Below are 115343 nucleotides of genomic sequence, written 5' to 3'. Positions count from 1 at the left end.
TCACCCTGCTCTTTTTCATCATTAGCCACAATTCTAGCTTTATGTGCGCATGAGCGATAGACTGCTTCTGCGAGTAAATTCGCATCACGTGCAACAAGCGCATCCATGTTCTGTTCTAACCATACTAGAAAATCCACATCACCTAGTAATGCATATTTAATCACTTCAGCCAAACCAGCAGAAAGTTCACGGTCTGGTAAAGTATCAAGCTGTGCCATATCCGCTAATACAACTTGAGGTTGCTGAAACGCACCCAACATGTTTTTACCTAAAGGATGATTGATTCCTGTCTTCCCACCCACACTTGAATCAACTTGAGATAATAATGTAGTTGGTACTTGAATAAAATTCACTCCGCGCTGGAAACAAGCTGATGCAAAACCAGCCATATCACCAATGACTCCACCACCTAATGCAAGCACTGTGCAATCACGATTAAAACCTGATTCCAAAAGCGCATCAAAAATTAAATTCAAATGTTCAATGTCTTTAAATTGCTCACCGTCGGGTAAAATACATTGTGCAATCTGTTTATCTAACTGGCGCAATCCATCAACATAATGTTGCAAATATAATGGTGCAACGGTTGTATTGGAAACCAACATCACTTGTCGACCATGAATATATGGCGCTAGCAAATCTCTGGGATTTAAATTACTTCCAATAAAAATAGGATAGCGACGATCACCCAATTCAACATGTAGTGTTTGCATAAAATTAGACCAACAAGAAAATTACTAAATTTGTTTAGATAAAATAAGCTGTAGAATTTTTTGCGCTAAGTCTCGCGCTGCACCCTGATTTGTTTCAACAATAAAATGTGCAACCTCACGATAAAGTGGATCTCGCACAGTTAGCAAATCTCTTAATTTCTTTTCTGGGTTTTCTACTTGCAACAATGGACGATTCTTATCGCGATGAGTTCGCTGTAGCTGAAGCTCTACAGGAGTATATAGATAAACAACGATACCTCGCTGTTTTAAAAACTTTCGATTTTCCGATTGTGTTACCGCACCACCACCAGTCGCCAAAACAAGGGCAGAACGTGCAGTTAGGTCATTTAACACATTAGTTTCACGTGCTCGAAAACCAGATTCACCCTCTTTTTCAAAAATCCAAGGGATTGTAGCACCTGTTTTACGCTCAATTTCATGATCACTATCAATGAATTCACGTCCCAACAATTCTGCTAAATGTCGACCAACTGTTGTTTTCCCTGCCCCCATTGGCCCTACCAAATAAATATTTGGTAGGGTTTCAAACGCTTTGCCCTGCAACGCGCCACCTATATTAATTGCGATTATTCAAAATATATTAATGATTTCTAGTCAAAGTGTCATTAACAATTCTCGGTGTCACAAAAATAAGTAGTTCACGTTTCTTATCTGTTTTTGAATCACGACGGAATAATTTCCCAACATAGGGTAAATCTCCCAAGAAAGGCACTTTGGTCTGATTAGTAAGGTTTTCCTGTTCAAAAATTCCGCCTAATACTACAGTTTCACCATTATCAACCAATACATTGGTATCAATTGAATTTTTATTAATTGTTAATTGACCTGTAGGTGTTGGTGTGCTTGGTGCATCTTTAGTGATATTTAATTTCATCATCACCTTACCATCTGGCGTAATACTAGGCGTTACATCCAAACTTAATGTCGCATCGATAAACTCAGTTTTAGGCACTGCATTTGCACCACTACCACTTGAAGAAGCATATGGAATTTTTGTACCTGATTCTATTTTTGCTGATTGCTTATCCGCAGTCATTACTTTCGGTGTTGAAATTACTTCACCATAACCATCAGCTTGAACAGCAGACAACTCTAAATCTAGCATAAAATCAGACAGGCTAATCAAACCAAATGCAATCCGACTTGCGCCAGGTGTTACCGCTCCCAAATCAACATTCAGGTTATCAGGGCGTTCAATCGTATATTTATAACCACCTGTTTCGGAATCTTTTTCTGGTTCACGCAGGTTCCACAAAGTGGTATCGCTACCACCCACCAACAAATTACTATTATTGGTAATACCCTGAGAAAGCACCCCCCACTTCACCCCCATCTCTTTAGTAAAGTCGGTACTTGCACTGACAATACGTGCCTCTATCATGACTTGTTTTACTGACACATCTAACAAATCAATCAATTTTCGGATTTTATCAATATTTAGTGCAGTATCATTAATGATTAAAGTATTTGTACGTGTATCTGCCACAGCACTGCCACGAGAACTTAATAGACTTTCTAAAGCTAATGAGTCAGAGTTAGCTGTTCTATTGGATGTTCCACCTTTACCATCACGAGACTCTTCAATTAATTTGAGTACATCAGCAGCTTTTGCATAACTCAACTTAATATATTCTGTTTGTATTGGAGAAAGCTTAATACTTTGTGCAATAGCTTTTGCCTCCTCTTCTTCAGATTTTATTAATTCTGAGACTGGGGCAATCCACATTACATTGCCATTACGACGTTTATCTAAATTCTTGGTCTTAAGAACAATATCTAAAGCTTGATCCCAAGGCACATCTTTCAACCGCAGCGTAATATTACCTTGTACGGTATCAGCTGCCACCATATTTATACTTGTAAAATCAGCCAACAGCTGCAGAACTCGACGCACCTCAATATCTTGAAAATCTAATGAAATTTTATTCCCAGTATAGACTTGGGCTTTAGCTTTCGGAGAAGATTTATCTTCTGGGCGCTTAAGACTAATCGTTAATTTATTTTCCGCTTGGTAAGCCATATATTCATAACTACCAGCAGACTGAATGGTGATCACACCATTTCCTTTCTCATTATAGGCGTCAACACTTGCTACAGGGGTGGCAAAATCATTGGTATTTAGACGACGCGCCAAATGGGCTGGAATTTTGTTCCCCATTGTTCGCACCATAATCTTACTACCTTGCTGCTGTACATCGACAGGTGTGTTATTTCCCAACAGGTCAATAACAACCAACCCCTCGCCATCCTTACCGCGCTGGAAACCAATATTTGATACACCTTGCTGTGGTTTTCTGACAACCGTACCATTACGAATAGTATTTACTGGTTGAACTGCATTTATTTTAAGAATAAACGTGTTCCCTTCAACACGTGTAGTAAAAGCTCCTGCTTCCTTTAAATTAATAACTAGACGTGAACGCTGATCATCAGCTGCAACATCAATTGTTGATGCTTCATTAGTTGATACTGGTATTGATGCCTGTTTCAAATTTTGTTGCGTTTTATCAAAATCTAAAATCAATCGAGAAGGTTTTTCCAATTGATATGCCTGCGGTTGTGGAGGCAATCCATTAAACATCACACGAATTTCTGTACCTTGATCAGCCAAACTCATTGGAACAATATTCGTCATACTCACTTGTGCAGATGCAGCTTGCATAATTGCAATAGCCACTACACCCATTGAAAATTGACGGAATGCATGATTCATGGTCTTGACTTCCCCAAATAAAGAACTTTTTAACTGCTTTTTCATTGTTATTCCCTTAATCTCACGATACCGGACCAATTAAAACGAGCGTACGCGGTCTCTCAACATAACCTTCTCGCCCATCTGGCACAATTTCTATTAAATCAATTTGTGTAGGGCTAATTTTAACTACACGTCCTTGATTCATCCCCAAATAGCTACCAATCTGTATACGCTCAATTTGTTTATCTGGCGTTTGGATTAAAGCAATTGTTTCATTCATTTTACCTCGCATACTTCCTTTCATGTTTAATGCTTCTAAAGCATAACTTTCTAAAGGTTGAGGTTGACGATTCAAATTAGGATAAACCCGCTTCCCGGCCATAATTTTTAATTCCGCAGCTAGCGAACTCGGCATAAATGGACTCTTCAACTGATGAGCCGAATAATTAAATAATGGTACAGGGGTGAATACTGGAGCTGGCTCAATTGGTAATGGCTGTTGATTTCGTATGTCTGCCATTTGTTGATTTACAGCATCGATACGAGAGTCACAAGCTGTTAAACTAATAACTATTAATAAGGAAAATAATATTTTGTAGTTATTCATTAGCGCTGACCTCCTTGAGCAGGTGCAGGTGCACTTGTAGCGGATTGAACATCAACTTGCTCATCAGAACTAATATATCGATATGTTTTAGCGTTGATTGAATAATTAATTACAGGAATATCAGATTTCCTCTGAGAATCTTCCTTCGCCTCAACAACAAAATCATGCAATGTCACAATCCTAGGTAACGCAGCAATCCCTGTTACAAAAGCACCAAACGCATGATAATCACCAGTTGCTTCAATACTAATTGGCTGTTCAATAAAAAACTCTTGCTTTACTTCATTTTCTAAGCGAATATTTTTAAACTTCAATCCAGAGTTCACACCAGTTAAATTAATATCTTCAACTAAACTTGGAATTTCAGTTTCTTTCGGCAGTTGTTCTAATTGTTGATTGAAATTTGCTTCCATTTCTTGTAATTGAGCTTGATATTGCTGCAAATTACGTAATTTAGAATCTTTTTCTTTAAATTCATTTAATAAATTTTGCTCTTGGGCTTGCGCGCTGGTTATATTGTCAAGTTGTTTTTTAATGACAATAAAATATCCTAGAGCAATAACTGCTAGAAAAACGAAAATCCAACAAGTGATTTTTACAGATAGAGGCCACCCCCCATAATTATTCATATCCAACGTATTAAACTGTTGGAAAAATTGCTCGAACGTCATCTTCTTTTTCTTTACAACAGCGACTTCTTGATTTAAATCATCAGATTTCTCTAAGTTCATTTTGTCACCCCTGCTGTCCCTGATGCTGCTGCTTCTAAAGTTGAGTCAGCTTCAGCTGTTGTCCCTATCTCTCCCAAATCGACAGTAACCAGAAAACTACCATAATTTTCTTCGATTCGAGGAACTAAAGAGCTTGTTGTTTTATCTTTTTTATCATCTGCCGCCAAGAAAGAATTCATAAACGCGTTACGATACCAAGGTGAAGCTTCTAGATTTCTCAAAAGCTCAGCAACGGTATTTGGACTTTCTGCTTTACCCTCAATGGTAAATTTATCACCTGTACGGGTAAATTTTGTCAAATACATTGTAGGTGGTGTTACTCGCACTAGCTCATCAACCAAACGCACTGTAATAGGACGCTGTCCTTGTAAGCCTTGAATCAACTTCATACGCTCAATGATTGCATTACGTTGTTCTTGCAAACCATCTAATGACTTAAGTTGAGTATCTAAATTCTGGTTAGTACTTACAATTAGCTGATTTGCCTGTTCTTGATCATTCAACTTATGGTCAAAGTACATCCACCCAGAAAAAACCGATACTACCCCTAATGCTGCTACCCCAGCACAAAATGCAACGAACTGTTTCTTTTTTTGTTCTCTTAGCTCATCACGCCAAGGGAGTAAGTTAATCTTTGCCATTAATCAAAACTCCTCAATGCTAAACCACATGCAACCATCAATGAGGAAGCATCATTTTCAATTTTTTTAATATCAATCTGCGGAGAAAAGCCCATTTGTAAGAATGGATTGGAAATGGTGACGCGATAACCTAGTTTTTGTTGTAACAACTTGGCTAAACCAGGAATATTAGCATTACCACCTGCCAATAAAATATGGTCAATCTCATTGAACTGTGATGATGAAAAGAAAAACTGAAGTGAGCGAGCTGCCTGTTGAACTACGGCATCTAAAAAAGGTTCGAGCACTTCCGTATCATAGTCGTCAGGCAGTGTTCTTTCTTTTTTCGCACGCCCAGCCTCTTCAAAAGACAAACCGTAACGGCTCTGAACATCCTGGGTTAGCTGTCGACCACCAAATACCTGTTCACGTGTATAGATAATTTTACCTTTCTGCATGACAGATAAGGTGGTCATAGTATGACCAATATCTAAAATACCAACTGTGTTTGCACCTATTGGCAAAGTATCTGCGAATACACTGAAAGCACGTTCCATGGCATAACTTTCAACATCAGCAATTTTTGCAGATAAATTAGCCAGCTCAAGAACTTCTACACGTGTGTCAACATTTTCTGTACGCGTTGCCACTAACAATACATTTACACGATTTGGGTTTGCTAATTTGTCAGATAAGACTTCAAAATCTAGACTTACTTCATCCAATGGGAACGGAATGTATTGCTCAGCATCCATACGAATTTGAACTTCTCGTTCATCGGCTGTCATATCCGCATCCATTTCAATGATTTTATTAATCACCATTGAAGTTGGCACAGCTATAGCCACATTCGTCGTATGCGGATTAGCAAGGTTAACGACTCTTTCAAGCGCGTCACCAACTGCTTCTGGATTGATGATGCTTTTTTCTACGACACTGTTTTCAGGCAGTGGCATCACAGCATAGCTTTCAACCCAATATCTACCGTTCTTTACAGAGAGCTCCAATAACTTAACAGTTGTCGAACTAATATCGACACCCACTAACCCCTTATTTGGTTTACGATATAACCTGAGCACAGTACATTCCTATTTATTTTTTTATCCCCAAAAATACAACTCACTAATTTGTTTTGGTCTTTAATTGATACGGATACAATATCTCATCTAACAATCCGTAAGGCTAAAGGATATACTGACCATAATTAGTTTGCCATTCGCTCTTATTAAAACTTACTTATTATGAAAAAGCTATCCAGTTCTGGTATTGTTCGTCCATTTTTTTTGATGCTTATTATTATATTAGTCTCACTTCCAATGGGATTTTATGGCATGTATCTCTATCTAGCACCCTCTTTGCCTGATATGAGTTCATTAAAAAAGGCACCTTTACTAAAACCATTGCAAGTTTACACGGCAGATAATAAGTTAATTGCAGAATATGGTGGCAAACTTTCCATTCCAGTGAAATACGAACAGATTCCACCAGCGTTTATCCATGCATTTCTAGCAGCAGAAGATTCGTCATTTTTTGAACATAATGGGATTAGTTTTAAGGGCTTGGGGCGAGCACTAACAGAATCTATTACAGGGTCAGATGTACAAACTGGTGGTTCAACCATTACCATGCAGGTAGCAAAAAACTATTATTTGAGTCCAGAACGAACACTTAAACGCAAACTAACTGAAGTTTTTCTCGCTCGCAAAATTGAGCAAAATCTTACCAAACAAGAAATTCTAAGCTCATACGTCAATAAGATCTTCTTAGGCAAAAATGCTTACGGAATTGCTGCAGCTGCACAAATCTATTACAACAAAAATATTAATCAACTTACCATTGCGCAAATGGTAATGATTGCAGGATTACCGAAAGCACCATCAAAATACAACCCTGTCGTCAATCCTGAACGCGCGCTTGAACGCCGGAATTGGATTTTAGGGCGTATGCTACAACTTGGCTATATTAATCAGAGTCAATATCAAAAAGCTGTTGCTGAGCCAATCAACCTGAATATGATTGATCGCTCTGTCAATAATGTTTTCCCGTACGTTGGCGAAATGGTTCGTTCAGAATTGGTTGAAAACTTTGGCGAGCAAGCAATTGATTCAGGATATAAGGTATATACGACGATTGATAGTAACCGTCAACGTTACGCTGAAGAATCAATTCAAGACGGTTTAGAAGCCTATGATCGCCGCCATGGTTGGCGTGGACCAGAAGCACATGACAAACCTCTTAACCAGTTTGTCCCATATGCAAATACCTATCCAGCACAAGTCATAAAAGTGCATAACAATTCTTTTGATGCTTTGATGCAAGATGGCTCAACAGTTACGGTAAATTGGGCAGGAATGTCATGGGTTCGCCCTTATCGGAATGCGAACAGTGTAGGCGGGGCTATGTCGAATGCTTCACAAATCGTTAAAGTGAAAGATATTATTCGATTACGCCCCAATGAAAACAAAACCGTTTGGTCTTTAGTACAGGTTCCTAAAGTTCAAGGTCAATTGATTGCCTTAAATCCAAATGATGGCTCCATAGAAGCTGTTGTTGGCGGCTATAGTTTTTATCAATCGAAGTTTAACCGTGCGTTACAAGGGTGGAGACAACCAGGTTCAACTATTAAACCATTTGTTTATGCATTGGCACTTGAACGTGGTATGACACCTTATAGCATGGTGAACGATAGCCCCATCAGTATTGGTAAATGGTCTCCAAAAAACTCCGATGGGCGTTACTTAGGCATGATTCCTTTACGTCGTGCATTATATTTGTCAAGGAATACGGTTTCTGTCCGTTTATTACAAACTGTGGGAATTGAACGCACACGCCAACTATTTATGGATTTTGGATTACAAGAAGATCAAATTCCTCGTAACTACACAATCGCATTAGGAACACCTCAAGTACTCCCTGTGCAAATGGCTACAGGCTATGCCACTTTTGCAAATGGCGGTTATCGCATTCAGCCCCATTTTATTAAACGAATAGAAGATGCATCAGGCAAAGTAATTTATGAAGCAAATCCAGAATACGCTTGTATCCCTTGTATTAGTGATCCAAATGCCTATGCAACAGCCAATGCTATTCAAGAGCAAGATGCTGTAAATGAAATCACCAATGAAACTTTAGATGATGTATCTGCCGCATCTGAAACTATTACATCTAACTCTCAAACAGCCGCAACGACAAATAGTAATTATCGCCAAGCGCAACGCATTTTAAAATCTAGCTCAGCTTATGATATGGCTAATATTTTACGCGATGTGATTCAGCATGGTACGGGACGAGCAGCACTTAAAATCGGTCGTGACGATTTAGGTGGAAAAACAGGAACAACCAATGATGCCAAAGATGCATGGTTTGCAGGTTTTAATGGAAAATTAGTTGCAATCGCCTGGGTTGGTTTTGATCAACCTCGTACACTCGGTCGACGTGAATACGGCGGAGTTGCTGCTTTACCAATTTGGACAAATTTCATGGCGAATTCACTTAAAGATACGCCATCGGCTTGGGTACATTTCGATAAAGACGCGAAAGATCCAATTTCATTCGACAAGTTACAACTGGAGAAAAATGAAGGGCAAAAAGAATATCGTTCTTCCCCACCGTTGGCACGCCCACTTTATCGTCCTGCTCCAGTTGCACCAACTCGCTCCGCGCAAACTGACTTCTCAGATTTACCAGATACAGCACCATCTGATGAAGAGCAAATTATTGTTCCAGCGATGGAAACAGCATCACCCCAAAAAGAACATGATGGTATTGAAAATTTAATTAATAATATTCAATAAGTAAATTTAAAAGAAGCCATCAAATTGATGGCTTCTTTCTTTTTTGGAATACATAAATTTGAAAAGCGGCTGTCACTAAGAAATGCTGTTCTTGTTCTAAAATCATTCTTCGTTCAGGATTCGCTTTATAAGCATAAGGTGTCATAGCAATCAAATTTTTTAGCGCTTGTTGATCTAACTCGATTGCACTCTCGACAAGCTGTTGTTGCTGCAATTCAAATTGATCATCTAGCTGTTCTAAAAATTTTTCTGGTTCGTGTAAATTTACTTGCTCAAATAAAGCTTCACGCAACCTATAGAGATGTCGAGGTGCAGGTGTCACCACAATCAGATGACCATTCCCTTGAAGAACACGTGTGATCTCTTCTTGTGGAATTGGACTAAATAAACTAGTACATACGTCGATTGAATGATCCTGTACGGGCAATGTTGCACCCGTCCCAACAACCCAAGTGACTTTGGAGTTGAGTTTTGCAGCTCGTTGTACAGCTGTTTTAGCAATATCCACACCTATACAGTGTTGAGTATGCGCTTGCATCGCACTGGTGTAATAACCTTCACCACAACCAATATCTAAAATAGTTTTCGGCGTGAGCCGCTGCAACAGTTCAACAATCGCCTGCTGTAACGGCTGATAAGCACCTGTTTGCAAAAATTCACGACGAGCCAATACCGACTCTGCAGTATCCCCTGGTGTCTTACTATGCTTATGTTGTACCACATGCAGATTGACATAACCTTGTTTGGCGACATCATAATGATGGCCTTTTTCACAACGCCAAGAACGCTCAACCAAATTCAATGATTGGCGACAAACAGGACACATCAATAAATTCATCTATTTTCTCCAAACATAAAAAAAGCTGGTGATCACCAGCTTCTTTTTGAATCATGGTTTAACGCAACTTTAAGGTCATTAAGCCTAACACAACAAGGAAAATGGTAATAATCCAAAAACGAATAACAACCTGTGTTTCCTTCCACCCTTGTTTTTCATAATGATGGTGTAAAGGTGCCATCAAGAAAACGCGCTTATTCCGCATTCGCAATGAACCAATTTGTAAAAACACAGAAACGGCTTCCATTACAAAGACACCACCCATAATCGCAAAAACGATTTCTTGGCGGACCATAACAGCAATTGTACCTAGCATCGCACCAAGTGCCAAAGCCCCGACATCACCCATGAATACTTGAGCAGGATGCGCATTATACCAAAGGAAAGCCAAACCTGCGCCAACCATGGCTGAACACACCACCACCAGTTCAGAGGTATATTTTACATAGGAAATATGCAAATAATTGGCAAACCGAATATCACCTGATAAATAGGCAAATACACCCAAACCTGCTGCAACCATGACAATTGGCATAATTGCCAATCCATCCAATCCATCCGTCAGGTTGACTGCATTTGACGCCCCATTAATCACTAAATAAGTGAAAACAATAAATGCTAAACCAAACGGCACCGCTGAAAGTGGAATGGAGAGATTCTTAAAGAATGGGATCAACAAATCTAGCATATTTGCAGTATTCATTGGATTATCTTGTTGTTTTGCAATTAGATATAAAGCAATACCAGCACCTAATGATGCTACAGAAGTCCAAAAGAATTTTTTACGTGCAGGTAAACCAGCATTATCTTTATAACGAACTTTAATCCAGTCATCTGCCCAACCAACAGCACCAAAGACCACCATAACACCCAATACAATCCAAACATAAGGGTTTGATAAATCAGCCCATAATAAGGTACTAATACCGATTGAGAGCAGAATTAAGATCCCACCCATCGTTGGCGTTCCCATCTTCTTCGCATGATTTTCAGGAGCAAATGAGCTTACTGCCTGACCATATTTTAAGGCTTGTAATTTACGGATCATCACAGGCCCTAAAGCCAAGCCAATGGTCAAAGCAGTTAATACACTCAACAAAGAGCGTAATGTTAAATAACGAACCACTTGGAAAGAGCTGTTATAGCCTGCCAATTGTTCAAATAACCATAACAACATTTAAATCTTCTCCATCAAGTCAGCCATCAACGTTTCCATATGGGTATAGCGAGAACCTTTAAATAGGAAACTCATGTGCTGGGGTTGATGTGTCTCTACTAAACTCATTAAAAATGACAAAGCTTGCCCCTGATTCAGAAAAGCTTGTAATTTTTTACCGTATTGTGTGCTTCTTGCACCTTCTTGAGTGGCAGGTGAGAATTCACCCACTGCAACTACAAAATGAATACCTTGCATCGAAACCAAATCTCGGCCCAACAAATAATGTTGTTGCGCTGCTGTACTTCCAAGCTCACCAATATCCCCGATTACCATCACTTTAATGCCCGTTTGTTGAGCAAGAACTTCTGCTGCTGCACGCATTGAAGTTGGATTGGCATTATAAGTATCATCAATGAATAAGTGATTTTGGTGTTGAATAAAATTCAGACGCCCTTTGGCACCCTGTGCTTGTTCTAAGCCTTGTACAATATCATCAAGCGCAATCCCAATTGCCAAGGCAAATGCTGTTGCAGCAGTTGCATTTTGCACATTATGTGCACCTGCAAACGGTAGATCTACTGTACGGATACCCTGTGGAGTGTGTAAATTGAATTTTGCTGATTGAGGATGTAATTCAACCTCTGTCGCAAACACATCGCCACCATCACCAAAACTCAACATTGAATGAGCTTGAGCATTTTCACGAATAGTCGCTGTAAAGTCATCATCAGCGGGAACAACCGATATTCCGTCAGGCAAAATATGCGAATAGATTTCTGATTTAGCGCGACAAATGCCCTCACGACCACCAAATTCACCCAAATGCGCTGTACCAATATTCAAAATCCCCGCCACATGTGGCTGCACCAGATTCGAGGTGTAATCAATTTCACCTTGGTGACTGGCACCCAACTCCATCACAGCATATTGATGCTCCTGACGCAGTTCCAGCAACATCATCGGCACACCCAAATCATTATTCAGGTTGCCACGCGTGATCAAGGTTGGTGCTAAACGGGATAAAATACTACCCAACATTTCTTTCGTGGTGGTTTTACCACTACTGCCTGTTAAAGCAATCACTTTCAACTGTGGATTTTGCTGACGGCGAAACGCTCCAAGATGCCCTAAAGCCAAACGTGTATCTTTAACGACGAGTTGTGCAATATCTGCATCAATTGGGCGCTCTACGATGGCAATCTCACAACCTTGCGCAGCCACTTGTGCTACAAAATTATGAGCATCAAAGCGCTCGCCTTTTAAAGCAAGAAAAACATCTCCAGCTTCAGCATGACGAGAGTCAGTCAAAATACGCTTAATTTCGCTTTGTGGAATCTTATGATTATGCCATTCACCTTGAGTCGCTTGTTGTAATTGCTCTGCTGTCCAAGGTTCTAGTGGAACGGTGCTGGTTGTTGAAGTATGCATACGCTTTATTTACCTTTTAACCTTAGTGTGCAGGATAAGCTGAATCTACAGAATGTGGCTGAGCATTAATCGCAGATTGCACTTCGACTACATCATCAAACCAGTGACGAACGCCATCTACTTCCTGATAGTTTTCATGACCTTTGCCGGCAATCACGACAATATCTCCAGCTTGAGCTTGAGCGACCACAAATTTAATCGCTTCACGACGATCATGAATTTCATGTACGCTGTGTTCTGCAAAATCAATTCCCTGCTTCATATCAGCAAAAATCTGTTCAGGGTTTTCAGTTCGTGGATTATCCGAGGTGAGAACTACAGAATTAGCATGATCAAGCGCAGCCTGAGTCATTAAAGGACGCTTACCGCGATCGCGATCACCACCGCAGCCAAATACCGCCCATAATTGTCCAGTGACATGACGTTTCAACGTGGTTAACACCTGAATCAATGCATCAGGTGTATGTGCATAATCAACGACAAATAGACGATCCGCATCTTGAATGACTTGCATTCGTCCTGGGGCACCCTTAAGTTGCGGAACAAACTGCACTAAATCAGCAAGCGAAAAACCAGCATATTCTGCTGCAATCAAGCTTGCTAATAAATTTTCTACATTAAAATGTCCAAGCAATGGACTTTGCACCGCAAATGTACCTGTTGGACTAATCAATGTAAAACTTGCACCACTCAAGCGATATTGCAAATGATCAATATAATAATCCGCAGAAGTTTGAGTCAAAGAATAAGTCAAAACTTTCGGTTTTGATGGATTCTCTTTCGCAGCAGTCAGCATTACGTTTGCATGTGCATCGTCGATGTTAATCACAACGACTTTTAAAGTAGTAAATTTAAATAATAGCGCCTTAGCTTCTGCATAAGCCTCTAAAGTACCGTGATAATCCAAATGATCACGGCTTAAATTACTATAAACTGCTATCTCAAGATCACAACCATTCAGACGACCTTGTTCCAGACCATGCGAACTCGCCTCAAGTGCAACAAAATTAGCCCCTTGTTTAGCGTAATCATGCAATGCCTGCTGTAAGTGCAGCGCATCTAAAGTGGTGTGGGTTGAGGGGGTCAAGTTTGGCAAGATACCATTGCCTGTTGTCCCCATCACTGCACAGCCTTGCCCTTGCGAACTAATTAACTCTGCAATTAATCGTGAAATCGTGGTTTTACCATTGGTACCTGTGACTGCAATACCACGTAATGACTCTACAGGATCGACCGCTTGTAAATATTGCTGCTGCCATTCACCCATAAGAAAACGTACTTCAGGGCAAACCCATTCGTTCGCAAGCCCCAAACTTGTTTCACTAATGACCGCCAATGCCCCTGCATTTAGCGCATTTTGTGCAAATTGACGGGTTTTTTCAGGTTGGCTATAACTACTTAAAGCAATAAAAATCTGCCCAACTTCAATCTTACGGCTGTCTAGACAAAAGCCTTGAAAAGGCTGAGTGAACCAAGCCGCATCGATATGAATCGGATATATCTGCTGAAAACTAATCGACATAATCTACCTACGGATTGGATTTTATAGAGGTATCAAGTGGTTTATCTAAAGGTACATTCAGTAATCGTAGCGATTCTTGCATAATTCTCGCAAAAACGGGCGCTGCAACGAGACCACCATAATAACGACCTTGAGGATTTTCAACGACGACAATCATCGCCAGACGAGGATCACTCACTGGAGCAACCCCAGCAAATAAGGCACGATATTCATTACTCGAATAACCTTTACGGTCAGCTCGTAATTTATGTGCCGTACCTGTTTTACCACCCACACGATAACCAGGAATATTGGCCTGTGTAGCTGTACCACCTGGCATAGTAACTTGCTCAAGCATCAATAACACTTGATCTGCAATCTTAGGATCAAGAACTTGCTTACCTTGGGGTGCTTGATCTAATTTTCTAAGACTTAATGGCATTTCCACACCATGGTTTGCGAGCATCGCATAACCTTGTGCAACTTGGAGAATGGTTGCGTTTAAGCCATAACCATACGCCATCGTACCCAACTGAGAGGGGTTCAACTTATCACCCGAATACAACAGCCCTGCGCTCTCGCCTGGGAATTTCACATCAGAACGATGCCCAAAACCGACACGACGGAAGAATGATGGAATCGCATCTTTAGGTAACGATAACGCAAGTTTGGCTGAACCCACGTTAGATGATTTAACAATAATACCTGTCAGGGTTAATGCACCATAGTTGTGTGTATCACGAATGGTATGCCATCCCAACTTCATTGAACCTGGTGAGGTATTCACGATTGTGTTTGGCGTGTATTTGCCACTTTCTAAGGCAGCTGCAACAGTAAATGGCTTCATCGTCGAACCTGGTTCGAACATATCGATTGCACCACGGTTACGCATTGCATCTTTGTTGGCTAAACCATTTTTATCATTTGGGTTATATGACGGCCAACTGGTCATTGCTAAAATTTCACCAGTTTTTACATCTACAGCAATAGCGGTTGCCGAACGAGCATTATTTGCAACACCAGCAGCGGTCAATTCACGATACATAATATATTGCAAACGTGAGTCGATACTGAGCGTGACATTTTCACCTGACTCGACTTCTTTAATCACTTCTGAGACTTTAAGACGATTACCTTTTTTATCCCGAATAATTTTTTGTTCACCATCGACGCCTGACAACTGTTTATTCAGTTGCATTTCTAAACCTTCAACCCCAACACCTTCACTATTGGTTAAACCAATAATTTGTGCATTCGGCTGTGGTTGCGGATAGTAACGCTTATACGTCTTTTCAGCATAAACCCCTTGAAAGTTTCGCTTGGTAATGAGGTCAGCTTGCTGCGGTGGAATTTCTTTTTGTAGTACCAAATAACGTGAGCGTGGACGAGCTTCCATTTGCTTTTTGAGATCAGCACGGTCTACACCAACCGCATCTGCCAACTCATCCAAATTCAAGTTTTTATCAGGTAATTGACGTTTTAATTTTCGGTTATGTGGATCTTTTTTTAATTCGGCTGTGATTTCATCAAATTGCTGTTTCGTTTCCCAATAATCTCTTGGGTCAATCACAATTTTCATGATCGGTGTACTAATCGCTAAAGGCACTCCGTGGCGATCACTAATCACACCACGCATTGCTTCTAGGCGTTCCGTACGCAAAATATTGGCATTCGCTTTATTTTGTAAAAAGTCTTTATTGACCACTTGCACATAAAATGCACGTGCAATCAATACAATAAAGCACAGCAATACCGTACCCCAAAGCAAATAAAATCGCCACATGTCTAAAGCAAGTGTCGGTCTTTCAGAAATAGACTGCTGTTTTTTTCGTATTGGTTTACTTCGCTTATCTGCCATACAGCATGCCTTATTTGTCTTGCTTTGAAGTCATAGGTAAAGAAATCACAACCGTTTGTGCTGCGGGTGGTGAAAACATCCGCAATTGTGTAACAGCACGAGAGCCAATCTGCGCAGTTGCACCAAACGTTTGCTGTTCAATCAGCAAGCGCCCCCATTCTGCATTCAGATCGTCTCTTTCACGCATATAAGCACTTAAATCACGATAATCATGACGATATTCAAACACTTGAAAGACCACCATCATTGCGCTTGTGAATACCATCGCAATCAGCACAGCATACACTACAACTTTTTTCAGTCCTTTCTTGCTGCTAGATATGATCTCATCATCATTCTTTTTATTCATTATCTGCCTTTCTGCTCTAAACGCTCTGCTACACGTAACCATGCACTACGTGAACGAGGATTTGCTTTTACTTCTGCTTCACTCGCACGAATACGAGACACTTTCTTTAAACGTCGCGTATCGATCTGTGCTTGAGGCATTCCCCAACCATGATCTTCCGCTAAAGTTGATTCTTTTTGAATAAATTGTTTAATCAAACGATCTTCCAAAGAGTGGAAGCTAATCACAGCCAACTGTCCTTGTACTTTCAACAATTCTACAGCTTGCGGTAAAAACGTTTCAATATCATCAAGCTCTTTGTTAATTGCGATACGAATCGCTTGGAAAGTACGTGTTGCAGGATGTTTATGCTTTTCCCACTTTGGATGCGCAACCTTAACAATTTCAGCTAATTGCGCTGTTGTGGTGATTTCGCCTGCCGATTTAATCGCTTTGGCAATACGGCGACTATAACGCTCTTCACCATACTGAAAAATAATATTGGCTAATTTTTCTTCTTCGATTTCAAGTAACCATTCCGCCGCAGTTAAACCTTGAGAATTATCCATACGCATGTCTAGTGGGCCATCTTGCATAAAGCTAAACCCACGTTCTGCTTGGTCAAGTTGTGGTGAAGACACACCCAAATCGGCCATAATGCCGTCAACTTCGGTAATACCAATATTTATTAATTCCGCCTGAATATCGGCAAAACTGGCATGAATAATTTTAAACCGCGAATCTTCTTGTTCTAACTGTGCGGCAACTTCAAGTGCCTGAGGATCTTTATCAAAGGCGTAAACACGCGCATTTTGATCCAATTTGGAAAGTAAGAGCTTGGTATGCCCTCCTCGACCAAACGTTGCATCGACAAAAATACCAGTATCGCGACCTGCCAATACGCCATCAACGGTTTCATGAAGTAAGACAGAAATATGCGACATAACAATAGGATCAATAGCTAAAAATGTAACTGCACATTATCACCTTGTTTTATCCCAGTACCAAACGACTTTTTGTAGAGAATTCTTAACTTTTCATAGATAAAACCGTTTTCTTATCATTTTTTATGCAACAAAAAAGCAAATACTCCGTGTATTTGCTTTCCCATATTTAATCACAAATTTTACATATAATTTATTTACTGTTTGTCTGTATAAATTTGATCGAAAATCGCACCATTCACAAAGTGGGTTTTCTGCGCTTTTGCCCATCCACCAAATACATCGTTAATGCTGAAGAGTTTGATCTTTGGAAATTGTTTCGCATATTTTGCTGCAACTTGCGGATGACGTGGACGGAAATAATGTTTTGCCGCAAGTTCCTGCCCTAAAGGTGAATAAAGAAAATTTAAATAACCGCGCGCTAAATTGCGATGACCATCTTTATCCACGGTTTTATCTACAATCGCAACTGAAGGCTCAGCCAAAATCGAAATTGATGGATAAACAATATCGTATTTATCTTTACCTATTAAACCCAAAGCAAGCAATGCTGCGGCGATCACTGTTTTCATTTATTATTCACTCATTTTCTGTATATCTGTGACCACTATATTTATTTAAAAAGAATTTACAATCAAATAGTTATATCAATAATTTAGAAATTATTCTTTTTTATATATCGTAATATTAAGGATGTATTGCAGTTAAAATGCTAAGTGTTTATTCATGTTATTTTTATTTTGAGAAAAATTATCATTCTTCACTTTTTCTACACATTTGCTTGTTAGATTTGATTTGAAGATATTCTAGCCATCAGGCTTACAATACCCAAAAGCGTGTTTATTTATTATTTTTTGTAAAAAGTGTGACATGGTTATATTTTTTATTAAAATTTATGTTTGAATCGTATGATTAAAGCAATACTATAGTCATTTAGTTAGTCTTTTAGACTCGAAGTCATGAAGGGGATGTTACCGTGCAAGCATCAAAACTTAAAAAAACACTATGCTTAAGCTTATTTTTGGTGTTTTCTATTCAAGTTGGACATGCAGCCGCAATTAAAGAAAACAATAATATTAAAATGATAGACAAATCGTCTTCGTTAATTGTGAAAGCGCTTGATCAACAAAAACGTAATACAGCCATGTTGCCTTCAACAGATGACGAATTAAAAATGTTGAATACGATCCGTACAACGCCAACACAAACGTTCTTTGCAAGCCAACACGAACGTTTTTCACGCTTTGTTCAGACTATTTTTCAACCGCACACATCTTGATCTTTTAAATATGTAACGCTCTACATGTTTAAATAAGCCTAGTCATGCTGTGACTAGGCTTTTTCGTTATAATAGTTTCAATTTTAATTTAAGCTTCGATAATTTATGAAAGTTCGTACCCGTATTGCGCCTTCTCCTACAGGTTTCCCTCATGTAGGTACTGCTTATATTGCGTTATTTAATTTATGTTTTGCTAAACAGCACGGCGGTGAATTTATTTTACGTATTGAGGATACAGATCAACTCCGTTCAACACCTGAATCAGAAAAGATGATTTTAGATTCTTTACGTTGGTTAGGATTGAACTGGTCAGAAGGTCCAGATGTGGGTGGCCCTCATGCGCCGTATCGTCAATCGGAACGTATGGGGATTTACAAACAATATGCCTTAGATTTGGTTGAAAAAGGACATGCTTTCTATTGTTTCGCAACAGCAGAAGACCTAGACCAAATGCGTGCAGAGCAGCAAGCACGTGGTGAAACGCCAAAATATGATGGGCGTGGCTTAAAACTTTCACAAGAAGAAGTACAACAACGCCTTGCTGCGGGTGAACCACATGTCATTCGAATGAAAGTACCTGAAGATGGTATTTGTAAGATTAATGATTTGCTTCGTGGTGAAGTGGAGATTCCTTGGGCACAAGTTGACATGCAAGTGTTGCTAAAAACGGATGGTTTACCAACTTACCATCTTGCTAATGTCGTGGATGATCATTTGATGGAAATTACCCATGTATTACGTGGGGAAGAATGGCTGCCTTCAGCGCCTAAGCATCAGTTGCTTTACCAATATTTTGGTTGGGAAATGCCAACTTTATGTCATATGCCATTGTTACGTAACCCAGATAAATCAAAACTGTCTAAACGTAAGAACCCAACTTCTATTAACTACTATCGCGACATCGGTGTATTACCAGAAGCATTATTGAATTATTTAGGTCGCATGGGTTGGTCAATGCCTGATGAGCGTGAAGTATTCACATTACAGGACATGGTTGAAAACTTTGATGTACAGCGTGTTTCATTGGGCGGCCCAATCTTTGATGTTGAAAAACTTAATTGGCTGAACGGTCAATGGATCAAAGGCTTAACACCGGGGCAACTTCTAGATCGCCTATTAACATGGAAAAGCGACCGTCAAACACTTGAAGACATTGCGGCTGCGATTCAACCTCGTATCAATCTACTTTCAGAAGCTGTGAATTGGGCTGGTTTCTATTTCAATCACATGCCACAAATCAGTAAAGAACAGTTTGAAAGCAAAAAATTGACCGAAGAACAAGTTCGTCAAAGCTTACAGTTTGCAATTTGGCGCTTAGAAAGTCAGTTTACCTGGAATAATGATACTGTCAGCCAAACGCTGATGGATTTAGCCACTCAAATGGAAGTTAAACTTCGTGACTTTATGCCAGCATTCTTTATAGCCATTGCGGGTTCAACGAGTTCAACGCCTGTGATGCAATCTATGGTAACACTAGGTCCTGATTTGACTTTTGCACGTTTACGTCATGCCTTAGAAATCGTAGGTGCGCCAAGCAAGAAAGAACTGAAAGTTTGGGAAAAATTAAACGAATCACTAAAACTGCCGAAAAATGATGCAAATAGTGAGAATTAATTCAGTTTAATCATTGACGTGTGAGTGCATTCGCCCTAATATTGCGCTCACACAGACTGGGGTCATAGCTCAGTTGGTAGAGCGCTACAATGGCATTGTAGAGGTCAGCAGTTCGATCCTGCTTGGCTCCACCAAACTTCAATTTGTGTTGCCTCAATAAGTCCCTATCGTCTAGAGGCCTAGGACATCGCCCTTTCACGGCGGTAACCGGGGTTCGAATCCCCGTAGGGACGCCATATTTTATGCAAAATAATTAAAATGATAATTTTCAACTAAACATTCATTCATTCAGATTGCACATTTCAAAATTTTACATAAAATACCCGCTTCTCCACGCTTGGACAAATTGTGGTATGCAATCTTCCAACTCAAATGCCACCTCTGAATCAAAAACATTAAAACGTGCAATGAGCACCCGTCACCTAGTGATGCTTTCATTAGGCGGTGCAATTGGTACAGGTTTATTTTTAGGTTCTGGCGAGGTCATCGCTCAAACAGGTCCTATCGGCGCAATTATTGCCTACTTTTTAGGTGGTTTAATTGCCTATATGGTCATGCTCTGTTTAGGTGAGCTCGCAGTACATATGCCTGTGGCTGGATCTTTTGGCGCATACGCTCAAAAATATATTGGCCCAGGAACGGGTTATATGATTTCTTGGCTGTATTGGCTGACATGGACCGCAACGCTTGGTACAGAATTTACTGCCGCAGCCTTACTCATGCAAGAATGGTTCCCTCATATTTCGATGTGGATTTGGACCATTATTTTTGCAATTACAATTTTAGGATTAAATTTAAGTTCAACCCGCATTTTTGCTGAATCAGAATTTTGGCTTGCATTAGTCAAAGTCGTTACTGTTATTGTCTTTATCCTTTTAGGTTTATGCGCAATTTTTGGTTTCATTCCATTCCAAGGCACTGAATCAGCACCGTTATTTCATAACTTAACGGCACATGGTTGGTTTCCACAAGGTCTTTTTCCAATTTTCACTACGATGTTAATTGTTAACTTTGCCTTTTCTGGAACTGAACTCATTGGTGTTGCCGCAGGTGAAACCAAAAATCCAGCTGAAAATGTTCCGAAAGCAATTAATGCGGCAATTTGGCGACTATTAATTTTCTTTGTGGGTACGATTGTTGTTATTAGTGCATTACTTCCTTTCCATATAGCTGGCCTAGGCGGTGATGGAGTGAGTAGCAGCCCTTTCGTAACAGTATTTAAATACATCGGTATTCCATATGCGGACGATATTATTCGCTTCGTGATTATTACTGCCTTATTATCCGCTGCAAACTCAGGTCTCTATGCGGCTTCTCGCATGATGTGGTCTTTATCTGATCAACGCCAACTGCCAAGCATATTCTCAAAATTGTCTAAGAGTGGTACGCCTATCATTGCGCTAGTGGTAACCATGTTTGGCGCAATTCCCGGATTGCTATCTGAGCATTTTGCTCCAGAGACAATTTTCAAGAATTTACTAGGTGTTGCTGCATTTACCATGGTCATCGTATGGATGAGTATTTGTTGGAGTCAGTTTAACTTTAGACGTCAATGGTACAAGGCTGGACATTCAGCAAAAGATTTAAAATTTGCTGCACCACTTTATCCAATCGTTCCCATCTTAGGTTTTGTTTTCTGTTTAATTACAGGTCTCAGCATGGCATACGATCCTGAAATGCAGGCTGGCTTTATCGGATGTTTATTATTTATTGCTGCGTGTTATTTAAGTCACTATCTTTTCTATCGTGATCGTAAATAAAATGATAATGAATAAAAAATGCAGCTTAGGCTGCATTTTTTATTTAACTTAAATTAACTTGCTTGATGATTTGACTTTAACTTCTTTATTTTGATTATTTATTCTACGATATGTTTTATTTTTAGACACTCACAAGATTTTTTTAGATTTTCTTTGGAAAAGTGTTTGACACCCTATCCAATTCACCCTAATATACGCCCACCTCTGAAACGTCCCTATCGTCTAGAGGCCTAGGACATCGCCCTTTCACGGCGGTAACCGGGGTTCGAATCCCCGTAGGGACGCCAATATTTATTATTGTTTTCAGATGTATGCCTCATATAAGTCCCTATCGTCTAGAGGCCTAGGACATCGCCCTTTCACGGCGGTAACCGGGGTTCGAATCCCCGTAGGGACGCCAAATTCTAAAAAGCCACTGCATTGACAGTGGCTTTTTTATTGCTTACTCACTTCCAATTCCAACTTGGACTTCTAAACGTCCAGACTGAACACGTAAGCCTCGGATCTCAAATTGATCAACTAATTGTTGTACCAATTCGCGGCTCTCTTGCAAAATATTAAGTCCTGGCAAAATACTAAAATCAGTCAAGCTTAATAGCTTATCGACCATCCATGAGCGATTATTAATGAAATCAATAAAACCCGCTTCTTCAAGGTCGATATACCATAAACGATGCCCTTCTTTTTGAATCCCTGGCACATCACGAATGAGGTGATTGATCAAAAATGGGATTGGTAAGGAATTAATCACTTCAAAGCTGATATTACCAACACGTCTTGCTGCCCAATTTGTTAAAGTACCACCATGACGAATTTGTAAATCCAGATGCTCATCGACCTGACAAAGACGTAAATATTTTTCCTGCCCAATACGACATTCTAAAACATTGAATTCTAAAGACAGACGATATAGGAAACGGCGATAGTGGCCATCTAATTCAATATGAAAGCGATCATTGCCACATTCAATTTTAATATCATCAATTTCAGAACGATCCATACGTTTCCGAATTTGATTATTGAGCAGCATTTCAGGCAAATATAAGGTGAGGCTACTTTTCCCTAACGATGCACGTGCCATTGCCAACGCAACTTGACGCGCTGCTTCACTGGTTTCTGATACCATATCACGAACAGTATTTCGCATCCCTTCAACACCACGTTTGGTATGATGGGTAACTTGATCTAAGGCATCTAAGGCGGCATCTGCAACACCTGCAATATTACGAGAGGTATCACTCGCAAACTCAACAGCATCTTGTGCGTGCTGTAATGTCTTATTGATTAACCGACGTGATAAAGACGGTTTTTCATCTGATGATTCTATATCTGCAGGCATAATATCGAACATTGCCTTTTTGTCATCTTGTCGATTCAAGATGTTCTCCCTCTTCCCTTTCTCAGCAACTCAATTTTGATATGAGCAACAATCTGTTTTATCAACTTATTGGCTGTTTTTATGTAGATTAGCATGCTATTTAGCGCAATTTGCGTCTTTTTGTTGCACACTTTTAAATTAATTTAATCGTCCATTTTCTAAATATGTTTCATTGGTTTTCAATTAATTTGATAAGTTATGATGTATATAGAATATCTCCATCTGTCTCATGCTGGAATTTCCATTGCTTTGGTAACGAGACTTTAAACAATCTTAAAAAGAAATTTGCACTTAAATCAGGACTCTCCATGCTAACCAACATTAGCTTGTCTTGGGTCGAAAGATGACCTTCTCCCTTTTCGATGCGAGCTAATCATAATTTTAGAAGTTTGGTAGGGAACATGCGATTCCTTGCGCATTATTCAACACATTCAGTTCACAAATTATCATGACTGATTGTAGTTTTTCCAACAGGTTTAGACGAGCTGCGACCGATATGGATTGCTCGAATCAACTTAATATTTTAAAGATAGTACAAAATAAGTAAGTTTATGTATTTGAACAACGTAGGATTTTAGCTTTTGCATAATTTTCGCTAAAATAGCCAAAACACTATAGGAATCCTCTATGCAATACCGTTGCCCTAAATGTCAAAGCGTGAAAATTATGCCTGTCAGTCAAGGTGCCAACAGCCCTCGCCCAAATGTACCTAAAAGCTTGGTACTTTTAGTGCCTGCTATTTTTATTTTACTGGTGCTGGTGTTAATTAGTGTTGGGATGTGGATTTTTGGCAATGGTGCTGGACAAACACTGCAAATCGCAACGGTTGCGGTATTTGGTGTTTGTGTGATTGCAGGTGTTCTGTTCTGGCGCGATCTGCCTGATTTCAAAATTTCCATGCAGGCTTTTATGCAGGCGCAAAAGCACTGGAAATGCCGTGACTGTAATCACGAATGGCAAAACTAACACGTTGCTCTAAATTCCGATTCACATCAGCTCAGTGCTGATGTGAATGAGTGTGTTGTTCATCTTCAACATGTTGATGAGTATGCTGACAATTCATTTCAGCATCATCTTCGATCTGCAAAGTCACTTCGACAATACCATGTTCATGCAATAACATTTCAATCGCAGCACGATGCAACTGATTACGATCAACCTTAGGTGCAAACAGATGTACTGTGAGATGAATATTCTTCGATGTAATTGCCCAAACCTTCAATTGATGGATACTTTCAACGCCATCTAAAGCCAATAGATCAGTGCGTAACTTTTCAATATCAACCTCTTCAGGTACACCCTCTAATAAAATATTGATACTTTGTCTGAGCAAAATCCATGTTCTTGGTAAGACCCAAAAACCGATCGCGACCGCAATAATCGTATCGACCCAATACCAATTGGTGTAATAGATAATCACAGCACCAATAATCACACCGACAGAACCTAATGCATCACTCAGCACTTCTAAATAAGCACCTTTCATGTTCAAACTTTCAGTCGCACTGGACATCAAAATTTTCATTGAAATCAAATTAATGATGAGTCCTATTGATGCGACCACCAACATGCCTGTACTTTGAATTTCGGGCGGTTGGGTAAAACGTTGATAGGCTTCGTAAAGAATATACATCGCCACAAAAAATAGCATAGATGCATTAAATAATGCCGCCAAAATCTCAAAACGCTGATAACCGAAGGTACGCTTATCATCAGCAGGGCGTTTAGCAATTTTAATCGCTGCTAAAGCAATCGCTAATGCAGCAGCATCAGTAAACATATGTGCAGCATCGGAAAGTAATGCCAAACTCTGTGTGATGATACCTGCAATAAATTCAATGACTAAAAAAGTCATGGTCAGTATTAGCGCAATCGTTAGTTTTTTTGCATTGCCTTCTGTAACAGCAGCATGACTATGATCATGCCCTTGATGTCCACTCATGTTGGACTCCTTATCATTATCAAAGTAAGACTGTTCAGCCCCACAGTCGATCAAAGCATGAATCATGCTTTGATCGGTTCAGATTCTTCTTAATAAAATGCTTAATTAAGAAGATAACATAAATGGATTAGAGTGCGGTTTCCTGACTTTTTGCTTCCTTAGCTTCATTCATCCAGCGATAAACTACAGGCAAAATCAGCAATGTCAGTAAAGTAGAAGAAATAATCCCACCTATCACAACTGTCGCCAATGGGCGTTGTACTTCTGCACCAGTCCCTGTGGCAATCGCCATCGGAATAAAACCCAACGATGCCACGAAGGCGGTCATCAGAACGGGACGTAATCGGAGAATCGCCCCCTGCCAGGTCGCTTTATGTACATTAAACTGCTCACGAAGCTCTTTGATGAAACTCAGCATCACTAACCCATTGAGTACTGCGACACCAGAGAGCGCAATGAATCCAACACCTGCGGACATAGACAATGGAATGTCACGCAGCCAAAGTGCGACTAATCCACCTGACAACGCAAATGGCACACCACTGAAGACCAACAGGCTTTCCTTAAAGTTATGAAACACTGCCATCAATAAAATAAAGATGGTAATCAACGCCAGTGGAATCACAATTTGCATACGAGCCGCCGCAGAAGCCAGATTTTCAAACTGTCCACCAAACTCTAGCCAATAACCTGCTGGCAGAGGTTGTTGTTTTAATGTCGCTTGTAACTCCTGCACAAATGAACCCAGATCACGACCCTCCACATTTGCGGTGACAATAACACGACGCTTACCATTTTCACGACCGACTTGGCTCATCCCTGAAATCGTTTCCACTTTGGCAACATCTTGCAATTGAATCAAACCACCATTGGGTAATTGAATCGGCAACTGTGCTAAGTTCTGTGCTGTACGTTGTGCATCAGGCAAACGAATTTCAAAATCAAAACGACGATCACCTTGCAAAATCTGTCCAACATTTTGACCACCCACGCTCGCTGCAACCACATCCTGAATAGTTTTTACCGACAGGCCATATTGCGCAGCTAATGCATGATTGATATCCACATTAAGCACTGGTAAACCCGTGGTTTGTTCCACTTTGACCGCAGTCGCACCCGAAATTTTCTGTACTTTTTGTGCAATCGCCTGTGCTTGAGTGTTCAGCACATTCATATCGTCACCAAAGACTTTGATCCCGACATCACTACGTACACCTGAGATCAATTCATTAAAACGGAGTTCAATTGGTTGTGAAAATTCACTGTTATTACCCGGAATGGTTTCCAAAAATGCCTGCATACGGCTACGCAATTCATCAATGGTTTCTTTCGGATTTTCCCATTGATCACGCGGTTTTAACAAAATCACCGCATCCGAGATATTCGGCGGCATCACATCGGTCGCAACCTCAGCAGTCCCCGTTCTGGCAAATACCGCTTTGACTTCTGAAAAATTCTTCATAATTAACTTTTCAGTGTTTTCCTGCATCCGTAAAGACTGCTCCAAGCCTGTGCTTGGCGAACGCATTTGTTGTAAGGCAAAATCTCCTTCACTCAGTTGTGGCGCAAATTCACTGCCAATTTGGGTCGTCAGCACGCCAGTCAGTACCAAAATACTTACGGCTAAAGCCACTACCACCATTTTGAATTGATATGCCCAATCCAAAATCTGTTGGTATTTACGTTTTAAGCCTTGCATCCAACGAGATTCTTTTTCTTTGACTTCACCTGTAATAAACAATGCAACCGCAGCCGGTACAAATGTTACCGACAAAATCATCGCACCCAGCAATGCCATTACCACCGTCATTGCCATTGGATGGAACATTTTCGCTTCTACACCTGTCAAAGCAAAAATGGGTAAATACACCACCATAATAATGGCCTGACCAAACAGGAGTGGTTTACGTGCTTGCTTGGCTGCCAAAAAGACTTCTTTAAAGCGTTCCTGTCGTGTGAGTAAGCGTCCAGCATGATGCTGTGCCTCCGCCAGCCGTCGAATACAGTTTTCGACAATGACCACTGCTCCATCGACGATGATCCCAAAATCTAATGCACCTAAACTCATTAAATTGGCACTGATATTTTGTTCAGCCATACCCGTTAAGGTGAACAGCATTGATAACGGAATCACACAAGCAGTAATTAAAGCAGCACGGAAGTTGCCCAAGAAAATAAATAGAATCACGATGACTAAAATCGCGCCTTCTATTAAGTTTTTCTGAACCGTTTTGATGGCTTTATTTACTAAGCTCGTACGGTCATACACCGTTTCAATTTCAACGCCTTTGGGTAAAGTCAGCTGAATTTCCTTGATCTTGCTATCAACCGCTTGGGCAACCGTACGGCTATTTTCGCCCATCATCATCATCGCGATACCAAGCACGGTTTCCTCGCCATTATAGGTGGCAGCACCTGTACGCAAATCATGTCCGATCGCCACTGAAGCCACATCTGCAACACGAATGGGTAGACCATTTTTAACCGAGACAGTAATGTTTTGAATATCCTCAACTGTACTGAGCATACCCGGCACACGTACCGTTAGTTGTTGTCCATTTTCCTCAATAAAACCTGCGCCTCGGTTTTCATTGTTCTCTTGCAACGCAGTTTGGAACGCTGGCAAGGAGATTTGAAGCTGTTGTAAACGCTTTAAATCAGGTGAAACAATATAGGTTTTGTTGTAGCCGCCAATACTGTTAATTTCAGCCACACCTTTAACACGCTGTAATTGTGGACGCACAATCCAATCTTGGATTTCTCGTAAGTCCATCGCACTGTAGGGCGTTCCATCTTCTTTTTTTGCATCGGGTTTAGCTTTGACCACCCATTGATAAATCTCTCCAAGCCCCGTAGAAATGGGAGACATCACAGGATCAACCGCATCTGGTAATTGTCCGTCTGCCTCTTGCAAACGTTGATTAATTAACTGTCTTGCCCAGTAAATGTCGGTGCCATCTTTAAAAATAATGGTCACTTGCGATAAGCCATAACGAGAAATCGAGCGGGTTTGCTCCAAATTTGGAATCCCTGCCATCGCCGTTTCGATCGGATAGGTAATCCGCTGTTCTACCTCCAAAGCGGTATAGCCATTCGCTTGGGTATTAATTTGTACTTGAGTATTGGTAATATCAGGAACGGCATCAATCGGAAGCTTATGATAGCTCCAAATACCAACTGCAATCCACGTCATCACAAACAGCATCACCCAGATGGCGTTGCTGATCGCAAACTGAATCAGCCGATCAAACAAACCTTCAGGTTTGGGGAGTTGGGAAGCATTAGTGTCCATGCTCGGCCTCTCCTTTCTCAAGCTCCGATTTCAACAAGAAACTACCTGTTGCTACATAAGACTGGCCCGCACTCAAACCTTGGGTAATTTCGACCCATTGTCCATCTTGGGTATGTTGACCGATCTGAACAGGAATCGCTTTAAAATCAAAACCCTTTTTCTGATTCGCTTGAGCGACGAAAACGACATCTTTACCGTCCACCTGCTGAATCGCTTCAGAACTTACGCGAATTGCAGATGTTTTTGAGCCTGCTTGCAATTCAACATTCACCATCAAGTTTGGACGTAATTCAGTTGCATTTGACATCACTTTGGCACGAATCTGTAAACGACCTGTTTGCGCATCTGCTTCAGTCGTTAAACTTTGAACTTGGGCATTAAACAGATTGCCTGTTTGCAGTGATTTAAATCGAATCTGCTGATTGGGCTGTACATTGATATTCGCTAAGGTTGGTAATACAAATTCCAACCAAAGTTGATCTAACTGATCAATGGTAAATAGTTGATCTGCAAGTTGAACATTTTCACCAATAACAATGTCTTTATTACTAATCACACCATTGATCGGTGCAGTCAGCGTATAACGACCACTTGATCCAGAAGCTGCACCAAAGGCGCTAAGACGTGAGCGAGCAGCTTGTACCTGAATTTGCGCTTGACGATAAGCATTATAAGCACGTTGATAGTCTTGTTTGGCAGAAATACCTTGCGACCACAAACTACGTTCACGCTCATAATCCTGCTGAGCTAAATCCAAATTTGTCTGAGCAATTTGTAGATTCGCTTGTTGATCCACTAAGTCTGGTACTAATAAGTTTGCTAAAGCCTGACCACGTTTCACTTGTTGACCTAATTCAACATGAACTGCTTCAACTCGACCAGCAAAACTTGGTGAAACATGCGCTTGGCGATCTGTATTCACCACCAATTTTGCAGGAAAAGTTTGAACCTGATTGACCTCGCCCAATGCTACCTGTGCCAATTTGACACTATGCTGTTGCATCTGCTCTGCTGTTAGGCTGAGGCTTTCTTCAGCCTCATGTTCCTCACCCTTTTCATCATGTTTAGGTTCATCTTTTTCATTTTCTTGATGGGCATGTTCCTGCTCACCTTGTGCGGCAGTTTCAGAAGTTTTGGTTTTGTTATTCCATAATAGTCCTACTGCCAAAAAAATTGTGAGTACCGCAATCGCAGCGATCCAAAGCCATTGAGAACGTGTTTTTTGTTTCATATCCATCTCTTATTCTCCTACTTGGCTTGGGAAGGCGTTACTTTGTTGCCAAACGCGTTGATTTAATTGCATTAAGGCATCTTTCGCTGTGATCTGCTCTACTGGAAGCCCTATACGTGCACTTTGCACTTCCACATTTAATTGCCAAGCTTGTTTAAGGAGTTGAACTTTACGTAAACGGACATCCTGTAACTGAGTTGTAGCTTGTTGCACATCCGTAACAGCAAATTTACCTAAGCGAAAACCTTGCAAAGTCTTTTGCTGAACCTGTATCGCTAAAGGCACTTGTTGGTCATTTAACTGTTTAAATTGCGTTTGTAATCCACGTAGTTCAGCAAGACGAACATCAATATCCAACTGATTTTGCTGACGATAAAAACGTTGTTGTTGTTGAATCAGTGTTTGCTTCGCTTCCGCAATCTGAATGCCGTATTTTTGTGAGTTAAAGATATTGAGCGGAATCTCTACCCCTAAACGAATTTGATTTTCAGTATTTTGATCTGCCGAACGTGTCCGATTTACACCTAAAGACATAATCGGTTGAGGACGAGATTTTGCCTTGAGCTGATCAATACTGGCTTGTTGACGCTGAGTTTCTAATTGCAAACCTCGCTCAAATACATTCTCTATATCTTGTCGGTCAGTTTTTACGACTGTGGCACGAGACCAAAGCTCATTGACACTTGGAGCAATCACAAATTGATTCAGGTCACTGCCCCAAAAACTTGCTAATTGCTGTTGTGCAACTCGAAGTTGTAGATCTGCTTGTTGATAAATACGCTGATTTTCTAAATGTGCAATACGAACTCGCTCAACATCGACTTGAGCTATATTACCAGCTTGATAACGCTTCATCGTTGCGTCTAAATTTTCTTGGCTGACTTGTAATTGCTCTGCAAGCAAAGACTTTTCCAATTGGAATAATGCCACTTGTGACCATGCATATTGCACAATCAATTCAAGTTCAGCATTGTAGCGTTGCTGTTCTAAATCGACTTGAGTTGCTGAAAGCTGAGCAACTTTTTGTGCTGCACGTCGTTGACCAAATAAATCTAATGGCTGTGAAATACCAATGGCAAGCTCTTGATCCTGATTACGCTGCAAACCAGTTTGCTCAATTGAAATGCTTGGATTCATACGTAAAGCACTTTGTTTGAGCTGTACATTCGCCATCTGTTGTTGGGTTTGCCAATTGGACTGGTTGGCTTGATAAGCACGAATTTGCTCAAGAATTTGTTCAAAACTACTATTTCGCTGCGCAACAGTTGCTGGCGATTGATTCAGATTGAGTAAGGACTCAGCTGAAACTGCTTGAGCTAAAACTCCCACTGATAAGCCAATACTCAAAATTGACCATTTTAATGATGATAAAAGCAGATAATTTCTAAGCGTACGCTTTTTAAATGCATAGCTACGCTGATTTAAACTAGAAGACATATAAAGCCCCTCAAAGTAATAAGAATGCGGTGGGCTATTTTTCGGCTACCCCACCTATAGCGGGGTTGATAAAGGCGGCGGATTTAGCCCTGAAAGATGTGGAGACTGATAGAAGTTGGACCAGTAATATTTTTGTTCTACGTCCTGACTGTGCAACATCGGTTCATTTACACGTTGCTGAACTTCAGCCACCACCACATGAAAACAAGATGGCAGATGGTCATGATGATCTTGCAAGCTTAACGGCATGGGTAAATCAGAAGCATCTTGATCTGCAACTACTGCATGTTTTTCAGAAACATCTAAATTTTCAGGGATATGATGCCCAAAATGATTCAACGTACGATATTCAGTCGGCTGTTCATGCGCACAAAAAGCCGCCGCCACATTCCAAAAACTTTGGAACATGAACAAACTCAGCAAGAGTGTCATAAATACAGCAGAACGTTGCACGTTACACCAACTGTTCAAAATTTGCGTCACTATAGCAAATAAAGTACATGTAATAAAATTACATTAAACGAACTAAAACAAGATCGTCCTGAAATTTAGCTTTATCGCACAATCCTTGATTTGTATTTATAATTTCTGAAAATAAAAAAACCAGCTCGAAAGCTGGTTTTTTTAGACAGGAAATTAACCTGTAATCTTTTTATACTTTGTACGTTTAGTTGCTGCTGCATCCCCTAAACGAGACTGACGGTATGCTTCGTATTCTGCATAGTTACCTGTGTAGAATTCTGGCTGTTCATTCTCAAATGACAAGATGTGCGTTGCAATACGGTCAAGGAACCAACGGTCATGCGATACCACCATCACAGTACCTGGGAATACAAGAATTGCATCCTCAAGCGCACGTAAAGTTTCGATATCCAAGTCGTTCGATGGCTCATCCAGCAGGATCACGTTTGCGCCCATTTGCAGGATTTTGGCAAGTTGTAAACGGTTACGCTCACCACCAGACAATTCACCTACGCGTTTTTGCTGATCCTGACCTTTAAAGTTAAAGCGACCAATATAAGCACGCGATGCAATTTCATAATCACCGATTTTTAAGATATCCAAACCGCCAGAAACTTCTTCCCATACAGTTTTGTTATTATCTAGGGTGTCACGAATCTGACCGACATAAGCCACTTTAACCGACTCACCCAAAGTCACAGTACCTGTATCAGGTTGCTGTTCGCCAGTCATCATACGGAATAGCGTGGTTTTACCCGCACCGTTTGGACCTACGATACCCACAATCGCTGTAGGAGGTACAGTAAACGTTAAGTTTTCGTAAAGTAAGCGACCATCGAATGATTTACTGATGCCTTCAACTTCTACAACTTTGTTACCCAAACGTGGGCCAGGTGGAATGTAGATTTCAGACGTTTCATTACGCTGTTGGAATTCACGTGAGTTAAGTTCTTCAAAACGCTCCATACGCGCTTTGTTTTTCTTCTGCTGACCTTTGGCATTTGAACGAACCCATTCAAGTTCTTTTTTCAATGCTTTAGCAAAAGATTCTTCTTGCTTCTGTTCTTGCTCTAGGCGGGCATTCTTTTGTTCCAACCAAGAAGAGTAGTTACCTTGATAAGGAATCCCCATGCCACGGTCAAGTTCAAGAATCCACTCAGCCACGTTATCCAAGAAATAACGGTCATGCGTAATCGCAACGATCGTACCAGGGAAATCTTTCAAGAAACGCTCTAACCAAGATACTGATTCAGCATCTAAATGGTTCGTCGGTTCGTCAAGAAGTAACATGTCTGGCTTAGACAGCAACAAACGACATAATGCAACACGACGGCGCTCACCACCTGAAAGCAATGATACATCTGCATCCCAAGCTGGAAGATTCAATGCATCCGCAGCAATTTCAAGCTGATTATTCAGATTATGTGCATCCCAAGCATGGATGATTGATTCTAATTTTTCCTGCTCTTTTGCAAGCGCATCGAAATCTGCATCAGGCTCAGCATATTCTGCAAAAACCTGATCAAGACGCGCTAAAGCATCAAGTGCTTCACGTACACCATCTTCAACGTTTCCACGAACGTCTTTAGTTGGATCTAATGGCGGCTCTTGTTCTAAGTAACCGATTTTGATTCCTGGTTGTGCACGTGCTTCACCTGAGAAATCTTTATCTACGCCAGCCATAATACGGAGTAAGGTAGATTTACCTGCACCGTTCAAACCAAGCACACCAATTTTTGCGCCTGGGAAAAATGATAAAGAGATGTCTTTTAAGATTTCGCGCTTCGGCGGAACCATTTTCGACACTCGATTCATCGTATAAATATATTGGGCCACGCAGGACTCCTCAATTGAAAAACCAATAAATCGCAAAAAGCGAAAAATAATCGCACGTATTATACGCTGAAAACGGGATTAACATGAAGTTAAGATCATCTTTGTTTCATCCAATCAAAGGATTTTCTTTTTCAAGACATTACACAATTTTGTCTTCAAAACAGAATCATGGCTTTCAATCGCTTATTATTTTGTTTATATGAATAAAAACGCAATAAATCGCATAAATTATGCACCATTTGGGATAGCTTTTCGGCTACACTCGATCAGTATTTAACTCACGTAGATGATGTAATCATGACCTATAAAGATGAAACTTTAGCCATTCATGCGGGATATTCTCCAGAAGCCACTACAAAGGCTGTCGCTGTACCTATTTATCAAACCACGTCTTATGCATTTGATAATACACAACATGGTGCTGACTTATTCGATTTAAAAGTTCAGGGCAATATTTACACCCGTATTATGAATCCAACCACCGCCGTACTCGAACAACGCCTCGCAGCGCTTGAAGGTGGTATTGGTGCATTGGCTCTAGCCTCAGGTATGGCAGCGATCACCTATTCGATTCAAACGATTACTGAAGCAGGTGACAATATTGCATCTGTATCCACTTTATACGGTGGTACTTATAACCTATTTGCGCATACATTGCCGAAACAAGGGATTGAAGTTCGTTTCTTTGATTATCAGAATCCCGAAGCTTTACGTTCTATTATTGATGATAAAACCAAACTGGTGTTTGTTGAATCCATTGGTAATCCACTTGGCAATATCATCGACCTAGAAGCAATCTCTAAAATTGCGCATGAATATGGTGTCCCTGTTATTGTAGATAATACTGTTGCAACTCCTGCTTTATTGAAACCATTTGAATTTGGTGCAGATATCGTGGTTCATTCTCTGACGAAATACATTGGCGGACATGGCAACAGTATTGGTGGTGTCATTATTGATAGTGGCAAATTCCCTTGGGGCAAATATCCTGAACGTTTTAAAGCGTTGAATACACCAGATCCAAGCTATCACGGCGTGAATTATGTTGAAGTTCTAGGTGAAGCTGCTTATATCGCACGTGCACGCGTTGTTCCGCTACGCAATACAGGGGCTGCGATTAGTCCGCTGAGTGTGTTTTTGATCTTACAAGGCTTAGAAACTTTAAGCCTTCGTATGGAGCGCCATACGGAGAATGCTCTGAAAGTTGCAAATTATTTGAAACAACATCCAAAAGTAAAATGGGTCAATTATGCAGGTTTAAGTGACCATCCACAGCATCATTTGGCACAAAAGTATGTGAAAGGTAAACCTTCAGCGATTCTTTCTTTTGGCGTACAAGATGGCTTAGAAGGCGGTACTCGTTTTATCGATGCATTACAACTGTTTACACGTTTGGTCAATATTGGGGATGCCAAAAGTCTGGCCTGCCACCCAGCAACCACCACCCACCGCCAGCTCAATGCAGAGGAACTTAAATCAGCAGGGGTCAGTGAAGACCTTGTGCGCTTGTCTATTGGCATTGAGCATATTGATGACCTGATTGCTGACCTTGAACAGGCGCTTGCTCAGGTTTAAATTCAATGAAATCAATGAGCCCTTAACATAGGGCTTTTTTTCTATGCAAAATTCGAAAAATATAATATCATTTTCAACTATAGGTTTATTTTTTTAGAGTTTTTACTCTAAAAAAATATTAAATTTCAAACATTTACACTAGACAAACAAAAAATATCGGTTAATATTAATACAAAATAAAGTGCAATGTTTAATCGCAATAAAAAAGCATTGCAAACAACAGCTTGATTAATGTAGGTAACTTACATGAACGCAAAACTCAAAAAACTTTTTCAACAAAAAGTCGACGGGAAAACTATTGTTGTCACTGGTGCATCAAGTGGCATTGGTTTAACGGTATCAAAATACCTCGCTCAGGCAGGTGCTCATGTCTTGTTGCTTGCTCGTACTAAAGAAAAATTAGATGAAGTCAAGGCGGAGATTGAGGCAGAGGGTGGCAAGGCATCAGTCTTTCCATGCGATCTAAACGATATGGAATCAATTGATGCCGTGTCAAAAGAAATTTTGGCGAGCGTGGATCACATTGATATTTTGATCAACAATGCAGGACGTTCAATTCGCCGTGCTGTACATGAATCTGTTGATCGCTTCCATGATTTTGAACGTACCATGCAACTTAACTACTTTGGTGCAGTACGTTTGGTTCTTAACTTGTTGCCACACATGATGCAGCGCAAGGATGGCCAGATCATCAACATCAGTTCGATTGGTGTACTTGCAAATGCAACCCGCTTCTCTGCTTATGTAGCGTCTAAAGCGGCACTGGATGCATTTAGCCGTTGTTTATCTGCTGAAGTTCACTCACACAAAATTGCAATCACTTCGATTTATATGCCGTTAGTACGTACCCCAATGATTGCACCAACTAAAATCTATAAATATGTACCAACGCTTTCTCCTGAACAAGCAGCAGACTTGATTGCTTATGCGATTGTGAAACGTCCGAAAAAGATCGCAACCAACTTAGGTCGTCTCGCATCAATTACTTATGCGATTGCACCAGATGTAAATAATATTTTGATGTCGATCGGCTTTAACTTATTCCCAAGCTCTACAGCATCTATCGGTGAGCAAGAGAAATTAAATCTTGTACAACGTGCCTATGCCCGCCTGTTCCCAGGTGAACACTGGTAATCTTGTGATTCCGATTTTAAAAACAGCGTATCTCTAGATACGCTGTTTTTTTATGATTTAAATAATTTGTGTGAATGTTGTTTGTTTCATCCAATCTGTTGTTTTTGTAATAGCATCCGCTAAATCCCCTGTCTGTATATCCCAACGCTGTTTAAATTGTTTAAGCGGTTCTAAATCCAGTTGTTCAGTCCTCAAAAAACTTAACATCTCAGCCGACATTTCTAATTGATTTGCCAACCATGTCCAATTCGAAATTAATCGTAAAATAGTCAGCGGCACATGTTGTTTCGGTGCAGAGACATTGAATTGTTGAGCAATCATTTTCGTCAATTCATACAAAAGAGTGTTCTGCTATGGGGCAACTAATAAGGACTGGCCCACTAAACCTGAATATGTTGCAGCTCGCACCATCACTTTGCATAGATCACCTACGCTCACCAAAGGCAGATAATGTTTTAGTGTTGCAGGAATTGCTCTCATTTTAGAGCATAATCTATATGCTCCCAATCTTTTAATTTAACTAATTCAACCAGAACACCAATCCATAAAAACACGCCAAACTCAGAATAATCGTCAACAAGGTATGTCGCACTTTATAAGCAATTACAATCGTTAAAATCGTGGCGAGAAAATACGGATTCAGTAAAGTCGAACGAAATGCCCCCTGCTCATCCATAAACACAATCGGAGTCGCAATTGCCGTCAGTAAACACGGTGCAGAATATTGCAAAGACTGCTGAAACCATTTGGGTAAACGCAAAGGAAGATTAGGTTCAAGCAAGATATAGCGATTCGTAAACACCACAATTGCCAGAATAATCAGGAGAAACCAACTCATGCTGTACGCTCCAGAATATTCTGTAGGCAGGTTGCGGTCAACATACCAATTACTCCTGCCATGATCGCTGCACTTTTAAAACCTAAGCTTAGAAAAACAACGGTTAAAAGCACTGAAACCAAGACACCCACCAACGTATTCAGGTTTTTAATAAAGGGAATCACAATGGCAACAAAGGTTGCAACAATGGAAAAATCGAGATGATATTGATCTAAATTTGGCAGAGAGGAAGCCAACACAATACCGCCAATACTAAACAATACCCAAGCCAAATAGAAAAAACTGCCAGCCCCAAGCAAAAAATAAATATAATATTCACGCTTATGAATACCAACAGCAAACAATTCATCAGTCAGCAAAAAACCAAATAACAAACGCTGTTTTAATGGCAGTCTGGAAATTTCTTCACGAAAATATAGAGCATACAAATAATGCTGTGTGGTAATCAAAAATACTGAAATGATAATAGTGAGTGCAGGTGTACCCGCCATAACTAAACCCAGTGTCATCAACTGCGCTGCACCAGCAAAAACCAATGCAGACATTCCTATGGCTTGCCCAGTGGTCAGGCCAGCCTGAATCGCCATTGAGCCTGCCAGCAAGCCCCACGGCAATACCGCGAAACATAGCGGCAGTATTTTGATCACTCCTTGTAAAAAAGCATGCTGGGGGGAAGAAAGATTTTCAGTAGAATCTGGGGACATAAGAACAACAAGTTTGCGTTGGGAACTGAGGAATTATAATAAAGTTCAACATAAAAAGCGGAAAAATCATCTATTTTGAATGTAAAAAACCTCCCCGAAGGAAGGTTTTGTAAGTAGATTAAATTAGGTTATTTAGAACCTTTAATCCCTGCTTGTAATAACAAAGCACCTAAACCACCGATTTTTTGCTCTTGTGGTTTTTCAGTTTTTGGCTTGTTATTTTGTGGACGCTTAAAGTCACCTTCTTTACGTGGCGGACGTTGACCTTGAGGCTTACGCTCTGAACGTTCAGTTCGTTCTTGCTGTGGGCGCTGTTGTTGGCGTGGCGCTTTAGCAGGTGCAGAACCTTCTGCACGCATACTTAAGTTCACACGATTACGTTCCACATCAACTTGCATCACACGTACTTGCACAATTTGACCTGGTTTCACCACTTTATGTGGATCAGAAACAAATTCATTTGCAAGTTCAGAGATATGCACTAAACCATCTTGATGCACACCCACATCTACGAACGCGCCAAAGTTGGTCACATTGGTCACTACACCTTCAAGCTGCATGCCTTCAGTGAGTTGAGCAACTTCAGTAATATCTTCACGGAACTTGGCAGTACGAAACTCTGGACGTGGATCACGAGCAGGCTTTTCAAGTTCAGCTAAAATATCTTGAATCGTTGGCAAACCAAACTTGTCATCGACAAACTCATCGGCTTTGACTTGGCGGATAATTTCAGTATTACCAATAATGTCTTTTACTGTTGTGGCTTTTGCTGCAACAATTTTTTCTACCAAGCCATAACTTTCAGGGTGAACCGCAGATGCATCCAATGGCTCAGAACCATTTTGAACACGTAAGAAGCCTGCTGATTGTTCAAAAGTACGCTCACCTAAACGTGGCACTTTTTTCAAGGCTTGACGGTTATCGAAACGACCATGTTCTTTACGATATTCAACGATTTGCTGTGCAATCGATTTATTTAAACCTGCAATATATGCCAAGATCGCTGGAGATGCGGTATTTACATCTACGCCAACTGCATTCACACAGTCTTCAACCACAGCATCCAGTGTTTTTGCTAAACCAGTTTGATTCACATCATGCTGATATTGACCCACACCAATGGATTTTGGATCAATCTTCACAAGTTCAGCCAATGGATCTTGTAAACGGCGCGCAATTGACACTGCACCACGAATTGACACATCAAGCTCTGGTAATTCTTGAGAAGCAAGTTCACTTGCCGAATAAACCGATGCACCTGCTTCACTTACGGTAATACGAGTCAGATTTAAATCTGTATTGGCTGCCATCATTTCTGCAACAACTGCTTCGGTTTCACGACTTGCAGTTCCATTACCAATCGCAATAAGTTCCACGTGGAACTCTCGGCATAAACGAGCTAACTCAGCAATTGAGCCTTGTTTATCTTCTTTCGGTGCAAACGGGTAAATCGTACTATGTGCGAGAACATCGCCTGCATCACTCACAACTGCAAGCTTTACGCCTGTACGGATACCAGGATCAACACCTAAAGTGGTACGACCACCTGCAGGTGCAGATAGGAGTAAATGACGTAAATTTTCAGCAAACACATCCATTGCTTCAGCTTCAGCAGCTAAGCGCTTATCAGTCAATAACGAATGTTCGATTTGCGGACGAATCTTACCAAGCCAAAATAATTTTGCAGTTTGTTTTAAATAATCTTGACGGCTTTGAGGCTGAATTTGATCAAGATTATATTCAGTTTCAATACGAGCTAACGGCGTATCATCTTCGCCGTCCACTTTTAAACCCAATACATTTTCTTGACGACCACGTAACATCGCCAATAAACGATGCGAAGGTAATTTATTTAGGTTTTCAGAAAACTCAAAATAATCACGGAATTTTTTACCGACTTCTTTTTTCTCCTCAGAAGCAACCGCGCTTTTCAAAACTGCTGTTTTAGAGAAAATTTGTTTTAATTCAGTGGTTAATCCAATATTCTGTGCCCAGCTATCAATCAAGATATGCTGAATTGCATCAAGTTGGCTTTCGACATCTGGATAATCTTCATGACTAAAACCTGCCAATGCCTCAGTCGGATCAACTTGATCGGCAATAATTTTTTCAGCTATTGGACCTAAACCAGCTTCTTTTGCCTTAAATGATTTACTGGTACGTTTTGGACGGTACGGTGCGTAAATTTCTTCTAATGCATTTTTAGTTTCTGCTGCATTCACGCGAGCCAATAAATCATCACTTAATTTATCTTGTTCTTGTAAAGATTGAATCACCTTTTCACGACGCTCGTATAAATCACGTAGATAAGTTAAACGTGTGTCGAGTTGGCGTAATTGCGTATCGTCTAAGCCCTGCGTGACTTCTTTACGGTAACGTGCAATAAAAGGAACGCTAGCGCCTTCATCAATTAAACGAATAGCAGCTTCTACTTGGTTTGGACGTACGGCAAGTTCATTTGCCAACTGCTGAACTAAGTCAGTCATCGTGATTGATTCCACAAGGGTTAAGTCTAAAAGCACTGATTATAAAGTCCGTGACTATAAAATCCACTATTGTTTTTTTGAATATTTTTAGAGTAGATTATGCTAATTGATAAATACTTATAAAATACTAAGAATTTTTCGCCTAAATATTGAAAAATAGATCGATTGTCATAATTTTACCTGTATACATTTGGTATCTATCTCTTGATTTTATTGGCAATATTTGTTGCTTTATAACATAGCCAAAACTGTGCAATGAATCGTATACTCAAAGGTCTATTGATATTTCACAATCGCATTGCATAAAGACGATGACAATAAACGATAAAGGAGCACATCATGAGTTTAGTTGTACCTGCCGAATCGACGGAAACCGTACATCATGAGACAGATCGCGTCGAACGCATTTTAGTGGTCGATGATGATGTGCGTCTGCGTACCCTATTACAACGCTTTTTAGAAGATAAAGGCTTTGTGGTAAAAACAGCCCATGATGCAACGCAAATGGATCGTTTACTACAACGTGAATTATTTTCGCTTATCGTTTTAGATTTTATGTTGCCTGTTGAAGATGGTTTAAGTATTTGCCGTCGTTTACGTCAGTCTAATATCGACACACCTATTATTATGCTCACTGCACGTGGTAGTGATTCTGACCGTATTGCGGGTCTCGAAGCGGGTGCAGATGATTATTTACCAAAACCATTCAACCCAAATGAACTATTAGCACGAATTCGTGCCGTTTTACGTCGCCAAGTCCGTGAAGTGCCAGGTGCACCAAGTCAACAAGTTGAAGTCGTAAGTTTTGGTCCATGGTCGCTCGACCTTTCTACACGCACTTTAACGCGTGAAGGTCAGGTGGTCACGTTAACGACAGGTGAATTTGCAGTATTAAAAGCTTTGGTTCAGCACCCTCGCGAACCTTTAACTCGTGATAAATTGATGAATTTGGCACGTGGTCGTGAATGGGGTGCTATGGAGCGCTCGATTGATGTCCAAGTCTCTCGTTTACGTCGTTTAATCGAAGATAATCCTGCGCGTGCCCGTTATATTCAAACGGTTTGGGGTGTAGGTTACGTATTTGTTCCAGATGGTGCAGAGTAAGCTTAGGAAATTCTTCATTGAAACTTGAACCAATTGATCCACAAGCATTTACAGATTTCGCGACTTATTCAGAAAGACCGCGAACAAAATGGGAACGTTTTTTAGATAAAATTAAACCACGTTCTGCGGCCATGCGTACCACGATCTTGGTATTGTTCACGGTCGTTTTTAGCTTGTTTATGTCATTGTGGTTCTTTTGGCGAACTTTATATTTACCAGAATTACAACAACATGCGCGTTATCTCGCCATTGAGCTTGAATTAGTCAATAATCCAGATATCCGTATTTTACATCGCGATACAGAAGTTGATATTGATACATGGCTTAAAAACCGTATTGGTATTGAATACATCACTGACCCCAAACAATTTCCAAAAATTGAAGATAAATTCTTAGCCGAGTTATTTACCAACCAAATCGAAACCAAACTTGCGAAAGAACTAGGAGTCGATAACGCTGATAACGTTACTGTATATTTTAAATTCAAACCGATACCACGTATCTGGATTCAAACGCCTGAAATGGATGGCAACTGGGTGCGTGAACCACTAAAAACATATACCAACTACAGCGTTGAACTGATTGCAGCATGGCTATTTGGCGTTCCAATTATTTCTTCAATTATTATTTTGATTTTAGTCCGACAAATGAATCGACCATTACGTCGTTTACAGAATGCTGCCAACAATTATAGTAAAACTGGTAAAGCACCTTATCTTGATACCAATCATGGGCCACTCGAAATACGTCAAGTAAACCAAGCATTCAACCATATGATATATACGCTTGAGCAAACTGAACGCGATCGACAAATCATGCTAGCAGGGATTTCACATGATTTACGTACGCCTCTGACGCGTATTCGCCTGACCGCAGAAATGCTCCCAGATGAGTTTTTCCGCGAAGGTCTAATTTATGATGTAGATGATATGGATGCGATCCTGAATCAATTTATTTCGTATATGCGAGATGGATCTGATGAAGAACTATCACAAACCAATATCAATACATTGCTTCAAGAAGTCGCTGTACAATTTAAGCCCTTAGATATCCGTTTTGAAGCACAAGAGTTACCTATCATTCCTGCCCGAAGCCTATCTTTAAAACGTTTGATTGCGAATTTAGTCAACAACGCCAAACGTTATGGCGCAGAACCAATTGAATTATCGGCAAGCCATGTTGATGATCATATTCTGATTAGCGTCGCTGATCATGGTGAAGGTATTCCACCAGATCAAGTTGAAGAACTCATGCAACCCTTTGTTCGTGGTAATTCAGCACGCACGATTCAAGGAAGTGGCCTCGGCTTAGCCATTGTAAAACGTATTGTTGACATTCATCAGGGACAAATTAGCATTCGCAATCGCGAGCAAGGTGGTTTAGAAGTGGTGATTTCACTTCCACTCAACCATGAAAATCTTGAAGAATCTCAAACGAATGCAATTGATAAAATTAAACAGAGCATAACTGAACATTTTTAGAACAATTCATGCTGGAAAAATAACTCTTTTTATCTCTGAAAAAGTATCACGCATTTCACATATTAGACCTTAGCAGTAGTCCAATTCCCTTTTCAAGTTTTAACGCTAAAATCCATATCTAACTAAGAAGTATATTGAGAATGGATCATGTCTTTAAGTCGTATTCGCCTTGCTACCCTACATGACAAAGTGATGAGCGCTGAACAGGCTGCTCGCTTTATTGAAAATGATATGACGGTTGGTATGAGTGGTTTTACTCGTGCTGGAGAAGCGAAAGCTGTGCCACAAGCATTGGTCGAACAAGCTAAAAAAAATCCGTTAAAAATCACATTAATTACAGGTGCAAGCCTAGGGAATGACTTAGACAAACAATTGACAGAAGCAGGTGTACTTGCTCGTCGTATGCCATTCCAAGTTGACAATACTTTACGTCGCGCCATTAATAATGGTGAAGTAATGTTTATCGACCAACATTTGTCTGAAACTGTTGAGCAAATGCGTAATCAACAGCTTAAACGTCCAGATATTGCTGTGATTGAAGCTGTTGCGATTACAGAAGATGGTCATATCGTACCGACAACCTCTGTAGGCAACTCTGCAAGTTTCGCAATTTTTGCTGAAAAAGTGATCGTTGAAATTAATACCTCATTGAGCGAAAACTTTGAGGGCTTACACGATATTTATATTCCAACATATCGTCCAACACGTACCCCACTTCCATTAACTCAAGTCGATGATCGTATTGGTTCAACTGCAATCCAAATTGACCCAGCAAAAATCGTAGGTATCGTTTTTAATAATACGGCCGACTCACCTTCAACTGTGACTGCGCCTGACGATGAAACTCAAGGGATTGCAAATCACCTCATCGCTTTCTTTGAAAAAGAGGTTGCTGCAGGTCGTTTAGCGAAAAACCTAGGTCCTTTACAGGCAGGTATTGGTTCAATTGCAAATGCAGTTTTGACTGGTCTTAAAGATTCTAACTTTGAAGATTTGGTCATGTATTCTGAAGTATTACAAGACTGTACTTTTGAATTGATTGATGCTGGCAAAATGAAATTTGCTTCTGGTAGCTCAATTACGCTATCTGCACAATGTGGTGAGCGCGTATTTGGCAATCTTGAACACTACAAAGATAAATTAGTATTACGCCCACAAGAAATTTCTAACCACCCTGAAATCGTACGTCGTTTGGGTATTATTGGGATTAATACAGCACTCGAATTCGATATTTACGGCAACGTGAATTCTACGCATGTTTGCGGTACAAAAATGATGAATGGTATCGGTGGTTCAGGTGATTTTGCGCGTAATGCTCACCTTGCAATCTTTGTTACCAAGTCAATCGCAAAAGGTGGTGATATTTCATCAATCGTACCAATGGTAAGCCACGTTGATCATAATGAGCATGATGTTGACATTCTGGTAACTGAAGTTGGTTTAGCAGATTTACGTGGCTTAGCGCCTCGTGAGCGTGCACGTGTGATTATTGACAACTGTGTACACCCACTTTATCAAGCTGCCTTAAATGACTATTTTGATCGTGCCTGCGAACGCGGTGGCCATACACCTCATATTCTTCGTGAAGCACTGTCATGGCATGCGAACTTCGAAGAAACAGGTCATATGTTAGCAAACGAAAAATTAGCAAAAACTGCTTAATTTTTTGCTGCACATCTTGAAAAAGGCTGAATCTATTTGATTCAGCCTTTTTCGTTTTGATCAGAATTTCAGACCATATGAAACACCTAAAATATGCTGATCCATTTCAAGGTTAGCTTCACCACCGCCAAAGTTCAAAGGAATAGATTGACTTCCTTTTACGGTTTCTTTCAAACCATAGGTATATGCAACACTAAGCTCCTGTGCACGATCAATATTCCACGTCGCCCCCACGCTGAGATGATCTTGAATTACACCAGGTGCAAGAATATTCAAGAAGGTTTGATCTTGAGGAATTGGCTGATCATTATGGCTATATCCAGCTCTTATCGTCACTTGTGGATTAACTTGATATGCCGCACCAATCTTGTAAACGTTGATATCTTTCCAACCAAAACCCTGACCTTTTTCTGAACCAAAACCATTACCCGCCATCACCGAAGCTAGACTAAAAGGATTTCCAACTGAATCTACATCCGAATAATTAATACGCGCTATATCGGTTAATACAGTTAATGCAGGCGTCAATTGAAAAGCTGCTCCTACGCCGTAGCTCTCCGGCACATCAAAACCTCCTGCTTGAGCAAATAAACCACGATATTGATCAAATTTGTCCGATTTAATTTTTGAAGAGTAATTTGCACCAACAGTTACGACATCATTTAGCTTGGCACTCCAGCCGACTTTAACACCTATGCCTGTAGCAGAGTCCTTACCATTATTACTCAGTTTTTGCCCATCAACAGAAAATGGTGCAAAACCTGAAATTCCTTTAGCTTCAAATCGTTGATAAAGAATGTTGGTCGCAACACCGATGGATTGATTTTCGCTATAACGCCAAGCCACAGATGGAGAAATAAAAATCTGCGCTAAATCCACCCCTGCTTCACCTGTATTCCCAAAAGCTGCATACGGATTTTTCTTGTAGGAGGTATTCATACCGCCGTTACCATAAATCGCTAAACCCAAAGCAACCGTATCATTTACTCTCTTATTTACCGCAAATTCAGGTAGAACAAAATATTCACGACCATTGCCACTGTATTGACCATTGGCGCCTGCCAAATTCCCCTCAATTTCACCAGAACGCTTAGGGTTAAATATAGTCGCGCCAATATCGACACGACTGTCTAACCAAGCCAATCCAGAAGGATTATTCGCAATGGTCAGAGCATCATTAAATGCCGCAATAGAAGCCCCAGCAGCTCCTTGGGCTTTAACCCCATAGCCATGCATAAAATAACCTGTTGTCGCGAATACTGATGACGATAAAGCGGATAAAAATAATGTAGGAAGTGTAAATCCAAGCAACTTTTGCATAAATTATCTTCAGTAAAAATAATATATTTATAAGTATATTGTTTTTCTTTTATTCAGATAACTAAGTTAATTTGAGAAGCATATTCTTTTTATTCATAAACAGATTTTTTGATCAAAAAACATCCCATTTTGCTTCATGCATAAAAAAAGCCCTAAACTTGAGTTTAGGGCTTTTTGAATATGGTGGGGGACCCTCAACCGAATTAAAGCCTGTAACCATTATGCAGCAAGGCTTTTATGTTTTCCGATTTCATTTATACCAACAAAAATACCAACAATACGCAAAAGTACCCTGTTTTTTGGCAGCCTTTAGCGGCGGCTATTATAAACGCTTGCGCCGTGCCATTTCGACAAAATCGCAAAAAATCGACATGAGGATGCTAACGTGTCGATGCTATAAATATATGCATGTAGACATGTCGATAAAAAGGCAATTTATAAACATGAGCTTATGCCTGTGCGTTTTGTTATTTAGCATTACTGCCTTTTGCCGTGTTTAAATATCCAACTTCGGTAAACTTCTAACTATCTTCATGGTTTCCAAACTCACGGTAATAACACGCAAGAACAACTCTAGCGGATACGCCGCGTTGTTCATGGTTTCATTTGCCCAGTCGTTTGCATCGTTTACAATACCGCTTTCTTTATGAGTAGATACGCCTTGACGCTCCATAACCCACTCTAGCGCAGGTTTACCATTGACCACGTAGTCATACGCTTCCAACGGTATGCCTTTAACGGTAATGCGTTTGTTATAAATAACCGTGCTTTTGTCGTCCTTTTTGGCAAACTTCATTTTTTCAACATAGAAGTCTTCTGCACTTAGGCTGTTATATGCCGTGCTGCCTGTGTCTAAAGTGGCTGGATATTTATCTACGGTTTCGTAGTTTAAATGCCAATTTGCCAAGTCACGCCCTGCTTTGGAAAATGCCCAAAAATCTTCGGCTTTTTTCACACAAGGAATACGTGGCAATTCTTTGGTCAGGTTGTCTGCATAGCGTTCACGGTATTCTTCACTATGCAGCAAGCCGTAAACGTAATAGAAAATGTCTTCTTTGCTGATACTTTCTTTCGGATATGCCGTTTGGAAGTGTTGTAAGCCTTCGTCACTGATGCCATCTTTGCGTTCGTATTTGGTTTCAGTCACGGTTAAATCAAGGGATTCATCGAATAAGTCACCTGAGCTTAAACTTTTTTCTTTGGTTCTTTCTTCATAAATATAAAGTGGATAAACCTGCTGATTATATAAAGTTTTAAACTCTGTTAAGTTGTTAGAAATTAAAACACTAAACTCTTTGGATTCGCCTTTCCCTAAGCAATTAATTGTTAAATTACTTACTACATCATTCAGAAAAATTAATGAATTTCTAGAAGGCATTTCATTGAGATTCTTGTCAAAGTAAACATTCATTTTTGTAAACGGTCTATAAAGTATTGAACGCATACTTTCCTCATTGAAATGTTTAGTTCTACCTTTGCTTAAATCATTTCTAAATGCTCTAGACCAACTAATTTTAGAAGAATCATAATTTATATCTTTGTCTGACCATTGCGGCAATGCTTGCAAACGTAAACGTTCGGTATTATAAAAATCGATTGTAACATTTATATTGTGTTTTAATTTTTCTTTAGAAAAGTTCAAACACCAAGCATCTCGACTTGTTAATATTCCTTGTGAATAGATGGGAAATATAGCTGAATTGGAGGTATCTTTAACCCCTAATGGTAGATATTTTTCAAAATTATTGTCTCGTTGGTTTAACCAATCACCATGTTCATCAGGAGCAATTATTGTCCAACCATCAGCCGCAGTAATACCTCGTAAACTCTTGAATTCAGAAATTTTGTCTAACTTTTCCTCACGACTTAGATAGTCACCAATATCATGGAAATATATTTGTCCTTGTTGTTCCGCTTTAGGATTCTTTACAAGAATTGAAATTGCAATTGGTGCACGACTACCACTCCCGAAGATTTTTCCACCTTCTTGACGTGACTTTTCACCAGAAGTCCGTTGATTACCCCGTAAATGGAAAATATAAAGACTACTAAATTCTTCCGCTAAACATTTACGTAAACCATCTGCTGTATTTGCATCAACAAAACCAGCATTTGTTACAAAACCAATCACACCTTGCGTAGAAATACGATCACTTGCCCATCTAATTGCTAAAATATAGGAGTCATACATACCTTTAGATAATGTTGCATTGGATTTTGCAACATAAGTACTAGCAATTCTCGAGTTTAAAAATGGATATTCAATATTTGCATTTGCATCATTTTCTGACTTTTGACCGATAGAATAAGGTGGATTACCAATGATGACTTGAATATCAAGCGACTTTTGCCGTTTACGCCGTGCACTGTTATCCACCAGCACTTGATCGACCAAATCTTCTTTTTCATACATTTGGAAAGTATCGGTTAAACATATCCCTTCAAACGGCGTGTATTCATCAATGATTTGACTGTGGTACACCGCTTCAATATTGATGGCTGCAATGTAGTAAGCCAACAGCACAAGCTCGTTGGCATGGATTTCGTTCTTGTATTTATAGGTAAGTTGCTTCGACGGAATTAAACCACTTTGAAGTAAGCGAGAAATGAACGTCCCTGTCCCAGTGAATGGATCCAATACATGAACACCTTCATCGGCAAAGCTCTTGCCAAACTCTTGTTGAAGCACATCGTTTACGCTGTGAATAATAAAATCCACCACTTCCACAGGCGTATAAACAATACCTAAACGCTCAGTCATGCGTGGGAAAGCATTGCGGAAAAACTTGTCGTATAGTTCAACAATAATTTTCTGTTTGCCTTCGGCACTGTGAATGCCTGAAGCACGTAACTTCACGCTGTCGTAAAAGCGTTGTAAGGCTTCGGTTTCGCTGTCTAGTTGGTGCTGATCTAAAACGTCTAATACTTTTTGCATGGCTTGTGCCATTGGGTTATTGGCGGCAAAACTATACTCATCAAACAAAGCATCAAAGACAGGCTTAGTAATAAGGTGCTGCGCCAACATTTCAATGATTTCAGCATCCGATACCGCATTATTTAAATCATCACGGATTTCAAAAGCAAACTCTTCAAATACGGCGCGTTCTTTGTTGCATTCAGGACGCTCTAGAATGTCTGTAATCAGCTTGATATGCGTTTGTGCAATCTTGGCAATATCATTCGCCCAATCTTCCCAGTGATGACGATTACCAACCTTCTGAACCACTTTAGCAACGATGGCACGTTCAATCTCACCTGATTCAAAGCTAAAGGAGTGTTGAGTATCTTCGGCTTCATCTTTCTTCGGTTTTTTCGGTGTGCCGATGGTTGTGCCACCTTTACCAGCACCTTTTTTCTTCGCTTTAGCTGCTACTTTATCTGTGATGGCAATTACTTCCATCTTAGAACGATCAATGCCTGTTAAGTCCATCTTATTGATCATGGCATCAAAACGGTCATCATGAGAACGAAGAGCGTTTAATACCTGCCAAACCACTTTATAAGTAATGTTGTCATCAAGAGCTTTGTTCGCATCTACATTTGGTGGAATCACAACAGGTAAAATGACATAACCGCGCTTTTTACCTTCCGCAAGACGCATTACACGACCAACCGATTGCACAACGTCTACTTGTGAATTACGAGGTGTAAGAAAGAGCACTGCATCGAGGGCAGGCACGTCTACACCTTCCGATAAACAGCGTACATTACTCAGGACACGACAAATCGGGCGTTCTACACCGTTTTCATCTTGTTGCGGTTCAGGCGTTGCCTTTAACCAATTGAGCTTTTGCTCTTTCTTATCCGCTCCCATACCACCATCAACATGATCTGCTTCACAAATTAGGCGGTGGGATATTTCATTGCCTTCTTTGATCTCGGCATTTTGATAGGCTTCTACAACGGTTTGAAAAATATTAGCTATACGTGTTGAACTGACTTGGTGTTTACGAGCTTTTTCGGATTGATCAATCACCTGACAGAATGCTAAAGCGCGTTGCATCGGTGAAGTATCTTCTTCAACATCAGCATGAATACCTTGCTTTGATAGGGCTTTCCAACAGCCAACAATACGCGCTGCATCATCGACTACAATATCCTTATTATCAGTAATTGTTGCCCCGATCTTTTCGATGATTGTGTCAGAGTCGACCGTCAATACAATGACCTTGTAATCGACCAATAGACCGCGTTTTACTGCTTCGGAAAAGTTAATAGTGTAAAGCGTCTCACCAAATAACTTTTCATTGTCCATTGAAAACAAAGTATAGTCGGTCGCATTGTTCTTCACATCATCAGAGAAAATACGCGGAGTCGCCGTCATATACAGACGTTTCTTACCCAAGATGAAGCCAGCATCATGAATCTTAACGAAGTTTGAATCATCTTCGCTATCATGTGTTGAACCAGTTGTACGATGTGCTTCATCACAAATGATCAAATCAAACTCTGCCATTTGATAATCATTTTGTGCATCAGATACTGTATTAATCGAATGGTAAGTTGAGAATACGACAGTCATGTGTTCACTATCGTGGTGCTTTTCTACGTTCTCAGCTAATCTTGCTGCGTCTGTGGTCGCAGGGTATTGCAATTCATGCTCTAATGTTGTGACTGCATCAATCGCTGTAGCATTCTTCTTTTTACCAATTTCGTTATCAGAACATACAGCATAACTATGTAAAGGTGTGGTCGACTCTTGCGTCCATTCCGTTAATGTCTGTGACAGTAATGACAAGCTTGGAACAAGGAATAATACGCGCTTTCCTTTGCCTGCACATTCTTCCGCAATTTTCAGACTCGTAAAGGTCTTGCCTGTACCACAAGCCATGATGAGCTTGCCGCGCTCTAATTGTCTATCATAAAGACCGATTCTTGTAGAAGTAAGTGCTGCTTTTTGATGGTCACGAAGATCTTTCTTTTTCTTAAAAACAATCTCTTTCTTTTCCGCAAACAGAGACCAATCAATAGCACTTTGAGCCAAAGTATCAAGATCAATCTTGGTAACGGGTGGTTCTTGGTTCTCTAATGTTGCTAGAGCATTATCAGACCATTCATGTGTTGTGCTGACGATAATACGGCGTTTAAAGTATGTCTTTGATGCTGCGGAGAGGAAGCTATCAATTTCAGCTTTAGTAACCTTACGATCTGCATCGTATAGCTTGCACTGAATGGCATGGAATTCGCCGTCTTTAGTTGTCGCTACGAGATCAATACCTGTATCTTTACCTGACAAACCTTGTGCTTTTGCCCATTCCGTATAGGTTTGAACTTCCTTAAATAAATCCGAATAAAACGGTTCATTCTTAAAATACTTAATGCAAAGCAACTCAAAATAAGTTCCTTTTTCGCGTTCCGTTTTCGCTGTTGTTCTGTATGTGTTTATTAGGTCAAAAAAAACCGACATACCGTAAATCCAAAAGAATGTTTTTATTCAATGGATTCTACTGAAACCACCCTACAAAAACCATAAGTGATAACACATTTGCAGAGGCTTGGGTTTTGAATGTTTAATAAAAATGCCCCACTGGGACGGCGTTTTAATCTATACGCTTCAATGCTTCCCTTTGCTCTTTAAACATTGCATTTGCCTGTTTTACTAACTCGTTTATGTTTGATGCTATACCGCCCTTGTAGGCGTTGCGGCTAACTGTTGCCTTGCCTGCTGCCGTTTTCGCACCTGTAGACTTTAACCAGGGTTTGACTGCGTTGATTCTGTCTCGTTGTTCTTGGCGGCGTTCTTCTGTCCAGTAGTGTTTATTGCTCATATATGCCTCGCACGTGAGAAATATTTTAATTTAAACAAACAAACTATATTGCCTTAACCTTTCTAGCGGTATTTTTTGCATCTGTAACCGTTGGTATGGCTTGCTTTGGCTGTTGCTCAATAGCAGATTGTGCCTGTTGTACTGGTTCGCTTGTTTGCTCACTTTGCACCGTACCTTGTGGGCTATTGTTTACCTGTTGGTTATTGATTTGTTGATTGTGGGCAATGTTGGCGTGCTTAGCGAATATGACTGGGGGATTCTTGATATTGGACAAGGTTTCCAGTGTTGCCCTGCACTGGCTTTGTGCTTTGAGTGCTAGCCTTAGAAGTTTGTCCATATTCGCCACATATTCTTGCCTGTTAGCTCTTTTTGCCATATCGCAAAACACGGCGTTAAGGCTTTGCGCCTGTGACATTAAAATGCGCTCGGTCAACAATAAAGGCGTATCACTTTGTAGTTGTTCACTGCTTTGCTGCAATGAGTCAATAATGCCGCCAAGTTCTACACGTTCGCCAAAAAGGTTTCCTTTGAATGAATCAATCACAATGGCGTTGAGTGTTTCGGGATTCTGTAGAAAGTCCTCAATCGCTTTGTCTGAATCGCTTTTTTTTGATTTGATTTTGCCGCCTTTATTTATCGCAACTTCGTTTTGATCTGTTTCGTTGGTCATCTCTGTTCACCTTGTTAAATTTTCAGCGTCTAACACAATCTAATTATTATCGTTACCGTGTAACAGTGTCATTTATGGGGCATTTTTTCACTCTACCTTGATGGAATTAAGATATAAAATTATCTATAAATAACCGTTTAAACCTTGTCATATATACGTTATAGCGTGGTTTTAAGTGTGTTTTTTAAAGGGTGTCGTCAGGGTAATAAGTTAGTGATTGTGAGTTTTTTTTCTGTTTTTTCAGCATTTCAAAATGCCCACTACATAAGATTCTTCGTCTATTGGTTGTATTCCTGTTGACCTTAATAGGATTAGGGTCAATAAAGTCAGGAATGTGGATACACATCGCTTTACGGTTCAGCTTATTTAGAGCCTTGATAGACTTCCAGCGAAAATACAAGAATATACTGCCAACCAAAATGGAAAGAGCAGTAACCCCAATTATGATGTGAATGACATTTGTCATGTTGTTCTCTCGTTTAGCTGTATGTATGTGCCTTTTTAGATGGGACGTGTGGGACTTTTGGGACGTGCATAGATAAGATATTGATTATATATAAAAAACATACGTCCCACTCTATAATAAATACGTCCAAAATATCAGTATGATACTTGGGACACAATGGGACGTATATTAAATGACGTCCCACACGTCCCATCTATGTCCCACATTTAAAAACCATATAATTTAATTAATGGGACGTTATAATATTTATATATAACAATGTATTACATTAAAATATATTGATAACGTCCCACACGTCCCATCTTAAAAACGCTATTTTAGGATTCATCATCAAAGCTGTGCATGACATCAGCCTTAAAGTGCATCATTCTCGGGCGGCTGCCATCGGGTAATTTTCCGCCCATGCGCTTCACTACTCGTTCATCTTCACCCAGTACAAGCCATCCATTTGCTTTAAGTACCTTTTTGGCGGTGGCTTCATTGATTCCGATACACATTTCCTGTTTAAACATAGTGCTTGATACAAGGTAAATACGCTCATCAGAGTCATAGTAGCCGACACGGTTGTGAATACGTGGTCTAATCACTTCACCATCAGGATGGCGGATAACGGTTAGGCTTTCAAAACGGCTTGTCCCATGTGCTTCAAAGAATGCCTTGAAATGCTCCAGTATCTTGGTTTCCTCAATGTTTTCGCCGTTGCCCAGTGTGCCTAGCCAAGTATTAAAACATTGCCCTACAGCGTCAAAACTTCGCCCTTGCTGCCATCCCGTGATGCCTGCCTGTGTTGCTAGTTCGCCTGCAACTGCCACCAGTGCAAAACGGCGTAATACTCGCACCGCTTGGCTGTTTTTGGTGGCATGTTTGGCTATGAAGTCATCGAGCATGGATTGTGCTTGTAGCATCAAGTCATCTTTGTTTGCGGTCAGATATTCAAGCCACTTGATGCCTGCATGTCCGTAGTGTTTAGCGGATAGCTCATTAATGCGGTTGCCAACATCACTGGAGCTATTGCCATAATTGATACACTCAAATACGCCGCATCCTTTGCCTGAATCACTGGGAATATGAGCAAAGCGGAGCAATAACCCTGCATCCATTTCAATACCGCCACGTCTCAAATGATCTTCCAGTGCAATTTCACCTGTAGAGGTGTACATCAGATTGAATTGCTTATTTTCTCTATTTTTACCCGATTTACTGCCCCGTGCTTTACCTTGTGCGCCTGTCAGCATATAGACAATATCCGACACGGCTTTCGGGACTGCCTGCCGTAGTTCATCGAGATTGAGATAATTGTCATTGCGGAGTTCTGCATCATTTTCTAAAGCGTTGTCAGTAGTGCGCCATGACTTCGACACGTCTTTCGGTCTGCCCCATACGCTACAAGCTGCCTTTGTAATCGTGCTTTTGCCATCGGTTGAAGTACCGTAAATATGAAAGCCGCCGCTTTCTATATCTAGTGGTGTCACCAATTGCCCCGAAAATGCACAGGCAAAGGACAATACAGCAAGGGCATGAGGTTCAATCAATCGGCTTAATTCTTGCCATCCCTCAAGCGTTCCCATAGTGCTGTAAGGGTCTTTCATCTCGCTATTGAATAACAGTTGTTCATCGTCTTGGTTGCCATAGGTGCGGTTGGTGGTGACAAAGGTATTGCCATACCATCCAGTCCGATCTACACAACGGAAACGCTTCTCGATGGGGTAGTCTTGAATGTAGTTGATGAATACATTTTTCTTGTAGGTCTGACGTGGTGGCATTAATCCATGACTAGCAATCAACTTTAAAGCGTCCTGTGCTTCACCCATGAAATGCTCATAAGGGATAATCAATGTATGCAAAGTACGATCTTTATCATGGAACTGAATAACACGTTTCCAGTTGTCATTTTTAAGACTTCGAGCTTCCCCCAAAATAATCAAAGCATTTGAAATGAGTATTTTGCTCTGTTTGGTTTCGCCGTTCTCGTCCTGTTTTTCCTTGATCTGATATAAACCGCTTTCCAATACATGCAACCAAGAACCATCATCCATTTTGAACGGTTTGGCTAAATGTCCTTTGGGTGGGGCTTTGGCTTGTTCAACTGCCACCTGAATCATGCTATCCAGTTCATCCTGTGGCATCGCAAAATTAGGCGGTTCAGGAATAAACGCCATTTTGACATCAAGGTCAGTATAACGGCGTTGTATGTCGTCCTGTTGGTGTACTGGGGCAATCACACACAGGTCAGGATGTGCTTTAAGCAAAGTTTTGAGTTGATAGGCTTTGATCTTGCTATCACTATATGGGGCATAGACTGGATATGTCGTTTTAAATGCAAGGTGAATATCATCAGTCACGAGCAATGGTAATTCATTTAGCTTTGACCGATTGAAATACAAGCCACCACGACCAAAAACAATATCCTTGAATCCCTCAATTGTTGGATTGGTAAATACCGCACCTGTAGGCTGTAGGTTTTCGTCAAAAAGATCAAAAACCGCCAAACCATATAGGGCGTTATCATCAGATTCACCATACTGGGTGGCGTTCTCAATCAATGAACGGCGGATTTCTATAGAACAACCGCCCATCATCTTAACCATTGCACCGTGTAGCGGATTGTTGTTAAATAATAGGACTGTATGTTCTTCAAGTGCTTCAACAATTGAATTGCTTGCATCATTGCCCACTTCCTCAAGTGGGCTTTGTTGTTTCTGAGGGGTAGCATTTGATATGCCACCCTCAAGCATATCGGGCACGGTATCCCATGAGGGTTTTATATTCATTTATTGCCCCCTTTTGTGTTCTCCCATTCTTGTTCGTATTGTTCTGACATTTCTGCATGGTAGCTATGATGCTCCTCTGCTAGGTAGCTGTACATCTCCAGTGCGGTTTTTAGTTCATCGAAGTGGCATGAATGTATGCCTTGTTGCTGTAAGTCCACACTTAACTTGATGAAGTCACGGTGGACTCGGTTTAGTGCGCTTTGCATCCAGTTCATATCACATGCAGCCAACGACTGAATGACGTGCATGTCGCCAGCATCGTATTTTTTAGGTGCATTTGTAGAATTGATTTGATTAGGCATGATGATTGCCTCCTAGTAATTTTGAGTTTTGAGAAATTTCACCATGTTTAAAACTGGTGAGGGGCATCACTCTCGGTCTACTAGAACCGCCCGACATATTCACCATTGCTGACTTATTTTGTCGTGTCTGCCCCTCATAGAGGGAGTACAGCCTTGTTTGTGTAGCTGAAACACTTGCGCCTGTTTTCTGCACAGCTTGAGAGGCTAGGCAAAAATTAAGCACAATAAAACCACAATGACGTTGTGGGGTGACGCTAGTAGATTTTGAGAGGTCTACAGCATAAGCGGAACGTCCACAGCTTGCAATAATAAATATCGCCAGTAGCCATATTAGAATCAATTTAAAAAGGTTTGAATAAAGTTCTTTCATACTGCCACCTCTGCCAATTTGTCGAACAAGGTCTTTAAGCTGCCATAGTGAAAAATCACAACATCCACCGCATCTGGATTTTTCATCAACTTTTCATGTGTTGCTAAAAGTTCCAGCTCTGCACCGTCCACCACATCAAGCTCCACAAATACCATTGCTTCATCATTCACAAATATGTGGGCCTCTGTTTCTGCTTCTCTCATTGGTCGGTATGAAGCAAATACAAAATCTTTCATGATGCCACCTCTCGGACAAGTTCATAACGTGCATGAGTTCCTTTGCTATTTAGGTTTGGTTCGTTATGGGTCACGATTTCAAAACCCTGCTTTCTTAATCGGTCAATGACAGCCGAAAGGCGGTAACAGTCGCATAGCTCTATGGCTTCGGCTTGGCTTATGGTTTTGCCTTGTTGGAGGTGGTCTAGGATGACAGTTTGATGGTTCATGTTTAAGCCTCCAGTCCTTGCGCCTGCATCCATGCCTGCACATCAGACAAACGCCATACTGTGACGTTGCCTAATTTAATTGGTTGAGGAAATTCACCTTGTTTCACCCATTGCCATATCGTTTTGTCAGATACGCCTAGAATACCCCTAGATGCTGGACGTGCTGATATACGCTTGGTTTGCCCTTTGCACTTGCCTGCTTTATGGGTTTGGATACGCTCCTTACGTTCAGGGAAATTGGCAAGGTCTTTGATGCGTAGGAAAGCATCAGGGTTTTGTAGACTGGCTATTGTCATAGATTCACCTATCAATTAAATGATTCCCCTGTCAGTTCGTGGCAAGGGTTGATAGGTGTAGTTTGTTATTGTTTTTTATTAATTTGTTCTAGTTAGAATAACTTTCATTCTAGTTAGAAAACTTTCATTCTAACTAGAATTATGTGTCCATTTTGTGGTCGTATCTTTACTTGGTAACTCCATTCCATTTGCTTGTGCATGAGCATCCAACATATTAAACGCTGTATAAGGCTCGCTTGGTAGCCGTGCCATATCTACTAAGACAGCAATGATCTTTCTAACATTGCCTCGTTGTCTTGAATGAGGTATTTCTTGTTCAGGTGTTAGCTCGGATTCAGGTTGATTAATTTGGATTTCAACTTGTTCATTGGGCTGTAATGCTTCTAGCTCTTTAATGCGTTCCTGTAATTCAACCACTATTTTATTTTTATCTTCATTCTCTTGTCTAAGCCGTGCAATTTCAGCATTTAGACTTTCAATGTTTGGGTCGGTTTGTTGGATGGTTGGATTTCCACAGCCTATAGGCTCTTGTATTGGTAGATTGTCGTTAAAACCTGGAATCACACAAGTACGTTCAAAGAGAAATTTCTGTAATGATTCTCTTGGTATCATGCCATCAGATTCTATATCTAATTTATTTGCTCTAATGGCATTCTCAATTATTTTTACTGCCTGAATATGCTCTGCATAACGCCAAGCATCATAGGTAAAGTCACCGCTATCCACGTATGCTTGTATTTTTTCTGGCTCATCTAACGAAATAAAGCAGGCCGACTCAACAATAGTGAAATAATCATTCATTGCCAAAATTTTAATATGTAAGGGTATTTGATTATCCGATTTTTCTATTTCGATTGCTTCTTGTATAGGTTCACTTGATGCAACAGTATCGAAGCTAAAGTTTTCATCAATAGCTTGTAGTACTGCCAATAGTTCAGACTTTTTAAAAGCAAATTTACTGTAATCCTGTTTATCGAAAGGATTAGAACGGTAAGTCATTATCCAAGTCCTCCGCCTCACGTTTTTCTATTATTTTGTTTACTAAATAATGAATTACTTCTAGTTTTGCTTGGTCACTGGGGTTAGGGGCTTCCATAAAGGCACCATTATATTGATTCTTTAAAATGACTGGCATCCAGCTTTTAAAATCATCTTTTTTATAGATACTTGGTGGTTCGTCCGCCCTGCCAATAGCTAAATTTAATAACTGCACAGCCTTAGATATGTCCTGATTCGCACCTAAGTGATGATGAATAGAATCTATAGCGTCACTGATACTTATGTATTCAGCATCTTCATTTGTTAAGAAATCCAAAAGAGAAATACTACTTTTATTCTTTTTATTAAAACCTTGCTCTTTATTTTCAAACTTAGCTTTCCAGCGATTAAAGGAGCGTTTATTAATTAACAGTAAGCCTCTGCCATATAGTTCCATAACGGGGTCATCGAAGGATTTTCCATCATTACGCGTATATTCTATTTGTTGGTTTTCACACGCGCCTAAGATAGCCAATTCTTTTATTTTCTTGCAGGACTGATCTAGCTTGCACCATTCATTTAAAATATCTGAAAGCCTTAACCATTCAGCAGATTCTAAATACTGCGAACAATCACTATTATTAAAGTTATACATTATGCCTCCCACAGCATTCCCAAAAGATACTAGATCAACATATTGGGTATATGCTTTCGGATGCCTCCTAGACCTAGCTCATCCAGTATATTAAACCGCTTAGGTAATGGCTAGGTATGGAAAGTATTAGCACGGCGTTATTTGTCGTCTATATGTTATGCGGTCTTATGCTTAGGGAATGGAATGACATTCTGTTTTAAACTATCGAGATAGTCCGCCCATTGCTGCATCATCTTTTTACGCTGCGCTATAAACTTAGTACGGTTGTAGGCTGTACCCAAGTTATCAGCGACCTTGTGAGCCAATTGATGCTCAATAACGCTTACAGGGATGCCCATTTCTTCATTAAGAATGGTTCTAGCCATTGCCCTAAAACCATGTCCTGTGATTTCTTCCTGTGTGTCATAACCTAAACGGCGTATTGCTGCATTGATTGCGCCGTCACTCATAGGGATTTTATTGTTTCGGTAGCCAACAAATATATGTTCATGCTGACCTGTTAAGCATTGCAGTTCTTTTAAAATCTCGATTGCCTGTTTTGACAAAGGTACAATATGGTCCTGTTTGGTTTTGGTAATGAAGTAACGCCATTCCTGTTTATCAAAGTCTATCTCGCTCCATTTGGCTTTCCTTAATTCGCCAATTCTCACAAAAAACAAAGGTGCTAACTTAAATGCACTTTTTACAACAAGTGTTGTATTGGGAATGTCATCTATTGCCCTTAAAAATTCGCCCACTTTGCTTGGGTCCGTAATCGCTGCAAAGTTCCTTGTTTTTACGGGGAGTAATAAACCGTGTAATGCTTGGCTTGGGTCGTTTTCATTTTTACCTAATGCCATGCCATATCTAAATATCTGCCCACATTCCTGTAATGCTCGTTTGGCTGTATCAGGTGAGCGTCCCTCAATACGTTTAATCACGCTCAATAGATCAGGTGATTTAATACTGGCAATATCCATTGCGCCGATAAACGGAAATATATCCGCCTCTAAACGTGCTTTGGTTTTTACACTGGTGCTTGCTGCCCATGTCTCTACTTTTTTCCTATACCACTCCATTGCCACATATTCAAAGCTATGCTCGCCGTTTAACTGGGTTAGGTTGCTCTTTTTAGCTTGGTTAGGGTCAATGCCCTCACTCAAGTTCTTTTTTGCTTCTGATAGCTTAATCCGTGCATCTGCTAGCGATAGATCGGGATAACTCCCCAAAGTGAGTGAACGTTGCTTATTTTGGTATCGGTAGGCATATATCCAAGTCTTACGCCCAGTCGGGAAAACATGCAGTTGTAGCCCGTTGGTATCGCTGTATTTATCAGGCGTTTTTTTATTGGGATTGGCTTTAATTCGTCTTAGCTGTGCATCAGTCAACATAAGGCTTTCCCCCTTATTTGTTGGTATAAAATCTAGCGGACTGTTGGTATGAAATTAGGGCATTTGTTGGTATTAAATTGTTGGTATTGTTTTATACCAACAAAAATACCAACAAAGTATAGGTGATTAAGGGGGATGGATGGTAGTGGCTAGGGGTATAAAAAAAGGCTTAAACCTTTATGATTTAAGCCTTTGGTAGTGTCTAGTAATATCTATTCTTATCAATTTGGTGGCGGGACCCAGGATCGAACTGGGGACACACGGATTTTCAATCCGTTGCTCTACCGACTGAGCTATCGCGCCAATGGGGTGTATTAAGCCGTATCTCAGCTCAATAGTCAATAATTATCATGAGCTTTTGATTTGATTGCCCATTTTTCACGCAATCAATTTTGGGTAAAAAAAATCCCCGATGGGATCGGGGATTGAAAATACAAATTATGGTGGCGGGACCCAGGATCGAACTGGGGACACACGGATTTTCAATCCGTTGCTCTACCGACTGAGCTATCGCGCCAAAGTGGGCGTATTAAACAATATTTACACACGTGCGTCAAGCAAATTTGTGGATTTTCCTATCAAACGTCTAATTTTACTGCAAATCGCAAACCAATTAGACTTGAATTCTAGATTTTGCCCAAATGCGATAAACAACGATGAATTGCTCCACAACCTGGTTCAAAATGCTTTACACCTTGTTCCTCTTCTATACGGCACACTTCTTCAACCAAACGCTCTGCAACCCCACGTCCACGATTGGATGGATGTACAACAATATATTCTAAAACACGGCTTTCACCTTGTCCTGTTGCCCAAATTGCACCTATAATTTTGGTATTAAATTCAGCGGTATAAACTGTGGTATATTGCTGTAGATTTTGCGCAAGTTGCTCCATTGCATCTTGCCCATCACCAAACTCTGGGCTGGTATCGTAGAGTCGCTCGAGCTGAGTACGAATTCCTAGATTATCTAGTGTACTGTAAGCATGTACGGTAATAGGCATTGATAAACCCTCCTGAGCAAACTATGATGCTGTCACTTTTTCGTCACAGCGAAACTATCGGTTTTTAATTCTATCATTTTTAACGTTTTTTGAGGAACGTGTCCATGACGCAACGTATCAGTGAAGTGGTAAGAAACACCAACGAAACCAAAATTCGAGTTCGTCTCAATCTCGATGGTACGGGTCAAGGCACACTCAACACTGGAGTTCCATTTTTAGACCATATGATTGATCAAATCAAGCGTCATGGTTTATTTGATATCGATATTCATTGCGATGGTGACTTAGAAATTGATGATCACCATACTGTTGAAGATTGTGGAATCACCTTGGGGCAAGCATTTGCACAAGCTTTAGGTGATAAAAAAGGCTTACGTCGTTATGGGCATTTTTATGCACCACTTGATGAAGCACTTTCTCGTGTTGTGGTTGATCTATCTGGTCGTCCGGGTTTATTTATGGATATTCCATTCACTCGCGCTCGTATCGGCACGTTTGATGTCGATTTGTTCTCTGAGTTTTTCCAAGGTTTTGTCAACCATGCGTTAATGACCCTTCATATTGACAACCTGAAAGGCAAAAACAGCCACCACCAGATTGAAAGTGTGTTTAAGGCGTTGGCTCGCGCATTGCGTATGGCATGTGAAATTGATCCACGTGCAGAAAATACCATTGCTTCGACCAAAGGTAGCTTGTAATGACACGTATTGCTTTACTTGATTATGGTATGGGTAATTTACACTCTGCAGCAAAAGCTTTAGAGCATGTGGGTGCAACTGTCGATGTGACCAATGATCCAAAACTGATTGCTAAAGCAGATAAAATTGTATTTCCTGGTGTAGGTGCTATGCGTGATTGTATGCAAGGCATGCATGAAGCAGGGATCGATGAAGTGGTACGTCAAGCCGCGTTTAACAAACCTGTATTAGCCATTTGTGTCGGCATGCAAGCACTACTGCAAAGTTCAGAAGAAAATGGCGGTGTCGATGCCTTGGGTATTTTTGACGGTGTTGTGAAACACTTTCCAGAAATTCCAAACTTGAAAGTACCTCACATGGGCTGGAATCAAGTCCATCAACTTGATCCAAGCCATCCGATGTGGAATAACATTGAACAAGATGCACGTTTCTACTTTGTGCATAGTTACTATGTAGAACCAAAAGATCCAGCGATCACGGCAGCAACTTGTGATTATGGCGTGAATTTTTGTACGGCGATTCACAAAGACAATTTGTTCGCGACCCAATTCCATCCTGAGAAAAGTCATACCGCTGGTTTGCAGTTGCTGAAAAACTTTGTGGAATGGAATATTTGATCATCCACACGACTTTAGTTTTTGATAATAAAGCCAATTTTAAGTTGGCTTTATTTTTTTTAGTTTTATTTTCTATTTATTTACCTTTATTTTTTGCATATCATGCAAATGTTTTGAATAAAAATCAAACAACACGTTGTTTCAAAATTAATTTTAAAAAATCAGTGACTACAGGAAAATAATATGTCATCTAGTTTTCAAGCAAATGATTCGGGTTTGAGTGCAAATGGGCGTTTTGGCAGACTATCCTATCTAGGATGGAACATGTTACTTGGCTTGTCTTTAGTATTGGTCGGTATTATCGCTGCAATATTAATCCCTAGTTTTTATAGCTCCTCAACAGGTACAGGTGCTCTCTTTTACATATTTGCTGGTTTTTTTATTATTCTTTATATCGCTGTCATCTACTATAGCTTTATTTTCTCTATTCGCCGTTTGCATGATAGAAATCAAACAGGTTGGTTATCTCTTTTAATGCTAATACCACTTTTTAATTTATTCTTTTTTATTTATTTAAGCTGTGCAAAAGGTGATGATAATTCAAATGATTATGGCTCACCACGTATAACAAAAGGATGGGAAAAAGTTTTAGCGTGGATTTATATTATTCTCTTCCCAATTAGTATTTTAATACTCGCGGCGACTGCTATTCCAGCGTATCAAAGTTATATACAGAAAAGCCAGCAACTGCAATTTGAACAACAACATTCTTATACAGAATAAATATTTCACTTCATTAAAAAGCCAAGTTGTATCACTTGGCTTTTTCATTGCCACAAAACCGTTTAAGCTCAACCAAAAGTTTTGAGTTTCAGAAATGGAAATGCAGCAAGCAACAGCTCATTTAAGCAAAGAACAAATCCGTGCATTACCTGCATTTCAAAATCTAAGTGCTGAAAATATTTTAGTGATTCAAACACTCGAACAATGCATGGCAATTCAAACTGAACTTCACGCCATTGCTGTGTTCGGATTTGATACCGAATCTAAACCGACCTTCAAAGTCGGTGAGAAATCTACAGGCCCCCATTTAATTCAACTTTCAACACATGAAAAAGCCTATCTGTTCCAAGTAAAGCCTGACATTCTTAATTTCTTAAAGCCTATTTTAGAAAATGAACATCAACTCAAAGTTGGTTTTGGTTTAAAAAATGATGTGAGTAGTTTTCGCCGTAAAGGGATTGAACCCAAATCACTGATTGAACTTTCCAAGAGTTTTTCGAGTTTTGGTTATAACTCTCAAGTCGGTGTACAAACTGCGATTGCTCTACTTTTCCAACGCTATTTTGTCAAAAACAAAAAAATCAGCACTTCAAACTGGTCTGTCAAACAGCTAAGTCCTCAACAAATCAATTATGCTGCCGCCGATGCTTATGCCGCATTGTTGATATACCAATACCTATATCATCAGCAGTTACTACCTCCTCAAATTCAACAACAAATAGTAAGAATACTTCAAGGTTCAGCAGACAAGGCTTAGCGATTGATCAATACTTTGTTAATATGTAGCCAATTTAAACTTTATGATGACGCTAGGAGCGAAAGCATGCTAATCATCCCTGCAATTGACCTGAAAGATGGTAAATGTGTTCGTTTAAAACAAGGACGTATGGAAGACGATACCGTTTTCTCTGATGATCCTGTCGCAACTGCACAACATTGGGTTGATGAAGGCGCACGTCGTTTACATTTAGTTGATTTAAATGGTGCTTTCGCAGGTACGCCAATTCATAAACCTGTGGTGGAAGCGATTGCACGTGCACAACCAGAACTTCCAATTCAAATTGGTGGTGGTATTCGCTCACTTGAAACCATTGAGCACTATTTGGAAGCAGGCGTATCTTTCGTCATCATTGGCACAAAAGCAGTAAAAGAACCTGAATTTGTTGAAGATGCATGCAAACGCTTTGCAGGTCATATCATTGTTGGTATTGATGCCATCAATGGTATGGTTGCGACAGATGGCTGGGCAAATGTAACTGACGTGAAGGCAACTGATCTTGCAAAACGTTTTGCAGATGCTGGTGTTTCAAGTATTGTGTATACCGATATCGCACGTGATGGCATGATGCAAGGTGTTAACGTTGAGCAAACGGTTCATTTAGCACAATACTCTGGCTTACCTGTGATCGCTTCAGGTGGTGTGACCAATCTGGATGATGTTCGCAACTTAAAAGGTCAGCAAGGTATTTTAGGTGCAATTACAGGTCGCGCAATTTATGAAGGCACATTAAACCTTCGTGAAGCACAGCTCTTGTTGGATGATAATCGTCTTTAATTCAGTACAAAAGAAGCTATCTTTTCGGTAGCTTCTTTTTTATTTAATACAACACATTACGAATAAATTTTAATACGCTTGTACCACGATTAATATAACGATAGCTCACATCACTTTCAAAAAGCATTGACTGACCTGCGCAAATCACACGAGTTTCATTTTCAAACTCAAGGCTTAACTCACCTTCTAAAACATAAATGAGTTCTCTCCAGCCGATTGGATCTGCATCAGCACAATATTCCTCTCCTACCGCAAGTGACCAATTCCACAACTCAGTTTGGGTATGTGTTGGTACAGCAGCCAAAAGAGTAGCATGGCTGTCTTGAGCTTTTCCTTGCCATGCAAGCGCATTCACAATTGCGTTTTCACTAAGCTCAGGATTACTCACAAGTCTTTTAAAATCGACAGCCAAAACAGCAGCAATCGCATCTAACTTGGCTAAACTAATATTTACTTGTCCTGTTTCCAAGGCAGCAATAGTCCGCCGACTCACACCTGCCCGATCTGCTAATTCTTGTTGGCTGAGTTGTGATTGATCGCGGAAATAACGAATATTTTTTCCTACATATTGCAGAACAATTTCAGCTTGGCTCATTTACATTCGTAATCAAATTAATTTAAGTGCAATATATTGCACAAAACTATAAAATAATACAATATGTGCAATATATTGCACTCTCATATTAGGTTTGTTATTGTGACAACTTTATCTCAATCTCCCAAAGCAGCTCAATTTGCACTTATTTTCATTACCATGATTTGGGGTGGAACATTTCTAGCGGTGCAATACGCCCTGAATTTTAGTAGCCCTATGTTTTTTGTGGGCTGTCGTTTTGCTATCGCAGCCTTGGCGATTTTTTTAATCTCAATGAAATCAATGCGTGGATTAAATCTAAAAGAGGTTTTAGCAGGAACGGCGATTGGTACCGTGATTGCGATTGGTTATGGCACCCAAACCATTGCATTACAAACGATTTTAAGTAGTGAATCTGCTTTTCTAACCGCACTGTATGTACCTCTCGTCCCAATTTTAATGTGGGTTATTTTCCAAAAAAGACCTTCTCTCATGACATGGTTAGGGACAGCACTCGCTTTTATTGGACTAGTTCTTTTAACTGGCAATGGTATCTCCAATATCAGTCTAAGCTATGGACAAATGCTTACATTAATTTGTGCTTTTGTGATTGCACTTGAGATTATTTTGATTGGTTATTTCGCAGGAAAAGTTAATTTAAGACGAGTCACCGTTATTCAATTGGCTGTTGCATCATTCTTATCATTTGCCAGTATGCCATTGGTTGGCGAACATAATATTCCTAGTTTTTCATGGCAATTAAGCATTCTAGTGATTAGTTTGGGTTTAGCCAGTGCACTGATTCAGTTTGTGATGAATTGGGCACAACGAATGGTCGATCCAACCCGCGCTGCAATTATTTATGCAGGTGAGCCTGTTTGGGCAGGTGTGTTTGGAAGAATCGCAGGCGAGCGACTGCCTTTACTGGCATTGCTGGGAGCTTTAATGGTGGTTCTGGGGGTGTTGGTCAGTGAGTTAAAATGGAACAAGCCTAAACAAAAAGAGCGCTAAAAAGCACTCTATGCTGCTAATGACTCTTTCTTTTTCATTAACATACACGAATGCACATGTTCAATAATCATGGTTGATCCAATTTATTGATACATTGGCTTATTATCATTTAATGCGATTAAACCTCGAATTGCTCGATATACAATCCACACCCATGCAGCAAAAATCACTAACCCACAAAATATCGTACTTGAGAGTGCGACACCTGCAAAAGCATTGGCATTATCGCCTGTAAAAAACAGAAAGAAAAAAGGGATAAATGCAATGATATTCCAAGCCAAATACCACCAAAAGGTACGAATTTGCCAAGTAAAATGACTCTCAAAAATTGAACCTTGCACATCACTACGCTTTACATAGTTAATAATCAAAGCAATAATCGCCAACAAACCACCACTAAAAATCGCAATGATATAAAGTACATAGAGAACCAAAGTTAAGGTACGGTTTGGATCTTGATCAACGGAATAATTCATTTTTATTTATCTCCAAAAACTCCCCTCCCAATCAATAAAACACATTGAGTGGAGAAATTAACCAACATATCAACAATATATGAAAGACTATGGTACAGAAATAAATCTTACGAAACGGTTGTTTTTGTGTTTTATGTCTCAGTTTTTGCTGAGCAAGCCACCCTCCACACCAACCACCCAAAGAGTCCACGATATGCAAAGTCTGCTCTGGAACACGGCGATTTCCCAATTGTGCTGCTTCTTTATCTTGCGCATACAACCAATAACTAACGACATTCATCAGGCTAACAAACAGCAAAGTATACTGCGGCAGCAATTTACTAAAACTTGCAATCAGCATAAATACAATATAAATCACAATACCAATCTGCATCGCTGACCAACGCTTGGCAGATGTCGGCTGAGCAGGTTTGCTGCGATGTCCAATTACTTGTGATGCTTTTAAATAAGTTGCTTGCTGAGCGCGATAACGACCGCGCTCATCCAAAATGACCACATATTCCAAGGCACACCCCACAATTGGACGCGGCCCTGTGCGAGCAAAGTCTTTGATATGGATAAAAACACGATCTTTATGTGCATCATTCGGTTGAATAAAGCCATAGCCTTTATCATCGAACCATTCAACTAAACGCCCTTGATCTCGCATATTCCTACCCTAAACCTAAAACTTGTTGTAAACGGTTTTGTAACATCATGCGCATTTCCATAGGGTCTTTTTGTGAAATATCTTCACCTGTCCGCCCTTCTACTGCATTTTTCTGTGCGACCTGTAAACGCATACACCAAAAACGACAAGCAGCCATTGCTAGAAAAATATCCAGACAAGCCAATTCATCTTGTGTCAATGGACGAATGCTTTGATAAGCACCTAAGAATGCCTCAGCTTTTTCTATATCCAAATGGGCTTGTGGATAAGCTGTACAGAAGTCATTGATACTAATCGCAATATCAAATAGCCATTCATCTTGATTGAGTTCATAAAAATCAAGAATACCTTGTAATTGATCTCCCTGAAACAAGGTATTATCCCGAAATAAATCAGAATGAATAAAGCCTATTGGTCTGTTTGGATATGCTTGCGTAATCACTGTAAATAAGTGAAAGACCTGATTTAAAAGTTGTTGATCTGCTTGAATCAATTGAGGACGTAATTGGTTTGCTACTTCAGACCAGTATTGATGATTGCGATTAAAATCACGTTCCAAAGGAAAGCCCTGCAAAGCCAAATGCAATTTTGCCTGCGCTTGAGCAATCGCCTGTACTTGTTTAATACTGGCTTGTTCAGGATGTTCACCCATCAAACGAGGTGCAATCTGAGCAGGTTTATCTGCAATGCTATGAATGGCCTGCCCATTGTATTTTAAGGGCACCGCCACAGGTACGCCTGCCTTACCCAAACGATCCAGTACAGGTACCAGTTCACCTGCTCCCTCAGCATCTAATTCTTCAAAAACCGTTAAAACATAGTGTTTCTGTGATTGATCCACCAAAAAATAATTGGTGTTTTGAATACCGCCCTGGATTGGAATCAGGTCAATGATCGCTAAACCATAAGGCTCAGCGAATGCTTGAACTTCTTCTAAACTCAACGGGGTATAAACCGACATGGAAAACCTGCAAAAAATAGCTGTGAAGTTTGATAGAATACCTTTTCCCTCCATGAAGGTGTAGCACCCCTTTCTTTATTGGCGATTTTTTGGAAAATTTTATGCTCGCAAAACGTATTATCCCTTGCTTAGATGTTGATAATGGTCGAGTCGTCAAAGGCGTTCAATTTCTTGATATTCGTGACGCAGGTGACCCTGTTGAAGTCGCACGTCGTTATAACGAACAAGGCGCCGATGAAATTACCTTTTTAGATATTACTGCTACCCATCATGGACGCGATACGACTTACCGTACGGTAGAACGTATGGCTGAAAGCGTGTTTGTACCTTTAACTGTAGGTGGTGGTGTCCGTAAAGTTGAAGATATTCGTTTATTACTAAATGCGGGTGCTGATAAAGTCAGTATCAACTCGGCAGCAGTATTTACGCCTGAGTTTGTTCAAGAAGCTTCTCAACGTTTTGGCGCACAATGTATTGTGGTCGCAATTGATGCGAAAAAAACTGGCGAAAATAAGTGGGAAATCTTTACCCACGGCGGTCGTAAACCGACTGGGATTGATGCGATTGAATGGGCTGTCAAAATGGCGGACTTCGGCGCTGGTGAACTGCTGGTAACCAGTATGGATGCCGATGGAACCAAAGCAGGTTATGACATCGCCTTAATGCGTCAAATCAATGATCGTGTCAGCATTCCAACCATTGCTTCAGGTGGTGTTGGAAGCCTACAGCATTTAGCGGATGGGATATTAAAAGGCGGTGCGGATGCCGTATTAGCAGCATCTATTTTCCACTTTGGCCAGCACACCATTCCAGAAGCCAAACAATATCTGGCTGAACAAGGCATTGAAATGCGTTTGTAAGCCCTATCATAGGCGTAGCTGGGTTTTCGGTTACGCCTTAATTTTTTAAAAGAATAAAAATATGTATGATACTTTACTCTGGACTGTTATTTTGACTTTTGCAAGTTGCATGTTTTTTCTGTTTTCAATATTCACTAAAATCTAAAGATAGTGATGAACGTCACCTGCTCACAGGTTTAAGCCTGCAAAACGAGTAGGCAAAAAAATACCTTGCCTAAGCAAGGTATGGAAAAATGCGTTTATTCAACGCTAGAGGGTAACAGTAAATACAGCTATTTTGAGCAAATTCCGAGCACTTTCAATGCCTGAGCTAAGATAACGGGATAGCACATAAAAATATTGACATTAAAACCAGATTTTATTGACAATTCACGACAAGGAATCATGTTCTGGGGTCGTAAATTGTCAAAATGGCAACGTCTCTTTCGCACTTGCCGATCTGCTGTTAAGCCACCGATTCTGTTTGTTCTTCCTCAACTACAACAGGCTGCACCAGTTTTGGCTTATGCTCCACCCATTTCGCTGGAAAAACCGACTCGATCGCTTGCGTCAATGCTTTTGAAAGTGGTGCAGGTAACGGTAGACCGAGTGGATTGGCTTCTTTTAAATCAGCCGAGGACACCACACGCGTTCCCATCACATAATCAAACCAAGGACGAGTAACACACCAATTTGCATCTTGGTTCGAGTTCATGTGGTGATCATAGTGCCACGGGATTGTACGCTTCGCCCAATCAGGCTCAAGATGGGCACGGCGATGCACATAATAATAATTCCCCGCACTATAAATCGCTGCAAGCGCCATGCCTTTTGAAAAAGGATAGAACACAACACTTAGCACACCTGCGGCTACAGCAAGTGACATTAACTCATTGCGCGTACGCCAGTTGTCCAGACCCTCGACATAACAATCATCAGAAAAGCCCTGCTTGCGCACTTCACGGTGGTGTGCCCAGTGCGATTCCATCTGTTTTGGCGTTGGGCTGAAACGTGGCTTGCCTTTACGGTGAACCCCATGCAGTAGATATTTATGGGCAAACCATTCATAACCGTTTGCAATCACCAAACCTGCAACAAAACCCTTCAACATGGTTTTCTCCAAATGTTTCCTTATTTTTTTAAAGATATAAATTTTTGTAGGCGAAGTATTGACGATACGATATATTTATATTGACAAAACACGACAGAATAAGGAGTAGACAGGATGTCTCAACTCAAGAATTATACAGGCTCGGTTTATGGTGGATTAGGGCATTTATTAAAGGCTTATTGCGAAACAAAAAATATTGAAATTCCTGAGCAATTACAACAAGTCCAAAATCTTGAACGTTTTGATTACGTCGTTTGGCGTGACTTACTTGAAGATCTTAATCGTTTAAATCCCAAGATAGGTTTAGGCTTAGAAATTGCAGAGCACGTACAACCCAAACATTTAGGAATTATTGCTTATCTCGCACTATCGTGTGAAAACTTGGGCGAAGCATTGGCGCATTATCATGATTTTCATCGCTTAATTTATGATGGTAGCCCTCTCGTCGTTGAATTTAACCCACCCTACGCATCAATCCGCTGGGAAGCTCCAGAACCCAACCCAACCCAATTAACAGATGAAATTGCAATTGCGCTGATGGTGCAATTCCTTAAGTTATTTATGTCAGGTGAAGATCTCAATCTACACGAAGTGCATTTTGTGAATACCGCACCGAAAAACATTATGGTTTATGAGCAGTATTTCCGTTGTAAAGTCCGTTTTGATCAGCCTAAAACTCAGCTACTTCTACCTGTTACCGAAGCCTTTAAGCCACTTCGAACAGGCGATCACACTTTACAGCAATTGTTGCTACAACAAGCTCAAGCTTTATTGGATAAGCTTCCCAATTCCACTCAACTCGATCAACGTCTGCAACATGCAATTTTGACTGGATTACAAAAAAATCAATATCAAATCGATTTTATTGCAGAAAAATTAGGATTATCGGTAAGACAATTGCAACGCCACTTACAACAGCAAAACACCACCTTTCAAGAACGTGTGCAACAAGTACGTTTTATGCTCGCAACGGAATATTTAAAAGATCCGCATTTGAGCCTACAAGAAATTGCCTTGCTACTTTGCTATTCGGAACAAAGTGCTTTTCAGCGGGCATTTAAGCTTTGGACTGGTTTAACTCCACAACAGTGGCGAAAGAACAATACTATTTATAGTTCTTAATCAAATTGATAAGGAAACGATGGTTTCTTAAAGCATGTTTTATAGAAATGGATTTTCAATTTCTTGTTCTGGCTTACGCTCAATCTGTTCAGGCAAGCTCTGTGCTTCTAACACCATGACCACTTCGTTGATAAAACTCTGTAAAGCTTTCGCTGCCTTTAAACCTGCTTGATCTTTTGTGATTTGCAAATTGCCATATAGACTTACACAGTCCACTTGATTTTCCAAAGTCAGATCATAAATTGCCGAAGACTGATCGCCTTGTTCAAAAGGTTTAAACATCTTTTCCTCTCATTGTTCTTTTCTGTTTTAGGCTATTTGAGTTAAGCATAACCACATTAGGATGCCTGCGAAATTAGCGCAACAATTGTAAGAAATACTGAACCAATGCATCAATCAATTGCTTGATTAAAGCTTGTTTGGTTTCCTCATCAATCTGCGGCAAATTAGTCTCATCAGTTTGTATCTTCCCAGAAGAGAATTGCTGCTGTTGTGCTTGAATACTTGCCGTGGTTGCTTCTTCAGCACATTGACTTTGTCTATCCCAACTCACATAGCTAATTTCTTTATTGGCTTTAACTTGTTGTGCCGATGTAGGCAATTGATAAACATTACGCTTTTGTTGTTCTGTGAGTTGTGGAAATAAATTAATTCCTAACTTTTCTTCTAAATAGCAGATGCTCACCACTTTAACCTGTAATGAATCATTATTCGGTGCATAGTACGCCCCAATAATCCCCTGTTTAGGTAAATACACGGCTTTGTATACCGCTGTAGGAACTATTACGCCATTCCCTATGGTTTTTAAACGCTTATCTTCAAAGATCGGTCCAGTCACAACATAAGCATCTTTATGCTGTTTAGTCACAATAGAACGCACTGCTTCTTCGAGTTTACGCCAAACTTCCTGATTATTCTTCGGTGATTGTGGCACCATATTGGCTAAAGAAAAACTGTCATGTTGTGCCGCAGTGTTATTCATATCACCATTCGGTGCCATATGTCCACGATCGTACCCAGAACCACGGTAGTCCGCTAACAATGCACGATGAGCGAGAGGCACTCGTGTTTCTTCGTGAAAACTATCTTCGCGCTTGATTTTAATACTTAAACGATCTGGGGTAAGGTATTCCGCTGACCACAATGGTGTTTTTGAAATACCTGAATACATCACATTAAAATCATTAAAACACAAAGCATAACTATCTTTTTTTAGACTTTCTTTTGTAAGTAAAGGAGGAACATCTCGATAAAATTGTTCTAAGCAAGCACCATGACTCGATGGCAAAGGAATTAATTTAGAAATTTTTTCATTACCAAATGCAATCGCGAAACTGCCTGTTGCGATCAAAGCAAGAACAATTTTTCCAAAATTTTGGCTCAAAAAAGCAAATTGTGTTTTACTCTTTTTGGTTGTTTTCTTCGCCATAACTAAATCAAAATCAATATGAATGCGAAGCTTAGCAATTCCATATTCAACTGTATATTGAGATAAAGCAAAGAACGACACTTTATGTCGCAAAACTGTTCACTTGATCACCAGATAATAAAAAAGGCACTCTAAAGTGCCTTTTTTTATGTTACCTAAATTTCAATTTGACTGCCTAACTCCACAACACGGTTGGTTGGAATTTGATAGAAGTCACTCACAGGGCTAGTATTACGTTGCATTGAGATAAATAAGCGTTCGCGCCACGGAGACATACCATCTCCCACACTATGAACAATACGATCACGTGAAATAAAGAAGCTAATTTGCATCAAATCGTATTCAAAGCCTAATTCTTCGTAAGCTTGAATCAAGGCTTTTGGCACATTAGGTTCATCTTTAAAACCGTAGAAAATTTTGATGCGATAGAAATGTTCATTCAACGTTTCAACACTAATTCGCTCCTCTTGAGGAACAAATGGAACATCTTCAATCACAACCGTGACTAAAATATTACGCTCATGTAGTACTTTATTGTGCTTAATATTATGTAGCATCGCATGCGGAACAACATTAGGCGTTCCGGTTAAAAAGACTGCATCGCCAGGTACCCGATGAACATTGTCCCCAATACTTTTCACAAATAAATCGAGTGATAGGGTGTCATGTTCAAGCTTAGCAAAAGTAAGCTCACGCCCACGTTTCCACGTCATCAGGATCATAACCGCGACTGCACCGATCAATAACGGTACCCAACCACCTGAGAACATTTTTAATGATGCTGCTGCGACCAGTACGGATTCCAAAATAAAGAATGGAATAATCAACAGCATCACTTTTGGTAAGCTCCATTTCCATGCATAGTATATGAATACAGCAACCAAAATTGTGTCACATAACATGGTTAAGGTCACAGCCAAGCCATAAGCACTTGCAAGGTTTGAGCTGGTTTTAAAAATTAAAATTAAGATGACAATCGAGATCAGCAATAACCAATTCAGAAATGGCACATAAATTTGTCCTTCTTCAGAATCAGAAGTATGTTTAATGCCTAAACGTGGTAAATAACCCAATTGGATTGCTTGACGAGCTAAAGAGAAAACCCCAGAAATAACGGCCTGTGATGCAATCACAGCTGCCATCGTTGCCAAGATAATCATTGGGTACAAAGCCCAACTTGGGACTAGTAAATAGAATGGATTTTCAATCGCCGCAGGATTGCGAAGTAACAGCGCACCTTGTCCAGCATAATTTAATACAAGGCAAGGCAAAACGACACTAAACCAACCGAAACGAATTGGACGCGGTCCAAAATGCCCCATATCTGCATATAAGGCTTCACCACCTGTGACCGTCAGAACAACAGCACCCATAATAAAAAATGCTTGTACAGGATGAGTGAAAATAAACTGAATTGCCCAATGAGGACTAACCATACCGAGTACGATTGGTGTTTGCACGACGCTAATGACACCCAAGATCCCCAATGACAAAAACCAGAGTAGCGTAATTGGCCCAAAAAATTTACCAACAAACGCGGTTCCGTGTTTTTGCATTAAAAATAATGTCGTTACAATCACAATTGCAATTGGCACAATAAACGGATCAAGTACATTGGTTGCAATTGATAGACCTTCAACAGCGGAAAGTACTGAGATTGCAGGCGTAATAATACCGTCACCAAAAAATAGCGATGCCCCAACAAAACCAATCGCAATTAAATAAATCTTCTTACTATCGGATATTTTTGCTTTGCGTAGATTCAAAGCAAGTAAAGCCATGATTCCACCTTCACCATTGTTATCCGCACGCATAACAATCGCAATGTATTTAATACTGATAATCAGCATTAAACACCAAAAAATAATCGACAAGATTCCCAATACATTTTCAGGTTGAATTCCTAAGCCATGTGCAGCATGGAAGGATTCTTTCAAAGCGTACAGAGGACTGGTTCCAATGTCTCCAAACACCACCCCTAATGCTGCCAATGCAGTGGCAGGTAAGGCTGCTTTTTTTGCAGTACTTTGCATATATTGTCTTCAATATAGAACGTTATATTCCTTAATATTATCATTAGCCAAGAAGTTTTTCTGCAAATCTGTTCGACTACAACTTGGCAGTCTGCTTTTTTTTAGTTACTATCGCACACCTTGGTGAGGTGTCCGAGTGGCTTAAGGAGCACGCCTGGAAAGTGTGTATACGTTTGCGCGTATCGAGGGTTCGAATCCCTCTCTCACCGCCAAATTCGATTTTTACGGTACAGTATCGTAGTTCAAAAAGCTTGATCTTAAATGGATTGAGCTTTTTTTATGTCCAATACACTACGATGTAAAACGGTAGCATACCAACAACTATGTTGGTATATTTGTTGGTATGAAGCCTAAAAATTAATATTTGTACTCATTTTTTCTTTTTCTCTAAAAAGAATACCAACAACTGAGGTCATTGCTATGGCTAAAGAATCGAATAAATTAGATGCTAAAACAGTTAAAAATCTGACTGCAGACCCTAATCAAGATAAAAAATATTCTGATGGTGGTGGCTTATATTTACTGGTAAAGAGGAATGGATCTAAATATTGGCGAATGAACTATCGTCACCCAATCAGTAAAAAACAAAATACTTTAGCTTTGGGCACATTTGAGCAGCTCAGTCTCCAGCAAGCTAGACTCAAGCGAGAATATGCCAAACAGTTACTATTACAAGGCATCGACCCTGCTACAGAAAGAAATCAGAATAGGAATGAAAAAAAGGCAATTTTTGAAAATACCTTTGATAAATTTTGTAAGGAATGGCTAAGAAACAGAGAACTTGAAAATAAGGTGGATAGCGAAACTATTCGTAAACTGAATAAAGATATTTTGCCATTTATTGGTGATATGCCAGTGGTAAACATGACTGTTGAACAGTTGGAACGTGATGTTACCGATAAAGTTGTTGAACGCGGTGCATTGGAATCAGCACGGCGTATTAAATCCATCATGGCAATGGTTTTAAAATTAGCAGTGAAGAAGCGAATTATCACTTATAACCCAGCATATGATATTACTCTGCCCCAACCGATTAAAGGCAATCACAATGCCGTCACCGATGAAAAAGAGCTAGCTGAGTTATTACGCAAGATGTGGCGATTCACAAAAGATAATCCACGAAACCGGCTCACAACAGAGTTGGCTATGAAATTGTCAGTTTATATTTTCCAGCGCCCCAATGAAATACGCGGTTTATTGTGGAAATCGGTAGACTTTGAAAGACGACAGCTCTCATTTTTTGCTAGTAAAACCCACCAAGAACATATAGTTCCACTTTCCAGACAAACGTTCGATATTTTAAAAGAGTTACAGGACCTACGTACGAATTCACCCTTTGTATTCCCTAGCGTTAAAACAGGTAGTGAATGTATGAGTGAGGATACTATCCGACAGGGTTTGATCCGTATTGGTTTTAAAGGCAAACATACAGCACACGGTTTTAGAGCAACAGCGAGGACAATCCTTGATGAAGAGCTCGAATATCGGACAGATATTATCGAACATCAATTGGCACACGCCGTAAAAGACCCAAATGGTACTGCATATAACCGAACTGCTTTTTTAAGACGTAGACGCGAGCTCATGCAGTTATGGGCTGACTATTTAGATACCTTACGGCAAGGCGGTGATGTTTCTCAATTCAAACCAAAAAATGATGATAACAATATCATTTTATTGAACAAAACCACTGCTTAAAGTAGTACCAATCTCTGCAATATATCTCAGTAATAAATTATAATTTAATACGTTAAGCCTAGCTCGACGGGGCGAAAGTCAAATACCCAATTTGATTGGCTTAACTTAATACCTGGGTGCTCTGGGAGGCAAGAATGCAAGAAATATTTTCTCTACAGGAGATTATAGCAATTTCCGAAAACAAACTAAGCCCTAACAAAATTAAGTACCACTGTAGAAAAGATGAGCTACATCCTTGTATATATTTTGAAGGAAATATTGTTTGCATTGAGGAAGAGCGTTTTCAACCAAGTATAGACTCCAAAAGTCCTGTTGCTCATATTGAGCATATAAGCTGGTCAATGCAATTTAAAGGCTATGTTCATGCTTCAAATTTTATAAATTATATTGACCACCCAGACCCAAGAGCGGGCGATGTTTTTTTTAATATTGATAAAATAGTTGAGTTTATTACTCAGCCTACCACATATGCACCATTGCTACCGCTTTCGAGTGATCAATATCTTAGAGCGTTCCCAAGAATGATGGATGATGATATACAAGAAAAGAAATGGCTTAATGAGAGTTTAAGTTTTGAAGGAAATCCATTCTTAGCAAATGATATTGTTTTTTCATTAAATGAATTAAAGACCGTCTTCCCTACAATTTTTAAATGTAATGAAGATTCTCAATTAGAGTTAACAAAAACTGATGAAATTAATGATTTAACAAAAAAGTTGCATCAAGCACAAGAGCGAATTAAAGAGCTAGAACAGATCAATATAAGTGAATCTGAGTTCAAAAAAATTTCTACGGTGAACTCTAGATTATTAACCCTTATTGGCGCAATGCTATGTGAAAGTAATAAAAGAGGATTAAGAAGTATCAACCAAGCTGGAATAGTAAGTGAAATAGCAAATATGCAGATACCTAATTTAAGTAAAAGAGTAATAGATGAATTTTTTAGCGAGGCAAATAAGAAATTTAAACCATATAAAACAAACACTTAGGTAAAAATTAATTGCACATACAATTTCTATTATTGCATATGCAATGACGTAACATCTATATCTAAACAAACTACCTCTAACGCCGTTGCAGTACGGCACATAGTTAGGGGTTTTTTAATGTCTATACAACAACAATCTACGGCGCCGAAAGGTTTTTATCGCATGTCACAACTTGCAACTACGGCTGCACGTAAAGAACGCAAGTATACTGCTAAAGATGGCACAACTCGGCTCATCAAAGCGCGTCCTGAGCGCCAAGGCATACTCCCAATGGGAGAAACGACTATCTGGGATAAGGTCCGCACTGGCGAGTTCCCTGCTCCCATTAAGCTAACTGAACGCATCACTGCATGGCGCATTGAGGATGTCGAAGCATGGATGGCTTCCAAAGGATTGGAGGCTTAATTATGAATACCTCCCTTACTTCTCTTTTGCCTTCTCAACAAATGCTTAGTTCAGATATTTCAGCTATTACTAACATCCGCTTAGATTCTGTCAAAAGAACAATCGAACGTTTAGCTGAACGGCGTGTCATTACTTTACCACCAACGGTGGAAAAGCCTACAGCCGGGCGTACAAGCACTGAATATGTATTTTCAGGTGAACAGGGAAAGCTTGACTCAATTACTGTTGTTGCTCAGCTTTGTCCTGAATTTACTGCTGCTATTGTTAAGCGCTGGTATGAGCTTGAAAAGCGGACTCCGGCATTCGACATTAATAATCCACTACATCTTCTTAATGCTATCGAAGTGCAAGCAAAGCAGAATCTACAACTCACTTCAGAAAACAAAGTCCTCACCAAAGCTATCGAGACGATTACTCACACCGAGCACGGCGTTAAGTTCCAACAGGCATGCAAAATTTTAAATACTAAGCAGCATATTTTAGCCAAATGGCTACGTGAACATGGTTGGGATCGGTATCTTAATGATGCTCGTGCTTCAACCTACTACAGTGAAAGTCGTGGCTATTGTGAAACTAAATACTCCCATAAAGAAGGTGTAAAGCCTTCAGGTCAATCATACAGTTACACACAGACTGAGTTCTTCATATTGCCAAAAGGTATGCAGATCCTAGCTAAAAGGTTTGGGGAGCGGCCATGAATTTTCAAAATATTTTCTGTTTAAGGCTTCTCAAATCAAAAATGATCGGCTATATTGATTTTGTTCGGTGCAAAATCATCGAATTAGCTTTGGTCGGCTATGAATACACAAGCGCATACAGTCCGCTACGGGCTTTTTTTATGCGTAAAATCTCTATGCTTCTGCATCTCTATGGTGAAGCTGGAGAGGGACATCTTCGGATGTGCAGGTCTCTTGTGTACCTGTCGACCAACCCTTTTCAGCTTTGCCACCCTCACTTGGTCGTGACTGGTAAAGCTCCTAAACAAACACAAGGAGCGCATTCATCATGAACGCTAAAGTACAAATTCAATTTCCAGAACAATCAATTCCTTTTTACAGTGTCGCTGATATTATCAGTGCCTATTCACTTGCATCTGAAGCTGCCACACAACTTCGAACTTTGGCTAACCAGATCAACAAAGCAACGGCTTTCGTTAAAGCATTTGTACAAGAAAATGATAAAGCCGACTCCTCTGCTTTTGCTGAACTAGAAAATCTAATAATAATTTCCCAGCAGCTTGCTAACAGTCAAGCAGACACTTACATGCGTGAACTTAACAGACATACGCATAAGCCTGATGATCAGTACGATGCTGGTGATCTGTACGATGCATACTCATTAGCTTATGAAAATACATCATGGCTTTCTGAACCAAATAAGCATAGTTGGCTTTTATTGAATCCAGATAGATTTGAAAGTCTGGTTTACCTGGTGAGGTAATACCGGCTAAATACGCTTCTGTATGCTTTGTTAAGCCACTTTCATCGACCTTGACCAACCCCTTTTCAATCAGATCCTGCCCAGTAACGATCTGGCCAGCAATATCTTGCAGACCTCTGTTATTGAGCGAAGCAGATAAACGATATGCACCACTATCACCAGCAATTCCATTAATCATGTCTCTGGATGCATTGGCATTGCCTGCGCTGGATTTATAAAGACTGGTAAGCAAACTTAATTTGTCACCTGGTTTGGCTTTTTCCCAGAACTGCTTTAATTCAGATTGTTGCTGTGTCGAGAATGGATTTAAGGATCCTACCGTGCCATTCAATACGTTATTTGCGTGAATAGATTTAATATTCTTAGACAAAGCTGCAATGGCTTCAGGGTTACCACTTAAAATTGCATTGGTAGGTACTACCGTTAGATCCTGACCTGTCTTAATCGAGTAGGCCAAAGTGGAGTTATTTTTCTCATAATTGAGCATGTTCTCATGAGTCTTCGACAGAAGATTCAATTTCCAACTGACATCTTTTGGATTGTCCTGCGCCGTATTTTGAGCTTCTATCGTAGGTTAATTCCCCACTCTGCATTTTTAGCAGTAAATCATTATCTACAACGCTAATATCAGCACCAATCTTGGATGACTGTAATGCAAAATCAGCTTTTTCTGTTTTATCCTGTTCTTCTCTAAGTTTTTCACTGCGAGCCTCTAGTGCCCCTCCAATAGAACGACCAATTTCAGCTAAGCCCGTATTTGGTGTAAAAGTCTGCATTTGGGCTTGAGCATCAACACGCCCTTTAGATACTGGAATACGCATTATTTACTTTTCAGCCTGTTTTATTCAATAAGGCTAATTTAAAGAATAAGGAAATTCAAAAAAATGAGTAAATTAAAGCTTATCTTTTTAATTTCTCTTTAAAGATTTTTGGATACTCATTTTTTCTAAGTTAACTATTACTAAACTTAACTTAGCTTTTATTACTTCAAGTTCTTGATCAAAGTAGTACTTGTTAAGTAACCGTTTATATTTATTTTCTGGGTTCAAGTAGTGCGCCGTAATGATAAAGACATTTGGTGTTGTATTAATTAAGCTAACTGATTTTTTCATGCCTGCATAATGAATACTATTGGGTTTAACCAACCCTAATAATATATAAATTAATTCATCTAAGTTTTTTGCTATCAACTTTAGCTTATCAACGAGACAGTGATCAAAAAGCTGATTAGAATCATGATAGTAAATATCAGTTTGAAACTGATTTATACCTTGTATAACAAGACTACATAACTCTTGCGCTCGCTCAATGTCTAAACCTGTAATTGGTTCACGTAATTTAAATTTAGAAGTCATCTCTTATTCTCAATTAAAGCGAACAATACGTGGAATTTGATCATCAGACTTATTGGTCATAGTCTTCCATAAATCAATAAATAAGTCCCCGTGAACATACTCTGGTATTGAACCAGTTGCCCATGCTGTAACAGTACTACCGCCTTGTATATCAAGTACGAATGCAATCTTTTCCCCCGTCAAGTAATGTTCCTCTTTGAGCTCATTCAACATTGAAATATAGTTCGGGGCTGAATATTTTCTAACCTTTTTATTAATAAACAAATTTTCTGGGACAGAAAAACAATAAAGTTCATTAAACATAAAATTTCATCTTATGGTGCTGAATCCATTAAGAGTTAAAATATGCTATAAAAAAATGGGTATATTTCAACAAAACGCGCGCGCGCGCGAGGGAGACCGTAAAACACTATATTTTTAGTCTTTTACTCCACCACATAAAATTGCGTTGAAACAGTCGTCTTATTCTGGATCACTACCGCGAACATAATCTAATTAAATAGTGCTAAAGATAGACACTCATATAACGCTCTAATTTGCCCTACAAGCTCACAAAAATTATTGATGTACCCATTATCATTTTTTAATTTAAATCATTTACAGCTCAAGCCAGTGCAAAATTGGTGCATATATCAAGTTGCTTTTGAAGTTTATTTTTTGAATATGGAAGAAGATTTGACCTTGAATTAAGACGGTGCTCTCTCAAAAGAGAGATGATTGATTCAATGGTAGATTCATTGATAGGTTCTGCATCCCAAAAACGGGTACATTCAAAATCCCAAAAACGGGATCGTTCAAAATCCCAAAATTGGGAATATTACCGTTTTTGGAATTATCCCAAAATTAGGTACATTACCGCCCTTAATTACAACGCTGGCTAATGTCATTCTCCCACCGTTTCTAGTCGTGTAAATTTTGGACATAATCTTAAGAAGATCCTGTCCATAAAATTCAATAAGCAAAAGGCGAGACTCTTATGTTTAAACACAAATATATCATCACGGTGGAGAGTGAAACGCCACCTAGAATATGTCTTGGAGATTCAATTTACGGCGCCACAGTTATAGCATTAGAAACTGAGCAATATCCTGATCTTGTAGATTTAGCATGGCTCACTAAACGCTTTCCAATGTCTAGAGAAGCACTTTCTCAAAAATTAGAATTATTCAATGTAGGTAGTGTGGGGAAAAAGCTTTATGATCCTAATATTGTTATTTCCTTCTTAAAAACAGATATAAAAAATACAAGAGGTAGACCAAGAAAGAATTAAACAATGAAATTTCAAGATCCAAAGCTTAACACCTACACCATGTTATGTATGAGATATGTCTCACCAGTAGTACATTTAGATACTATAGTTCAGGACTTCTTCACCCATATGGATGTAAAAACAGCACGCAAGAAAGCTAATTTTCATGAACTGCCATTTCCAACATTCAAACTCGAGCAGTCCGCTAAAGCCCCGTGGATGATTCGTCTTGAAGATTTTGCTATATACCTCGATCAACAATATGCCCTCTATCGACATGATTATGATGCAATCAATTCGTGAAAAGCTAATTGTTCAATTCTTTACCAAAACATTTCATGGAGTCTGCAAGATACAGCATCAATAGGCAATTAACCTCGTATCAATTGTTCATCGTTTTATCGGCATGAGAGGCTTCTCATATTAATTGTATAAGCATGAGAAGCAAGATTTCTAAAAAGTTAAGCAAGATACTATATAAAACACTATGTATATGTTTTTTATAAATTAATTTTAATTAAGCAAGAATTACTACTAATTAAGCAAGTTTTTTAATAACCTCTATAAAAAGTCTAATTACTAATTTTTTAAGAAAGAATTCTATTCAAGTAAGCAAGTTACATTTCCACATATATATATATGTTTTTTATCAATTAATTTATAATAAGAAACAATTCTAACCAACTAAGCAAGTTTTTTAATAATATTTGTAGATCATTCTGCTATTAATAAACTTCGTTAAGCAAGGATTTGGGAAAGCTAAGCAAGCCACACCCAAAAACATATGTATCTGTTATTTATTAGATTAATTTCTATAGATGACAGCTGCGACAAGAGAAGCAAGGTATAGGTATGCAAAAAGTTATTTCTAAGTTTAATACAATCATCACAAAAGAATACTTACAACAGCAACAAGAAAATCAATACTTTGAGCGTAAAGGCTTAGGGGAAAAAGAAATTAAACCTACAAAAATTGCAGAAGAACTGATAGGTATGCTAAATGCTGATGGTGGAGTGCTGGTCTTCGGTATCTCTGATAAAGGAGAAATTCAAGATCTAAAAACTTTAGATAATCTAGATGCGTATAGAAAATTAGTTTTTGACTTTGTTGATCCTCCTTGTACGATTGAGTTAGAAGAAATTGAAATTGATGGGAATCTAGTATTTCTATTCCATGTAGAGCAAGAATTGGAAAGGGTATTCCAAAGAAAAGATAATCAAAAAGTATATTTAAGAGTGTCTGATGAGAATCGTGAATTAGACAGAGAGCGTGTTAGAAAATTAGAATACGATAAAATGATACGTCGTTTTGAGGAAGAAATCGTTAGTAATTTTGATAAAAATGATCTAGATGAAAAGCTATTAGCGACTTATCAAGAAAAATTAAATTACTCAAAAGGCAACTCTTTTGACCTATTAAATAAACGTCACTTACTAGACAAAAAAGAAGAAACATATCAGTTCAAAAATGCAGCAGTTCTTTTGTTTGCAAAAGATCCAGAAAAATACATCCCATCTGCATCAGTTAGGTATATTCGATATCAGGGCATAGAGGCAAAAGTTGGTGAGGAACATAATGTTATAAAGGATGAAAGATTTGAAAATAATATTCCTAACTTAATTGATGAGTTACGTGTATTTTTAAAAGCATCATTTAAAGACTATTATTTTTTAGATATTACAGAAGGAAAATTTATAAAGGTTCCCGAATACCCAGAGGCTGCCTGGTTAGAAGGCATTGTAAATGCGTTATGCCACCGTTCATATAATGTTCAAGGTAATTCTGTCTACATAAAACATTTTGATGATCGAATAGAAATAAGTAATAGCGGTCCTTTACCCGCACAAGTCACAATCGAAAATATAAAAACAGAACGATTTGCTCGCAATCCAAGACTAACCAGAGTACTTGAAGATCTAGGCTATGTGCGACAACTCAATGAAGGTGTATCTAGAATTTATGAGTCAATGGAAAAGTCTATGCTTTCTTTACCCGAATATAAAGAAAAAAATGGAAATGTTATTCTGACTTTAAAAAATAGAATTAGCGATCACTCTAAAACTATTGATACTTCAATTATGAAAGTAATTGAAAATAAATTTTCGAATTATAATGAAACTCAAAGAAGCATTCTATTTTATTTATTTCTAAATGGAAGTGCGACAGTATCAGAACTTTCTGCTCATACAGGGATTAATGAAAATACTATAAGAACCTATTTGAACACATTTATGAATGAAAATTTAATCGATCGACTGAGTGTAAAAAAGCGAGACATTAACGCTAAATATGTATTTAAAAAACAATAGCTTATAAAGTTTTTTTAGATAAGGAGAGAGAGTTAGTTTAATTAAAATTAGTTATAAATAGGAAATTATATTGTGCGTATCGATAAACAAGGAATCAAATACTCGATACGTGTATCCTACAGTTAACTTTTTTTATTTGTTGGTATTTTTGTTGGTACTTTTTAATATTTAATTTTTTATATACATTTAAAACAACATCTTAAATAATAATTTTGGCATACTCTCTCACCGCCAAGATTATTTCAGACGACATCCGACGATGTCTAAAAAGCTTAAATCTAAAGGGTTTAGGCTTTTTTTATGCCCAATACACTACGGCGAATAACGGTAGTATACCGACAACTTTGTCGGTATATTTGTCGGTATAAATCAGAATCAGCCAAATTTTGACCCACAAATTTCAATGGAATTAGCTTCAAATCTTAGGTTGAAAGCTATTTAAAACCATTGATTGATTGGAATTTACTGCGGTCAATTTGGGGGGAATTGATAAAAAATCAACAATCAAATTAAATTTATCTGTTTGCTCATTTTTTCGCTTGTTTTTTTAAATAGATTCTGTAGAATTCTCGCCACGTTGCCGGCATAGCTCAGTTGGTAGAGCAACTGACTTGTAATCAGTAGGTCCACAGTTCGAATCCGTGTGCCGGCACCATCAAATTCAAAAAAGGCTTAATTTTAAAGATTAAGCCTTTTTTATTGCCTAATTTTTAACTGCGCTGACCTGAATATAACGCACTAAACCATCTTGATAGAGTTTTCTACATAACTTTGCTGTCATATCAATTTTCAATTGTGCCAAGTCAAAATGTTTCCTTTCTTTTCTCTTATTTTCAATATAGACAGCAAAACCATTTAAAACAGGTTCGGAAAAATCCTGAATCTCAATCTGGGTAAATCCTTTTTGTATAAGCTTTTGTGTTAATTGTTGTTCACCCATTAAATTTTGCCAATTTACATCAGCGCTTTTGAGCAAATAACGGTATTGTTGTTTTTTTAAATTTGAACACTCTCGCCAAGCATCTGACCACATCAAATAATGAAATGCAATTCGACCTTTTGAATTCAAAACCAAAGATGTCGAATTGAGAAATGAATTCAAATCACTGTGATAAGCTGCATCTATACACAGCACTACATCAAATAAATTTAAAAGTTGCAGTGCGTTTAAATTCAAAAATGATCCACAATGAATTTGAACTTGGGCTAATTGTTTTTGAATTCGTTTGGCATATTCTGGCTGTAGCTCAACCGCACTGAGTTGTTGAATCTGATAATACCTAAGCCAATGTAAAAGACTTGCTCCCTGTCCACAGCCCAGATCTAAAACATGATCAGATTGTTTGAGTTGAATAGAAGCAGCGATTTGATCCGCTAGGCTTTGGCAAGCCTGTGGGTAATCATCATATTGGTTCTGCCAATAACCTAAATTACTCCAAGCAAGTAAAGAATCATCTCCGAGACGTTTTGCATCTATTGCATATTTATGTCCGAAAACTTTCTCAATCCATCCTTGCTTGGAGTAAGCCATATTTAATAACCCAGTTCTGGCGCAACTGAAACTTTCGGTTTAAGCCCAACGAAAGGCAATGGCGCACCTAAAATTTCAGAAATATGCATCGCCGAGGTCACCGCAGATTCTAAAATTGGCAATCCATCACATGACCACGAACCACAATAAAACACTTTACGATTGAGGTCTAAATGACGTTTTTGAATTTGTTTATTCAACGCAACCGTCTCTGAATCAACAACAGCACGCGTGAGCTGTACCTTAGAAATAATTTTCTTAGGGTCAATATCAATTACAGGGCACCAAGTTTGGAATACGGCATTTTTGCCGACTAGGCTTGGTTCGATTGAATTAATCCACACAGTGAATTGCTGGCGGCTAAAATTCCGATCCATCATATAACTTAATACTGACCAATCTTTACGGCGTTGTGGCATCACGATTGGATCGGTGTGAATAACCAAATCACCTTGTTCAAAACGGAACTTTTTCAGTAATGCAATATCATCTGCAAATTGTGGTTGCTTGAGAAAATTTTCAATGGCTGGTGTTGGTGTTGCAATAACAACTCGATCGAACAATTGGCTTACACCTTGTCCATTTTCTACCAAAATCTTATCGTCTTGTTCTTCTACTTTTTCAACAGGTGAGCCACTATGGATAGCAATTCCATCAATCAGTCGATTCACGAGTGCAGGTGTTCCCCCTTTCATTCGCAATAAAGCTTCACCTTCTGTGAGTTGGCGAATAAATTCTAATAGGGGCTTGGCTGGCCACTCACCAATCGTTTTTGGATGGCATGTGCAAATGGTATAAAGCACTGGCATTACCGTACCATGCCAGAACACTTCCTCAATATGATATTGATTCATGAACTCAGCTAGGGTGATGTCTTGATTATCTGATTTGAAAAATTGATGTACAGCTGTTTTGAGTTGTAGCATCCCTTTGACCAGACGCCAGCCATATTGCTGTATCCCTTTACGGTTATTAATAATTGGGAAATTTCCAATTCGGCTACGTGAAGTTGTTAGCCAAGTATCTGTTTTATCTTCAAATAACCAACTACAAGCCATAAATGTACGCACAGGGAACGTTTCTATTCCCAAATAGCTGGCTAAACTTAAAGTATTTTTCCAAAGTTTTGGGTTCATCACACGTAATGGTGCATCAATTAAGCCCCCATCAAAGTCTATACTGTGACTGTCCATGCCGCGCCCAGCAAGTGCTTCGAATATCGTTACGTTATGTCCTGCATCATGTAGGATTCTGGCTGAGGCAAGTCCTGCCATACCACTGCCGATAATTGCAATATCCAAAATTATGTCCCATCAGTTGATGATTTTTCTTGATTATGACTGATAGTTAACCTAAATACGGTATTAAAAAATACCATATTCTGCATTTAAGCTAAACTTTTGTCTTAATGTGTCCATTCACTTATTGTTACATTTTAACACACTTCTTATTTTAAGCTTAAATCAATGATAATATTAACTATATTGTTTTATACATTAAATAAATATACATAACATTCTTTATTTTTCCATTTTACCCTGTTAGGGACTTTGCAAAGCTGAAATTTAGCGCTATTGTGATTAAACAATAATCAGAATCGAGTCACGTAACAAACTGGATAATAATAAGTGACCTAATATTAAAACAATCAATAGAGAGCCTTATAGCGAAAGCCCATAACTTTAAAGGAGTTATGGGCTTTGTTATATGTGTCTGTATATAAGGAAAATTAAGCTTTACATGCTGCCAAATTTACCACGATTGAAATCATTGATCGCATCTGTAATCTCAGCTTTGCTATTCATAACAAATGGCCCATAACCTTCAATCGGTTCATTCAAAGGTTGACCTGTTAAAATCAAGAATTTACTGTCTTGCTCAGCCTTGATCGTAAAATCAATTTCTTCACGGCTCAGTACAACCAAGCTTGGTGCTGCAATGTGTTGAGCATCATTTAAAATCACCTCACCAGAAAGTAGCACCAACAATGTGGTATGTCCTTCGGTCACATAAAACGTGTGCGCTTGATCTGCCACAACTTTACCATCCCAAACATTGACTGGACTGAATGTTGTAGCTGCGCCAATTGTCTCTTGATATTGCCCAGCAATCACACGCAATTCACTCCCTACATCATCCAAGTGAATGCTTTGGATATCTGCTGCTTCAATGGCTTGATATTTTGCAGGCGTCATTTTCGAATGAGCTGGCAAATTTACCCATAGTTGTACCATTTCAAACAAACCACCTTGATGAGCAAATTCAGGGGAATGAAATTCTTGATGTAGAACACCACCTCCAGCTGTCATCCATTGCACATCACCAGCTTTAATTGTACCACCGCCACCACTTGAATCCTTATGTGTCACTTCACCTTGATAGGCAATCGTTACGGTCTCAAAACCGCGGTGCGGATGGGTACCCACTCCTTGTTGAGCAGTCGTTGGTTCAAAACGGTACGGCGCTGCATAATCTAAAAGTAAAAATGGGCTAATCGCTTGTCCCAAACGATCATAAGAAAACAAATTGTACACAGGGAAACCATCACCAACCCAGTGCATATTTTTATTTTGATAGATACCAAGAACTTTCTTCATTTAGTTTCTCCTATTCAGGTAGAAATTCTTTTCTTGAGACTCATTTTACGCCTTGATGATCAACGCTTATAGATATGGATTAACAACAAATTATTCCACAAACAGGACAATCTTAAATTTTATAGATAATTTAGTACTAAATTAGGGTCTGTTGACATTTGCTGTATAAAAAATGGCGAGTAAGTAAAATTCAATATTTTTTTAAAAATAAAAAAAAGAACTTGATATAAATCAAGCTCTTTTTCTTTAATAAATACAATATTTACATATTATACAAGTTAAAATGGTAAATCATCATCTAAATCAGCAGGGGCAGTCGCAGGCTGAGGTGCTGATTTTGGTGTATTAAAACCATTTCCTGCTTGTGGACTACCAGCATAATTACCTTGATTACCGCCAGCAAAACCTCCGCCCTGACCATAACCATTTTGGTTGTTGTTATAACCCGTATTTTGGTAACCACCACCTTGGTTATTGTTGTTGTTAAAACGTGGTTGATTAAAGTCACCGCCGCCTTGTTCGCTTTGTTGACGCGTATCTAACATTTGCATTTGATCGCCACGAATTTCAGTACTGTAACGCTCTTGACCGTTTTGATCTGTCCATTGACGAGTACGTAATGAACCTTCGATATAAACTTTTGAACCTTTACGCAAATATTGCTGTGCAATTTCGCCTAAACGGTTGTGTAACACAATACGATGCCATTCTGTTTGTTCTTTACGCTCGCCTGTATTCTTATCTGTCCAAGACTCACTTGTTGCAATCGAAAATTGAGTCAGGGATCCACCATTTGGAAAAGTTTTGGTTTCAGGATCTTTACCCAAAGTACCTACTAAAATAACTTTATTCACACCACGCATTAGCTGTCTTCATCCTATATATTTCTATGTTTTACTTTATAAGAGTTATGTTTAAATGGCTACCTCTTTGCCAATCAAGTGCGTTAAATCTTGTCGTCCAGCATCATCTATACACTGTTTATCGACTTTAATATAAGCAACTTGTTGTTCAGGCATCACCACGACTTCTTCAATACCACGAATTGCCAACAATTTTGAAGTCCATTCATCCGTTTGTGTCATTTGAGGTAGAGGCAACACAATTGAAGACAAATATCGAGGTTGAGCCAGCCCAAAACTGACCAACAACCAAAGTATAGCAATCCCAGAGAGGACACTCCAGCCAAGTGCAGTATTCTGTAACATCAGAAGCTGTCCACCCAAAGTACCACCAAAAAAAGCACCTAAGAATTGGCTACTGGCATTTATTCCCATCGCAGTTGCTTTAGATTGAATAGGTGCAACTTTCGATAACCAAGATGGCAATAACGCTTCCATGACATTGAAGGCGATAAAGAAAATACCAAGCCCTGCGAGCAATACATATTTCGATTCATAACCAAAAATAAGAATCAGTAAACCCACAATAATTCCAGCAATTGCTGACAAGAAAATACCACGCATTTTGCGATATTTTTCAGCAATAATAATACTTGGGAAAGCAAAGAACAGACTCAGCACCAATAATGGCAAATAAATCAAACCATGTTTTGCCAGTGGAATTTGTGCATATTCAATCAACTGAGAAGGAATATAAATAAACATTGCCGTGAGCAATAAGTGCAGAGAAAAAACAGAGACATGTAAGCGATTCAAATCGCCCATTTGAATGACTTGTTTCAACTGTGATAAATAACCTTGTTGGAAATTGCGATGATGTCGTGTGACTTTAGGCACGAGCAATAACATCAAAATCGCAGCCAATCCCATAATCGTTGTCACGAAAAATAGTCCAGAAATACCGACTAAGCTAGTGAGCCAAGGCCCTAAACTAAATGCCACTACGAAAGACAAGCCAATACTCATCCCCATCGCTGCCATGGCTTTAGTCCGCTGTTCTTCACGGGTCACATCGGCCAGTAAAGCCATGACTACGGCTGAAACTGCACCTGCACCTGCAATCGCACGACCAATAATCACACCATAAATTGTGTCAGATAAACCTGCTATCGCACCACCAATCGCAAATAAGAGCAAACCCAGTACAACCAATGGTTTACGACTAAAACGATCAGCCAACAAGCTAAACGGAATCTGCAAAATTGCTTGTGTTAAACCATAGACCCCTACAGCTAAACCAATGAGGGCAGGCGTGGCATATTGATAAGATTGTCCTGCCACTGAAAAGACAGGAATAATCATGAACAAACCCAACATGCGTAAGGCAAAAATGCTGCTTAAGGCAAAAGTTGAACGGCGTTCTAAAGCATTCATTATTGATAAGACACTATAACTGGCTTAGCGAATTATAAGCGATTCGCTTAACAAGGTTGTAAGTAGATTATGAAAAACACAATCTTTAGGAGAAAAAATAAAGGAGCAAATCGTGCTCCTTTATTTAAAATATATCACTTAGCTGAAAATAAACTTAAGAAGCTTTCTGTTCTCGCTTGCTATATTGAATAGATGCGATCACGGCCCAAACGATAAAGGCAACCCCGATCAGGCCTGTTACAACTTCAGGTACATGTAAACCTGTACCACTTGCGATCATGATAAATGCCAAAGCACCAATCGCATAATGCGCACCATGTTCCAAGAAAATATAAGCATCTAACGTGCCCTTTTCAACAAGATAGATGGTCATTGAACGGACAAAGATTGCGCCAATCGCAAGACCTAACATGATAATGACAACATCACTGGTAATCGCGAATGCACCGATCACACCATCAAAACTGAACGATGCATCTAGGACTTCAAGATATAAAAAACCACCAAAGCCAGCTTTCACGACACCTGAAGCAGCGCCATTTGCATCATGCGTAACCGCATTACCATTTTCATCAATCTCTGGCTCACCACCGAGGAGATGACTAAGCACCTGTACGCCAATATATACGACAATACCCCAGATCCCTGCCATGGTCACAGCCAAACGTACAGACTCTTCAACATTGGCTGCCATAATAATCATGGCAATCAAGGCGAGAAAAACAGACATGGCGGGTACACTGGCTAAATTTGCTAATTTTGCTTCTAACCACTTAAACCAATGGGTTTCTTTACCATCATCAAAGAAGAAGTTTAAAAACACCATTAACAGGAAAGTACCACCAAACGCTGAAATTTCAGCATGATGTGCCATTAAACGCTCTGAATAGGTTTTTGGATCATTCAATGCCATTTTAGCGACTTCAATCATGCCCATATCTGCCGTCACAGCAACAATAACGACAGGGAAAATCAAACGCATTCCAAACACGGCGATTAGAATACCCACCGTTAAAAAAATCATTTTCCAAAAATGATCCCAATTACGTAATACCGAAGCATTTACCACAGCATTATCAAAGGATAGCGAAACTTCCATTACGGCCAAAATCGCAGTAATGGTCAATGCTTTAAGCATCGTAGCTACGCCTGCTTCAGGGCCATGCGTGTAGCCCCAATAGGCAGATAGTGCTAAACACACTACCGTAAAGAATATAGAAAAACGAAAATGCTTCATGATCAGCCTTATGCGAAATCGTTGAGTTATAAAAATGTAGCTATTGTAGGCGAGTTTTGACCCAAAAAGAGAAAAGATTGTTGGACTTGTTTGGCAAAAGAAACCATCCAAACCAGACTCTGTTATAGTGCTGAAAGATTTCTTTTATATGTACTTTAATAGGTTCATTTCATGACGTTTTCTCAAGATGTATGGCAACGTAATCACGATTTATATCAAAAAATATTAGCTCTACCATTCAATCAAGAACTAGCTAAGGGTACTTTAGATCGTAAAGCATTTTGTCATTATGTGATTCAAGATGCTCACTATTTACTAGCTTATGGTCGTGCGCTTGCAGTAGCTGCGGCAAAAGCCTATGAAGCAGATGATGTGATTCAATTTTCGGAAGCAGCAAAAATTGCGATTATTGTAGAACGTAGCCTGCATAGTGATTTTATGCAGGAGTTTGATGTCAGCAAAGCTGAGTTTGAAGGCACACCATTAACACTTGCCTGCCACCATTACACCTCTTTCCTAACCGCAACAGCTTGGTCAGAAAGTTATCCTGTGATTTTGGCAGCATTGCTTCCCTGTTTTTGGATTTATGCTGAGGTTGGTAAAGACATCGTAAACCAATCAGTTCCTAATAATCCATACCAAGCATGGATTGATACCTATGCAGGTGAAGAATTTAATACGGCAGTGCGCAATGTGATTGCAACTGTAGATAAAGTGGCAGCACGTTGTGATCAAGATACCTTAGCAAAAATGCATGCAGCCTATACCATGGGTGCTAAATTAGAATGGTTGTTTTGGGACAGCGCGTATCAGCAACGCCAATGGTTAGGTTTAGATCAAGCTTAATCGTCTATCAGACCTTCATTTACATTTTTCACAGACATAAAAAAGCCCCTCATAGGGGCTTAGTCGTATATCGTATTGTCCGATATACTGTATGAGGCTCATCTCAAACTGGCTGCATTAAAACATAAATCAGATCGAGTGAATACCTTTAATTGCTTAAAAAAAGTTAACCGCAATTAAGGCAAGCAATGCGGGTACAGATTGGATATAAATAATTTTTTTGCTTGCCGTCAAAGCACCATACATACCTGCAATCAACACACACACTAAAAAGAAATTTGCCAAAGCTACCGCATAGGTTTCAGGTGCAATGAGTGCCCAAAACAAACCTGCTGCAAGAAACCCATTATAAAGACCTTGGTTCTGCGCTAAAACTTTAGTGAGTTGGGCTTTTTCCAAGCTATTACCAAAAGCCTTTAAACGTGCATACGCACTTTGTTCAGTATGCTACCAAAGCTGTTCGACTTGTACTTTATAGTCAGCCATGTATGTTCTAATAGGGCACAACCAAATGCCTCTTTAGACGCAAAATAGTGGTAGAACGAACCTTTTGGCACGTCACAGGCTTTTAAAATTTCTTGTAAACCAACTCCCACAAAACTTTTACGCAATAACAATTCAAAACTAGTATCCAAGATATGTTGTCGAGTTGCTTCACTCTTGATTGATCGTTTCATAGCCACACCATAAATTAATATTAGACCAGTCGTCTAGTAAATTTATGTATTTTTATTCTGCAACAGCTTTACGGTAGTAAAATCAGAAAAGGAATGATAAAAATACAACTCGGTCAGGATGTGATACTCGTTATAAATGTGATTTAACCGTCACAATTTGTAGTTTTAAATATTTTTATACCTCTTGAACAATTTTAAGGCGCTATCATATAAGACCCATTCAACAGCAAAATGCTGCTCAGAAATTATTTTAAATTGATTAGTACTGAGCTTTCTTTCAATACATTCAAATTAAATAATGAATGATCTATAAGATTGCTGTTCAATGTATTTTGATCTTCTATTTGCATATTACTGAGATGTTTTCATGAGCCAAAGTCATATCCGTATTCGAGGCGCACGTACCCATAATTTAAAGAATGTGTCACTCGATATTCCACGTGACAAATTTGTGGTGATCACAGGGCTTTCAGGTTCAGGAAAATCATCCCTTGCATTTGACACTTTATATGCTGAAGGTCAGCGTCGCTATGTCGAATCACTCTCAGCTTATGCACGCCAATTCCTTTCGCAAATGGAAAAACCTGAAGTTGACTCAATTGAAGGTTTATCACCTGCAATTGCGATTGAGCAAAAATCAACTAGCCATAATCCACGTTCAACTGTCGGAACAATTACCGAAATTTATGACTATTTGCGTTTGCTTTACGCACGTGTTGGAACGCCTTATTGTCCTGAACATGATCTCCCAATGGTGGCACAAACCATTTCTGAAATGGTTGATGCGGTAAAAGGACTGGAAGAAGGCACTGCCCTGATGCTACTTGCACCAGTAGTACGCGAGCGTAAGGGTGAATACACCCAATTATTTGAACAATTACAAGGTCAAGGTTTTGTCCGTGCGCGTGTCGATGGTGAAATCATTGATATTGATACCCCACCTGAATTAGACAAAAAGAAAAAACATACCATCGAAGTCGTGGTTGATCGCTTTAAAGTCCGTGACGATCTCGGCAATCGTATTGCAGAATCGTTTGAAACTGCATTACGTCTAGGTAGTGATATTGCGGTGTTGTCGTGGATAAATGGCGAACATCCTGAACGTGTGTTCTCTGCAAAACATTCATGTCCTGAATGTGACCGTGCCGTAGCTGAACTTGAACCACGATTATTCTCATTTAATAATCCATTTGGTGCTTGCTCTGTCTGTGATGGTTTGGGGACTCGTAGCCATTTTAGTGCGGAAAAACTGATTCCAAATCAAGAGGTTTCAATCAGCCAAGGGGCGATTCGTGGTTGGGACAGACAACGTCCGTATTACTACACCATGCTGCAAAAAGTTGCGGATCATTTCAGTATTGATCTCGATCAACCTTGGAATAGTTTAGATAAAGACACCCAAAAGAAATTTTTACAAGGCACAGGCAGAGAGAAAATCGACCTCAGTTATATCGATGAACGTGGTCGTAAACACAGTCGTGTACAAGCCTTTGAAGGAATTCTGCCACATTTAGAACGCCGTTATCGTGAAACTGAATCGAATTATGTGCGTGATGATCTCGCACAATATTTATCCAATGCAGCATGTGATGCTTGTGATGGTTCACGTCTAAACGAAATTTCACGTCATGTTCGTGTTAAAGATAAGACCATTGCACAAATCACCAAGATGTCGATTGGTGATGCAGAAAACTATTATCAAGACCTGAATCTTGAAGGTGCTAAAGGTGAAATCGCCGATAAAATCTTTAAAGAGATTCGTGAACGTTTACATTTCCTCGTCAGTGTCGGTTTAAATTATCTCAGTCTTGCACGTTCAGCCGAAACATTATCAGGGGGTGAAGCACAACGTATTCGCCTTGCATCACAAATTGGTGCAGGCCTAATGGGTGTGATGTATGTACTGGATGAGCCATCTATTGGTCTGCATCAACGTGACAATGATCGCCTATTACAAACCTTAATTCGCTTACGTGATTTGGGTAATACGGTGCTTGTGGTTGAGCATGATGAAGACGCGATTCGTGCTGCGGATCATATTATTGATATTGGTCCTGGTGCAGGTATTCATGGTGGTGCAATTATTGCCGAAGGCACTTATGATGAGTTGGCAAGCCATGCTGACTCCCTTACAGGTCAATATCTCTCAGGCAAATTGAAGATTGAAGTACCGAAACAGCGTACCCAATCACCTCGTCCAAATGAAGTGATCAAGCTGTCTGGTGCGAGTGGACATAACCTGCAAAATGTCGATCTGACCATTCCTCTCGGCATTATGACCTGTGTCACAGGCGTGTCAGGTTCAGGAAAATCAACGCTGATTAACCGTACCTTATTACCTTTGGCTGCGACCCAGCTCAATGGTGCAACCACACTGACCGCAGAAAAGTTTGATTCGATTGATGGTTTACAGCACTTAGATAAAGTGGTTGATATTGACCAAAGTCCGATTGGTCGTACCCCACGTTCGAATCCTGCCACATATACAGGCTTATTTACCCCAATTCGTGAGTTATTTGCACAAACGCCTGAAGCCAAAGCACGTGGTTACAGCGCAGGTCGTTTCTCGTTTAACGTGAAAGGCGGACGTTGTGAAGCCTGTGAAGGCGACGGCATGATCAAGGTCGCAATGCACTTCCTGCCTGATATGTATGTGCCTTGTGATGCCTGCCATGGCAAGCGTTATAACCGTGAAACTTTAGAGGTTGGTTATAAAGGCAAGAACATTTCAGACGTGTTAGAAATGACCGTAGAAGATGCTGCTGAATTCTTTAGTGCCATTCCTGTGATTCACCGCCGTTTAGATACCTTAATTCAAGTAGGTCTAGGCTATATTCGTTTAGGTCAAGCAGCAACTACGCTTTCAGGTGGTGAAGCGCAACGGGTTAAATTAGCGCGTGAGTTAGCAAAACGTGATACAGGTAAAACCTTATATATCTTGGATGAGCCGACAACAGGTCTACATTTCCATGATATTGCTAAGTTACTCGACATTTTGTATGAGCTACGCAATAAGGGTAATACCATTGTGGTGATTGAGCATAATTTGGATGTGATCAAAACCGCAGACTGGGTAATTGACCTTGGTCCTGAAGGTGGTTCTGGTGGTGGTCAAATCATTGCCGAAGGTACACCTGAGCAAGTCGCTGAAGTTGAGATTTCTCACACAGGGCGTTTCTTGAAGCCAATGTTGAAATAAATTTAATGGGTTCTCAAGTACTGGCGTAAATTTAGGTTGATTCCGTTTCTCTAGCTTGAATTTACGCCAACTCAAAGGTCATATCTTAAAAAATGGATAAAGAACGGGCAAAAAAAAGCTCAACCTTGGGGAAAGTCGAGCTAGTAAAACACAATATATTGAGAAAATGTTACGAGAGAATAAAATGCAAATTAAATACCTCTCCGCAACCATTATGTGAATTATATCTCAAAAAGTAAAGTCGATTAAATAGATCAAGTTTAAATTTACAATCGTTTTTCCAAATTAAATTAGCTCTTAAAATTGAACTTCCCAAATTTTTTAATTGTCATGCTTCATTTACAAATTAAATTAATCACATAACACAATTTTAATGAGATTAAAATCACATTTTTATTGGTGATTTATTACAGTTTTACGACATATTAAAACGAAAAAAACGATAAACTCAATCTAATTAACCAATTAAGATACATCGTTTCAAAACAAGATTACTCGCTTAAATAAACATAAGAAAATATCTTATCTATATATTAATATTATATTTTTTCTAAAGTTGACAACCGAAACTCTAGCAGAGCAATTTTTAACCACCATTATTATCTTACATGATCATTTGTCGGAACATGTCATTTATTACATTGACATCATATTTTGTTACAATAGAATGAAATCCAACTTTACTCCTTACTGTAAAAGCTGGAAATTATTATGAAAAAACTCGGTTTAGCCACTGCTTTATTATTAGCCATGACCGGTGCTCAAGCTTACCAATTCGAAATCCAAGGTCAGTCTGAAGCTCTAGATTCTAACGATGAAAACAGAGATTTTAATAATTACACTGTTGGCGGACAAGCAACTTACTACTTCAAAAATGTAGATGCATCTAAAGGTCCTTTAGCAGAAGCAGCTTTTGTTAACCAAGCATCAAATGTAGCTCTTGGATATAACTTTGCTAATCTTGATGATACTAAATCTCAAAACGTAGGTGTTAAAGCTGAAGCTTATGTACCAACTCCATATACACCAGCGTATGCAAGCTTAAGCTATAGCGCGACTGACAATGACGGTAAATATGGCGAGAATGATGACCGTGGTCAGCGTTGGGCTGTTGAATTTGGTTCGGTGATCGCTCCTAACTTCCTTGTTGCTGTAGGTTATACGAACGTTGTTGAACAAACCTCTTTGGATACTTTCAAAATCTTAAATAAAGGTTTTGGTAAAGCAGTTGGTGAAACAGCGACTATCGCTGACAAGCAAGATGCAATCACTGCTCGTACTAAATACGTTGGTGCTATCGATGGCACGCCTATGTCAATCGGTTTCGAAACAGGTATCGTTTACGGTGAAGACACTGCATACGAGTTAAAAACTGATTTGTACCTAAACTCTAAACTTAGCACAGGTGTTTCATACGCTAAATCAAGTTTTGCAGATACACCTGATTCAGCTTGGGGCGTTAATGTAAACTACTTTATTACTCCAGCAGTTGCTGTAGGTGCAAGCTATTTAAATGCGAATGCTGTAGGTACTGATGAAGATATGCAAACTGTTGGCTTAAACGCTAAAGTACGCTTCTAATGCAGTCATAGATGTTCTAATTCAGCATCTATGCATAAAAAAACCCAGTTCATGAACTGGGTTTTTTTATTGTCTTTAAACATTTGAATAAACGAATGAGTTATTCAACTTGTTAATTACATCTTTTTATCTTCGATATTTAATGCACTAATTGCTAAAACAGCTTGCGTACGGTTTTGTACGCCTAATTTGCGGAAAATAGCCGTGACATGCGCTTTGATCGTGGCTTCTGATACGTCTAACTCATAAGCAATTTGTTTATTGAGCAGACCTTCTGCCACCATCATCAATACACGGAACTGTTGTGGTGTAAGCGATTGCAGACGTTCTGCCAACGCGGTTTCATCCGCAGCTCTTGGATCGAAACCATGATGCATGGCTAAATTCGGCGGTAGCCAAATTTCACCCTCTAATACATGTTTAATTGCTTCGCCAATATGACTTGGGTGTGATGATTTCGGGATATACCCCATTGCACCATGTGCAATTGCACGTTGGATAATCGAGACTTCTTCATGTGCTGATACAACAATGATTGGAATCGCTGGGTATTGTGCTCGTACGTATACCAAGGCAGAAAAACCAGATGCGCCGGGTAAATTCAGATCAAGTAATACGAGATCAGGTTCTGCACCATGCTCTAAGCGCTCATAGAATTCATCGACATCAGCAGTTTCCTGAATCTGTGCTTGAGGAAGACTATATCGAACCGCTTGAATTAAAGCATGTCTAAATAAAGGGTGGTCGTCTACAATTAAAATATTCATAAGCGCTGAGCTGTCTGCGAGTACGTCACTGTACGGTGTTTATTCAAATTTAATCTATCTTAGCCTATTTTTTAAATGAACTGTTGGTTAGACATCAAAACTTGTTTATTTCATCATAAATGCAAAACAATACAAACATTGATATAACTCACACAACATAGACCAATCAATACCTACTATACAGAAATAACCAATAGAAACAGAGTATTAAATTCATTTAATTTTTTCTACTGAATCCTTTATTGGTATATATACAAAACAGATAAGCTTGCAGCATTTCCTTATTTTACAACTTGGCATGCGGTGTAGATAAATAAATAGCAATTCGAAATGATCTTTTAGGCCGCTATTATGTCCAATCACAATACTCTCTCTACTCCCCTTAATATTGTTGCAGTATCTGGTGGTTTAAACAGCCCATCAAAAACAGAAAGTTTAGTTCAGGCGATTCTGGATGAGCTGTCTGAAGCAATTAATATTAAAGTGCATTTCGTTAAGCTGAGTGAAATTGGGCCTTTACTAGGCGGGGCAATTTATCGTAATCAACTGCCACAACGGGTACAAGATGATTTGGCTGCCGTTGAAGCCGCAGATGCATTGATTGTTGGAACACCTGTTTATCGTGCTTCGTTTACGGGCTTATTTAAGCATTTCTTCGACTTTGTTGAGCAAACAGCTTTGGTTGATGTACCTGTCTTACTCGCCGCTTCAGGTGGCAGTGACCGCCATGCACTGGTGTTAGAACATCAATTACGCCCTTTATTCAGTTTTTTCCAAGCACAAACCTTACCGATCGGGGTCTATGCCACTGATCGTGATTTCACGCCTGAATATACGGTTAAAAGCGAGCAATTGTCTGATCGCGTCACCTTGGCTGTGGCACGTGCTTTACCAATTTTGGAATGGGCACCTGCCAAAGGCCAACGTGCTGCTGCCATCAAAGCCAAAACTGAGCAAGCCAATCAGAATCTCGGCATCAATAAGCAAATCGAACAAGCAGAAGTCTTACCATCTGCGGCAGTACCGAATCTGGATGCAGCTGAATCTCGCTTACACCCGAAGTCAGCCAAGAAGTTAACCCACGTCGCATAAACCATATCTGTTATGGAGGATACAACGATGACAATAACAACATCAGCAATTAAATTTGCCTACTGGGTTCCTAATGTGAGTGGTGGTCTCGTTGTAAGCAACATTGAACAACGTACTGACTGGAGCTACGACTATAATGTCCGCCTCGCACAAGCAGCGGAACGAAGCGGCTTTGAATATGCCCTTACACAAATCCGTTTTACCGCTGGCTATGGCGCAGAAAACCAACATGAATCCGTGAGTTTCAGCCATGCTTTATTGGCAAAAACCGAAAAACTCAAAGTCATTGCAGCGATCCTACCAGGCCCTTGGAAACCTGTACTCGCCGCTAAACAACTAGCGACCATTGACTACCTCACCCAAGGGCGTATTGCGATTAATGTGGTCAGCGGCTGGTTCCGTGGCGAATTTGATGCGATTGGCGAACCTTGGCCTGAGCATGATGAACGTTATGTTCGTTCGGAGGAATTTATTCGTACCCTCAAAGGTATCTGGACAGCTGACAATGACAGCTTTGATGGCAAATATTACCAATTCCAAAATTACACGCTTAAACCGAAACCTTTGCAAAAACCTTATATCGAAGTGTTTCAAGGTGGCAGTTCCCGTGCAGCACGTGATATGGCCGCGCGTGTATCAGACTGGTATTTTACCAACGGCAATAGCGTTGAAGAAATCAAGAAGCAAGTTGATGATGTCCGCAGCAAAGCAAAGTTAGCCAACAGACAAGTCAAGATTGGGGTTAATGCCTTTATCATTGCCCGTGATACTGAGGAAGAAGCCAAAGCAGTACTGAATGAAATCATAGCTCAAGCCAATGTCGAAGCGGTGAATGCCTTCGGTGATGCCACCCGTGAAGCAGGTGCAGCAGCCCCTGAGCGTGAGGGCAATTGGGCAAAATCGACCTTTGATGATTTGGTTCAATACAATGATGGTTTTAAAACAAATCTGATCGGTACTCCGCAACAAATTGCGGAACGGATTGTGGCCTTAAAGAATGTTGGCGTTGATTTGGTTCTTTCAGGCTTTCTACATTTTATTGAAGAAGTAGAATATTTTGGAGCAAAAGTTCTACCGTTAGTCCGTCAACTTGAGCAACAACAGGAACAGCGTCTCGCAGCAAAATCAGCTTAGTTTTCAGTGCTGAATAAGAAGAAAAACAAAAGAAATGGCAAATCTTCCCCCAAGGCTCGGCTTGGGGCTTTTTTTATTTTAACGGGTCTCAATTTCCCGCATGACCGTTTCAACCGAATATCGGCACCACTGCGACAGTTGCTCAATAAATTCATTTAATTGTGATGGATTAAAATGGCTAACAATCATATAGCAGGCGTTGCCGAGAATTTTAAAACACTCATCCACTTGCTCATATTGTTTGACCAAACGCTCAACCTCAATAAAAGCTTGCTGATCATTCATAAACAGTTGGATGAATTGTTTATGTTCATATTTTATCGCGATGGTGTAATTTTTGATAAAGCCTGCATCCATTAACTGTGCAATACGAGCGCCAACGGCCTGCCCAGTCCGATGCACCCGCTGTCCAATTTCTTTATGGCTTAAACGCGAATCTTGTTTTAGCAATTCAATAATTTTCAGATCAATCGGATCAAGTTCAATATTCATTTTTCATTACGAAAGAAAACCAGCAACAATGCTTTCATCTGAATATAGCGGATTTTTCACACTTCCCCTACTCTTGTTTTATCTTAACGTTGGAAGAAAAAAATGATGAAACAAGCCTTACTGATTATTGATGTCCAAAACGATTATTTTAAAAATGGCAAAATGGAATTGGTCAATCCAGAGCTTGCTCTAGCGCAAACCAATCTATTGGAAGACCATTTTATTCAAAACAATTTACCGATTATTTATATTCAGCATATTAACCCTACCTCTGCCAGTTTCTTTCAGGAAAATACCGTGGGTGTTGAATTACATCCTCAACTTAAAGTCACAGATCAATCAGTGATTGTCAAAAAGCATTTTCCCAATAGCTTTTTGGAAACCAATCTTCAAACCATCCTTGAACAGCATCAAGTTGAACAGTTAGTGATCACAGGTATGATGACCCATGTCTGTATTGACTCAGGGACACGTGCAGCCAAAGAACTTGGATACCAACCCATTGTGATCGCAGATGCCACTGCAACCCGTGATCTTGAACATGATGCTAAGATCGTCAAAGCAGCCGATGTACAAACGGCATTTTTATCTGCACTCGGTTTCTTTGCCACAGTACAAAACACGGCTGATTTTTTAGCACAGAATTAAATCATGCAGAAAAAAAGAGCGTTCGATCGAACGCTCTTTTTAAATTTGAATAGGTTTATCGGTTTGGATAAACCGTGGCAATCAGATGCTCAACCACAGCCGGCTCAGCCAATGTTGAGGTATCGCCTAAGCTATCCAACTCATTGGCAGCAATCTTTCTCAAAATACGGCGCATGATTTTACCTGAACGGGTTTTTGGCAAAGCAGGTGCCCAATGCAGTGCATCTGGGGTTGCTACAGGCCCAAGCACTTTACGCACCCAGCTCACCAACTCCTTCCGTAGCTCCTCAGATTCCGCCACATCGGCTTGCAAGGTGACAAAAGTACAAATCCCTTGACCTTTAATGTCATGTGGCATACCAACAACTGCCGCTTCAGCCACTGCTTCATGTGCAACCAATGCACTTTCAATCTCGGCTGTCCCTAAACGATGACCTGAAATGTTCAGTACATCATCAACACGCCCAGTGATCCAATAATAGCCATCGGCATCACGGCGTGCACCATCACCAGTAAAATAATAGCCTTTAAAAGTTGAGAAATAAGCTTCAATAAAGCGCTCTGGATCGCCCCAAATCGTTCTCATTTGGCCCGGCCATGAGTCTTTAATGACCAAATTACCTTCTGTTGCTCCGTCCAATTCATTTCCTTCGCCATCGACTAACGCAGGTTGTACTCCAAAGAATGGACGTGTTGCTGAACCCGGTTTGAGTGCAGTTGCACCCGGCAATGGTGAAATTAAAATGCCACCTGTTTCTGTTTGCCACCAAGTATCGACAATTGGGCAACGGCCTTCACCCACCACTTCATGGTACCAGTTCCATGCTTCAGGGTTAATTGGTTCACCGACTGAACCCAGCAAACGTAAACTACTCCGATCACTTTCACGCACGTAGGCATCGCCTTCACGCATCATGGCGCGAATTGCAGTTGGTGCAGTATATAAAATCGTGATGTTATGTTTATCAATCACATGACCAATACGTGCCCAAGTTGGATATTGTGGAATTCCCTCGAACATGACCGTAGTAGTGGCATTACTCAACGGACCATAAAGTAAATAACTATGTCCCGTAATCCAGCCTACATCTGCAGTACACCAATACACATCATCTTCTTTGAGATCAAAGACTTCTCTAAAAGTAGTGTTGACATAAACCAGATAACCACCTGTGGTATGTAACACGCCTTTCGGTTTTCCTGTTGAGCCCGAGGTGTACAGAATGAAGAGCGGATCTTCTGCTTTCATCGGTTCTGGTGGACAGTGTTCATTTACTTCCATAATCGCAAGGTGATACCAAACGTCACGCTCAGCATTGAACTGAATCGGATTCCCTGTACGATGCACCACAATCACATTTTCGACACTACTGGTGCCATCAATTTCTAAGGCTGCATCTACATTTTCTTTCAGTGGAATAAGCTTACCGCCGCGCATGCCCGCATCCGCAGTAATCACTAATTTTGCTTGACTATCTTCGATACGGCTAGCCAATGAGTCTGGTGAGAACCCACCAAACACCACACAATGCACAGCACCAATTCGTGCACAGGCCAACATGGCAATCGCTGCCTCAGGCACCATTGGCATATATAGCACCACACGATCACCCTTGCGAATGCCTTGTTTTTTTAGCACATTGGCAAAACGACAGACTTCATCGTGTAGTTCAGAAAATGAGATGATTTTATGACGTGAAGGATGATCACCTTCCCAGATAATCGCAGGCTTTAAAGGATTATCTTTAAGATGACGATCTAAACAGTTGGCTGAAACATTCAGTTCACCATCGGCGAACCACTCAATTTTGAAATTATCTGCGTTAAAACTTGTATTTTTAACCTGTGTGAATGGTTTGATCCAATCAATATTTTTTGCTTCCTGTGCCCAAAATACTTCGGGTTGCTCAATTGAATCCTGATAACGTTTGAAATAGTCTGCTTCCGAGATTCTTGCCATTTCTTTGAATTTATCAGGCACTGGGTAGATTTCTTTCATAGCTCACTTCCTTTGTTTTTTATTTCATACCTTAGATATACACATCTATTTTTCGGGTATATTTTGTTTTCTCTTGCAGTATGGTCATCATTTACAAGAGCAAACAATGCGGCTTTGGTCGTAAGAATGTTATGTTTTAGCAACCAAATTTTTTTCAAAAATTTACTCAAAATAATTTAAATTTGAACTGCTTGTCTATGCTTTTTACTTTTAAAATAAGTGATTATTTTGATCATTGCTAAGACCTTAAAAGATTTAATAATCAAAAAATAGGAATTCATCATGTTCGATCAAACACTATCTGCCCCAATTCAGCCTCAATACGATCATCCTTTATCTGCTAAAGGACGTTTTAATCGCTTAAGCTATCTAGGTTGGTATGGTTTGTTGAGTGTCAGTTGGACGGTTCTTTTCATTCTTATTGCCACAATTTCGGCGAGTCTAAGTGTAAATGATGTACAGATTCATGAACCAATCTTATCTGCATTTTCAGGAATCGGAGGAATTGCGCTGATTGCACTATGGTTTGCTGGTTTTTATTTTCAGATCATTTTTTTAATCCGACGTTTACATGATCTGAATAAAACAGGGTGGCTATGTCTATTATTACTGGTGCCAATCCTTCAATTCTTTTTTACACTTTATGTCTTATTTGCAGCAGGCACACCTCATCGCAATGATTATGGCGATGTCCGCCCATCCACCATATGGGAAAAACTATTTGCATGGATCATGATTATATTCAGTTTAATGATGATATTTGGCATGTTTATCTTTAGCTATTATTTTGCTAGCCCTGACTTTTGGGGTACACCAACCCAGATCTTACAAAATACAACTGAGTATTTTTAATACTTTATCGAACAGCCAAATTTGAACTACTCAATAAATAAAACCGTTACGGAATTTATCATGCATGATCAGCATAAATTCATTATGATAGCTCCCCTAATAAATTCCTTACGTTGCGAAATAGAGATTTTCCCGTGGCAAATGAGCAAACGACATTAACTGAGGTCGCTAAAGATACTGGTGAATTGATTCATCAAGCAGGTGCAAAAACCACGCAAACGGTATTGGCACATACTGAAAAATATCATGATGCCTATACAACAATCGATAAAATTATGGATAGCTTTTGGGAGCGTGTGCCCTATATCTGTATTGCGATCACAGTATTTGTCATTTTTTGGCTACTGACTAAGTTATTTAAATTCTTTATTCGCAAAACTTTGGAAAACCGTAGCTATACCCGACAAAACTTAGTATTGGTTCTCAACCGTGTCGGAAGCACTTTTATTCTATTCTTTGGTTTTTTAATTGCATTGGTCATCGCTATTCCAGGTTTCACCCCAAGCCAGTTAATCGGAGCATTGGGAATCGGTTCTGTTGCGATCGGTTTTGCTTTCAAAGATATTTTCCAAAACTTGCTATCAGGTATCTTAATTTTACTCAGTGAACCTTTCCGCATCGGCGATGATATTGTTGTGAATGGTTTTGAAGGCAATGTTGAGGATATCCAGATTCGTGCCACATTCCTGCGTTCTCCAGATGGTCGCCGTATCGTCATTCCCAATGCGACGGTGTATACCAGTGCCGTGACAGTGAACAATGCCTATCAGCGTCGTCGTTGTGAGTTTGTCGTTGGTATTGGCTATGAAGATGATATGCAGAAAGCAAAAAAAATCATTATGGATATTTTAGACCGTAATCTCAATGTACTGAGCCAACCCAGTTTCTCGGTCAATGTCACCGCACTTGCAGATTTCTCAATTAATTTAACCGTCCGTTGGTGGGTAAATACCACAGAAACCACCACATCTGCATCAATTAGTGAAATTCAAGAACTGGTTGTAACAGCCTTCGATGAAAAAGGAATTTCGATTCCTTACCCAGTACAAGAAGTCAAAGTGTATCGTGGTGATCAATCTGATCATACAGAGAACTTAGATAAATAATCGCCCTAAAATATGTGATACTGCCGTTTCAGTTCGTAAAATTCGGTTGCCTAAGCTCATCGCTTGGCAGCCATTTTTTTTGAGCAGATCAACCTCATACGGAATAAATCCACCTTCTGGGCCAACAATTAAGTGACATGAATGTTGAATCGCGTAAGGCATCTGCTGTTCTGCATAAGGGTGTGCGACATAAGCAGGTTTCTGATCCGAAATAAATGTAGTCAAAACATCTTCAACAAAAGGTTTAAAGCGTTTATACAATTGAATTTCAGGTGCAATCGTGTCGCCTGCTTGCTCTAAACCTAAAGTCACATAATCATCGAGTTGCTGTAAAAATGGGCTTTGCCAATAGCTTTTATCCACTCGATAACTATGAATCAAACTGATCCGTTCCACACCTAAAGTCACCGCATCCATGATGATACGGCGTAACACTTTAGGACGTGGCAAAGCAAGAATTAAATGCACAGGTAACTTTGCTGGGATTGCTTCAACCTGAATTGGTCTTATGCAAATCTGTTGCTCAGAAACAGATATTACTTCCGTAAGATAGCGTTGACCATTACGCACGCCGACTTTTAAAGTATCACCACAATTCAACTGAATATGCTGTTGTAAATGTTGTAGTTGACGTTTATTTTCAATCTGCCAGATATTATCTGTTGTCGTGATTTGATTAGGTTCAAGTAAAACAATATTCATGACAAAGCTTTAAATTCTAAATAATGATCAATCAATTGAATATGCTTTTGGAGTGAGCCTTTATTTCTTTGTAGAACCAATTCAGCCTGTTCAATCAATTGCTGAGTCTGTATTCGGTCATCTAAACAACTCAAAAGTTGCTGTGCTACTTGCACTGCATCTGTTCCAATCAAAATTCCGTGTTCCGCTACAAACTCATCTACGATACTTTGGAAATTAAAATAGCGTGGGCCAATCACAGTCGGTACATCTAAAACCATCGGTTCTAAAATATTATGTCCGCCACCTGGCTCATTCAATGAACCACCAACAAAACAAGCTTGGCTGAGTGCATACCACAGCCACATTTCGCCCATACTGTCGGCAAGGAAAACCTGTGTATCAGTTTGAATTGGCTGTTTAAGACTACGGCGTTGCGTATTTAAATTTAAACTCTGGCAAATTTTATACACCTCATCAAAGCGCTCTGGATGACGCGGTACCACAATACAGAGCAAATTTGGATTTGAATTTAAATGTGGTTGTAATTGTCTTAATAAATTTTCTTCTTCAGGTGAATGGGTGCTAGCTAAGGTAATCACCTGACGATCTAGCAATTGCCAATGTTGTTTTAACTGTTCCGCCTGCTGGATATAGTGTTGTGGTGCTGCAATATCAAACTTGATATTACCCACCACCTGACTTTTAGCTTGATCTAGCCCCAAATCCATATAACGCTGTTGTGTCGCGATGTCCTGAGCCAACAACCATGTGAGTTGCTGCAACATCGGCTGTGTTAAACGGCGAACTTTGCCATAACCTTTCGCTGATTTTGCTGAAAGACGAGCATTCAATAAGATACATGGGATTTGTTGCTGTTTCGCTTGGGCAATTAAGTTTGGCCAAATTTCAGTTTCAACTAGAGCGAGTAGCTTCGGCTGATATAGCTCAAAAAATTGTTTCAGTAATGGCTTTTGATCAACAGGCAAATAGACCGCCTGAAAAAGTGCTGGATATTTTTCGGAAAATAAACTCTTGGCTCTGGCTTGTCCTGTCTTAGTGGTATTGGTCACTAAAACTGAATGTCCAAGTTTTAGATAGTGCTCAATCAAAGGTTGAGCAGCATTCGTTTCTCCAACCGATACCACATGAAACCAAATCGTATTTAAATTTTTAGGGGGTTGAAATGGTCCAAAACGCTCTAGACACTCTTGCTGAAATAGTGCATCACTTTCAGCCCGTTGTTTAATTTTCCAACGGTATAAAGGCTTGAGACATATCAGTAAAAAGTTATACCAAAATGGTGTTTGCTGTACTGCGTTTTGCTGCGCCATCCTAGACCATAATTTAGAATTTGATTTCAGCTCATTATGCGGAAGTTTCATATGCATTGACAATTGATTATTGTATGTTGCACTTTGATTAAATATTTCTTTATAAAGAAAAATGATATCTTAGAACAAAGAATAATCCATTTTGAGAAAAACAATGCAACCTGATTGGTTCAAACAAATAAAACAACCTTCTGATGAAACAACACAAGAATATCTACCCCGTCATCCATTTAAAATTATTCTCCCTTTTTTAATTCTAGCGTTACTGTGCTGCTTATGGACGCTTCTAGCCAGTCACTTAGGCGCATTAATGAAAGCCAGTTTTTTACTTGTGGTTCCCTTTATTATTGGTGCACTGATTGTATATATCCAGAATTACCGAAAGGCTGTTTCATTTATACAAAGTTTTAAAGTGATTATTATTTTCCTCGTTTTGCTCTTATTGTTCTCGATTGTTGTACTACATGAAGGTGCTATTTGCGTTGTAATTATGACCCCGATTTTATTGGGCGGTATGCTGATTGGCGCTTTATTCATGAAAGGGCTGTGTTACAAAATATGGAAACCGAATAAGGGCATTTATAGCCTCGTATTATTACCATTTATTCTGCTGCCTATCCCTGAGAAAACCCAACTGCATTATGATCATGTTAATCGCAGTATTCTGATCAATGCTCCTGCCAAGGTCATTTGGCAACAACTCAATCATGCCGACAATATTCAACCACATGAATTTAAACCGAGCGTGTTATACAGCATTGGTGTGCCTTATCCTGTTTCGGGGTTGACTAAACCGACGAATGAAGGATTGATCCGATATTCAACTTGGCAAAAAAATATTCATTTTGAGGAAATTATTCAACAATCCAAACCTAATCAATATCTCAGTTGGACCTATCGTTTCTCCCCAACCTCCATTCCTCAAGGCGCGCTAGATGATCATGTCAGCATTGGAGGGAAATATTTTGATCTTCGATATACCTCGTTTGAATTGACACCAATCAATGATCAGCAAACTAAGCTCACACTAAAAATTGATTATCGAATTAGCACCGAAGTCAATTTTTATGCCAATCAGATTGCACAATTGATGGTGCATGATTTTTCCAATGTGATTCTGGATTTTTATAAGAATCGAAGTGAACAGGCAGTACAGCAAAGTAAGTCTTAAAAGTAAAAAAATCAAGCAGCTAATGGTCCGCTTGATCTTTCATCTGAGTTCAGTCCAGATTATTTTTATCCAGCACAGGTTGCTTAGGCTTCCAACTATTCAAAGGTAGGATAATCGGTATAACCTTCTGCACCTACACCATATAAAGTTTCAAATTGAACCTGATTTAAAGGCAAATCATGTTCCAAACGTTCTAATAGATCTGGATTGGCAATATAAGCTAATCCAAAAGCCACAGCATCTGCTTGCTTAGTTTCTAAAATCTGTTTTGCTGATGCTGGTGTTAATTTCTCGTTAGCAATCCACACCCCTTTGAATTTAGGGCGGAGTTGCGGCTGTAAACTATCTTCCGCTTCATATTCACGGGTAAAGATAAAGGCCACATTGCGCTGATCAAGTTGTTCAACCACATAACCAAAAGTTGCGAGTGGATTATCATCACCCATGTCATGTGAATCACCACGCGGTGCCAAATGCACACCCACCCGACCTGCACCCCATACCTCAATAAAGGCATCCACAATTTGCAACAACAAGCGCGCGCGGTTTTCAATTGAACCACCATACTCATCATCACGAATATTGGTGCTACTTTGCAGGAACTGATCGATCAGGTAACCATTGGCTGCATGCAACTCAACACCATCAAAACCTGCTGCTTTCGCTAACTCAGCCGCATGTTTATATTGTGCGACGATTTCTTGGATTTCTTCATGCGATAAAGCACGAGGTGTAACGAAAGGACGTTTTGGACGCAGTAAACTCACTTCACCCGCAGGTTGAATCGCACTTGGTGCAACTGGAATATCACCATCTAATAAGTCAGGATGTGAAATACGACCGACATGCCATAGCTGAACCACAATCTTTGAACCTTGCGCATGCACTGCTTCAACAATTTTGTTCCACGCCTGAGCTTGTTCTTGTGACCATAAGCCTGGCGTATTGGCATAGCCAGCAGCTTTCGGACTAATCACCGTCGCTTCAGTGATAATTAAGCCCGCATTGGCACGTTGTTGATAGTATTCCACCATTAAATCGTTTGGAATACGCTCAACACCACTACGAGCTCTCGTCAAAGGTGATAAAACCAAACGGTTTTTAATCGTAAAATCACCCACTTGTAACGCAGAATTTAGTTCAGCCATGATCGCCTCAATTTACACTTATTCAGTTAAAGTGTTTGTTTTAAATGTTCGATATATTGCTGAATCAAAGCTTCATTTCTGGTGAAATAGGACCACTGCCCATATTTCTCAACTTGAATCAAACCTGCCTGCTGTAACACAGACAAATGATTTGACATGGTTGATTGTGCAACTTTGCCAAGACGTTCAATATGACCTGCACATACGCCTCGTTCAAAACTGCCACCACATTCCTGCACCGGTAAAAATTGCTCAGGCTCTTTTAGCCACTGCAAAATCTGTCGGCGTAATGGATTGGCTAAGGCTTTGCTAATAATGTCAATATCCATAGACTCACCATGTTGATCAAGCGGCAAAACTCTGTTCAGCACCTAAACCCAGTATATCGTATTTTTTAAATATTAATATCTGTTTTTTTCGATATTAATATCCTATTTTTTCGATTAACTAAACAATGCTGAACCAAGCCACTTTGATATACTTGTTTTCATTGAATAAAGTCTCCATCCGCTCAGGAATAGGAGACTTTTTCTCACACTTTAAATTCGAGTATTCCCTCTCCTGACAGGAGAAGATTAGGGAGAGGGAAGAGATTTATAGACCTTGCTTTAAACTTGCTTCAATGAACTTATCCAAATCACCATCTAAGACTGCTTTAGTATTTGAATTTTCAATACCAGTACGCAAATCTTTAATACGTGAATCATCTAGGACATAAGAACGAATCTGACTGCCCCAACCAATATCTGACTTCGAGTCTTCCAATGCTTGAGCTGCTTCATTACGTTTGCTCATCTCTAACTCATAGAGTTTGGCACGTAATTGCTTCCATGCATGGTCACGGTTCGCATGCTGTGAACGTTGGTTCTGACATGCCACCACGATACCTGTTGGTGCGTGAGTGAGACGAACTGCCGAATCGGTTTTGTTAATGTGCTGACCACCCGCACCCGAAGCACGATAAGTATCGGTACGGACATCCGATGGATTAATATCAATTTCGATATTGTCATCAATCTCAGGTGAGATAAATACCGCAGAGAATGAGGTATGACGGTTGTTATTACTGTCAAATGGTGACTTACGTACTAAACGGTGTACGCCACTTTCGGTACGTAACCAGCCATAAGCAAACTCGCCATCGACACGGATGGTTGCGGATTTAATGCCTGCCACGTCACCATCAGACACTTCCATCAATTCAGCTTTAAAGCCATGACGTTCGATCCAACGCAGATACATCCGCAGTAACATCGATGCCCAGTCTTGTGCTTCCGTACCACCAGAACCTGATTGGATTTCAAGGAAACATGGATTTGGATCCATTGGATTACTAAACATGCGGCGGAATTCTAAGTTACCTAAAGCCTGTTCAGCACTATCAAGTTCAGCCTGAACATCTTCTAGTAAAGTTTCATCATCGGCTTCTACAGCCAAATCAAGCATCGCTTTAGCATCATCTAGCTGCTCTGCAAGACGATCAAACACACCTAAAGTATTTTCCAAACTGCCCTTTTCTTTCGCAATCGCTTGCGCACGACTCTGATCATTCCAAATCGTTGGGTCTTCTAGTTCTCTCAATACTTCTTCTAAACGCTCAGCCTTTAGATCGTAGTCAAAGATACCCCCGTAGTGTCTGGCTACGATCAGATAAATCTTTCAATTGGACTAAGTACGGATTAATTTCCACGCGTATTTTCTCACAATATTTTTCACTCAATCTCATATTTTAACATAACTATTTTCAGGACACAGCCGTGTCTTTTTTTGTGAGAATATAAGGCAAAAATGCCCTTCAACTTGATTTCTGTTAGACACATTTGCTAATAAAAATTCGCAAAAAACACACCAAAGCCATCTAGATAAACAATTTATCTAGCCGTTTTAACAAAAGCTCACATTTATATTAAACAATAAATATCAAATAGATACGTCCAATAACTTACAAAAAAACAACATTGCTACAGTTTGGTTACGTTCTCAAGATTGACTCGCGGTTTTTTTCTACTAAACTGAAAATGTAACAAAAAATGTAATCACTTATAAATTGGTATATTATCTCAAAAAGGGGTTAACCATGAAAAAATTAGCAATTACATCTGCACTGTTATCTGCATTGGCAATCACAGGCACTGCGCACGCATACCAAGCTGAAGTAGGCGGCACCTATGCATATACTGATATTGATAATGGTGATTCAGCAAACACTTTCGCTGTTGATGGTGCCTATTATTTCAAACCAGTACAAGTTCGCAATTCACCATTAAATGAAGCTGCATTTTTAGATCGTGCTAGCAATATCAATGCCGACCTAAGTAATACAGATTTTGATGATGTTGATGTTACGACTTTTAATGTCGGTGTTGAGTACTTTGTTCCAAACTCAGATTTTTATTTAAATGGTCGTGTTGGCTTAGTTGATACTGATGCTGGCGATGCAACCACTTATGCCGCAGAAGTTGGTTACTTGCCTGTGACTGGCTTTTTAATTGCTGCTGGTTTAGCAGGTGAAGACGTGGATGGCGGTGATAATGAAGTTGATCCGACCCTACGTGCAAAATACGTTACTCAAGTAGGCCAATATGACATCAACCTTGAAGCGAACGCTCGTTTTGGTGATGACAATTTCTATGGTCTTGGCGGTGACTTGTACCTAGACAAAACATTCAGTGTTGGTGTTGGTTACACAGGTAGTGATGCAGATGGCGTTGATGACGACGTTTTTGATATCCGTGCGAAAAAGTTCCTCAATCAACAAGTGAGCCTAGAAGGTTCTATCGGTTTTGCTGATGAAGCCAATATATATGGCGTACGTGCTGCATACCGCTTCTAACGCATAACTGATCTCTAAAAAAGAGATAAAAACAGATGCCCTGTAAATATTTACAGGGCATTTTTGCTTTAAATGTAAAGTATAGGACCGTTAATGATGCGGACTCTTATTGAGATAAATGCACAATTTGTAATTGCAGACTCGTATTGCCATTAAAAACGTTACGTTCCAATGTATAAACGAGATCAACATGACCCAGCATCGGATTGAACTCAAAACGGTCTGCCGCATTAAAAGCGATTGCATCGATAATTTGCTGTCCTAAAGATACTTTCAGTTTTAAATGCTGATCTTTAAGCCAGCGATAATCCATCACTTTAAATCTTCCCTCAAATTGGGGAATTGGAAATTTTTGTCCCCAAGGACCTAGCCGATCAATCCAGTCTAGCGTTTCAAGATGTAAACTAGCATCAGTTAACTTACCATCTGTCCATAGAGTCGCTTGGAATAAATTTTCATCCATTTCAGCAATTGATTGAATAAAAACTGTTTTAAATTCATCAAAATTATCTTTTTTTAAGGTCAAACCTGCTGCTGCTGCGTGCCCACCAAAATGACTGACCAAATGGGGGTATTGTTCCGCCACCTGTTCAATGCTGTCGCGAATATGAATACCTTCAATCGAACGTGCAGAGCCTTTAATATGTATCCCATCTTCATCAGGAGCAAATACTAAACTTGGTCGGTGAAACTGTTCCTTTAGACGCCCAGCTACAATCCCTATTACCCCTTGATGCCACTGTTCATCAAACATCACCAATGCGGCAGGTAAAGAATCTGCTTGTAGCTGTACATGCTGTAATGCACTGATCGCTTGCTGTTTCATCTCAGCTTCAACTTGACGACGTTCTACATTCAGTTGATTGAGCTGCTGTGCAATTGGATAGGCTGTTTCTAGATCTGGAGCCAATAAACACTCAATACCTATTCGCATGCTCTCCATACGACCAGCCGCATTAATTCGAGGGCCGATCACGAAACCTAAATCTTGAGCGCGTAAACTTGCAGCGTCTCGTTTTGCGATATCCAATAACGCTAAAATTCCTGCACGACATTGATATTGCTGAATTCTTTTTAAGCCAGCATCCACTAAAATACGGTTATTATAATCAAGCGATGCAACATCAGCATAAGTTCCCAATGCAACCAAATCCAGATATTGCGTGACCTTACTGCTACTTTTTCCCTGCTGAGCGCGATGCGATGACAACTTTGCCAGCACATAAAATGCCACCCCAACCCCAGCCAATGCTTTGCTTGGAAAGTCACAGCCCAACTGGTTAGGATTCACCACCGCCTCTGCGGATGGAGTTGGTTTGGTGGTCAAATGATGATCGGTAATGATGACCTGCATACCTAAAGCTTGAGCAGTCCCCACCCCTGCATGACTGGAGATTCCATTATCTACAGTAATCAAAAGATCTGGTTGATAGCTTTGCTTTGCCAATTCAGCAATTTTAGGGGTTAAGCCATAACCATACTTAAAGCGATCAGGCACTAAATATTCAACGTTCGCCCCCATTTCTTTAAGAACTAAGATCATCAATGCAGTACTGGTCGCACCATCGGCATCATAATCGCCAATAATGACAATCTTTTGCTGCTGATCAATCGCCTGATCGATCAGTTCAACCGCCGTGTCCAACCCCTTGAGACTGGGTGGAAGCAGATGCTTGAGTTTAAGCTCAAGTTCCTGTTCAGACTGAACGCCACGTCGTGCCAATATTTCAGCAATAAACGTAGGCACGCCCTGAAATTGTTCAGGGCGTGTCAAAAATGGTCTTGGTTGAATTTGAATCATGGTCGTTTATGGCATCAAGCGTTGAATAATCCAAAGTCCATTTTGTTTTTCATAACTCAAACGGTCATGTAAACGGTTTGGTCGTCCTTGCCAGAATTCATAATAATCTGCATCTAAGCGATAACCACCCCAAAATTCGGGTTTATCCAACTCCGCTCCATGTACTTGGTTTTGTAAGTTTTGAAAACGCTGTTGTAATAACTCACGGCTTTCAATGACACCACTTTGTG

Annotated in this window: 101 protein-coding genes, 8 tRNA genes and 7 pseudogenes (2 of these 116 running past the window's edge); 43 read left to right on the top strand and 73 right to left on the bottom strand. The window is 39.7% G+C overall.

Features of this window, described 5'->3' with window-relative positions; all coding sequences use genetic code 11:
- The 7 genes in view from aroB to CDG59_RS03885 are tightly spaced (at most 24 nt apart) and all read right to left on the bottom strand, a layout consistent with a single transcriptional unit that may run on beyond the window.
- Positions 1-713, bottom strand: the 5' portion of a protein-coding gene (gene aroB, locus CDG59_RS03915) for a 3-dehydroquinate synthase (protein ID WP_087543723.1). The gene continues 370 nt to the left of window position 1, outside the view; 713 of the gene's 1083 nt are visible here — the first part of the coding sequence; its start codon is at positions 711-713; its stop codon lies beyond the left edge, outside the window.
- A gap of 24 nt (positions 714-737) precedes the next feature.
- Positions 738-1304: a shikimate kinase AroK gene (aroK, locus tag CDG59_RS03910; RefSeq protein WP_087535970.1), complete on the bottom strand. Its 567-nt coding sequence runs from the start codon at positions 1302-1304 to the stop codon at positions 738-740.
- A 10-nt stretch (positions 1305-1314) separates the two neighbouring features.
- Positions 1315-3492 carry a type IV pilus secretin PilQ family protein gene (gene pilQ, locus CDG59_RS03905; RefSeq protein WP_087543721.1) on the bottom strand — a complete coding sequence of 726 codons (2178 nt, stop codon included), beginning with the start codon at positions 3490-3492 and terminating at the stop codon, positions 1315-1317.
- Positions 3493-3508: 16 nt separating this feature from the next.
- Complete coding sequence (locus tag CDG59_RS03900) at positions 3509-4036, bottom strand: pilus assembly protein PilP (protein ID WP_087543719.1); 528 nt, start codon at positions 4034-4036, stop codon at positions 3509-3511.
- Positions 4036-4767, bottom strand: a complete 732-nt coding sequence (locus CDG59_RS03895; RefSeq protein WP_087543717.1) for a type 4a pilus biogenesis protein PilO — start codon at positions 4765-4767, stop codon at positions 4036-4038. The genes CDG59_RS03900 and CDG59_RS03895 overlap by 1 nt, the downstream gene beginning before the upstream one ends.
- On the bottom strand, positions 4764-5408 hold the full coding sequence (locus CDG59_RS03890) for a PilN domain-containing protein (RefSeq protein ID WP_087543715.1): 645 nt from the start codon (positions 5406-5408) through the stop codon (positions 4764-4766). The genes CDG59_RS03895 and CDG59_RS03890 overlap by 4 nt, the downstream gene beginning before the upstream one ends.
- Complete coding sequence (locus CDG59_RS03885) at positions 5408-6466, bottom strand: pilus assembly protein PilM (RefSeq protein ID WP_087543713.1); 1059 nt, start codon at positions 6464-6466, stop codon at positions 5408-5410. Before CDG59_RS03885 ends, CDG59_RS03890 begins: the two co-directional genes overlap by 1 nt.
- A 162-nt stretch (positions 6467-6628) precedes the next feature.
- On the opposite strand from CDG59_RS03885, the gene ponA reads away from it, so the two are divergent.
- The gene (ponA, locus tag CDG59_RS03880; RefSeq protein WP_087543711.1) at positions 6629-9181 is read left to right on the top strand and encodes a penicillin-binding protein PBP1a; all 2553 of its coding nucleotides are present in this window, start codon (positions 6629-6631) and stop codon (positions 9179-9181) included.
- A gap of 19 nt (positions 9182-9200) precedes the next feature.
- Here ponA and CDG59_RS03875 read toward each other — a convergent pair whose 3' ends face one another.
- The 8 genes and pseudogenes from CDG59_RS03875 to CDG59_RS03840 all read right to left on the bottom strand — a co-directional run.
- Positions 9201-10019 (bottom strand): putative RNA methyltransferase, encoded by an 819-nt coding sequence (locus CDG59_RS03875; RefSeq protein ID WP_087543709.1) that lies wholly within the window; start codon positions 10017-10019, stop codon positions 9201-9203.
- Positions 10020-10077: 58 nt separating this feature from the next.
- Positions 10078-11196, bottom strand: a complete 1119-nt coding sequence (mraY, locus tag CDG59_RS03870; protein ID WP_004660135.1) for a phospho-N-acetylmuramoyl-pentapeptide-transferase — start codon at positions 11194-11196, stop codon at positions 10078-10080.
- Positions 11197-12606: a UDP-N-acetylmuramoyl-tripeptide--D-alanyl-D-alanine ligase gene (locus tag CDG59_RS03865; RefSeq protein WP_087543707.1), complete on the bottom strand. Its 1410-nt coding sequence runs from the start codon at positions 12604-12606 to the stop codon at positions 11197-11199.
- Between the two features lie 22 nt (positions 12607-12628).
- The gene (locus CDG59_RS03860; protein ID WP_087543705.1) at positions 12629-14128 is read right to left on the bottom strand and encodes a UDP-N-acetylmuramoyl-L-alanyl-D-glutamate--2,6-diaminopimelate ligase; all 1500 of its coding nucleotides are present in this window, start codon (positions 14126-14128) and stop codon (positions 12629-12631) included.
- A gap of 3 nt (positions 14129-14131) precedes the next feature.
- A pseudogene (ftsI, locus tag CDG59_RS03855) lies at positions 14132-15965 on the bottom strand (penicillin-binding protein PBP3).
- Between the two features lie 10 nt (positions 15966-15975).
- Positions 15976-16314, bottom strand: coding sequence for a cell division protein FtsL (gene ftsL, locus CDG59_RS03850; protein WP_004660120.1), 339 nt, complete (start codon positions 16312-16314; stop codon positions 15976-15978).
- Complete coding sequence (gene rsmH, locus CDG59_RS03845) at positions 16314-17237, bottom strand: 16S rRNA (cytosine(1402)-N(4))-methyltransferase RsmH (protein WP_087543703.1); 924 nt, start codon at positions 17235-17237, stop codon at positions 16314-16316. Before rsmH ends, ftsL begins: the two co-directional genes overlap by 1 nt.
- A gap of 197 nt (positions 17238-17434) precedes the next feature.
- A pseudogene (locus CDG59_RS03840) lies at positions 17435-17788 on the bottom strand (sulfate ABC transporter substrate-binding protein); the annotation flags it as partial.
- Between the two features lie 482 nt (positions 17789-18270).
- On the opposite strand from CDG59_RS03840, the gene CDG59_RS03835 reads away from it, so the two are divergent.
- From CDG59_RS03835 to CDG59_RS03805, 7 genes are all read left to right on the top strand, one after another.
- On the top strand, positions 18271-18516 hold the full coding sequence (locus tag CDG59_RS03835) for a DUF4179 domain-containing protein (protein ID WP_372616323.1): 246 nt from the start codon (positions 18271-18273) through the stop codon (positions 18514-18516).
- A 105-nt stretch (positions 18517-18621) separates the two neighbouring features.
- Positions 18622-20130, top strand: a complete 1509-nt coding sequence (gltX, locus tag CDG59_RS03830) for a glutamate--tRNA ligase (protein ID WP_087543699.1) — start codon at positions 18622-18624, stop codon at positions 20128-20130.
- 58 nt (positions 20131-20188) lie between these two features.
- Positions 20189-20264 (top strand) — tRNA-Ala (locus CDG59_RS03825).
- A 26-nt stretch (positions 20265-20290) separates the two neighbouring features.
- Positions 20291-20366: transfer RNA gene (locus CDG59_RS03820), tRNA-Glu, on the top strand.
- 117 nt (positions 20367-20483) lie between these two features.
- A complete protein-coding gene (locus CDG59_RS03815) occupies positions 20484-21890 on the top strand; it encodes an amino acid permease (RefSeq protein ID WP_087543697.1) in 1407 nt (468 codons plus the stop codon).
- Positions 21891-22101: 211 nt separating this feature from the next.
- Positions 22102-22177 (top strand) — tRNA-Glu (locus CDG59_RS03810).
- Between the two features lie 37 nt (positions 22178-22214).
- Positions 22215-22290: transfer RNA gene (locus CDG59_RS03805), tRNA-Glu, on the top strand.
- Between the two features lie 42 nt (positions 22291-22332).
- Here CDG59_RS03805 and CDG59_RS03800 read toward each other — a convergent pair.
- A complete protein-coding gene (locus tag CDG59_RS03800) occupies positions 22333-23268 on the bottom strand; it encodes a hypothetical protein (protein ID WP_004660107.1) in 936 nt (311 codons plus the stop codon).
- A gap of 627 nt (positions 23269-23895) precedes the next feature.
- Here CDG59_RS03800 and CDG59_RS03790 point away from each other — a divergent pair.
- Positions 23896-24234: a hypothetical protein gene (locus tag CDG59_RS03790; RefSeq protein WP_005156642.1), complete on the top strand. Its 339-nt coding sequence runs from the start codon at positions 23896-23898 to the stop codon at positions 24232-24234.
- 31 nt (positions 24235-24265) lie between these two features.
- On the opposite strand, the gene CDG59_RS03785 is transcribed toward CDG59_RS03790, so the two are convergent.
- The 6 genes from CDG59_RS03785 to ettA all read right to left on the bottom strand — a co-directional run bounded on the left by CDG59_RS03785 (position 24266) and on the right by ettA (position 33468).
- The gene (locus tag CDG59_RS03785; protein WP_087543695.1) at positions 24266-25210 is read right to left on the bottom strand and encodes a cation diffusion facilitator family transporter; all 945 of its coding nucleotides are present in this window, start codon (positions 25208-25210) and stop codon (positions 24266-24268) included.
- Positions 25211-25337: 127 nt separating this feature from the next.
- Positions 25338-28502, bottom strand: coding sequence for an efflux RND transporter permease subunit (locus CDG59_RS03780; RefSeq protein ID WP_087543693.1), 3165 nt, complete (start codon positions 28500-28502; stop codon positions 25338-25340).
- Complete coding sequence (locus CDG59_RS03775; RefSeq protein WP_087543691.1) at positions 28492-29739, bottom strand: efflux RND transporter periplasmic adaptor subunit; 1248 nt, start codon at positions 29737-29739, stop codon at positions 28492-28494. Before CDG59_RS03775 ends, CDG59_RS03780 begins: the two co-directional genes overlap by 11 nt.
- 3 nt (positions 29740-29742) lie before the next feature.
- Positions 29743-31170 (bottom strand): TolC family protein, encoded by a 1428-nt coding sequence (locus CDG59_RS03770; RefSeq protein ID WP_087543689.1) that lies wholly within the window; start codon positions 31168-31170, stop codon positions 29743-29745.
- Between the two features lie 54 nt (positions 31171-31224).
- Positions 31225-31623, bottom strand: a complete 399-nt coding sequence (locus CDG59_RS03765) for a cation efflux protein, CzcI-like (RefSeq protein ID WP_205666451.1) — start codon at positions 31621-31623, stop codon at positions 31225-31227.
- Positions 31624-31806: 183 nt separating this feature from the next.
- Positions 31807-33468 (bottom strand): energy-dependent translational throttle protein EttA, encoded by a 1662-nt coding sequence (ettA, locus tag CDG59_RS03760; RefSeq protein WP_087543687.1) that lies wholly within the window; start codon positions 33466-33468, stop codon positions 31807-31809.
- A gap of 297 nt (positions 33469-33765) precedes the next feature.
- Here ettA and CDG59_RS03755 point away from each other — a divergent pair, with 297 nt between their 5' ends.
- Together CDG59_RS03755 and CDG59_RS03750 are read left to right on the top strand one after the other, a co-directional pair.
- Positions 33766-35043, top strand: coding sequence for an O-acetylhomoserine aminocarboxypropyltransferase/cysteine synthase family protein (locus CDG59_RS03755; protein WP_087543686.1), 1278 nt, complete (start codon positions 33766-33768; stop codon positions 35041-35043).
- A 246-nt stretch (positions 35044-35289) separates the two neighbouring features.
- Positions 35290-36177: an SDR family NAD(P)-dependent oxidoreductase gene (locus tag CDG59_RS03750; RefSeq protein WP_087543684.1), complete on the top strand. Its 888-nt coding sequence runs from the start codon at positions 35290-35292 to the stop codon at positions 36175-36177.
- A gap of 57 nt (positions 36178-36234) precedes the next feature.
- Here CDG59_RS03750 and CDG59_RS15440 read toward each other — a convergent pair whose 3' ends face one another.
- From CDG59_RS15440 to CDG59_RS03730, 5 genes are all read right to left on the bottom strand, one after another.
- Positions 36235-36498 carry a hypothetical protein gene (locus CDG59_RS15440; RefSeq protein WP_227519105.1) on the bottom strand — a complete coding sequence of 88 codons (264 nt, stop codon included), beginning with the start codon at positions 36496-36498 and terminating at the stop codon, positions 36235-36237.
- A gap of 30 nt (positions 36499-36528) precedes the next feature.
- A complete protein-coding gene (locus CDG59_RS15635; RefSeq protein ID WP_264754461.1) occupies positions 36529-36657 on the bottom strand; it encodes a hypothetical protein in 129 nt (42 codons plus the stop codon).
- Positions 36658-36697: 40 nt separating this feature from the next.
- A complete protein-coding gene (locus CDG59_RS03740; RefSeq protein WP_087543683.1) occupies positions 36698-37015 on the bottom strand; it encodes an AzlD domain-containing protein in 318 nt (105 codons plus the stop codon).
- A complete protein-coding gene (locus CDG59_RS03735; protein WP_087543681.1) occupies positions 37012-37719 on the bottom strand; it encodes an AzlC family ABC transporter permease in 708 nt (235 codons plus the stop codon). Before CDG59_RS03735 ends, CDG59_RS03740 begins: the two co-directional genes overlap by 4 nt.
- Positions 37720-37847: 128 nt before the next feature.
- Positions 37848-40205, bottom strand: coding sequence for a Tex family protein (locus tag CDG59_RS03730; RefSeq protein ID WP_087543680.1), 2358 nt, complete (start codon positions 40203-40205; stop codon positions 37848-37850).
- Positions 40206-40544: 339 nt separating this feature from the next.
- Between CDG59_RS03730 and ompR the strand changes: the two genes are divergently transcribed.
- From ompR to CDG59_RS03715, 3 genes are all read left to right on the top strand, one after another.
- Positions 40545-41309, top strand: coding sequence for a two-component system response regulator OmpR (ompR, locus tag CDG59_RS03725; RefSeq protein WP_004657337.1), 765 nt, complete (start codon positions 40545-40547; stop codon positions 41307-41309).
- A gap of 17 nt (positions 41310-41326) precedes the next feature.
- Positions 41327-42790, top strand: a complete 1464-nt coding sequence (locus CDG59_RS03720; RefSeq protein ID WP_087543678.1) for an ATP-binding protein — start codon at positions 41327-41329, stop codon at positions 42788-42790.
- Between the two features lie 147 nt (positions 42791-42937).
- Positions 42938-44452: an acetyl-CoA hydrolase/transferase family protein gene (locus CDG59_RS03715; RefSeq protein ID WP_004660065.1), complete on the top strand. Its 1515-nt coding sequence runs from the start codon at positions 42938-42940 to the stop codon at positions 44450-44452.
- A 60-nt stretch (positions 44453-44512) separates the two neighbouring features.
- Here the strand turns inward: CDG59_RS03715 and CDG59_RS03710 are convergent, their stop codons facing one another.
- The 16 genes from CDG59_RS03710 to CDG59_RS03635 form a co-directional block, all read right to left on the bottom strand.
- On the bottom strand, positions 44513-45772 hold the full coding sequence (locus CDG59_RS03710; protein ID WP_087543676.1) for an OmpP1/FadL family transporter: 1260 nt from the start codon (positions 45770-45772) through the stop codon (positions 44513-44515).
- A 496-nt stretch (positions 45773-46268) separates the two neighbouring features.
- Complete coding sequence (locus CDG59_RS03705; protein WP_087543674.1) at positions 46269-51179, bottom strand: DEAD/DEAH box helicase; 4911 nt, start codon at positions 51177-51179, stop codon at positions 46269-46271.
- 133 nt (positions 51180-51312) lie between these two features.
- Positions 51313-51540: a hypothetical protein gene (locus CDG59_RS03700; RefSeq protein ID WP_087543673.1), complete on the bottom strand. Its 228-nt coding sequence runs from the start codon at positions 51538-51540 to the stop codon at positions 51313-51315.
- 43 nt (positions 51541-51583) lie between these two features.
- Positions 51584-52210 carry a hypothetical protein gene (locus tag CDG59_RS03695; RefSeq protein WP_087543671.1) on the bottom strand — a complete coding sequence of 209 codons (627 nt, stop codon included), beginning with the start codon at positions 52208-52210 and terminating at the stop codon, positions 51584-51586.
- Between the two features lie 783 nt (positions 52211-52993).
- Positions 52994-55447: a DUF927 domain-containing protein gene (locus tag CDG59_RS03690; RefSeq protein ID WP_087543669.1), complete on the bottom strand. Its 2454-nt coding sequence runs from the start codon at positions 55445-55447 to the stop codon at positions 52994-52996.
- On the bottom strand, positions 55444-55749 hold the full coding sequence (locus CDG59_RS03685; RefSeq protein ID WP_087543667.1) for a hypothetical protein: 306 nt from the start codon (positions 55747-55749) through the stop codon (positions 55444-55446). Before CDG59_RS03685 ends, CDG59_RS03690 begins: the two co-directional genes overlap by 4 nt.
- On the bottom strand, positions 55742-56119 hold the full coding sequence (locus tag CDG59_RS03680) for a hypothetical protein (protein ID WP_087543665.1): 378 nt from the start codon (positions 56117-56119) through the stop codon (positions 55742-55744). The genes CDG59_RS03685 and CDG59_RS03680 overlap by 8 nt, the downstream gene beginning before the upstream one ends.
- Entirely contained in the window at positions 56116-56355 is a 240-nt protein-coding gene (locus CDG59_RS03675) for a hypothetical protein (protein WP_087543663.1), read from the bottom strand. Before CDG59_RS03675 ends, CDG59_RS03680 begins: the two co-directional genes overlap by 4 nt.
- Positions 56352-56564 carry a helix-turn-helix domain-containing protein gene (locus CDG59_RS03670; protein ID WP_087543661.1) on the bottom strand — a complete coding sequence of 71 codons (213 nt, stop codon included), beginning with the start codon at positions 56562-56564 and terminating at the stop codon, positions 56352-56354. The genes CDG59_RS03675 and CDG59_RS03670 overlap by 4 nt, the downstream gene beginning before the upstream one ends.
- A gap of 2 nt (positions 56565-56566) precedes the next feature.
- Positions 56567-56860: a helix-turn-helix transcriptional regulator gene (locus tag CDG59_RS03665; RefSeq protein WP_087543659.1), complete on the bottom strand. Its 294-nt coding sequence runs from the start codon at positions 56858-56860 to the stop codon at positions 56567-56569.
- A gap of 129 nt (positions 56861-56989) precedes the next feature.
- Positions 56990-57859 carry a hypothetical protein gene (locus tag CDG59_RS03660; RefSeq protein WP_087543657.1) on the bottom strand — a complete coding sequence of 290 codons (870 nt, stop codon included), beginning with the start codon at positions 57857-57859 and terminating at the stop codon, positions 56990-56992.
- Entirely contained in the window at positions 57843-58493 is a 651-nt protein-coding gene (locus tag CDG59_RS03655; RefSeq protein ID WP_004660040.1) for a hypothetical protein, read from the bottom strand. The genes CDG59_RS03660 and CDG59_RS03655 overlap by 17 nt, the downstream gene beginning before the upstream one ends.
- Positions 58494-58648: 155 nt before the next feature.
- Positions 58649-59863, bottom strand: a complete 1215-nt coding sequence (locus tag CDG59_RS03650) for a tyrosine-type recombinase/integrase (RefSeq protein WP_087543656.1) — start codon at positions 59861-59863, stop codon at positions 58649-58651.
- A gap of 227 nt (positions 59864-60090) precedes the next feature.
- Positions 60091-60166: transfer RNA gene (locus CDG59_RS03645), tRNA-Phe, on the bottom strand.
- Between the two features lie 138 nt (positions 60167-60304).
- A tRNA-Phe gene (locus tag CDG59_RS03640) sits at positions 60305-60380 on the bottom strand.
- A 109-nt stretch (positions 60381-60489) separates the two neighbouring features.
- Positions 60490-60867, bottom strand: a complete 378-nt coding sequence (locus tag CDG59_RS03635) for a GNAT family N-acetyltransferase (RefSeq protein WP_005156683.1) — start codon at positions 60865-60867, stop codon at positions 60490-60492.
- Between the two features lie 104 nt (positions 60868-60971).
- Here CDG59_RS03635 and hisB point away from each other — a divergent pair, with 104 nt between their 5' ends.
- From hisB to hisA, 5 genes are all read left to right on the top strand, one after another.
- Positions 60972-61565, top strand: a complete 594-nt coding sequence (gene hisB / locus CDG59_RS03630; RefSeq protein WP_000194096.1) for an imidazoleglycerol-phosphate dehydratase HisB — start codon at positions 60972-60974, stop codon at positions 61563-61565.
- Positions 61565-62182, top strand: a complete 618-nt coding sequence (gene hisH / locus CDG59_RS03625; protein ID WP_087543654.1) for an imidazole glycerol phosphate synthase subunit HisH — start codon at positions 61565-61567, stop codon at positions 62180-62182. The genes hisB and hisH overlap by 1 nt, the downstream gene beginning before the upstream one ends.
- A 183-nt stretch (positions 62183-62365) precedes the next feature.
- Positions 62366-62905, top strand: coding sequence for a DUF805 domain-containing protein (locus CDG59_RS03615; RefSeq protein ID WP_087543651.1), 540 nt, complete (start codon positions 62366-62368; stop codon positions 62903-62905).
- Positions 62906-62999: 94 nt separating this feature from the next.
- Positions 63000-63662: a 3'-5' exonuclease gene (locus CDG59_RS03610; protein WP_087543649.1), complete on the top strand. Its 663-nt coding sequence runs from the start codon at positions 63000-63002 to the stop codon at positions 63660-63662.
- Positions 63663-63728: 66 nt separating this feature from the next.
- Positions 63729-64460, top strand: coding sequence for a 1-(5-phosphoribosyl)-5-[(5-phosphoribosylamino)methylideneamino]imidazole-4-carboxamide isomerase (gene hisA, locus CDG59_RS03605; protein ID WP_087543648.1), 732 nt, complete (start codon positions 63729-63731; stop codon positions 64458-64460).
- Positions 64461-64503: 43 nt separating this feature from the next.
- Here the strand turns inward: hisA and CDG59_RS03600 are convergent, their stop codons facing one another.
- Positions 64504-65055: a helix-turn-helix domain-containing protein gene (locus tag CDG59_RS03600; protein WP_087543646.1), complete on the bottom strand. Its 552-nt coding sequence runs from the start codon at positions 65053-65055 to the stop codon at positions 64504-64506.
- 102 nt (positions 65056-65157) lie between these two features.
- On the opposite strand from CDG59_RS03600, the gene CDG59_RS03595 reads away from it, so the two are divergent.
- Complete coding sequence (locus CDG59_RS03595; protein WP_171294977.1) at positions 65158-66045, top strand: DMT family transporter; 888 nt, start codon at positions 65158-65160, stop codon at positions 66043-66045.
- An 83-nt stretch (positions 66046-66128) separates the two neighbouring features.
- On the opposite strand, the gene CDG59_RS03590 is transcribed toward CDG59_RS03595, so the two are convergent.
- The 3 genes from CDG59_RS03590 to CDG59_RS03580 are packed head-to-tail and all read right to left on the bottom strand — an operon-like array spanning position 66129 to position 68131.
- Positions 66129-66521, bottom strand: coding sequence for a DUF4870 family protein (locus CDG59_RS03590; RefSeq protein ID WP_046739924.1), 393 nt, complete (start codon positions 66519-66521; stop codon positions 66129-66131).
- 31 nt (positions 66522-66552) lie between these two features.
- Positions 66553-67170: a DUF1294 domain-containing protein gene (locus CDG59_RS03585; RefSeq protein WP_087543645.1), complete on the bottom strand. Its 618-nt coding sequence runs from the start codon at positions 67168-67170 to the stop codon at positions 66553-66555.
- A gap of 4 nt (positions 67171-67174) precedes the next feature.
- The gene (locus CDG59_RS03580) at positions 67175-68131 is read right to left on the bottom strand and encodes a homoserine kinase (protein WP_087543644.1); all 957 of its coding nucleotides are present in this window, start codon (positions 68129-68131) and stop codon (positions 67175-67177) included.
- Between the two features lie 101 nt (positions 68132-68232).
- On the opposite strand from CDG59_RS03580, the gene hisF reads away from it, so the two are divergent.
- Positions 68233-68991 (top strand): imidazole glycerol phosphate synthase subunit HisF, encoded by a 759-nt coding sequence (gene hisF, locus CDG59_RS03575; protein ID WP_004678871.1) that lies wholly within the window; start codon positions 68233-68235, stop codon positions 68989-68991.
- Positions 68992-69436: 445 nt separating this feature from the next.
- On the opposite strand, the gene CDG59_RS03570 is transcribed toward hisF, so the two are convergent.
- On the bottom strand, positions 69437-70081 hold the full coding sequence (locus tag CDG59_RS03570; RefSeq protein WP_087543642.1) for a sterol desaturase family protein: 645 nt from the start codon (positions 70079-70081) through the stop codon (positions 69437-69439).
- A 114-nt stretch (positions 70082-70195) separates the two neighbouring features.
- On the opposite strand from CDG59_RS03570, the gene CDG59_RS03565 reads away from it, so the two are divergent.
- Positions 70196-71203 (top strand): AraC family transcriptional regulator, encoded by a 1008-nt coding sequence (locus CDG59_RS03565; protein WP_087543640.1) that lies wholly within the window; start codon positions 70196-70198, stop codon positions 71201-71203.
- Positions 71204-71242: 39 nt separating this feature from the next.
- On the opposite strand, the gene CDG59_RS03560 is transcribed toward CDG59_RS03565, so the two are convergent.
- The 3 genes from CDG59_RS03560 to CDG59_RS03550 all read right to left on the bottom strand — a co-directional run bounded on the left by CDG59_RS03560 (position 71243) and on the right by CDG59_RS03550 (position 74665).
- Positions 71243-71485 carry a hypothetical protein gene (locus tag CDG59_RS03560; RefSeq protein WP_087543638.1) on the bottom strand — a complete coding sequence of 81 codons (243 nt, stop codon included), beginning with the start codon at positions 71483-71485 and terminating at the stop codon, positions 71243-71245.
- 73 nt (positions 71486-71558) lie between these two features.
- Complete coding sequence (locus CDG59_RS03555) at positions 71559-72632, bottom strand: DNA/RNA non-specific endonuclease (protein WP_087543741.1); 1074 nt, start codon at positions 72630-72632, stop codon at positions 71559-71561.
- Between the two features lie 155 nt (positions 72633-72787).
- Positions 72788-74665 (bottom strand): potassium transporter Kup, encoded by a 1878-nt coding sequence (locus CDG59_RS03550; RefSeq protein ID WP_087535937.1) that lies wholly within the window; start codon positions 74663-74665, stop codon positions 72788-72790.
- 122 nt (positions 74666-74787) lie between these two features.
- On the opposite strand from CDG59_RS03550, the gene CDG59_RS03545 reads away from it, so the two are divergent.
- From CDG59_RS03545 to CDG59_RS15690, 7 genes and pseudogenes are all read left to right on the top strand, one after another.
- Positions 74788-74877 (top strand) — tRNA-Ser (locus CDG59_RS03545).
- 208 nt (positions 74878-75085) lie between these two features.
- The gene (locus tag CDG59_RS03540; protein WP_087543636.1) at positions 75086-76363 is read left to right on the top strand and encodes a tyrosine-type recombinase/integrase; all 1278 of its coding nucleotides are present in this window, start codon (positions 75086-75088) and stop codon (positions 76361-76363) included.
- Between the two features lie 134 nt (positions 76364-76497).
- Positions 76498-77352 (top strand): hypothetical protein, encoded by an 855-nt coding sequence (locus CDG59_RS03535; RefSeq protein ID WP_087543634.1) that lies wholly within the window; start codon positions 76498-76500, stop codon positions 77350-77352.
- Positions 77353-77469: 117 nt separating this feature from the next.
- Positions 77470-77757: a helix-turn-helix transcriptional regulator gene (locus CDG59_RS03530; protein ID WP_087543632.1), complete on the top strand. Its 288-nt coding sequence runs from the start codon at positions 77470-77472 to the stop codon at positions 77755-77757.
- Positions 77758-77759: 2 nt separating this feature from the next.
- Positions 77760-78455 (top strand): phage antirepressor KilAC domain-containing protein, encoded by a 696-nt coding sequence (locus tag CDG59_RS03525; RefSeq protein WP_087543630.1) that lies wholly within the window; start codon positions 77760-77762, stop codon positions 78453-78455.
- A pseudogene (locus CDG59_RS03520) lies at positions 78452-78766 on the top strand (hypothetical protein). The gene CDG59_RS03525 and the pseudogene CDG59_RS03520 overlap by 4 nt, the downstream one beginning before the upstream one ends.
- Positions 78763-79122, top strand: a pseudogene (locus tag CDG59_RS15690) (hypothetical protein); the annotation flags it as partial. The pseudogenes CDG59_RS03520 and CDG59_RS15690, both read left to right, overlap by 4 nt.
- Here the strand turns inward: CDG59_RS15690 and CDG59_RS15685 are convergent.
- The 4 genes and pseudogenes from CDG59_RS15685 to CDG59_RS15425 all read right to left on the bottom strand — a co-directional run.
- Positions 79118-79762, bottom strand: a pseudogene (locus CDG59_RS15685) (hypothetical protein); the annotation flags it as partial. The pseudogenes CDG59_RS15690 and CDG59_RS15685 sit on opposite strands and share 5 nt — an antisense overlap.
- Positions 79689-80018 carry a hypothetical protein gene (locus tag CDG59_RS15740; RefSeq protein WP_227519103.1) on the bottom strand — a complete coding sequence of 110 codons (330 nt, stop codon included), beginning with the start codon at positions 80016-80018 and terminating at the stop codon, positions 79689-79691. The pseudogene CDG59_RS15685 and the gene CDG59_RS15740, both read right to left, overlap by 74 nt.
- 87 nt (positions 80019-80105) lie before the next feature.
- The gene (locus CDG59_RS03505; RefSeq protein WP_019767400.1) at positions 80106-80552 is read right to left on the bottom strand and encodes a hypothetical protein; all 447 of its coding nucleotides are present in this window, start codon (positions 80550-80552) and stop codon (positions 80106-80108) included.
- A 9-nt stretch (positions 80553-80561) separates the two neighbouring features.
- Complete coding sequence (locus CDG59_RS15425) at positions 80562-80735, bottom strand: hypothetical protein (RefSeq protein ID WP_225489123.1); 174 nt, start codon at positions 80733-80735, stop codon at positions 80562-80564.
- Between the two features lie 793 nt (positions 80736-81528).
- On the opposite strand from CDG59_RS15425, the gene CDG59_RS03495 reads away from it, so the two are divergent.
- From CDG59_RS03495 to CDG59_RS03480, 4 genes are all read left to right on the top strand, one after another.
- Positions 81529-81822, top strand: coding sequence for a hypothetical protein (locus tag CDG59_RS03495; protein ID WP_087543628.1), 294 nt, complete (start codon positions 81529-81531; stop codon positions 81820-81822).
- A gap of 3 nt (positions 81823-81825) precedes the next feature.
- Entirely contained in the window at positions 81826-82104 is a 279-nt protein-coding gene (locus tag CDG59_RS03490) for a pyocin activator PrtN family protein (RefSeq protein WP_087543626.1), read from the top strand.
- 549 nt (positions 82105-82653) lie between these two features.
- Positions 82654-84111, top strand: a complete 1458-nt coding sequence (locus CDG59_RS03485; protein ID WP_087543625.1) for an RNA-binding domain-containing protein — start codon at positions 82654-82656, stop codon at positions 84109-84111.
- Positions 84112-84690: 579 nt separating this feature from the next.
- Positions 84691-84766, top strand: a tRNA-Thr gene (locus tag CDG59_RS03480).
- A gap of 48 nt (positions 84767-84814) precedes the next feature.
- Here the strand turns inward: CDG59_RS03480 and CDG59_RS03475 are convergent.
- From CDG59_RS03475 to CDG59_RS03450, 6 genes are all read right to left on the bottom strand, one after another.
- A complete protein-coding gene (locus tag CDG59_RS03475) occupies positions 84815-85642 on the bottom strand; it encodes an SAM-dependent methyltransferase (protein ID WP_087543623.1) in 828 nt (275 codons plus the stop codon).
- A gap of 2 nt (positions 85643-85644) precedes the next feature.
- Positions 85645-86943, bottom strand: coding sequence for an FAD-dependent oxidoreductase (locus CDG59_RS03470; protein ID WP_087543621.1), 1299 nt, complete (start codon positions 86941-86943; stop codon positions 85645-85647).
- 435 nt (positions 86944-87378) lie between these two features.
- Positions 87379-88239, bottom strand: coding sequence for a pirin family protein (locus CDG59_RS03465; protein WP_087543619.1), 861 nt, complete (start codon positions 88237-88239; stop codon positions 87379-87381).
- 278 nt (positions 88240-88517) lie between these two features.
- Positions 88518-89102, bottom strand: coding sequence for a single-stranded DNA-binding protein (ssb, locus tag CDG59_RS03460; protein ID WP_005156773.1), 585 nt, complete (start codon positions 89100-89102; stop codon positions 88518-88520).
- A gap of 51 nt (positions 89103-89153) precedes the next feature.
- Positions 89154-90518, bottom strand: a complete 1365-nt coding sequence (locus CDG59_RS03455) for an MFS transporter (protein WP_034602552.1) — start codon at positions 90516-90518, stop codon at positions 89154-89156.
- A gap of 151 nt (positions 90519-90669) precedes the next feature.
- Positions 90670-91752, bottom strand: coding sequence for a DUF475 domain-containing protein (locus CDG59_RS03450; protein ID WP_087543617.1), 1083 nt, complete (start codon positions 91750-91752; stop codon positions 90670-90672).
- A 171-nt stretch (positions 91753-91923) separates the two neighbouring features.
- Here CDG59_RS03450 and tenA point away from each other — a divergent pair, with 171 nt between their 5' ends.
- Positions 91924-92598: a thiaminase II gene (gene tenA, locus CDG59_RS03445; RefSeq protein ID WP_005156779.1), complete on the top strand. Its 675-nt coding sequence runs from the start codon at positions 91924-91926 to the stop codon at positions 92596-92598.
- Positions 92599-92754: 156 nt separating this feature from the next.
- On the opposite strand, the pseudogene CDG59_RS03440 reads toward tenA, so the two are convergent.
- Both CDG59_RS03440 and CDG59_RS03435 read right to left on the bottom strand, forming a co-directional pair.
- Positions 92755-93018: pseudogene (locus tag CDG59_RS03440) on the bottom strand (DUF1304 domain-containing protein); the annotation flags it as partial.
- Between the two features lie 30 nt (positions 93019-93048).
- A pseudogene (locus CDG59_RS03435) lies at positions 93049-93275 on the bottom strand (TetR/AcrR family transcriptional regulator); the annotation flags it as partial.
- 367 nt (positions 93276-93642) lie between these two features.
- Here CDG59_RS03435 and uvrA point away from each other — a divergent pair.
- Both uvrA and omp33-36 read left to right on the top strand, forming a co-directional pair.
- Positions 93643-96474, top strand: coding sequence for an excinuclease ABC subunit UvrA (gene uvrA, locus CDG59_RS03430; RefSeq protein WP_087543613.1), 2832 nt, complete (start codon positions 93643-93645; stop codon positions 96472-96474).
- Between the two features lie 711 nt (positions 96475-97185).
- Positions 97186-98055, top strand: coding sequence for a porin Omp33-36 (omp33-36, locus tag CDG59_RS03425; RefSeq protein WP_087543612.1), 870 nt, complete (start codon positions 97186-97188; stop codon positions 98053-98055).
- Positions 98056-98171: 116 nt separating this feature from the next.
- Here the strand turns inward: omp33-36 and CDG59_RS03420 are convergent, their stop codons facing one another.
- Positions 98172-98822 carry a response regulator gene (locus tag CDG59_RS03420; protein ID WP_005156795.1) on the bottom strand — a complete coding sequence of 217 codons (651 nt, stop codon included), beginning with the start codon at positions 98820-98822 and terminating at the stop codon, positions 98172-98174.
- 351 nt (positions 98823-99173) lie between these two features.
- Here CDG59_RS03420 and msuE point away from each other — a divergent pair, with 351 nt between their 5' ends.
- Positions 99174-99914 carry an FMN reductase gene (msuE, locus tag CDG59_RS03415; RefSeq protein ID WP_087543610.1) on the top strand — a complete coding sequence of 247 codons (741 nt, stop codon included), beginning with the start codon at positions 99174-99176 and terminating at the stop codon, positions 99912-99914.
- Positions 99915-99941: 27 nt separating this feature from the next.
- Positions 99942-101048, top strand: coding sequence for a dimethylsulfone monooxygenase SfnG (gene sfnG, locus CDG59_RS03410; RefSeq protein ID WP_087543609.1), 1107 nt, complete (start codon positions 99942-99944; stop codon positions 101046-101048).
- A 78-nt stretch (positions 101049-101126) separates the two neighbouring features.
- Here the strand turns inward: sfnG and CDG59_RS03405 are convergent, their stop codons facing one another.
- Positions 101127-101540 carry an Lrp/AsnC family transcriptional regulator gene (locus CDG59_RS03405; RefSeq protein WP_087537033.1) on the bottom strand — a complete coding sequence of 138 codons (414 nt, stop codon included), beginning with the start codon at positions 101538-101540 and terminating at the stop codon, positions 101127-101129.
- Positions 101541-101645: 105 nt separating this feature from the next.
- Between CDG59_RS03405 and CDG59_RS03400 the strand changes: the two genes are divergently transcribed.
- Positions 101646-102188 carry a cysteine hydrolase family protein gene (locus tag CDG59_RS03400; RefSeq protein ID WP_087543740.1) on the top strand — a complete coding sequence of 181 codons (543 nt, stop codon included), beginning with the start codon at positions 101646-101648 and terminating at the stop codon, positions 102186-102188.
- Between the two features lie 55 nt (positions 102189-102243).
- Here CDG59_RS03400 and acs read toward each other — a convergent pair whose 3' ends face one another.
- Positions 102244-104187, bottom strand: coding sequence for an acetate--CoA ligase (gene acs, locus CDG59_RS03395; protein ID WP_087537034.1), 1944 nt, complete (start codon positions 104185-104187; stop codon positions 102244-102246).
- A gap of 282 nt (positions 104188-104469) precedes the next feature.
- On the opposite strand from acs, the gene CDG59_RS03390 reads away from it, so the two are divergent.
- Positions 104470-105039, top strand: a complete 570-nt coding sequence (locus CDG59_RS03390) for a DUF805 domain-containing protein (protein WP_005156807.1) — start codon at positions 104470-104472, stop codon at positions 105037-105039.
- 134 nt (positions 105040-105173) lie between these two features.
- Positions 105174-106145 carry a mechanosensitive ion channel family protein gene (locus tag CDG59_RS03385; RefSeq protein WP_087543607.1) on the top strand — a complete coding sequence of 324 codons (972 nt, stop codon included), beginning with the start codon at positions 105174-105176 and terminating at the stop codon, positions 106143-106145.
- Here the strand turns inward: CDG59_RS03385 and CDG59_RS03380 are convergent.
- A complete protein-coding gene (locus CDG59_RS03380; RefSeq protein ID WP_087543606.1) occupies positions 106134-106847 on the bottom strand; it encodes a 16S rRNA (uracil(1498)-N(3))-methyltransferase in 714 nt (237 codons plus the stop codon). The two genes, CDG59_RS03385 and CDG59_RS03380, sit on opposite strands and share 12 nt — an antisense overlap.
- On the bottom strand, positions 106844-108160 hold the full coding sequence (locus CDG59_RS03375) for a 3-deoxy-D-manno-octulosonic acid transferase (protein ID WP_087543604.1): 1317 nt from the start codon (positions 108158-108160) through the stop codon (positions 106844-106846). Before CDG59_RS03375 ends, CDG59_RS03380 begins: the two co-directional genes overlap by 4 nt.
- Positions 108161-108314: 154 nt before the next feature.
- Here CDG59_RS03375 and CDG59_RS03370 point away from each other — a divergent pair, with 154 nt between their 5' ends.
- Positions 108315-109331, top strand: coding sequence for a hypothetical protein (locus CDG59_RS03370; RefSeq protein WP_087543603.1), 1017 nt, complete (start codon positions 108315-108317; stop codon positions 109329-109331).
- 95 nt (positions 109332-109426) lie between these two features.
- Here the strand turns inward: CDG59_RS03370 and CDG59_RS03365 are convergent, their stop codons facing one another.
- The 3 genes from CDG59_RS03365 to prfB all read right to left on the bottom strand — a co-directional run bounded on the left by CDG59_RS03365 (position 109427) and on the right by prfB (position 112169).
- The gene (locus tag CDG59_RS03365) at positions 109427-110479 is read right to left on the bottom strand and encodes an alkene reductase (protein WP_087543601.1); all 1053 of its coding nucleotides are present in this window, start codon (positions 110477-110479) and stop codon (positions 109427-109429) included.
- Between the two features lie 26 nt (positions 110480-110505).
- Complete coding sequence (locus tag CDG59_RS03360) at positions 110506-110808, bottom strand: ArsR/SmtB family transcription factor (RefSeq protein WP_087543600.1); 303 nt, start codon at positions 110806-110808, stop codon at positions 110506-110508.
- A 265-nt stretch (positions 110809-111073) separates the two neighbouring features.
- Positions 111074-112169, bottom strand: a protein-coding gene (gene prfB, locus CDG59_RS03355) for a peptide chain release factor 2 (protein WP_111313900.1) whose coding sequence is annotated in 2 segments (ribosomal slippage) — positions 111074-112096 and positions 112098-112169 — 1095 coding nt in all. Because the reading frame shifts where the segments join, the coding sequence is not laid out codon by codon here.
- A 387-nt stretch (positions 112170-112556) separates the two neighbouring features.
- On the opposite strand from prfB, the gene CDG59_RS03350 reads away from it, so the two are divergent.
- The gene (locus CDG59_RS03350) at positions 112557-113312 is read left to right on the top strand and encodes a putative porin (RefSeq protein WP_087543598.1); all 756 of its coding nucleotides are present in this window, start codon (positions 112557-112559) and stop codon (positions 113310-113312) included.
- Between the two features lie 106 nt (positions 113313-113418).
- Here CDG59_RS03350 and recJ read toward each other — a convergent pair whose 3' ends face one another.
- Together recJ and pdxH are read right to left on the bottom strand one after the other, a co-directional pair.
- Positions 113419-115113: a single-stranded-DNA-specific exonuclease RecJ gene (recJ, locus tag CDG59_RS03345; protein ID WP_087543597.1), complete on the bottom strand. Its 1695-nt coding sequence runs from the start codon at positions 115111-115113 to the stop codon at positions 113419-113421.
- A 6-nt stretch (positions 115114-115119) separates the two neighbouring features.
- On the bottom strand, positions 115120-115343 hold the final stretch of the coding sequence (gene pdxH, locus CDG59_RS03340; RefSeq protein WP_087543595.1) for a pyridoxamine 5'-phosphate oxidase. Its footprint extends 430 nt past the window's final position; the window shows 224 of its 654 coding nt (coding positions 431-654); its start codon lies off the right edge, out of view — the gene reads right to left on this strand; it ends in the stop codon at positions 115120-115122.

It is taken from the genome of Acinetobacter sp. WCHA29 (assembly GCF_002165335.1).
GTDB lineage: Bacteria > Pseudomonadota > Gammaproteobacteria > Pseudomonadales > Moraxellaceae > Acinetobacter.
The sequence above is the reverse complement of the archived record's forward strand: the minus strand, read 5'-3'. Positions and strand labels throughout refer to the sequence as shown.

Coding starts and splice junctions, on each gene's coding strand:
- hisF (WP_004678871.1), top strand. CDS start 68,233: ATGCTCGCAAAACGTATTATCCCTTGCTTAGATGTTGATAATGGTCGA.
- CDG59_RS03705 (WP_087543674.1), bottom strand. CDS start 51,179: ATGTCGGTTTTTTTTGACCTAATAAACACATACAGAACAACAGCGAAA.
- CDG59_RS03360 (WP_087543600.1), bottom strand. CDS start 110,808: ATGGATATTGACATTATTAGCAAAGCCTTAGCCAATCCATTACGCCGA.
- CDG59_RS03650 (WP_087543656.1), bottom strand. CDS start 59,863: ATGTTGACTGATGCACAGCTAAGACGAATTAAAGCCAATCCCAATAAA.
- CDG59_RS03770 (WP_087543689.1), bottom strand. CDS start 31,170: ATGTCTTCTAGTTTAAATCAGCGTAGCTATGCATTTAAAAAGCGTACG.
- CDG59_RS03680 (WP_087543665.1), bottom strand. CDS start 56,119: ATGAAAGAACTTTATTCAAACCTTTTTAAATTGATTCTAATATGGCTA.
- CDG59_RS03465 (WP_087543619.1), bottom strand. CDS start 88,239: ATGAAGAAAGTTCTTGGTATCTATCAAAATAAAAATATGCACTGGGTT.
- ompR (WP_004657337.1), top strand. CDS start 40,545: ATGAGTTTAGTTGTACCTGCCGAATCGACGGAAACCGTACATCATGAG.
- CDG59_RS03550 (WP_087535937.1), bottom strand. CDS start 74,665: ATGCAAAGTACTGCAAAAAAAGCAGCCTTACCTGCCACTGCATTGGCA.
- CDG59_RS03450 (WP_087543617.1), bottom strand. CDS start 91,752: ATGAAGCATTTTCGTTTTTCTATATTCTTTACGGTAGTGTGTTTAGCA.
- CDG59_RS03750 (WP_087543684.1), top strand. CDS start 35,290: ATGAACGCAAAACTCAAAAAACTTTTTCAACAAAAAGTCGACGGGAAA.
- CDG59_RS03665 (WP_087543659.1), bottom strand. CDS start 56,860: ATGACAATAGCCAGTCTACAAAACCCTGATGCTTTCCTACGCATCAAA.
- CDG59_RS03900 (WP_087543719.1), bottom strand. CDS start 4,036: ATGAATAACTACAAAATATTATTTTCCTTATTAATAGTTATTAGTTTA.
- CDG59_RS03890 (WP_087543715.1), bottom strand. CDS start 5,408: ATGGCAAAGATTAACTTACTCCCTTGGCGTGATGAGCTAAGAGAACAA.
- CDG59_RS15440 (WP_227519105.1), bottom strand. CDS start 36,498: ATGATTGCTCAACAATTCAATGTCTCTGCACCGAAACAACATGTGCCG.
- CDG59_RS03405 (WP_087537033.1), bottom strand. CDS start 101,540: ATGAATATTGAACTTGATCCGATTGATCTGAAAATTATTGAATTGCTA.
- CDG59_RS03375 (WP_087543604.1), bottom strand. CDS start 108,160: ATGGCGCAGCAAAACGCAGTACAGCAAACACCATTTTGGTATAACTTT.
- CDG59_RS03700 (WP_087543673.1), bottom strand. CDS start 51,540: ATGAGCAATAAACACTACTGGACAGAAGAACGCCGCCAAGAACAACGA.
- CDG59_RS03865 (WP_087543707.1), bottom strand. CDS start 12,606: ATGCATACTTCAACAACCAGCACCGTTCCACTAGAACCTTGGACAGCA.
- ponA (WP_087543711.1), top strand. CDS start 6,629: ATGAAAAAGCTATCCAGTTCTGGTATTGTTCGTCCATTTTTTTTGATG.
- CDG59_RS03740 (WP_087543683.1), bottom strand. CDS start 37,015: ATGAGTTGGTTTCTCCTGATTATTCTGGCAATTGTGGTGTTTACGAAT.
- CDG59_RS03600 (WP_087543646.1), bottom strand. CDS start 65,055: ATGAGCCAAGCTGAAATTGTTCTGCAATATGTAGGAAAAAATATTCGT.
- CDG59_RS03585 (WP_087543645.1), bottom strand. CDS start 67,170: ATGCGAGATCAAGGGCGTTTAGTTGAATGGTTCGATGATAAAGGCTAT.
- CDG59_RS03775 (WP_087543691.1), bottom strand. CDS start 29,739: ATGGATATGAAACAAAAAACACGTTCTCAATGGCTTTGGATCGCTGCG.
- CDG59_RS15740 (WP_227519103.1), bottom strand. CDS start 80,018: ATGCGTATTCCAGTATCTAAAGGGCGTGTTGATGCTCAAGCCCAAATG.
- CDG59_RS03530 (WP_087543632.1), top strand. CDS start 77,470: ATGTCTATACAACAACAATCTACGGCGCCGAAAGGTTTTTATCGCATG.
- CDG59_RS03565 (WP_087543640.1), top strand. CDS start 70,196: ATGTCTCAACTCAAGAATTATACAGGCTCGGTTTATGGTGGATTAGGG.
- CDG59_RS03505 (WP_019767400.1), bottom strand. CDS start 80,552: ATGACTTCTAAATTTAAATTACGTGAACCAATTACAGGTTTAGACATT.
- CDG59_RS03780 (WP_087543693.1), bottom strand. CDS start 28,502: ATGGACACTAATGCTTCCCAACTCCCCAAACCTGAAGGTTTGTTTGAT.
- CDG59_RS03655 (WP_004660040.1), bottom strand. CDS start 58,493: ATGTATAACTTTAATAATAGTGATTGTTCGCAGTATTTAGAATCTGCT.
- ftsL (WP_004660120.1), bottom strand. CDS start 16,314: ATGAATAAAAAGAATGATGATGAGATCATATCTAGCAGCAAGAAAGGA.
- mraY (WP_004660135.1), bottom strand. CDS start 11,196: ATGTTGTTATGGTTATTTGAACAATTGGCAGGCTATAACAGCTCTTTC.
- CDG59_RS03790 (WP_005156642.1), top strand. CDS start 23,896: ATGCAATACCGTTGCCCTAAATGTCAAAGCGTGAAAATTATGCCTGTC.
- CDG59_RS03660 (WP_087543657.1), bottom strand. CDS start 57,859: ATGACTTACCGTTCTAATCCTTTCGATAAACAGGATTACAGTAAATTT.
- CDG59_RS03755 (WP_087543686.1), top strand. CDS start 33,766: ATGACCTATAAAGATGAAACTTTAGCCATTCATGCGGGATATTCTCCA.
- CDG59_RS15635 (WP_264754461.1), bottom strand. CDS start 36,657: ATGAGAGCAATTCCTGCAACACTAAAACATTATCTGCCTTTGGTGAGC.
- CDG59_RS03670 (WP_087543661.1), bottom strand. CDS start 56,564: ATGAACCATCAAACTGTCATCCTAGACCACCTCCAACAAGGCAAAACC.
- CDG59_RS03860 (WP_087543705.1), bottom strand. CDS start 14,128: ATGTCGATTAGTTTTCAGCAGATATATCCGATTCATATCGATGCGGCT.
- recJ (WP_087543597.1), bottom strand. CDS start 115,113: ATGATTCAAATTCAACCAAGACCATTTTTGACACGCCCTGAACAATTT.
- CDG59_RS03685 (WP_087543667.1), bottom strand. CDS start 55,749: ATGCCTAATCAAATCAATTCTACAAATGCACCTAAAAAATACGATGCT.
- pilQ (WP_087543721.1), bottom strand. CDS start 3,492: ATGAAAAAGCAGTTAAAAAGTTCTTTATTTGGGGAAGTCAAGACCATG.
- CDG59_RS03475 (WP_087543623.1), bottom strand. CDS start 85,642: ATGGCTTACTCCAAGCAAGGATGGATTGAGAAAGTTTTCGGACATAAA.
- CDG59_RS03560 (WP_087543638.1), bottom strand. CDS start 71,485: ATGTTTAAACCTTTTGAACAAGGCGATCAGTCTTCGGCAATTTATGAT.
- CDG59_RS03380 (WP_087543606.1), bottom strand. CDS start 106,847: ATGAATATTGTTTTACTTGAACCTAATCAAATCACGACAACAGATAAT.
- CDG59_RS03730 (WP_087543680.1), bottom strand. CDS start 40,205: ATGACTGACTTAGTTCAGCAGTTGGCAAATGAACTTGCCGTACGTCCA.
- CDG59_RS03420 (WP_005156795.1), bottom strand. CDS start 98,822: ATGAATATTTTAATTGTAGACGACCACCCTTTATTTAGACATGCTTTA.
- CDG59_RS03540 (WP_087543636.1), top strand. CDS start 75,086: ATGGCTAAAGAATCGAATAAATTAGATGCTAAAACAGTTAAAAATCTG.
- CDG59_RS03675 (WP_087543663.1), bottom strand. CDS start 56,355: ATGAAAGATTTTGTATTTGCTTCATACCGACCAATGAGAGAAGCAGAA.
- CDG59_RS03615 (WP_087543651.1), top strand. CDS start 62,366: ATGTCATCTAGTTTTCAAGCAAATGATTCGGGTTTGAGTGCAAATGGG.
- CDG59_RS03370 (WP_087543603.1), top strand. CDS start 108,315: ATGCAACCTGATTGGTTCAAACAAATAAAACAACCTTCTGATGAAACA.
- ssb (WP_005156773.1), bottom strand. CDS start 89,102: ATGCGTGGTGTGAATAAAGTTATTTTAGTAGGTACTTTGGGTAAAGAT.
- CDG59_RS03695 (WP_087543671.1), bottom strand. CDS start 52,210: ATGACCAACGAAACAGATCAAAACGAAGTTGCGATAAATAAAGGCGGC.
- CDG59_RS03610 (WP_087543649.1), top strand. CDS start 63,000: ATGGAAATGCAGCAAGCAACAGCTCATTTAAGCAAAGAACAAATCCGT.
- CDG59_RS03390 (WP_005156807.1), top strand. CDS start 104,470: ATGTTCGATCAAACACTATCTGCCCCAATTCAGCCTCAATACGATCAT.
- CDG59_RS03635 (WP_005156683.1), bottom strand. CDS start 60,867: ATGCCTATTACCGTACATGCTTACAGTACACTAGATAATCTAGGAATT.
- gltX (WP_087543699.1), top strand. CDS start 18,622: ATGAAAGTTCGTACCCGTATTGCGCCTTCTCCTACAGGTTTCCCTCAT.
- CDG59_RS03535 (WP_087543634.1), top strand. CDS start 76,498: ATGCAAGAAATATTTTCTCTACAGGAGATTATAGCAATTTCCGAAAAC.
- acs (WP_087537034.1), bottom strand. CDS start 104,187: ATGAAAGAAATCTACCCAGTGCCTGATAAATTCAAAGAAATGGCAAGA.
- CDG59_RS03350 (WP_087543598.1), top strand. CDS start 112,557: ATGAAAAAATTAGCAATTACATCTGCACTGTTATCTGCATTGGCAATC.
- CDG59_RS03710 (WP_087543676.1), bottom strand. CDS start 45,772: ATGCAAAAGTTGCTTGGATTTACACTTCCTACATTATTTTTATCCGCT.
- CDG59_RS03495 (WP_087543628.1), top strand. CDS start 81,529: ATGTTTAAACACAAATATATCATCACGGTGGAGAGTGAAACGCCACCT.
- CDG59_RS03570 (WP_087543642.1), bottom strand. CDS start 70,081: ATGTTGAAGGGTTTTGTTGCAGGTTTGGTGATTGCAAACGGTTATGAA.
- CDG59_RS03815 (WP_087543697.1), top strand. CDS start 20,484: ATGCAATCTTCCAACTCAAATGCCACCTCTGAATCAAAAACATTAAAA.
- tenA (WP_005156779.1), top strand. CDS start 91,924: ATGACGTTTTCTCAAGATGTATGGCAACGTAATCACGATTTATATCAA.
- CDG59_RS03400 (WP_087543740.1), top strand. CDS start 101,646: ATGAAACAAGCCTTACTGATTATTGATGTCCAAAACGATTATTTTAAA.
- hisB (WP_000194096.1), top strand. CDS start 60,972: ATGACGCAACGTATCAGTGAAGTGGTAAGAAACACCAACGAAACCAAA.
- CDG59_RS03785 (WP_087543695.1), bottom strand. CDS start 25,210: ATGAGTGGACATCAAGGGCATGATCATAGTCATGCTGCTGTTACAGAA.
- hisH (WP_087543654.1), top strand. CDS start 61,565: ATGACACGTATTGCTTTACTTGATTATGGTATGGGTAATTTACACTCT.
- omp33-36 (WP_087543612.1), top strand. CDS start 97,186: ATGAAAAAACTCGGTTTAGCCACTGCTTTATTATTAGCCATGACCGGT.
- CDG59_RS03490 (WP_087543626.1), top strand. CDS start 81,826: ATGAAATTTCAAGATCCAAAGCTTAACACCTACACCATGTTATGTATG.
- CDG59_RS03590 (WP_046739924.1), bottom strand. CDS start 66,521: ATGAATTATTCCGTTGATCAAGATCCAAACCGTACCTTAACTTTGGTT.
- hisA (WP_087543648.1), top strand. CDS start 63,729: ATGCTAATCATCCCTGCAATTGACCTGAAAGATGGTAAATGTGTTCGT.
- CDG59_RS03690 (WP_087543669.1), bottom strand. CDS start 55,447: ATGAATATAAAACCCTCATGGGATACCGTGCCCGATATGCTTGAGGGT.
- msuE (WP_087543610.1), top strand. CDS start 99,174: ATGTCCAATCACAATACTCTCTCTACTCCCCTTAATATTGTTGCAGTA.
- CDG59_RS03485 (WP_087543625.1), top strand. CDS start 82,654: ATGCAAAAAGTTATTTCTAAGTTTAATACAATCATCACAAAAGAATAC.
- CDG59_RS03525 (WP_087543630.1), top strand. CDS start 77,760: ATGAATACCTCCCTTACTTCTCTTTTGCCTTCTCAACAAATGCTTAGT.
- CDG59_RS03365 (WP_087543601.1), bottom strand. CDS start 110,479: ATGGCTGAACTAAATTCTGCGTTACAAGTGGGTGATTTTACGATTAAA.
- CDG59_RS03875 (WP_087543709.1), bottom strand. CDS start 10,019: ATGAATTTATTGATGTGTCCTGTTTGTCGCCAATCATTGAATTTGGTT.
- CDG59_RS03735 (WP_087543681.1), bottom strand. CDS start 37,719: ATGTCCCCAGATTCTACTGAAAATCTTTCTTCCCCCCAGCATGCTTTT.
- rsmH (WP_087543703.1), bottom strand. CDS start 17,237: ATGTCGCATATTTCTGTCTTACTTCATGAAACCGTTGATGGCGTATTG.
- CDG59_RS03895 (WP_087543717.1), bottom strand. CDS start 4,767: ATGAACTTAGAGAAATCTGATGATTTAAATCAAGAAGTCGCTGTTGTA.
- CDG59_RS03555 (WP_087543741.1), bottom strand. CDS start 72,632: ATGGCGAAGAAAACAACCAAAAAGAGTAAAACACAATTTGCTTTTTTG.
- sfnG (WP_087543609.1), top strand. CDS start 99,942: ATGACAATAACAACATCAGCAATTAAATTTGCCTACTGGGTTCCTAAT.
- CDG59_RS03580 (WP_087543644.1), bottom strand. CDS start 68,131: ATGTCGGTTTATACCCCGTTGAGTTTAGAAGAAGTTCAAGCATTCGCT.
- uvrA (WP_087543613.1), top strand. CDS start 93,643: ATGAGCCAAAGTCATATCCGTATTCGAGGCGCACGTACCCATAATTTA.
- CDG59_RS03715 (WP_004660065.1), top strand. CDS start 42,938: ATGTCTTTAAGTCGTATTCGCCTTGCTACCCTACATGACAAAGTGATG.